This is a genomic window from Kitasatospora sp. NPDC033851 (assembly GCF_055576085.1).
In genome coordinates this window covers 1-112,144 of the sequence record NZ_JBVIRL010000026.1, presented here as the reverse complement: position 1 = coordinate 112,144, position 112,144 = coordinate 1, and the positions used below count along the sequence as shown (strand labels likewise).

The window sequence follows — 112,144 nt, the reverse complement described above, 5'->3', positions numbered from 1 at the left end:
CCCGGTGATCATGAAGCGTAGAGAACTCCATGATCGGGCGAACCGTGCCTGCCCTGCTACTACCGATTAGCTCGGCACCTACTGGCGGACGCCCTTACCCACGAGATCTCGCGGGTCGAAAAGCCAACTGACCGTTCGAGAGCTTGTCTAGACCAACTTCGAAAGCCGCCAACGCGCGGTGATCCGGAATCGAAGGCTCCTGTCCCCTGGCGTTCAGACTCGCGCTCCACCGGGTCTTGACCCATCCCACGAGACAGGTCTATACCAGTGGGAGCCTGCGGCAACCACCCCACACCCCTGGGCCGTTCGGCCTGCCGCCGCGCCACCCGCACCTCCGGCGCGAACGGGCGCCTCCCCCCACCGCCGTTTCCTGGAAGGCCTCCGATGGAACGTGCTATTCCCCCACACCCCGTCAGCCCGGAACACTCCACCGGCTCGCACCACTCCGCCGGCTCGGAACACTCCACGGACTCGCAACACTCCGCCGGTCACCGGCGCCGCTCCCGCCGGGCCGCCATCGCCGTGACCGGCGTGCTCGGCCTGGTCGCCGGGGGCGTCGCCGCACTGGCCGGCACCGGCTCCGCCTCCGCGGACACCGCCACCACCACCGCGACCGGCCTGGGCAGCAACTGGTACGCCTCCGCGCCGTACCTGATGCCCGAGGACAACAGCCCGCCGGACGCGGCCGCCGTCATGGACGCCACCAGTCAGAAGGCCTTCCAGCTGGCGTTCATCCTGGCCCAGGGCAACAGCTGCTCCCCCGCCTGGGGCGGCACCTCCTCGATCGACACCGACAGCACCATGCCGAACGTCATCCAGACCATCCGCGGCAAGGGCGGGGACGTCTCGGTGTCGGTCGGCGGGTACGGCGGCACCAAGCTGGGCCAGGTCTGCGGCACGCCGGAAGCGACTGCCGCCGGTTACCAGAAGGTGATCACCAAGTACCAGCTCAAGGCGATCGACTTCGACCTGGAGGAGCCCGAGTACGAGAACACCGCGGCCATCCACAACGAGATCGGCGCCGCGCGGATCCTCCAGCAGAACAACCCGGGCCTGTACATCTCGATTACCACCGCCGGCACCAACGCCGGCACCGGCTGGTTCGGCACCCAGATGCTCAACGAGGCCAAGTCCCAGGGCTTCACGCCGAACAACTACTCGATCATGCCGTTCGACGGCGGCTTCAACGGCGCGGCGGCGCAGACCGACGCGCTGGTGAAGTTCAACCAGATCCTGCAGAGCACCTTCGGCTGGAACGAGGCCACCGCGTACGCCCACGAGGGCGTGTCGATGATGAACGGCCGTACCGACGCCGCCGAGTACTTCCGCCAGGCCGACTTCCAGACCGTACTGGACTTCGCCACCGCGCACGGCCTGGCCCGGTACACCTACTGGTCGGTCAACCGCGACCGGCAGTGCCAGGGCCCGGTGGACCCGGGGCTGTCCGGCTCCTGCTCCAGTGTGGCGCAGAACGACTGGGACTTCACCAGGTACACGGTGAAGTTCGCCGGGGCGACCCCGCCCACCACTCCACCCACCACCCCGCCGACGACTCCCCCGACCACGCCGCCGTCCGGCCCGGGCACCCCCGGCACCTGCACCGCCCCGGCGTGGAGCGCGAGCACCACGTACAACGGCGGCGCCAAGGTCTCGTACAACGGCCACAACTACCACGCCAAGTGGTGGACGCTGAACGAAGTGCCGAGCGCCAGCGGCCAGTGGGGCGTCTGGGCCGACGACGGCCCCTGCTGACCGAACCGCGCACACCGACAGGACCGGCCGAACCCCGCGCACACCGACAGGACCGGCCGAACCCCGCGCACACCGACAGGACCGCCCGAGCCGCGCTCACCGGCCGAACCCCGCGCACGACCGTACGACGGAACCGCACGCGCGAGAGGTCCCGGGGTACACAACCCCGGGGCCCCTCGCCTCAGTTCGACGCTCGCGCCAGGCGGCCCTCCGGCGTCACTGCGGCGCCGCGAACCGCTCCCGCAGCTCCACCAGCACGTCCACCGCCTCCGGCATCCCGGCTGCCTCGCAGCGCGCGATGCCGGCGGTCAGCCGGGCCACCGCCGCCCCGGTGCGGCCGAGGTCACTGCCCTCGATCAGCGCGGCCAGCCGGACGGACTCCGCCCGAGGCGCCTCGGCCCGCTCGCCGCCCTGCTCGTACAGCGCGATGGCCCGCTCGACCTCCGCCAGCGCCTCCTCGTACCGCTCGGCGACGGCCAGGCAGCGCGCCCGCTCGTAGTGCGAACCACCGCGCAGGTACCAGGCGTTGTACTCCTGGCCGTGCTGCTCGGCGGTCGCGCCGACCGCGTCCGCCTCGGCCAGCAGGGCCAGCGCGGCGGCCAGCCCGTCCGCGCCATGCGCGCGCATCGTGGTCCGCGCCAACTCCCTCAGGGTGCCCGCCATTTGGTCGACCTGCGGGGCCCTGCCATGAGCCTCGCGGGCCCGCGCGAGCGCCGCCTCGGCCGCGTCCCAGCGGTCCGCCTGGGCGAGCGCCAGGGTGGCCTCGCAGGCGACCATGGTGTGGGTCTCCTGGTCCTCCCAGTCGGCCACCAGGTCGGCCAGCCGCAGGTACTCCTCGGCGGCGTCCCGGTACTCCTCCAGTTCGGCCAGGCCTCGGGCAAGGTCCAGCCGGGTCTGGGCGAGCATCCGGACGTCCAGCCGAGCCGCCGACGCGTCGAGCAGCACCGACTCCAGGACGGCGACCGCGTCCGCCACCCGACCGGTGTCACGCAGCACGTCGGCCAGCTGCAGCCGCACCTGGGCGGCTTCCTCGACGGCCTCCGGGCCCTTGCGGTCGTAGCGCGCGGCCGCCTCCGACAGCGCCCGGACCGCGCCACCGAGGTCACCCGTCTGCAGGCAGGAGTGGCCGAGCATCATGTACGTCGGCGCGTACGGGTAGGAGTCGTCGCCCCAGCGCACCGCCTCGGCCAGCGCCCGGTGGAACACCTCGCCGGCCTGGGCCGGTTCGCGGCTCTGCAGCAGCACCTGGCCGAGCAGGCCGAGCACCCGCGGGGTTTGCCAGGGCAGCTCGGCCGCGTCCAACTGGGCCAGCGTCTTGCGCAGTTCGGCGATCGCCTCGGCCGACCGGCCCTGCCGGGCGGCGACATCGGCGGTGTACTGCCGGGAGGTGGCGGCCCGACGGGCGGAGCCCAGCTCGACGGCGGTTCGGTGGTAGCCACCGACCGCCGCCTCGAAGCGCGCGAAGGGCTCGGCGGAGGGCTCGGCGAAGGGCTCGGCGAAGGGCTCGGCGGAGGGCTCGGCGGGGGGCTCGGACATCGCCTCGACCAGGTCGTGGTGGGCCGCGTAGGCGCGGGTCTGCAGCACGATCAGGTAGTCGTCGTCGGTCAGCTCACCGGTCGCCCTCAGCTCCTCGGCCCGGGCCAGCGCCGCGTCGAGCGCCGTCCAGTCGGCCGCCCTGCCCTTGCCGCTGTCAGAACCCTCGCCGCCACCGGAACCCTCACCACCCTCGGCGCCCCGACCACCGGCGTGCTCACCATCCTCACCGCCCTCGCGACCACCGGAACCCTCACCACCACCGGCGCCCTCGCCACTGGAGTCCTCGTCGAGGTCGACGATCAGTGTCCGGGTGCGCACCATCAGCGCCGCCCCGGGCATCCCCGCCGCCTCGAACAGCTCGGCGGCGGCCAGCAGCCTAGCCTTGCCCTCGGCGTGCTCGTCGCGCTGCAGCGCGTCGTGGGCGCGCTGCTCGGCGAGTTCGGCGCGCAGCCGCTCGGGGCTGCCGACCTCCGTGGCCTCGGGGTGGACGAAGTCCGGGGCCGCGACGCGCTCGGCGATCCGCTTCCAGAGCCGGTCGGAGTCCGGGTGCCCGAGCACGTCCAGCTCGCGGGCCCGGACCACCAGGGCGGTGAAGTCCTCCGGCTCGGCCTCGACCGCCCGGCGCGGCGCGGGCGCGAGGGCCGGGGCTGCGGCGGACAGCTCGGGCCCGACGGCGGCGCGCACGCCCAGGGCCAGCGGCTCGGTGAGCAGCGGTTCGACGGCCAGCCGGGCACGCCGCGCGGCGCTGACCGCGTCGGTGCCGTTGCGCGCGTCGAAGCGGGCGGCCAGCGCGTCCGCCTCGGTGCGCAGGTGGGCGAGCAGGGTGTCCACGGTCCAGGCGGTGCCGGCCGGGCCGCTGACGGCGAGCTCGCCGTGGCCGGCCCGGGCCAGGGCGGCGATCAGGACCTCGACGCCGGTCAGGAAGTCCAGCCGGGCGGCGGCCTCGCCGGTGACCGTGAACAGGTCGCGGTTCTCGGCGAGCAGTTCCAGGCCGCGCGGCTCGTTGCCGGACAGTGCGCAGAACTCGATGTGCCGGGCGACGGAGCCCAGCATCGACGACTTGCCGCGGGCGAAGCGGTAGCCGGTCAGGTGTCCGGAGCGGGCCTCGTCCAGCCGGCCCTGGCGCAGCAGCGGCAGCAGGGCGACCGACAGGCTGAGGTAGGGCTCCAGCTCGCAGGTGCTGTGCCCGCTCAGCACCGGGGCCAGTACCTCCAGGGCCCGGGCGTCGTCGCCGAGGTCGAGGAAGTGCCGGGCGCGGGACCGGGTCTCGCAGGCGTGGCAGTCGCTCATCTCTGAGCGCGGGCGGGCCGCCCACAGCTCGTAGGCCTCCTGGACGCCGACGCCGGTGAGGTCGGCCAGGTGGTAGCGCTCGGCGTAGTACGGCTGGAGGCCGAAGCCGGCCGCGCGGTAGCGGTCGCGCAGTTCGGTGAGCCAGCGGTCGACGGCCGTCAGCGGTACGTCCGGGTTGTCCCGGAGCGCGCCGGCCACCCACTTGAAGCGCCAGAACACCTGGTGGCGGGCCCACTCGCCGAAGCCGTCCGGGTCCTTGCCCCAGAGCCCCAGCACGCGGGCGAACACGACCGGGGTCTTGTTGCGCTCGCCGTCGTACTCGTAGGCCTCCATCAGCTCGAGCAGAGCCATCGAGCGGACCTTGGTGTCGTCGAACTGCTCGGCGGCGTCGACGAGTTCCTCGGCGGTGACGGTCCGGGTACGGCCGTACGGGCGGGAGTCGTTCTCGTGCAGCGCGGCCATCACCGCCTCGGGGGTGTCCAGCATCACGCCTCCTTCGAACCGTGGTGATCCGGGCCGCCGGCCTCGTGGCCGAGCATGGCATGGTCGAGCAGGCTGATGAACGAGCGGTTGAGCAGGGCGGACTCGCTGGCCTTGAGCGGGCGGCGGGTCATCAGCACGGCCTGCCCGTACAGCGCCTCGACGGCGGTGACGGCCAGCTCGCGGTTGGTCACCGTCGCGGCGCGGCGCACCAGCGGGTTGAGGTGGTTGAGCACCAGCTGGGCGCGGGGCACCTCGGCGCGCAGCGAGCCGAGGATGTCGGCCCACAACCCGTCGGCCTCGTCGGCGAGTTGGGCGCGGGTGCGCTCGTGCCGGGCCTCCCGGTTGTCGAGCAGCAGGGCGGGCGCGTTGGTCGGGTGGAAGCTGCGCAGGGCGACATCGCAGTCGAACCGGCCGACCACCTCGCGGGCGATCGCGAGGAAGACGCCCGCGGCCAGCTCGGCGGCCGGGTCGACGGTGTCCAGGTGCGCGGTGACGGTGCCCGGGTCGAGGTCGGAGACCGAGACGCCGGGGCGGATCTCGGGCAGCCGGTGGACCAGGTCGCGGTCGTAGGTGTAGCCGCCGTTGACGACGCCGAGGCCGGCCGCGCCGGCGATCGGGGCGACCTGGCGGAACTCCTCGACCGTGCGGGTCACCAGCACCACCGGGTGGCTGCGGGCGAACTCGTCCAGGGTGACGTTGCCGTCGGTGGTTTCGAACGGCAGCCAGGGCAGCATCATCCGCAGCAACTCGTCGTCGTAGCGCGCGAGTTCCTTGACCGCCAGGTGGTGGACGGACAGGAAGCGGTGCAGCAGCGCCGGGTCGCTCGCGGACAGGCCGGTCAGCCAGTCACGGATCCGGGCGCCGAGCGCGTCGCGGACGGCGGCCAGTGTCTCGTCGGCGTACAGGCCCTCGCGGGAGGCGGTGGGGCGCAGGCCGTCGGTGTCGACGACGCAGCGGAGGAAGAACGCCCAGTCCGGCAGCAGTTCGTCGGCCTGGTCGGAGAGCAGCATGCCCTTGAGGTGCACCCGGTGGCCGTTGCGGCGCGAGGGCGGGGCGGCGTCCGGCAGCACGTACGCGACGCCGCGCAGGCCGACCAGCGGCAGGTCCAGCTCGATGGTGTCGAGCGGGGTGAAGTCGAAGGTGGCGCGGCAGTACTCGCCGAGCGCGTCGCGCTTGGCCAGCGGGGAGGCGTACCGCTCGGCCCACGGCGGGGTGCGGTTGACCCGGTGCTCGGTGCCGCCCGCGTCGATCACGGTGACGTCGTGGCGCAGCAGGCTGCCGAAGTCCCGGGCGAGGGTGAGCACCCGGCCGGGGCGGGTCCACTCGGCGGCGTCGGCGCGCGGGGCCAGGGTGACGGTGGTGCCCGGCTCGGGCTTGGCCTCGGCGGGCAGGGTGCGGATGGTGTAGCTGCCGTCGGAGCTGCCGCGCCACTCGATCACCGGGGCGTCCGGGGTGGCGGCGGAGCGGGTGACGACGGTGATCTCGTCGGCGACCACGAAGCAGGCGAGCAGGCCGATGCCGAACTGGCCGATGAAGTCGCCGCGGGCCTTGGCCAGGCCGGCGCCGTCGAAGCGGCCGTCGGCGTCGCGCTTGGAGCTGCGGCCGATGGTGGCGAGGAAGGTGTGGACGTCCTTCTCGGTCAGGCCGACGCCGGTGTCGGTCACGGACAGCTCGTCGTCGGCGCGGACGGTGATCCGGGCCGGCGCCTCGGGGTCGAGGGCGCGGCGGGCGGAGATCGCGTCCACCGCGTTCTGCAGCAGCTCGCGCAGGTAGACCCGCGGGCTGGAGTAGAGGTGGTGGGAGAGCAGGTCCACCAGGCCGCGCAGGTCCACCTGGAAGGTGTGCGCACTCGTCGGGTTGTCGGTAGGGGACACCGGAGGCTCTTTCGATCGCGGGTGGGGTGGGTGACGTTCAGGGGGTAGCGGCTCGGTGTCAGGACACGGCCGGCGTCGCCACTGCGCCGGGACACGGTCGGCGTCCCTACGGCGTCAGGACACGGCCGGCCGCGGCCTCAGTAGGCGGCGCAGCGGTCGCGGTGGGCGCGGAAGACCTTGACCGGGTCCCCCGAGAGGTAGTGCCAGGGCGATTCGGTGACGGCCCCGTCCAGGGCCTCGAACAGCAGCCGGGCGGTCTTGCGCTGGTCGGCGAGCGAGAACGCCATCGCGAAGGTGTTGAAGCTGCCCTGCCAGCCGCGCGCCGGCGTGAAGTCCGGGTGCAGGACGGAGCGGAAGGCGGCCTCCTGCAGCTCGGCCAGCACGGTCGGGCTGGTCAGGTAGGCGTGGTCCTCGCCGTCCGGGAGGTCCAGCCAGTGCTCCAGGTGCGCGAGCGCCACCAGCTCGCCGAGGTGGCTGCCCTCGGGCGCGGCCAGCATCGCCGAGCGGGCGAAGTGGTGCATCTCCTCGTGCGAGCCGCCCCACTTGGCGGACAGCTGCTGCAGCCGCTGCCGGTGCGAGCCCCCGTGGTCGGGTGAGCGGCGCACGGCGGCCTCGAAGCGGCAGGTGGCGACCTCCGGGCCGAGCGAGGCGCCGCGGGCGCTGATCTGCAGGAAGTACCAGGGGGCGAGCCAGGACGGCTCGCGCTCGGCCGCCTCCAGCAGCTGTTCCTCGGCGGTGTCCAGCCGCTCGTGGAACAGCTTCCACTGCTCCTCGGTGACCTGCTTGGCCCGGGCGCCGGTGCGCGCCTCCCAGGCCCAGGTGATCTGCCGGGCGCCGGACAGCAGCAGCGCCACGGTGTCGTCCGGGGTGTCGGCGAGGACGCGGCCGGTCCACTCCTCGACCCCGGGCACGTCGGCGATCGCCCCGACGAGGTGGGTCAGCTCGGTGCCGTCCTCGACGGCGGCCAGCACGGGGCGCAGCGCGGCCCAGTCCCCGGCCTGGGCCTGCCCGAGCAGCCGGCGCAGGGACTCGTCCCCGAAGGCCGGGTCGAGTCGCGGCTCGGCACCGCGGGCCGCCGCCTCGGGGGCGCGCCGGCCGAACCCGAACCCGCGCCGCCCGGCCCGGTCCTGCGCGCCCTCCCCGCCGGAGCGGCGTCGGAACAGCGGCATGTGGTGGCCCCCTCGAACGTCATCGGCATCTTTCGCATGGCCGGCCGCACTGCGGCCACCCGAGATGAGTACATATCACGCTCGACTGACATCCGTTTCCCCAGCCCAACGCCCTGCCGGATCGGCGACCGGCAGGGCGTTGGGTGGGGCCGCACCGGGCACGGGTCGCAGACGGTCACGGGCCGAGCCGGGGACCATCCCGGGCCGGCACGGGCGGACCATCAGGGGTGACATCTTGCCGCCTGACAGCGATCTGCCACCGCCCACCACACCGCACGGGCCGACGATCCGTCAGTCTTGTGACCGTGCACCTCATCCGCCTCCACCTGCGCGCTCCCGACCGCCCCCGCAGCGCGGACCAGCCGACCCCCGAGGCCGAGGCCGTACGGGACGGGCTGGAGCGCGGGCTGCGCGGTCCGGTCCGGATCGGACACGCCCGGATCCTGGCCGGCCCCGGCACCGTGGACGCGATGGCCTTCACCCTCGCCGACCACCCGCTCACCGCCGAGACCGCGCTGACCGCCGCCTGCGCCGAGCTGACCGGCCCGGACGGCCCGCTGCCCGACTGGCGGGTGGCCCACTGCGCGGCGGACGACTGGCTCGGACTCGGGCTGCACGAGCCGGCCCAGCGCTGACGGGCGGGCGCCCCTGAGCCGGGCACCCGTCGTCGCTTCTCAGGCCGGGCCGGGCCCGGCGTCCGGCGTCGTGCCCGCCTGCGCCTGCTCGATCCGCTTGACCAGCATCACCGCGAACCGCCGCGTCGCGGCCACGTCCACCGGGCCGCCCTCGGTGGTCACGCTCGCCACCACGGTGCCCGAGCGCACCACGATGCCGACGCCCTCGCCCTCGGCCAGCGGCCCCTGGAAGGCCTGGCCCTCGCTGCCCAGCGCCGGGGTGTCGATCTTCTTGAACGGCCCGGCGGCGTACGAGGCGTACGACTCCTTGAGCCGGCTCTTGGCCGCGTCCCGGCTGGGCAGGGTCTCCACGATGAAGCGGGTGACCACGTCGCCCGAGGAGAACCGGACCGACGCGCTCAGCGGCTTGCCCGTACAGGGTTTGGCGGCGGTGCAGGTGACGCTGTGGTCGGCGGTGTCGACCTGGCGCTTCTCCTCCTCCCAGCCGGCCATCGCCTTGGCGTCCGGCAGCACCTGGCCGACCAGCTTGTCGTCCAGCAGAGCCGCCTCCAGGTCCGCACTGGGCGCCGCCACCGGGGCGGCCGCCGTGGGCGCGGCGCCGGGCGCCGAGGCCGCCCCGGACGCGGCCGCCGTCCCGGCCGGCACGGAGGGTGCGGCCGGTTCCGCAGGCGCGGACGCCGCAGCCGTACCGGCGGCCGTACTCGCCGCCGCCGTACTCGCCGCGCTCGGCGCCCCCGACGCCGTCCCCGCAGCGCCCTTCGACCCCCCGGACGAGCACCCGGCCAGCACCGCCGCCAGCACCCCGGCCGCAACCCCGGCGGCCATCCGCCGACCACCCATCCCCATCGCCCGCTCCCTCCGGCTGTCAGTGACCCCTCAACATAGCCGCAGCTCCCGCCCCCACCCACCGCCACCCCCGGACCCGCCGCCGCCCTGCCGTACCGACGGCCACCCCCAGGCCCGCCGACGAACCGTGCCCGCCGCTGCCGTGCCATGCCCACCGCCGCTGCCGTGCCCACCGCCACGGCCACCACCCCCATCCAGTACCGTCCACCCGGGGCGACGAGCAGCGACGGGGGCGACATGACAGGCACGGACGGGCGGCGGGAGGACCTGGGCGCGCTCGTGCGGGCCGCCCAGCAGGGCGATGCCTTCGCCCTGGACGAGGTGGTGAGCCTGCTCATGCCGTACGTCGGCCGGGTCTGCGCGCCGATCGCGCTGCAGGACGCTCCCGACGCCGCCCAGGAAGCGATGATCGCGATCGTCCGGAACCTGCGCCAACTCAAGTCCCCCGAGGCCCTGTTCGGCTGGGCCCGGGCGATCGCCGCCCGCGAGGCCGTCCGCTTCGCCACCCGCCGGTCCCCCCGTTCCGAAGCCGCCACCGACCGGGCGGACGACCAACCGGGCGACCACGACCCCGAGTTGGCCACCGACATCCGGGATGTCCTGGAACGCCTGCCGCCCGAACACCGCGCCGTCCTGACTCTCCGCCATGTCGAGGGCCTGGACGAGCAGTCGGTGTCCGAGATCCTCGATCTCCCGCTCGGGACCGTCCGTTCACGACTCTTCCGTGCCCGGCACGGATTCCGCACCGCCTGGGGCGCCGAACACCGCTGAGCCGGAAGGAATCCGCCGACCCCGGGGATTGCGGCGCCCTTTCCCGCCCTCTTCTCTCCTGAGACCACCACCCCGGAGGGACACCCCGATGACCGACCCCCGCCCGCTCCCCGACCTGCCCGGCGTACGGCACCACGACATCGAGTGCGCCGACGGCACCCGACTGCACCTCGCCGAAGCCGGCACAAGCACAAGCACAAGCACAAGCAGCGGCGCCGGCGCCGGCGCCGCCACCGGCACGCCGCTTCTGCTCCTCCACGGCTTCCCGCAGCACTGGTACGCCTGGCGGCACCTACTCCCCCTCCTCGACGGGGAGTTCCGCCTGCTCTGCCTCGACCTCCCCGGCTTCGGCTGGTCGCAGGCCCCGCACCGATCCGGCTACACGACCGACGACCGCGCCCGCCTCGTCCTCTCCGTCCTCGACCGACTCGGCCTGGAACGCGTCGGCCTGGTCGGCCACGACTGGGGCGCCTGGACGGGCTTCGAGCTGGCGCTACGCGCTCCCGAGCGGTTCACCGGCCTCCTCGCGCTCAACATGACCCACCCGTGGCCGCGGCAACGCGCCCTGCTCGGTACGGCCTGGCGGTTCTGGTACACCGCGCTGCTGGAGTACCCGGGCATCGGCCGCCGGGTCGTGCGCCACTACCCGGGCCTCCTCGGCCACCTCCTCCGGCGCGGCGTGACCGCCGAAACCCACTGGCCCACCGAGGAGTTGGCCGAGTACGTGGCGGCGGGCAGCACACCCGACGCCGCCTACGCCGCCGAACGGCTGCACTGGGGCTTCGTCGCCCGGGACATCCCTCGCCTGGCCCTCGGCCGGTTCCGGCACCGCCGGCTGACCGTCCCCACCCGTCTGCTCGGCGGCGCGCTGGACCCGGTGATCCGCCCCGCCCTGCTTTCCCCTGTCGGCGCGCCGGCGGACGACCTGACGGCCGAAGTCCTCCCCGGCTGCGGGCACTTCCTGCCGCACGAGCGCCCCGAGGAGGTGGCTGCCGCGATCCGCCGCCTATTCGCCGCCCGCGTCAGCCCCTGACCCGACCCGCCGCTCCAGCCGGTCCAGCAGCACCTCGCCGCGCCGGTCCACCAGCCCGCCGAAGAACCGCTGGACCGGCCCCGCGCCGGGCACCCGCAGGGCGGCGAGCAGGGCGAAGCGCGTCCCGTCGCCGTCCGGCACGGCGGCCATCCCGCCGAGCAGCACTCGGCTCTGCATCAGGCACCAGCCGCTGCGCAGCACGATGTCGAACCGCTCGCGGTGGCCGACCACGCTCACCGCGAGCCCCTCCAGCCGGTCCCCGCCCGCAGCGTCACCGCTCGGCGGCCCGACCTCGAAGGAGCGCAACCCGCCGATCAGCCCGGGCAGTTCACCGGACAGGTCGCCGGCGACCGACCACACCTCGTCGAACCCGGCCGCGAACCGCCGCTCCGCGAACAGCGGACGCCCGGCCCCAGCCGCCGCCAGCACCCTCAGCCGCCGCACCGGGTCCAACTCGACCGTCGGCCACCCGTCCGCCATCCCCACCCCTCCCACCACCCGAGTCCCGAGTCCCGAAGACCGAACCCCGAGTTCCACCGCCCGAAGCCCGCCCAGCACCGTACCGCCCCCGGCAGGACCCCGAAACGCCGGCGGGGCGGCGACCAACCGGTCACCGCCCCGCCACCGAATCCTCGCGGTCCGATCAGACCGCCGGAGCCGGGTACGTCGGGTACTCGACGCCCGAGATGTACTGCACGACCCGGACGACCTGGCACGAGTAGCCGAACTCGTTGTCGTACCACAGGTACAGGATCGCGTTGTCGCCCTCGACCTTGGTCGCGCCGGCGTCCACGATCGAGGCGTGGCGCGAGCCGATGAAGTCGCTGGAGACCGCGTCGGGCGAGTCGATGAAGTCGATCTGGCGCTTCAGCGGCGAGGTCAGCGAGACGTTGCGCAGGTACTCCAGGACGTCCTCGCGGTTGGTCTCCCGCTTCAGCTGGAGGTTGAGGATCGCGATGGAGACGTCCGGCACCGGAACGCGGATGGAGCTGCCGGTGATCTTCGCCTTGAGGTCCGGCAGGGCCTTGGCGACGGCCGAGGCGGCACCGGTCTCGGTGATCACCATGTTCAGCGGCGCCGAGCGGCCACGACGGTCGGCCTTGTGGTAGTTGTCCAGCAGGTTCTGGTCGTTGGTGAACGAGTGGACGGTCTCCACGTGGCCGCGGACCACGCCGTACTCGTCCTCCATCGCCTTCAGCGGCGGGACGATGGCGTTGGTGGTGCAGGAGGCGCAGGAGATGATCTGCTCGTCCGGCTTGATCATGTCGTGGTTGACGCCGTGGACGATGTTCGGGACGTCGCCCTTGCCCGGAGCGGTCAGCACGACCTTGGCGATGCCGGGCTGCAGGTGCTTCGACAGGCCCTCGCGGTCACGCCACTTGCCGGTGTTGTCGATCAGGATCGCGTCCTTGATCCCGTACTCCGTGTAGTCGACCTTGGTCGGGTCGTCGGAGTAGATCACCGTGATCTCGTTGCCGTTGACGACGATCTTGTTGTTCGCCTCGTCGACGGTGATCGTGCCCTGGAACTGGCCGTGGATGGAGTCACGGCGCAGCAGCGAGGCCCGCTTGACCAGGTCGTCGCCGCCGCCGTTGCGCACGACGATGGCCTTCAGCCGCAGACCGTTGGCCGAGGCCTTCTCGATCAGCAGACGGGCGACCAGCCGGCCGATGCGGCCGAACCCGTACAGCACGACGTCCTGGGCGGACCGGCGCTCCAGCTTGTTCTCACCGGTGGCACCCGCGACGGCCTGGGCGGTGAACTCCTCCACCGACAGGCCGCGGTCGTCCGCCTTGTACGTGGCGGCGAGCATGCCGAGGTCGATCTGCGAGGGGCCGAGGTCCAGGGCGGTCAGCGCACTCAGGAACGGCATCGTCTCGGTGACCGAGAGCTCCTCGCCGGCTATCTGCCGGGCGAAGCGGTGCGTCTTGAGGATGCTGACCACCGACTTGTTCACCAGGGAACGGCTGTGGCACAGGACGGTGACGTCCCGCTCCCGATGCAGCCGCCCGATGATCGGGATCATCGACTCCGCGATCTCCTCGCGGGTCATCCAGTCCGTGAACACGTCGTCGTTGACAGTCACAAGTCCATCTTTCGAGCTGAGGGTGTTGCGCACATGGTAGCTTCGCCCGCCCGCGCCCCCACCGCCGGTCCCTGCTCTCCCCCCTTCGGCCACCCCTCCCACCTGCGCTTTCCCCAGGGGCCCCACCCCATAAGGTGATCACCGCCACCCTCGGAAGCCACCGCGGACCCCGTCGACGGAACCGACCACGCAGCGCGCCCGAGCCGGACCGCGCGCACCTGGAGAAGCCCACCAAGCAACGGGATTCCCGGATCCGGACGATCGGTCAACGCCGCCACCCACGGCGTCGAGATCCGCACGACGTCGCACTGGAACGCACCACCCGGTCGCTGAGGGGAATCGGCTGCTCCCGCCCGCTCCGGGAGGAGTTGCCCGGGGCCCGGCGGGGTGGGGTAATGGGAGGCGACCGGAGTTTGAGCGTTTCGCGAGAGACCCGGGAGCAGGTATGACCGGCGGTCCCGAACCCATCAGTGCCGAAGGCCTGCACGCGGTGCAGGAGGAATTGGCGCAACTGCGGGCGGAGCGGGGGGAGGTGGCCGCGACGCTGCGTGGGGTGGAACCGGTGGGGGACCGGGCGGACGCCGCGGACGAGTTGCAGCGGGCGTCGGAGGTGACCCGGCTGGACCGGCGGATCGCCGAGTTGGAGGAGCGGCTGCGCGAGGCGTCCGTCGCCGGGGCGCCGTCCACGGAGGTGGTGGGCGTGGGGTCCACCGTCACCGTGCGGTTCGCGGACGGGGAGGAGGAGACCGTCGAGGTCGCGGAGCTCGCCGAGGAGCGGGAGCTGACTCTGGTGACCTACGACAGCCCGCTCGGGAAGGCACTGCTCGGGCGCCACGCCGGGGAGACGGTGCACTACGAGACGCCGGGCGGCGCGGCCAGCGCGGTCGTGCTGTCGGTGGGGCCGGGCACGGACTGAAGCACCGACGGAAGCCGTCCACGAAATCCCGTTGACGAATGTCGAAGCGGAATTCCCGATCGCTCGATCGAAGACATCTGCCGGGCCGCACCAAGGACCTCGACAAGTGCCGCCTATCAGCTCACATGAATTGCCTCTTTGACGACCGTGGACCACCGGAAACACACTGAAAGGGAGAAATCCAGGAAACCCGGAAAAGGGTCTGGGAGGACGGCCGGGCGCAACCGTCCGAGAGAGCAGAGCACGTAGATGCCCACCCGTTGGCTCCCCCGCTGGTTCCCCGCAGCGGCCGCCGTGGCCGTCGCCGCCTGGGGCGCGAACCAGTTCACCGCCCTGGCGACCGTGTACCGGGCGCGCACCGGCTGGTCGGCGCTGTCGCTGGCCGCCATGTTCTCGGTCTACCTGGTCGGGCTGGTCCCCGGTCTGCTGCTGGGCCGCTCCTTCGCCGACCGGTACGGCCGTCGGCGGGTGGTGCGCGGTGCGCTGGTCCTGTCCGCAGCCGCCAGCGCCGTCCTGGCGGTGGCCGACGAACCGGCCGTGTACGCCGCCCGGACGGCCACCGGTTTCGCCGCCGGTCTGGTGTTCCTCGCCGGGACGGCCTGGCTCCGGGAGCTCTCCGGCCCGTCCGTCCCGCCCGCGGTCTCGGCCCGCCGCGCGATGTACGCCACCGGGGCCGGCTTCTCGGCGGGCGCGCTGGCCTCCGGGGTGCTCGCCGAGTGGCTGCCCGGCCCGACGGTGCTGCCCGCGCTCGCCCACGCCCTCGGCTGCCTGCTGGTGCTGCGCGCCACCCGCCGCCTGCCGGAGACCGCACCGGGCCTCCGCCCGGTCCCCGGCCCGACACCCGGCCCGATCTCCCGCCTCGGCCCACGCCCCGAGCAGGGCGTCGAGCACAGCGCCGAGCACAGCGCGGCAGTGCGACACCCGCGGTTCCGCTACGTCGTCCTCCCCGCCAGCCCCGCCGTCCTCGGCGCCGCCACCGTGGCGTACGTCGTGCTGCCCCCGCTGGTCGCCGACCGTGTCCCCGGCTACGCGCCGCTGTTCGGCGGCCTGGTGGCGGCGCTCACGCTCGCCATGGGCGTGCTGGCCCAGCCCTTCGTGGCCCGGCTGGACGACCGCAGCAGCGCCCGGGCCACCCTCACCGCGATGGCCACCGTGATCGGCGGACTGCTGATCGGCGCCCTCGCCGCCGAGCGCGACTCGGTGGGGCTGGTGGTCGCGGCCGCCGTCGTCCTCGGCACCGGGTACGGGCTGACGCTCGGCGCGGGGCTGCACGAGGTGGAACGGCTGACGCCGAGGCCCCCCGCGCACTCCGCACACTCCGGGCGCCCCGAGCCTGCCGGCCCCGCCAACCCGTCCGGCTCCTCCGGCCCGACCGCCGCTTCGCTCTACCAGAGCACCACCTCCAGCGGCTTCCTCACCCCGCTGCTGCTCGCCGGAACGGCCGGCCACGCCTCCTACCCGGCCCTGCTGACCGGTATGGCCGCGGTGGGCCTGCTCTGCCTGGCCGTGACGGGCGCGCACAGCCGCCGTCACCTGCCCGAACCGGACCGCGCGACGCACCTCGACCGCCGGACGAGCGAGGATTCATCCGTAGAGTCCGCTACGACAACGTCCACGACACAGTCCACGACACAGTCCGCGACGCAGAACCCGCCGAGGAGCCGACGACCATGGGCCGAGTGACCGTACCGCGCAGAGTGCTGCGCCTGCGCCAGGGCACGCCCTCGTACCGCCCCGACACCCTGGCCGCCGAGGAGCCGATGGAGATCCGGGTCGGCGGGCGCCCGCTGACGGTGACCATGCGCACCCCGGGCAGCGACTTCGACCTGGCGGCCGGCTTCCTGGTCAGCGAGGGCGCGCTGCACGCCGCCCACCAGGTGGCCGGCATCCGCTACTGCGCCGGTGCCACCGCCGACGGCGGCAACACCTACAACGTCGTGGACGTCGTCCTCGCCCCCGGCGTGCCCGCCCCCGACGCCTCGCTGGAGCGCAACTTCTACACCACCTCCTCCTGCGGCCTGTGCGGCAAGGCCAGCCTGGACGCGGTGCGCACCACCGCGCCCTGGAGCGTCGCCGAGGACGGGCTGCGCGTCACACCCGCGCTGCTCTCCGCCCTGCCCGACCGGCTGCGCGCCGCCCAGAAGGTCTTCGACAGCACCGGCGGCCTGCACGCGGCCGGTTTGTTCGACGCGGACGGGCGGCTGCTCTGCCTGCGGGAGGACGTCGGCCGGCACAACGCGGTGGACAAGGTGGTCGGCCACGCCCTGCGCGAGGGCCTGCTGCCGGCCCGCGGCACGGTGCTGATGGTCAGCGGCCGGGCGTCCTTCGAACTGGTCCAGAAGGCCGTGATGGCGGGCATCCCGATGCTGGCGGCGGTCTCCGCCCCGTCCTCGCTGGCCGTGGACCTCGCCGAGGAGACCGGTCTGACCCTGGTCGGCTTCCTGCGGGGCGACTCGATGAACGTCTACACCCGCACGGACCGCATCGACACGGGAACCAACGGCACGGGAACCAACGACACGGGGAGCAACGCCACGGAACCGGCAGGCACGGAACCGGCCGACTCCGCCCCCGGGGCCGGCTAGATGCTGTTCCGCCAGCTCGAGTACCTCGTCGCCCTCGCCCGGGAGCGTCACTTCGCCCGCGCCGCCCAGGCCTGTCACGTCTCCCAGCCCGCGCTCTCCGAAGCCGTCCGCAAGCTGGAGGACGAGTTGAAGGTGCTGCTGGTGCGGCGCGGCCGCGCCTTCGAGGGCCTGACGCCCGAGGGCGAGCGGATCGTGCTGTGGGCGCAGCGGATCCTGGCCGACCGGGACGCCCTGCGGGACGAGGTGGACGCGCTGCGAACCGGTCTGAGCGGACGGCTGCGGATCGGCTCGGTGCCGACTGCCTCGGGCGCCGTCTCGCTGCTCACCGGACCGCTCTGCGCCGCCCATCCGCTGGTCACCGTGGAGTTGTCCACCGACCTGCGCTCCGAGGAACTCCTGCGCCAGGTAAGGAACTTCGAGATCGACGCGGGCATCACGTACCTGCCAGAGCCGGGCGCCGACGACCTGCGCACGCTGCCCCTGTACGAGGAGCGGTACGTCCTGCTGACCAGCCTGGCCGACGGCCTGGCCCGCCACCCGAGGGCGACCTGGGAGGAGGCCTCCCGGCTGCCGCTGTGCCTGCTGCACGCGGGCATGCAGGGGCGGCGGGTGCTGGACGAGGTGTTCGCCGGCCTCGGGCTGGCGCCGACCCCGCGGGTGGAGACGGATTCGGTGGCCTCGCTCTTCGCGCACGTGCGGACCGGGCACTGGGCGAGCGTCGTGCCCTACGCCTGGCTGCACGTGTTCGGCGTGCCGCACGGCATGCAGGCCGTCCCGTTGGTGGAGCCGGTGCACGGCGCGCCGATCGGTCTGGTGATCGCTGCCCGGGAGCCGGGCTCGGTGATGGCCCGCGCGCTGCTGGAGGTCGCCCGGCGCACCGGGATCGCCGCCGTCCTCGGCAGTCTCCCGAGCGGCTGACCGCTCCGCTCGCCGGTCCCGACCACCCGGCGTAGCCTCGAGCCGACCGCCGGGTGTCCGCCGAACTCCGAGCCCCGACCCGAGCGGGGGAAGGCGAGTGCCGTGACCACTTCCGACGACCGCGCGAACACCTCCGAGGGCGCCGCGACCACCAGCCGCGAGTCCGCGGACTCCACAGAATCCCCAGAGTCCGGGCGGGAAGCGGACGTCGGTCCCTCCCCCGCCGGTCCGCCGCGGTTCGCGCCGTACCACCACCCCGCCGCGGGCTGGGGCGCGGCCAAGAGCGTGACCCGCGTCCTGGCCCGCGAGGGCGCGTACCTGGACGGGCCGCGGGCGGTCATGCGGATGAACCACGAGGACGGCGGCTTCGACTGCCCCGGCTGCGCCTGGCCCGACGACACCAAGGGCCTGCACCTGGACATCTGCGAGAACGGCATCAAGCACGTCACCTGGGAGATGACCCGCAAGCGGGTCGCCCGCGCGTTCTTCGCCGCCCATTCGGTGACCGAGCTGTCCGGGTGGAGCGACTTCGCCTTGGAGGACCAGGGCCGGCTCACCGAGCCGATGGTCTACGACGCCGCCACCGACCACTACGTGCCGATCGGCTGGAAGGACGCCTTCGAGCTCGTCGGCCGGACGCTGCGCGGGCTGGACGACCCGAACCAGGCCGCGTTCTACACCTCCGGCCGGCTCGGCAACGAGGCGACGTTCCTCTACCAGCTGATGGCCCGCGAACTGGGCACCAACAACCTGCCCGACTGCTCCAACATGTGCCACGAGGCCAGCGGGCGGGCGCTGCAGGCCTCGCTGGGCACCGGGAAGGGCACGGTCGACCTCAAGGACTGGGAGGTCACCGACGCGCTGTTCATCCTGGGCGTCAACGCGGCCTCCAACGCGCCCCGGATGCTCACCGCGCTCGCCGAGGCGTTCAAGCGCGGCGCGCAGATCGTGCACGTCAACCCGCTGGTCGAGGCGGCGGCGACCCGGACGATCATTCCGCACGACTTCACGGACATGGCGCTGAACAGGTCCACCCGCACCGGCACCCTGAACCTGCAGCCGCGCATCGGCGGCGACATGGCGCTGCTGCGCGGCATGGCGAAGGCCGTCCTGGAGCAGTCCGCGACCGACGAGAAGGCGCTGGACCGGCTGTTCATCGACCGCCACACCAGCGGCTTCGAGGCCTACCGGGACGTCTGCGAGGCCACGCCCTGGGCGGAGATCGAGCGCCAGAGCGGGCTGGACCGGGCCGCCATCCTCAAGGCCGCGCGGATCTACCGCGACGCCGACCGCTCGATCTTCAGCTGGTGCCTGGGCGTCACCCAGCACGAGCACGGCGTGGACACCGTCCGGGAGATCGTCAACCTCCTGCTGCTGCGCGGAAATCTGGGCCGCGAGGGCGCCGGGCCCTCCCCCGTGCGCGGGCACAGCAACGTCCAGGGCAACCGCACCTGCGGCATCGACCACCGGCCGGCCGGGGAGTTCCTGGACCGGCTCGCCGAGGTGTGCGGGATCGAGCCGCCGCGCGAGCACGGGCTGGACACCGTCGGCACGATCGAGGCGATGCGCCGCGGCGCGGTCAGGGTCTTCGTCGGCATGGGCGGCAACTTCGCGCTCGCCGCCCCGGACACGCCCTACACCCACGAGGCCCTGGGCAGGTGCGAGCTGACCGTCCAGGTGAGCACCAAGCTGAACCGCAGCCACCTGGTGCACGGCCGGACGGCCCTGATCCTGCCCTGCCTGGGCCGCACCGAGAAGGACCACCAGCGCGGCGGGGTGCAGTCCACCTCGGTCGAGGACTCCATGAGCATGGTTCATCTCTCGGTCGGCATGAAGAAACCGGCCTCATCGCACCTGCTCTCCGAGCCCGCGATCATCGCCGGGATGGCCCGCGCGGCACTCCCGGACAGCCCCACCCCGTGGGAGTGGTACATCGAGGACTACAACCGGATCCGCGACACCATGGCGCAGGTGCTGGACGGCTTCGAGGACTTCAACCGCCGGGTGCGGCTGCCGCTGGGGTTCCGGATCAAGCAGCCGGCCCGCGAGCTGGTCTTCCTGACCGGCTCCGGCAAGGCCGAGTTCTCCGCCGCCCCACTGCCCGACGTCGTCCCCGAGCCCGGCACCCTGGCGCTCGGCACGATGCGCTCGCACGACCAGTGGAACACCACCATCTACTCGGACAACGACCGCTACCGGGGCGTGAAGAACCTGCGCACCCTGGTCTTCCTGAACAAGGACGACATGCGCGAGCGCGGCATCGCCGAGTTCGACCGGGTGGACGTCACCAGCACCGCCCGGGACGGCAGCACCCGCTCGGTGACCGGCTACCTGGCCGTCCCGTACGACATCCCGCGCGGCTGCGCGGCCGGCTACATGCCGGAGATGAACGTGCTCTGCGCGATCGGCGACCACAGCACGCAGAGCGACCAGCCGATCATGAAGCACCTCAAGGTGACGGTGACGAAGTCCTGACCCTTCCGGCCCTGAACGCCCCTGCCTAAGCGTCAGTCGGTCGGCTGGGGCGTCCAGCGGTGCAGGCCCTTGCGGTCGTAGTAGCGGGTCATCCCGAAGCCGAACGCCAGGGCCAGCACCACACCGACCGCGATCATGATCCAGCCGCGGGCCAGCCCGGCGTCGCCCCGGGCGTCGAAGAAGAGGATCGCCCGGATGCCGTCGCTGAGCTGGCGCATCGGTTCGAAGACGCTCAGGAAGCGGTAGAAGCCGGGCACCGCCTGCAGGGGGACGGTCGCGCCGGAGGAGGGCAGGGCCAGCGCGATGAAGACGAACATCGACACCAGCTGCCCGATCCCACCGAACGCGGCGTTGATCGCCTGCACCCCGAGGCCGACGGCGAGGCTGGCGCAGTAGGCGAAGAGCCAGAGCATCGCCTGGTGCGGGGCGTCCATGCCGAGGATGCCGACCGCGCCGAGCATCACCAGGCAGGTGGTGAGCAGCATGATCCCGGCCGTCATGATCATCTTGAGCAGCAGGGTCTGGGTACGGTTGATCGGAACGGTCGGACGGCGGGTGTGCCAGGGGCCGATCTCGCTGTCGCTGTAGCCGAGCGCGCCGTCGACGCCGTTGTGGATGATGTTGCCGCCGATGAAGCCGGTCAGGACGGCCAGCAGGGTGAAGTAGAAGGCGCTCAGGCCGAGTCCGCTGTGGCTGCCGATCGGGTGACCGACCTGGGTGGCGACGGCGATCGGGTCGGCGAGCAGCAGGCGTGCGGTGGCGCCGGTGTCCGGGCCCGGGGTGGTCGCGGCCGGGACGGCGGCCAGCAGTTCGCGGCCGGCCGCCTGGGAGGCCTGGTGGGCGGCGTTCTGGGCGATCTGCGCGGCCATCGAGGAGCCGAGGCTGCCCAGCCCGGGGTTGGTCAACACGGTCACGGTCGGCCGCTCGGTGGCGCCGCCGGTGACCAGCGCGGTGACGGCGGAGGTGAAGCCCCTGGGCACGAGCAGGGCGCCGTAGACCTTGCCGGAGGCGAGCTGCTCGCGCATCCCGGCCTCGTCCACCTGCCGCCAGTCGACGGTGCTGTCGGGCGTGCCGGCCACGATCGCCCTGGTCAGCTGGGTACCGAGGTTCGCCGGCTGTCCGGGCGGCGGCGCGCCCTGATCCGCGTTCACCAGGGCGATGGGGAGCCGGTGCAGATGCCCGGTCGGGTTCACGATGCCGCCCATGTAGAGCAGCGAGAGCACGACGGCCAGCAGGCCGCACAGGACGCTCGGGAAGAGCCACAGTTTAGGGTGCCGGGCGAGCGCCAACGCCCTCGCCTGCCGGGGAGCCTCCTGGGAACCTGCGGTCGCCATGCCACCCCTCGGGTTCGGGCACAACCTGGTGCGCCGCTGCCGGTACGGCGGGAAGACGTTCCGTGGCGACCGGGCGGCCAAACCCGCGTCACCCGGTTGGCCGCCGGGGCCGACGCACCCTCACCCCCTTCGCAGAGGGCCGGGGGTGAGGCACGTCAGCACGTCGACGGTTCAGCGCACGCCGACGGTTCAGCACAGGCCGACAGTTCAGCGCACGTCGACGGTGAACTGCCGCTCGTCCTGGTCGGAACCGCCCGGGCGGGCGGCGCGGTTGGGGTTGCGCAGGGTGATGGTGGCGCGGCCCGGGTTGGGGCCGGCGCGGAACACGAAGTAGTAGCGGCCGCCGGAGCCCGCCGAGCCGGTGGCGCCGACCAGGTCCTTCAGCCCGAAGTCCTTGACGTACTCGTCGCCCACGGACCGTACGGCGGCCGAATCGGGGGCCTGGGGCGCGGCCGGGTCGGGGGCCGAACCGGGGGCCGGGTCGGCCACCGTCCAGACCTGGCCGGTCACCCGGTGGGCGCTGACCTCGACGGAGAACAACTCTCCCGGCTTGACCGCCAGTTCACCGGAGGCCTGGGCGAACACCGTGCCGTGGTCGAGCTTGCCGGTGGTCATCCGGTGGACCACCACCGCGCCCACCACGCCCGCGACGGCCAGCAGGGCGACCGCCGCGATCAGGATCCGACGCCACCTCATGAGTTCGCCTCATGGTGATTGATCCGCAATGCCAGGACGGCGGCGACCGCGTCCAGCCAGCGGGCGACCAGCAGGTCTCCGGTCGCGTCCCCGACGACCATCGAGGCCGCCTCCAGCCAGCCGCGCGCCACCGCCGCCGCCGGGCCGGGCAGCGGCTCGGGCAGCGCGGCGGCGTAGCGGGTGCCGCCGGAGCGGACCACCTCGCCGAGGAAGACCAGGGCGCGCGGCATGGCGCCGAGCCGGTCGACGGTGATCGCGGCGGCCACCGCGCCGTCACCGAACAGCGTGGAACGGTGCGGGCCCGGAGCCGGCAGGCCGAAGCGCAGCAGGACCTCGACGTCCAGCTCGGCGAGATGAGAGTCGCTCATGGGGGGCGGGGTGGTGCTCAACCGGACCTCACTTGGGCATCTGGACGTGGTCGGCGATCGGCATGTTGCCGCCCTGGGCCGCGCCCTCCATGTGGTTGTTGACGAAGTCGCTCTCGCTCACCCAGACGGTGTAACCCCAGGGGTTGTAGATCTCCAGCTGGTCACCGCGGTGCCCGATGATCATCATCTGGTGGCCGTCCGGACGGAACCAGGTGTCCTCCTTGACTCCGATCGGCACCGGCTTGCCCTGGTCCACCGCCGACTCGACCTGGGCCAGCACGTCCTTGCGCTGCTCCGGGCCCTCCAGGTCGACGGTGTGGTAGCCCGCCCCGGTGTGCTTGCCGATCTCGTCGTTGGCGGCGTCCTTGGACTCCCCGTCGCTCATCCCGTCCTGCCACTCGTTCCACCAGTTCTTGGTGTCGTAGACGCGGTCGGTCTCCTTGAGCCAGCGGTCGTACGCGGCCTTGCCGTTGTCGTACTGCGGGTCGCCGGGGTGCCCGCCGGTGGTGAGCTGCAGGGAGAAGAGCGGGTCGACCATCGCCCGGGCGGTGACGGTCGAGCCGGCCACACAGGTCGGCTTGTCGCCCTGGTTCCACGCCACGCCCTGGTAGGCGGTGTCCGACTGGTTCCCGGAGGCGGAGTCGATCTGCACCGGGGAGAGGCGCTGGGCCAGCCAGGCCGGGTCGCCGCCGTGCTCGTGGATCTGGTCGTCGAAGGCCTTGATCTCGTCGTAGCCGTGCCCGGCGGCCAGCGCCTTCATCAGGTAGGCGCGCTCCTCGGGGGACTTGCTGCCGGCCAGCAACTGGTCGAAGCGGGCCCGGTCGGCGTCGCTCATCTTGTCCATGAACTGGCCGGCCCGGGTCACGTCGTTGGCCGTGAGGATGGACCCGAACTGGTCGCTGCCGGCGACCTCCGCGTCCGCGATGACCAGCTTGTCGGCGGCGCCGAGGCCCTTGTTCTTGAAGCGGGCCGCCAGCGCCTTGTCCGCCAGCGCGTTCAGCTCACGCGCGGCGGCGCGGCCGGCGTCCTCCGCCTTCACCGCCGCGTCGAAGATCGACTTGATGCCGTCCTTCGCCTTGGCGTGGGCGGTGTGCATCTTGTCGTCGTCCCAGTTGAACGGGTCCGGCGCGCCCGAGACGGTGATGTCGTGCAGCAGGCTCAGCGCCTCGCTCAGCGGCGCGTGGCCCTGCCCGTGCAGGGTCTGCGCCTCACTCAGCGCGGAGGCCAGCGCGTTGAGCTGGTCCCGGCCCTTGCCCAGCATGTCGCGGCAGCGCGTCAGGTCGTCGGCGGAGGCCTTGACCACCTCGGCCGCCTTCTCCCCCACCTGCCCGGTCCAGGCGTCCGGCAGGTGCTCGGCACCGACCCGCGCCACCTTCATCTGGATCTCGTCCAGCTGGCTGCTCGCCGTGTTGTACGAGGTGGCGAGCTGGCCGAGCTTGCCCGGGTCACCCTTGGGGGCCGGAAGCTGCAGGGCGTCGTGGACGGCGTACTTGAGGTCACCGGCGCCCCACATGCCGTGCGAGTCGTCGATGGTCTTCTTCAGCCGCTCGGCCTGCTGGCGCTGGTTGCCCAGGTCCACGCCGAACGGGCTGAGCGGGTTCGCGCTGTGGTCGGGCACCGGTCACGCCCCCTGCTGCTGGTACTGCTGGCCGACACCGTGATCGGTGGTGCTGTAGTTCGCCGCGCTGGTGTGCACCTTGCCGCCGAGGTCGTTCAACGCGTCGACGTTCACCCCCAGCTCGTCCTGCCACGCCTGCCAGAACGCCTTCGCCGCGTCACCCGCGCCGTACTCCCCGAAGGTCCCGTCGCCGGACATGCCCAGTTTGCCCAGCGCGTCCTTCACCGAGCCCACGTCCGTACTCGCCGCTATCAGCTGGTCGCCCGCGTCCCCGAGCTTGTCCGGATGGGCACTGAACCCCACCCCGGCACCGCCGCCGCTCATGCGCTTCCCCCGATTCCCGGTCGCTCCCTCCGTGGAGCGGCGGTCAGCATATCGGCAGTTCTGCCGCCCGCCCCGGGCCCGAACACCGGCTTGGACAGGTGCCCGCACAACCCGCCCGATCTACCCGGAACGATCACAGGATCAAGGGCATCCCTTGGTGCACCGTCAGGTCCCCATGCCCGCCCGGATCGTGCCCGGAGGACGACGGACAGGCCGAGGCGACGGGGCCCGGGAGAGCGGTACGGCAAGGCCCGGGAGAGCGCTACGGCAAGGTCCTGGAGGTCCCGGGGCGTTCCGGTGAGGCGTTCCAGGCGGGGGCGGATGTGCAGGTCAGAGGGGGTGGAACCGTTCCAGTGTCCCGGGGTGGCGGGGAAGGCTGGCGGTGGGACGGGCGGCGGGCCACAGTGTTGATCGGCGGCCCGGTGGCGATGGCCCCGCCGCCCGATCCTCTTCTCACACCCACCACTGTTACGGGGGAACCTCCATGACCGTTCGCCGCGCCTTCTTCGTTCCGGCCGCCCTCGCCCTCGGCGCCACCCTCACCCTGACCGCCTGCCAGTCCGGCGGCGGCGCGGGCGATGCGCAGCCGTCCGCCAAGCCCACCCAGGCGGCCGCAGCCGCGGCCACCATCGCGCCCGCCGCCGCACCGGCCGCGAACAGCACCCCGGCCCGCCCCAAGACCCCCGCCGCCACCTCCTCCCCGGGTGGCGGCGGTGAGGCGGGCGGCGGGGAGGCCTACGCCTACTCCCACCCCTGCGAGGCCAAGAAGCTGTCGGTCCGCGTGACCACCCGGGCCGAGGCGCCCGGCCAGCGGGTGATCGAGGTGCGCAACCAGGGCACGACGGCCTGCGGCCTGAGCTACTACCCGCTGCTGAGCCTCGGTGACTCGCACGCCGCGGACCACGGCAAGGACGTCAAGCCGCTGGTGCCCAGCGGGCTGGGCGGCGCCCCGGCCTACCCGGTGGCGGCCGGTCAGACGGCGTACGCGGTGCTCGACCTCAACCCCGGTGGTGCGGCCACCGGCACCGCGGCCGGCGTCGACGAGCTGAACGTCCTCGCCGACGGCGACCACATGGCCGCCGCGGACACCCTCGACTTCCCGCTCGGGAACGGCGCCAAGGTGGCCAAGCCGAAGCTGGGCCTGTACCGGAGCAGCGTCGCGGACGCCGCCGCGTCGACCGCCGCCGCCGACCGGCAGTCCTGACCAGGGCCGCTGTGCTCCCCTTCCTCCGGGCACTCACCCGGCGAGCCGGTACCGTGATCCGCGGATTCGACGGGATCCGGGGCCGGTCCGGGGTGAGAGGTGCGCAGAGCATGGGCGTGGAGACCGACGAGTTCGCGGCGACGCTGCGGGAGCTGAAGGAGCGCTCCGGCCGCAGCTACGGCGCGCTGGCGACCCGGCTGCACGTCAGCACCTCCACGCTGCACCGCTACTGCAACGGTGCCGCCGTCCCGGCCGAGTACGCACCGGTGGAACGCCTGGCCCGGGCCTGCGGGGCGCGCGACGAGGAACTGGTCGAGCTGCACCGCCGCTGGATTCTGGCCGACGCGGCCCGCCGCCGGGAGGCGGGCTCGGCGGGAGCAGCGGGAGCGAAGCCGGAGCCGGCGCCGGAGCTCGCGCTGGACCCGGAGTCCACCCCCACAGCGGCTCCCACGCCGGCTCCCGCGCCGACCGAGGAGGTGGAACCCGTGCTCCCCGTGGCCCCGGCCGCCGAACCCCGGCGCCGTAACCGCACCCGCACCCGCGTGCTGCTGAGCGCGGTGGCCGTCGCCGCCGTGGCCGCCGTGGTCTCCGCCTTCCTCCTGCACGACGTCGGCGGCACGCCGGGCACCGGCACCACTCCGACGGGCGCCGCCGACGCCCCCGCCACCGCGGCTGTCACCACCGCCCCCACGGCTGCCGCCCCGCCCGCCGCCACACCCCCGTCCCCCACGGACGCCCCCACTCCGGTCCCCACCCCCGCCCCCGAGGACAACCCGCCCCCCTTCCACGTCAACGTCCTCACCGACAACTGGGGCAGCCCCTGCGGCCAGTGGTTCCTCTCCGCCCGCACGCCCGCCCAGGTGGCCCCGCCCCCGGACACCGCCGCGCGCACCGGGAGTTGGGCGGCCGCGCAGCATGCCGTCCCCGCCGGGCACCTGCGCCTGGAGCTCACCGCCCAGGGCGCGACCGCCACGCCCGTCGTCCTGCACACCGTGTACGTGCACATCGCCGGCACCCAGCCCGCCCCCAAGTGGAACGCCTACACCCCGGGCGCGGGCTGTGGCGGGAACCTCGTCCCGGCGTCCTTCGCGGTGGACCTCGACTCGCCCACGCCGCGTGCCGTCCCCGTCCCGGGCAAGGAGGGTGCGAAGAAGACCCCCGTGTCCGACTTCCCCTACCGGGTGTCGGACACCGACCCGCAGGTGATCGACGTGGACGCCACCACCCGCTCCCAGGACGTCAGCTGGTACCTGGAGCTGGAGTGGAGCAGCGGCGACCGCCAGGGCAAGGTCACCGTGAACGACAACGGCCGGCCCTTCCGTACGGTCGGCCTGCACGGCGCCCCGAGCTACTCCTACAACGGCAGATCCTGGGCACCGGCCCCCGCTGAGGGCTGAGCACCTCGGCGGGGGGCACGGCCGGCGGCGGGACGGGCAGCCCGCAAGGGGTGCTCGGCACCACCGACGAGGCCGGGCGGCCTGTGTCCGGTCGAGTCGGTGAGCCAGTCGCGCATTTCGCGCGGTTCGGTGCCGCGGAACGCGACGACGATCATCCGGTCGCTGCCCATGGTGTACGCCTGGGTGTCCTCCACCGGGAACGGCGGGGTGAACCGGGTCTGGTGGTGCCGCACATCGCCGAAGCCCCAGGCCCGGGCCTGCTCGTCGATGGCGGCGTCGTCCTGGTAGGCGAGTTCGGCCGCCTTGGCCAGGCAGTAGGCGTGCGGCAGGCTGTAGCCGGCCGCGCTGTGGTCGAAGGTGGTGGGTACGGCCATGGGTGGGGCGCTCCGATCACGGAGGGCGGGACGACGGCCGAAGCCACGGCCCGCGACGGGGGATTGCCCACCTACGTAACCGCCGTTCCCCCGGCCGCCCCCGCGACACCACGCGCCGCTCACTCGAACAGGCCCACTCCCGGCCCCGATTGCCCCGGCCGCGGCCGCGTGCGGGTCGGCCTCGCCAGGGGAACCCACGGGCACCCCCATGGCAGCCCGTTGACACCCCGTCGATGCCCCGTCGGTGCCCCGTCGGTGCCCCCGCACGGTCACCGCGGAGACCCGGGCGGCCCGTATCCCGTCCGACTGACGGCCGTTAGCATGACGGGTGAGGCGCCGGTGGTCGGCGCCGGATCCGGCGGATTCCGCCTCGGCGCCGAGGAGTTGACGATGAGTCGCACTTTCCCTCTGGTTCGGACGGCCGGCCCGGTACCGGAGGCGGAGCGACGCGCCGTCCTCGCCGCGCCGGGTTTCGGCAAGTTCTTCACCGACCACATGGCCACCGCGACCTGGACGCCGGGCGAGGGCTGGCACGACCGCCGGGTCGGGCCGCTGGCGCCGTTCTCGCTGCACCCGAGCGCGTCGGTGCTGCACTACGCGCAGGAGATCTTCGAGGGGCTGAAGGCCTACCGCCATGCCGACGGCGGCGTGCGGCTGTTCCGCCCCGAGTTCAACGCGCGCCGCTTCGCGCGCTCCGCCGAGCGGCTCGCGCTGCCCGTGCTGCCGGAGGAGGACTTCCTCGCGAGCGTCGAGGAGCTGGTCCGCGCGGACGAGGCGTGGGTGCCGGACTCCGGCGGCGAGGCGAGCCTCTACCTGCGGCCGTACATGTTCGCCTCGGAGGCGTTCCTCGGCGTCCGGCCCGCCGAGGAGGTCACCTACGCGGTCATCGCGAGCCCGGCCGGGCCGTACTTCGCCGGTGGCGTCACCGGCATCACGCTCTGGGTCAGCAGCCGGTACACCCGGGCCGGGCGGGGCGGCACCGGCGCGGCCAAGTGCGGCGGCAACTACGCCTCCAGCCTGGCCGCGCAGATCGAGGCGAAGCAGCACGGCTGCGACCAGGTGCTGTTCCTGGACGACACGGGCGGCGAGGGCGATCTGGAGGAGTCCGGCACGATGAACCTGTGCCTGGTCACCGCGGCCGGCGAGCTGGTCACTCCCGGGCTCGGCACCATCCTCGACGGTGTCACCCGGGACTCGATCCTGGCCCTGGCAGCCGAGTTCGGCCTGACCCCGGTCGAGCGCGCGATCACCTTCGCCGAGCTGCGCTCCGGCGCCGCCGACGGCACCGTCGCCGAGGTGTTCGCGGCCGGCACCGCGGCGGTGATCACCCCGATCATCGGGTTCAAGGGCGAGGGCTACGAGTTCGCCGTCGGCGGCGGCGCGCCCGGCAAGCACACCCTCGGCATCCGCGAGCACCTGCTGGACGTCCAGTACGGGCGCGCCGAGGACCGGCACGGCTGGCTGCGGCGGGTGGTCTGACCGGCGGGTCGTCCGACCGGCCACCGTCCCGGGCCCTTCGCTCCGTACGCCTCGCCTCGCCCCTTCTCTATGTCAACGGAGTTGACATAGCCTGCGGGCATGAACGACCGCGTAGTCCCCGAACCGCAGCGGAGACGTCGGCGCCCCACCAAGCAGGGCGTCGTCCTCTCCGCCGAGCTGATCGTCGACACCGCCCTGCGGCTGATCGGGCAGCACGGCGCCGAGGCGCTCACCGTACGGCGGCTCGGGGCGGCGCTCGGCGCCGACCCGAGCGCCGTCTACCGCTACTTCCACAGCACCGACGACCTGCTGCTCGCCATCGCCGACGAGCTCATCGGCCGCGCCCAGCACGGCTGGCAGCCCACCGGCGACTGGCGGGCCGACCTGCGCGCCATCGGCCTGCGCATCCACGCCGCCTACCAGGCCCACCCGCAGGCCGCCCTGCTCGCCGCCCACCGCACCACCGGCCGCACCCACGAGACCGCCGCCGTCGAGGCCATGCTCGGCATCCTGCGCACCGCCGGCTTCCCGGACCTCGAGGCCGTCCGCATCTACCACGCCTTCGTCGACCAGAGCCTCGGCTTCGCCGCCCTGGACGCCGCCGCGCTCGCCCTCCCGGCCCCCGCCGCGACCGCGGACCTGGAGGTCTGGCAGGCCTCCTACGCCCGCCTCGACGCCGCCACCCACCCGCACATCGCCGCCACCGCCGGCCTGCTCACCACGGACATGCGCCGCAGCGGCTACCCGTACGCGCTGGACCTCCTCCTCGACGCCGCCGAGGCCCGCCTGCGGGCGGCGGGCAGCGGCCAGGACCGGGACCGGGACCGGGACCGCTGACGACGCCCCCGGCGGGCACGGCGCCGCCGGTGGCGCGCCCCCGTGCGCTCACCACCGGCGGCCGTCGCGCGCCCTGCGCCTCCCGAGAAGCCCCGAAGCCCGCCAGGCCCGCCAAGCCCGCGACCGGGATCACTCCGCCGCGTGCACCAACTCGCCGCCCACGTAGGTGCGTTCCACCCGGGCGTGGGCGATCTCCTCGGCCGGCCCGGTGAGGATGTCCCGGTCGAGGACGACCAGGTCGGCGAGCCGCCCGGCGGCCAGCACCCCCGCGTCGTCGTGCCCGTTCACGTACGCGGACCCGGCCGTGTACGCGGCGATCGCGGAGCCCAGGTCGAGCCGCTGCTCGGGCAGGAAGACCCGTCCGTCGGTGGCCTCCGGCTCCATCCGGTTGACCGCCACGTGCAGGCCCGCCAGCGGGTCCGGGCTGCTCACCGGCCAGTCGCTGCCCGCCGCCAGGGTGGCGCCCGCGCGCTGCAGGTCGCCGAACGGGTACTGCCAGGCGGCGCGCTCCGGGCCGAGGAAGGGGATGGTCAGCTCGTCCATCTGCGGCTCGTGGGCGGCCCAGAGCGGCTGGATGTTGGCGATCGCGCCCAGCCGCGCGAAGCGGGCGAGGTCCTCCGGGTGGACCACCTGGAGGTGGGCGAGGTGGTGCCGGGCGCCGCGCCACCCGTTGGCGGCGCGGGCGGCCTCGACGGCGTCCAGCGCCTCGCGGACGGCCCGGTCGCCGAGCGCGTGGAAGTGCACCTGGAAGCCGAGCGCGTCCAGCTCGGTGACGTACCCGCGCAACGCCTCCGGATCGACGAAGCTGAGGCCGGAGTTGGCGGTGGCGCAGCCGCAGCCGTCCAGGTACGGGCTGGTCATCGCGGCGGTGAAGTTCTCCGCGATGCCGTCCTGCATGATCTTCACCGAGCCGGCCCGGAACCGCCCGTGGCTCAACTCCTCGCGCCGTCGCACGAGTTCGGCGATCTGATCGGCTCCCCGGTCGCGCTGCCACCAGAGCGCGCCGGTCACCCGGGCGGTCAGCGCGCCGGAGCGCGCCGCGGCCAGGTAGGCGTCGGACGGGTCCGGCTGGCCGTTGAACTCGCCGAGTAGCGCGTCCTGCCAGCCCGTGATGCCGAGCGAGTGCAGCAGCCGCTGGGCGCGCAGCAGCCCGTCCAGCCGGTCGGCGGCGGTGGACGGCGGCACCAGCCGGGCGACCAGGGCGGTGGCGCCCTCCTGGAGCGTGCCACCCGGGGTACCGTCGGCCTCGCGCTCGATCCGCCCGTCGGCCGGATCGGGGGTGTCCCGGGTGAGGCCGGCGAGTTCCAGCGCCCGGGTGTTGGCCCAGGCGCCGTGGTGGTCCCGGTTGGTCAGGTACACCGGCCGGTCGGGGACGACGGAGTCGAGCAGCTGCCGGGTCGGCAGGCCGCCGTCGAAGCTCTCCATCGACCACCCGCTGCCGGTGATCCACTCCTGCCCGGGGTTCGCGTCCGCGTACGCCCGGATCCGCTCCAGGTAGTCGGCGACGCCGACCGTCCCGGTGAGGTCGCAGACGGCCAACTCGGCTCCGCCGAACACCGCGTGGATGTGCGCGTCCTGGAATCCGGGCAGCAGCAGCTTGCCGGTGAGGTCCACCACCTCGGTCTTCGGCCCGATCAGCTCCCGGACCTCGTCGTGCCCGACGGCGGCGATCCGCTCGCCGACGACCGCCAGGCTGGTCGCCCTCGTCCGGGCGGCGTCACCGGTGTGGACGGGTCCACGGGTGAAGACCAGATCGGCCTCGGTCATGGCTGGTGCTCCGTTCTTGCGTCTCGTGAACATCTCGTGGATCTCTTGCGCTACTTGGATCTTGCGTCGCACGGAGCTTGTGTCTCGTGGATCTCGTGTCCCGTGGACATTTGCGTCGCGTGGAGCTTGTGTCCCGTGGATCTCGTGTCCCGTGGATCCTTGCGTCGCGTGGAGCTCGTGTCCCGTGGATCTCTTGCGGTTCTTACGACTCGTTGGCAAGGGAGTTGACATCCCCCGTCGCGTTCGCCTGAAAGTACGGCGAACGCCGGCGCCAGCGGGCCCAGGCCGCCGCCGGCAGCCCGGTGACGACCATCAGCGTCACCACGGTCAGCTCGAACCACCCGTTGTCGGCGGACAGTTCGAAGTGGTCGGCGGAGTCGTAGAAGGTCCAGGCGAGGTAGCCACCGACGGCGAGCAGCGCCGCCGCGCCCAGCAGCGGGCCGACCACCGCGCGCAGTCCCTCCGCCAGGTCGGTGCGCAGCAGCCCGCGGAACCGGACGGCGGCGGCGATGGCGGTCAGCGCGTAGTAGAGCGCGACGATGATGCCGATCGCGTTGACGGCGGCCGAGATCAGGTCGTTGACGGTCGGGATGGCGATCGAGGCCAGGGCCAGGAGGACGGCGATACCCGTGATCAGCAGCGTGCCGACGGCGGGTGTGGCGTGCCGGGGGTGCAGCCGGGTCCAGACCGGGCCGAGCACCCGGTCGCGCCCCATCGCGTACATCCCGCGGGCGGTCGGGATCACCGAGGACTGCAGCGAGGCCATCGCGGAGAACGTCAGGGCGATCAACGGCAGTGCGGCGAGCGGCTGGTGGGCGAGCTTGGTGCCGAAGTAGGTCAGCCCGTGCGCGCCGTTGTCGGCCAACTCGTCGATCGGCAGCACCCGTTGGAAGGCCGTACCGGCGAGCAGGAACAGCAGCATCATCACCACCAGGGCGAGCAGGCCGGCCCGGGAGGCGTCGCGCGGGTCGCGCACCTCCTCGCCGACGCTGAACACCGACTCGAAGCCCCAGTAGCAGAACACGGCCAGCACCATGCCCTGCGCGACGGCGCCGAAGGAGGGGATGTCGAAGGGGTTGAACCACTGCAGCGAGAACGGCTGGTCACCCGCGAACAGCCCGTACCCGCAGAAGCCGAGCAGCACGGCGTACTCGAACACCAGCAGCGCCTTCTGCAGCCGGGCGGCCATCTCCAGCCCGCGCACCGCGACCAGCGCGGCGCCGACCAGGACCACCAGGCCGAGCAGGGTGCACTGGACGGTGGAGTCCGCGTCCAGCCGCAGGCCGGCGACACTGCGCACGTGCGCCAGGTCGAGGAGCTGGATGACCGACGAGCCGGTGACGGTCGTGGTGTACGCCATGAACACCACCGTGCCGACCGTGTTGACCCACCCGGTGAGGAACCCCAGCCAGGGGCTGAGGGTGCGCCCGACCCACCGGTAGCTGGAGCCGGCGTCCGGCTCCACCGCGTTCAACCGGCCGTACCCGCCGGCGATCGCGAGCACCGGCAGGAAGGCCAGCAGCATGATCGCCGGCAGGTGCAGGCCGACGACCCCGGCCATCAGGCCCAGGCCGATCCCGATACTGCTGGTGGCGGCCGTACTGGACGCGGCGATCGCCGCGCCGTCCAGCAAGCCGAGGGACTGCCGCATCACGACGCGGGAGCTGCCCGCATCCGTTCTCGGGCCGCCGCCCGTGTCCTTCACCGTCGATGCCAACGGATCACCGCCTAGGTCGTGGGGGGTGTGGGGGATGTGGGTGGGAGGCCGCGCGCACCGTAGGGGAGGCGTGCGCGGGAAGTGCGAGCCATGAAACCGGTGACCCACGCCACACGTCAATGCCGTTGTCATAAGAGCGCGGCCGCCGCGTTCCGCCTCAACCCCCGCCGCCTCACCACGGGTTCACGTGGAGCCGGAAACCACGTTCACGCAGGACGCCTACGTTCTTTCCGCCGCAGGTCATCGGAACCGCGTCAACGAAAGCCGTGCCAACGAAGCCGCGTCAACGAGAGGGAACCCACAGTTGCTCCAGCGCAACCGCCGGTCCACCGCCCTCACCCTGAGCGCGGGGGCAGCCGGTCGACCACCTGCCCGAGCTCCCCGCAACCACGACGCGACCCCCACGTGCCCACCGCACGGCTCAACGCGGCAGAACGCCGAAAGGCCCCGGGCCTCAGCCGCGGTGCCGGGCGCTCGGGCGGCGGCGCATCCGCACCAGGAACCAGCGGCCGATGACGACGAGCGCCACCGCCACCACGCCCTTCGACACCCAGCCGCCGTACTCGTCCACCAGGTGCCAGTTGTCGCCCAGCCAGTAGCCCAACAGCACGAACACGGTGTTCCACACCAGGCTGCCGAGGACGGTCATGGCGGTGAAGGCCATCAGCGGCATCCGCTGGATCCCGGCCGGTACGGAGATGAGGCTGCGCACCACCGGCACCATGCGGGCGATCAGCACGGCCTTGCGGCCGTGCCGTTCGAACCACGCCTCGGCCCGGTCGATCTCGTGGGCATGGATGAGCGGGATGCGGGTGATGAGTGCGCGGGTCCGGTCGCGGCCCAGGAGGGCACCTGCGGCGTACACGATCCAGGAGCCGACGATCGAGCCGATCGTGGTCCAGACGATGACGGCCGGCAGACTCAGCTTGCCCTGTCCGGCGGCGAATCCGGCGACGGGCAGGATGATCTCGCTGGGAATGAACGGCAGGACGGTGTCCACCAGGTTGGTGAGACCGGCGCCCGGGGCGCCGAGGGTGCTCATGACGTCGACGGCCCATCCGGCGATGCCGCCTGCGGGTTCGGCGGAAGCGGTGGCGAGCGACGCGGAAGCCAACGTTGCGATCATGCGGTCCACGGTAGGAGCCGGGCGGGGGGCGCCACCATGCGGTCAACCGCCCGGTCCTGCTGCGGTTTTCCGTAACCCCTTACCCGGGCTCCTCCCGGCCGGGCGCATGGCGTACGCACACGGGCGCCGGGAATCCGAGCAGCCGCGCGGTGAGGCGGACCGGGTCCAGGGGGGGCGTCGGCCAGGGCGGCGAGCAGGTCGGCGCGGTCGGACGCCAGGGCGCAGCCGTCGACGGTGGCGGTGAGGACCCGACGCACCCCCGTGACGGTGCCCTGGACGCGGACCTCGCCGTCGATCCTCGCGACCAGGTGGGCGCTGCCGGTGAGGGAGCCGGCGAGTTCGTCGAGGTCGGCCGGGTGCCGTACGCGCCTGGCCCAGTCCTTGAGCTGACCGGTGGTCAGCGTGTGGGTCCCGGTGACCAGCCGCGCGCGGTGGTGCCGTGCCGGGCGTGGACGGCCGAGGTGACACCGGTGTTCCCGTCCGGGGCCTGTCCGATGACCCAGGGGCGTCCCGAGGCGTGGGTCAGGGTGAATCCGATGTGGCCGCTCAGTCGCCGGTCGCGGCCCTGGCCGGGTACCTCGTCGTCCGGCTGCGCAACCGCAACCGGTCGCAGCAGCAGGCCAGTTCATGACCGGGCCGCGCTTCCCGACCGCACGGTCGAAGCCGCCGCGCAGTCCTGGCGATCTTGCCCGGGCTGCGCGGCCGCACTAGGCTCGGGCCTCGTGCGAGGAGATTCAGCGGGCGCCGCATCCCACCCCCCGACGGGGTTTGCGGGTGGTCAGGGCACCGCTGAGGACGAGACCGCCACGCGGGCCCCGGCCTGGTCGCGCCGCAGCCTGGGCGTCCTGATCGGCTGTCTGACCGCCGTGCTCGGTGCGCTCTACCTCCTCGTGGTCGGCACCGTCCTCGGCCCCTTCCTGCTCTGGCCGCGCAGCCGGCCGAACGCCCTGGAGATCGTGATGGCCGGGGCGCGCCGGCTGACGGCCCTGGAACGCAACCGGCGCTCCGCCTTCTTCGACGACCGCTTCCCCGAGCACTACAAGGCGTCCGACCAGAAGCTCCTGCGCTACCTGGCGGTCCGCTGCTACGCGGGACTGCTCTGCGCGGTCGTCATCGGACTGCTGGGCTTCGGCGCCATGCTGGCCGGGCTGACGGTCAACGGGATGGCCCGGGGGACGCTCGGCTGGGACCAACTCCTCACCCAGGCACTGCTGGGCAGCGTCCTGCTCTTCCTCGACGTGCAGGGCCTGTACTCGCTGGCCGCCCTGGACACCCGGATCGCCCGCGAGTGCTTCGGCCCCTCCGAGCGGGAGCTGCTACAGCGCCGGATCGACGAACTCGCCACCAGCCGGGCCGCGGTGGTCCAGGCCGTGGACGCCGAGCGCCGGCGCATCGAACGCGATCTGCACGACGGCGTCCAGCAGCGTCTGGTGGCGCTGGCCATGCTGCTGGGCAGGGCCCGCCGGGGCCGCAACCCCGAGCAGGCGAGCGCGCTGCTGCTCCAGGCGCACGACGAGTCCCGGGACGTGCTGACCGAACTGCGCGAGGTGGCCTGGCGGGTCTATCCCTCGGCGCTGGACAGCCTCGGTCTCGAAGAGGCGCTGGGCGGGGTGGCCGAGCGGTGCGGCATCCCGCTGCGGACCCGGTTCGAGGTCGGCGCGGCGCTGCCCAAACCCGTGGAGACGGCCGCCTACTTCGTGGTGTCCGAGTCCGTGACCAACGCCGCCAAGCACTCCTCGGCCTCGGCCATCTCGGTGCGGGTGACGCTCGACGGCGCGCTGCTCACCGTCCGGGTCGAGGACAACGGCACGGGCTGCGCGGACCCGGCCGGCAGCGGCCTGACCGGGCTGCTCAGCCGGGTGGCCGCGCTGGACGGCGTCCTGCACATCGACAGCCCCCTGGGGGGACCGACCACCATCACCGCGGAGATTCCATGCGCGTCATCCTCGCCGAGGACTCGACCCTCCTGAGGGAGGGCCTGGTCCGGCTGCTCGTCGAAGAGGGCCACGAGGTCGTGGCGGCGCTCGGCGACGCGGTGACGGTCCTTCAGGAGGTCGAGGCGAAGAAGCCGGACGTCGTCGTCCTCGACATCCGGATGCCCCCGACCCATACCGACGAGGGACTGCGGGCCGCCGTGGAGATCCGCGAGCGCTGGCCGGAGGTGAGCGTGCTGGTGCTCTCGCAGCACATCGAGCGCACCTACGCGGCCAAGCTGCTGGCGTCCAACGCGGAGCGGGTCGGCTACCTGCTCAAGGACCGGGTGGCCCAGGTCGAGGAGTTCCTCGACGCGCTGGAGCGGATCCACGCGGGCGGGGCGGCGATCGACCCGGAGGTCGTCCGGCAGCTGGTCATCCGCACCACGCACGGCGATCCGCTGGCCCGGCTCACCCCGCGCGAGCGCACCGTGCTGGAGGCGCTGGCGCAGGGGCACACCAACACGGCCATCGCGCAGAAGCTGCACATCTCGCTGAGTTCGGTGGAGAAGAACCTGAACACCGTCTTCGACAAGCTGGCACTGAGCCACACCACCGGCTACAGCCGGCGGATCCTGGCGGTCCTGCGGTACCTGGAGTCGTAGCAAGCCCAGCGCGGCGACGGGCCGCCCCCGCCGGAGGAGCAAACAGGGCCTTTCACGGAATTCCCGCGGCGCCGGCCCGGGAACGGCCCGGGAACGGTGCCAGAGCGGCCCGGGAGCGGTGCGAGAGTGGCGCGGAGGGGACGGATCCGGACATGCCGGAAGTCCCGGTCGTCATGCCCGACCGGGACTTCTCGTGCGCGCTGGTCACGCCTTGGTGGCGTACCCGTGGATCCAGGTCAGGTCACGGTAGCCCGGACCGTAGCGCTCGAACTCGTTCGAGCGCTCGACGGCCGCCACCCGGAAGCCCGCCTGTCCGACCAGCCCGGTGACGCTCCGCACCGTCTGGTAGCGGTAGAAGCGGGCGCTGCCGCTGCTGAACTTCTCGACGATCTCCTCCTCGCCGTCCCCCTCCTTGAAGCTGACGAAGAGCGCCCCGCCGGGGGTGAGGACGCGGTGGAACTCGGCCAGCGCGGCGCTGACGTCCTCGTCCTTGAGGTGGAGCAGGGTCGCCTGGCACCAGACACCCGCGAAGCTCGCGTCCGGGAACGCGAGGTCGCGGGCGTCCATGCGCGCGAAGGTGAGCTGCGGGTGGAGCTCCTGCGCTCGTGCCACGAAGGCGCTCGTCAGGTCGACCCCTTCCGCGCGCAGGCCCCGCTCCGCCAGCAGCGCGGTGTCGCGCCCGAACGCGCAGCCGACGTCGAGGACGCGTCCGGCCGGGTCGGGGAGGAGCGCCGTGAAGGCGTCGAGTTCGGCGACGGGGACCATCCCCGCGGTCGCGTTCTCGTAGCGTTGCGGATCCCCGTCGTACGCGCGGATCGTGCCGCTGAGGTAGTCGTGCATTCCTCTGGTCCTCGTGATCAGTCGGCGGTGGGAGCGACCTGGACGCTGTCATGGAACCACGCGCTCAGGCCGGCGATCCGCTCGGCCACCTCGCGGGTGTCCGCGCCGCTGACGACGGCCTGTCCGGCACGGATGTGGCTGGCCGAGCTGAAGTCCGGCGCCACACCGCCCGGGGTGACGTAGATGTCCGCCTCCACGACGCCCGGGCGGGCCAGGGTCTCGTCGAGGGTCGGGGCCGAGACCACCGTTCCTTGCGGGCAGCGCAGGTTGAGGCCGCCGTAGCTCTCCTCGGTCGGCGTCGGCTCGTCGACGATCCGCGACGGCAGGTCCAGCGCCGCCAGCGCCCACTCGTCGTGGAGGTTCACGCCGTACGTCAGCTCGACGACCCGGTCCGCACGACCGCCGCCGACCCGCGCCGCGCACTCCCCGAAGACCACCTCGGAGCCGTCCCAGAAGACCTCCAGGTGGAACACCCCGTCCTCGAACTGCAGCGCCTTGAACGCGGCTTCGGTCAACGACCGCGTCCTGGCGTGGAGTTCGGGTTCCTCCGACTCCGGCAGGGTGTGGTAGGCGACGATTCCGCCACCGTGGCACTCGATGAGGTTCTGGAAGTACCGGGAGAGGGAGAACAGCCGGAGCCGGCCTTCGCGGACGACACCGTCGACGAAGAACTCCCGGCCGGGGACGTACTCCTCCAGGAGCCAGGGTCCGTCGCTGCTCTGCCGCGACGCGTCGATCGCCTGCCGGAGCTCCTCCGCGTCCCGGACGACCACCGTGTGCATGGCCCCTGCGGCGTTCAGCGGCTTGAGCACCTGGGGGTACTCGACCGTCGTGACGTCCAGTCGCTCGAGGCTCTCCACGAGGATGTGCGCCGCCGTGCGCACGTCCGCCCGGCGCAGCAGGTCCTTCTGCACGAACTTGTCCCGCATGGCCAGCATCTGCCGGGAGCCGGAGCCGACGGCCCCGCCGAGCTCGGCCAGGGCCGCGGCCTGCACCAGGTAGAACTCGTTGGCGCTGCAGACCGCGCCGAAGTCCGACGGGCTGAGCGAGTTCCGAACCAGGCCGGCGAGAACGTCCTCGACGCTGCCCGGGTCCGGCACCACGATGGCGGCGGCCCCTGCCGCACGCACCGCCGGAGCGTCCTTCGCCGGTACGACACAGGTCACCTCGGCGCCCGCGCGCTGCAGCGCACCGATCGGCCGCGGGTCCCAGCCGAGGTGCAGGACCGGGTTCGGAACGGGCATGTCAGATCCTTTGCTTCTGTCCGGCTTCACGTCGGTTGACGCGACGTCAGTTGATTTGGGGAGCGGACGGTTCGACCGTGTTCCAGCCCACGTCGGCCACCAGCCGGGCGGATGCAGGGGGGGCGTCTTCACCGGTGGTGACGGCGGCGAAGCCGAGCGCCAGAAGTGCGCCCGCCGCGAGCAGAACAGCCCGCCTCGCAATAAGCCCGTTCGCAGCGAATACCGCTTGCGTCATGATGCCCCCTTACAGCTACACCGCACGGTCGATTTTGTCGAGGAGCGGTACGATTAACAGCGGGCAACATTGTTGCCGAGGTCTCGATTACGGCCAACCCTTGCCATGGTTCGAGATCTCGCACAGCAGAGACATGAGGGGTCCCCCAATGGAGCAGAACCCTACAAAACAGACACCCCATCCCCGATGTCGAACGGCGGGGACGGGCCAACCCCACACCCCGGGCTCAATCGACGCCGACTATTCCGGAACTCGCTACGATTTCGGGCAGATCGTCCCGAAGGCACTGGAATCCCCCATCGTAGGAGAGTTGAGCCATCTGCTCGACTCGCTACGGGAGACTGCGGTCCTCACCCTCGAGAAGACGGATCTGCTCAGTCGGGAACTGACTCGGGAGAATACTCGGAATTCCAGCCAGGACGGTCTTCCGACGCACTGGGGCGAGGAAATCTCAGGCCTGTCCAACATAGCATCGGCCATCAACTCGGAGGTGAATTCCGTACGAAGAGAAATGCTCACGGCCCAGCCGGACGGGCGCCGCCCCCCGGAGACGCTGAAAGAAGCCTTGGCGTCGGTGGAGAAACCCATTCGAGCCGGCGTCAAAATGCGGACGCTCTACCAGCACACCGCCCGGTTCGACGAAGCCACCAAGGAATACGTCAGAGCGGTCTCCGACCTCGGCGTCGAGGTCCGGACCCTGGGCGAGTTCTTCGACCGGCTGCTGATCTTCGATGGTCGCGTGGCCTTCGTCCCGTCCTCACCCAACCGCAGTCGCGCACTGAGGATCACCCATCCCGCGCTGGTCGCCTTCCTGGTCGACAGCTTCGACCGGGCCTGGGACCGGGCTTCCGGCTATCCATTCGTGCCCAACCATTCGGCCCAGGCGGCGTTGGAGGTTCTCCCGGACCTCCGGTCCTCGATCAAAAGGCTTCTGGTGCGCGGCTACTCGGATGCCGCAATCGCGCGCCGACTCGGCATCAGCTCCCGCTCACTCCAGGCACACATCCAGCGGATCAAACAGGACCTCGGCGCGGCCAACCGGCTGCAACTGGGATACATCCTCGCCCGCGAGGACTACACGACAAGTGACCTGTCCCCGGACGGCGTGACCGACCAGACCTGGTCCGCTCCGCCGGAGTAGGCGCCCGTACCGGAACCGGACGGTGGCGCGGACCCGTGCCCGGCCGGCTGTCGACACACGAGGGGTCGACAGCCGGCCGCCGGGGACGTCAATCGAGGAAGCCGCTCCGGTCGTACAGCACCCGGCGGGCGCCGGAACAGCAGCCGGCCCGCTTGGTGCCCAGGAGGTACTCCACGCCGCCCGCGCCGGGGAACCTGCCGGCCAGATCGAATCCGACCCGGTCGAGCAGCGGCTCGACCGTCGCGTCCTGACGGATTCCCACGAACAGCACGCCGTGCGGGACGAGCCGGTCGTGGAAGCCCCGCAGCAACTCCTCGGTGCCGGTGCCGACCGAGCCCAGTGGCGCTCCGTCGCACCAGATGCCGGGAACCACGGCAGGACAGGCGCTCTCGCCGCCCTTCCCGAGCGTCCCGTCACCATGGACCTCGAAGACCGCCACCGACTCGTCGGCGAGCCGGGAGTACAGCCCCTCGCCGGCCGCGTCGCACCCGGGAGCCCGGCCCCCGGCGTACCGCGGGAGCAGCCCGATGAACTGGTCAGCGAATGATTCCATACGTACGCCTCCGTGGATGTTGGTCGGCTAGAGCCCGTCCGGACAGGGCCGCAGGCACGGGCCGGCCCTGTCGACCAGCCGGGCGATCCGTTCGGCCGCGTCGCGCGCCTGCGCGACCGCGACACCGGAGAAGGCCAGTCGCACCGAGGCCGTCGGCATGGCGAACGCAGCACCGGGTGATGCGGACACGCCCGCCTCGGCGAGCAGGGCGAGCAGTTCGCCCTCGGTGCGCGCTCCCGGGTGCCGCCCCGACGCGGCCTCCGGCGTCGGGCACTCCAGGGCCAGCGAGAGGCCGTCACCGTGGAACTCCCAGCCGAGCAGCCCGGCCGTCGCCGTCTCGAAGGCCCGGCGTGCGTCGACCGTCGGCTCGATGCACGCGGAGCGCAGGTCCGCGACCACGCGCCGGTTCAGGAAGCCCGCCCAGGCCCGCTGCCACACCGTGCCCGGTGCGCACGCGCGCAAGGAGGCCTCCGGCGGTTCGGCCGCCGGCATGACCGCCCAACCCAGCCGGCTCCCACCGCCGCACAGCTTCGCCAGGGAGGTCACGGTCCAGATCCCCTCGGGGACCGGCCCGGGTTCCACGAACCAGCGGTAGACCTGGTTCAGCACCACCTGATGGCCCGCTCCCGCGAGCGCCGCGAGGGCGTCGAGCTGCCGCTCGTCGAGCGATCTGCCGTCCGGGTTCCGCGCGGGGGTCGTCAGCCACACGGTGGCCGGCTCCGTCAGCTCCCCGACGATCTCCGGCAGCCGCCGCCACGGCGCACGCCGGACGGGTCCGGCCGCGGCCAGGATCTCCGGGATCTCGGAGAAGCTCGGCTGCTCCACCACCGCCGTCCTGGTGCGCCCGCTCCAGGCGGTGGCGAAGGAGCGCACCCCGCCCGTGACCAGGGTCCGGCCCTCCGGGGCGTCGAAGACCTCGCCGAGCCGGTCGAGCAGGGCGCGGTCCCCGAAGGCCGACGGCGTGTTCCAGCGGTCCGCCGCGGCCAGGGCGTCGGCCACGGACTCGCCGAAGCGGGTCACGAGTGCCTCCGGCCACGGCCGCGGCGGACCGGTGAGATCGATCACCTGAGTGCTGCCTGCTCGCGGGCCGTGCGGGCGATGACCGAGGGGGACAGCTCGTAGGAGACGGTGGCCACGAACACCTCGTCGGCGATCCGGACGAAGGTGCCGGTCGGCAGGTCGACCCGCTCCACGTCGGGGTCGTCCGCGATGACGTGGCGCTGTTCCGCCGCCGCCGCGACCTCGGTCTCCGCCGCCGGCGCGGTCCCGTCCAGGAGCCGCTGGGCGAACTCCACCGGCACCAGCCGGACGCAGGTCCACGGGTTCAGCTCGATCGGCGCGGTCACCGTCGAGCGGTCGTCCGCGAGCGCCAGGGCGAGCGGCGTGCGGTAGTAGTCATAGGCGTTCATCGCGATGCTGAGCGCCGTCAGCTTGCCCCGCTCCTCGTACGCGTTGAAGGTGTGCACCACGGTCGCCAGGCAGCGCTGCTCCCAGTCCGGCCGGTCGGGCTGCGGGGCCGGTTCCCAGCTCTCGACGGCCGGAAGCCGGCTCAGCCGGTCCTCCTGCTCCTCGGTCAGGGCGGACGAGGCCTTCAGCTCCGCGCAGATGGACCCGAAGAACGCCTCCAGGCCGGCCTGCTTCAGCCGCAGCGTCAGGCGTTCGACGTCCAGCTCCGGCTGGGAGAGCGCCATCAGCAGGTCGTTGGTGTCCTTCCCGGTCACGAAGAAGTCGCCGGCCGCGTTGTTGACCACGCACGCCAGGTTCTCCTCGACCGGGACGGTGTGCAGCCCGGGCCCGTACGCCGGGAGCGTGGGCGTGAGCCCCAGCCGGCTGGCGTGCCGCACCGAGTAGTCGCCGAAGTGGATGTCCACGTTGAGCAGATCGGTGCCGCCCTCGGGCGCGACCAGCGGGAACTGCCCGTAGAGCAGGCCGTCCTGCGGGTCGAACTTGAACCAGGGCAGCTCACGGTCCAGGTAGACGTAGCCGAAGCCGTCCCGCAGCGCCTGGACGAGCCGGGTGGCGTCGGCCCGGGTGCGCACGAAGATGTCGAGGTCGCTGAAGTCGCGCACCGACTTGTCGGCGTAGCTGGCCCGGGCGCCGAGCCCCTTTCCGCCGAACAGCTCGATGCCCGCCTCCCGACCGATCCGGTCGAGCCGCGCGAGGTTCTCGTCGAGCACCGCGTGCATGTGCCGGATGCTGTCCGCCTTGGGGCGCATCGCGGCCATGCACGCGCGGACCTCGGGGTGCGTGGACTCGAACGGCGCGAGCCGGCGCATCACCAGGGAGCGCATGCGCAGCAGCTCCAGGAAGGCGGCCGCCGCGACGCCGCCGACGGCGTCGATGACCGTCACCGACTCCTCCAGGCTGAGCCGCGGCTGCAGGCTCGACAGGCTGCGCAGCGCCAGCAGCTGGTCCTGCTTCATCGACGGGGAGTTCACTGAGCGTTCCTCATTTCATCTGCGGGGAGCCCGTGCACCGCCAGGCTCTGGTTCTTGAACGCCTTGTCGTCGGTCACCTCACGGCCGAACCAGGCCGGCGGCCGGAAGTCCCGTGCCTGCGCCTCGGAAGCGAACTCGACCTCGACGGTGCGCAGTCCGGCCAGGGCCTCGGTGTAGAGGTCCAGATAGGCGGTGTGCTCACCCAGGGCGACGGTGTACCGGTCCTTCACGACCCGTGCGCCCTCGGTCGCGGGCCAGAGCACGGCGAAGTTCTCCTCGCCGATCTCCGTCTCCAACTCGGTGCGCACCAGCCCCGAGCCGCGCTTGAGGCCGAGCACGTGCTTGCCGCCGATGCGCCGCAGCCGGACCTCGGTGCCGTCCGTGGGGGCGGTGAGATAGCCCTGCGCGATGGACCGCGGCTCCCCGCCCGGGGCCGGATGCTCCCCCTCGACGAGGAACTTCCGCTCGATCTCCAGTGCCATGTCCACGGTCTCCCTAGCTGTGGTGTACGAGGGGCGGTACGGGCGCCCGGGTGCCGAGCAGGGCCGGCAGCGCGCTCATCGCCGTGAAGACCACGGTTCCCGGGCCCTCCAGCCGCTCGGCGGGGGTGACCCCGCCCGCGTAGCCGAAGGCACGCATGCCCGCCGCCCGGGCGGCCAGGACGCCGGGCCGGCTGTCCTCCACGACGGCGCACCGCTGCGGGAGCACCCCCATCCGGTCGGCCGCGTGGAGGAACAGGTCGGGTGCGGGCTTGCCCCGCTCGACCTCGCCGGCGCTGAAGATGCGGCCCTCGAAACGGTCGTACAGGCCGGTCCGCCCCAGGGTGTGCCGCATCTTCGGGTGGCTGCCGCTGGAGGCGACGCAGCACGGCAGGTCGATGGCGTCCAGGGCCTCGACCACGCCGTCCACGGCCTCCAGTTCCTCGTCGACCGCCACCCGGTGCAGCTCGCGGAAGCGCTCGTCCCAGGCCTCGGCGGTCGTGCTGCCGAGCCGGGCCGCGATCTTCTCGGCGATCGACGCGGTCGAACGCCCCACGAACTCCTCGATCACCTCGTGCGGGGTCATCGGCCAGCCGTACTCGGCGCCCAGGGCCACGTGGGTACGGACCGCGATGCGCTCGGTGTCGACGAGGACCCCGTCGCAGTCGAAGATGACGAGCTCGACGGGCGGACCGAAGGTCACGTGACGACGCCCTGCCGCTTGAGCAGGTCACGGATGTCGTTGACCTTGTCCGCGCCGAGCCGGCGGTTCCGGATCACCTCGGGGTCCTCCACGGTGTGGGCGTACTGCCACCACGCCTCGCCCGTGTCCCGGTTCATCACCACGAACCGGTCCTTCTCGGCCGGCCCGCGCACGATCAGCGAGGTGGTCTCGGGGACCGCGCCGACCGAGTGCACCAGGGTGTGCCGCAGGACGTAGCCGGTGCCCGGCGTCTCCACGCGGACCAGCGGGGGGGTGAGCTTGCGGGCGTCGGTGTCCGGGGACAGGTCCGGGTAGTCGCCGAAGATGTAGTGGCGGTAGCTGCCGGCCAGGATCCGGGTGCCGAAGCTCCACCGGTGGTTGTGCGGGCGGTCGAAGAACCGCTGGCGGAAGACGTGGAGCCGGACCCGGACACCGCTCGCCTCGTCGTTCACCAGGACGACCCGGTCGAGCTCCTGCAGCCGCTCGCTCTGGACCAGCAGGTCGGGGGTGGCCAGCACGTGGTCGAAGGCGTCGTTGAGCCAGGTGGGAGAGGTCGCGAGCTCCTCGAGCAGTTCGTCGAGCTGCTCGTTCAGCACGGCCATGTCGTTCCAGTCGAGCGCGGCCAGCCTGGCCGGGTCGATCAGCGGCGAGCTGTCAGTGCTCATATCTCTGCACGCTCCTTCTGTTCTTGACGGGCGGCGATCCACCGCCGCGCCTTCTCCTGGATCTTCGGCAGCATTTCGGGCGCTTCCAGCATTCGTGGAAACAGCTCGGGTTCGGTGGTGATGGCCCGCAGCATGAGGTTGACCGTGATGCCGTGCCCGGGCCGGTGGACGATCTCGACCCGGTCGCCGGCACCGACCGTGCCCTCCTCCAGCACCCGCAGGTAGGCGCCGGGCGCTCCGTGCGCGATGAAGCGTTTGACCAGGTCCGGCACGTCCCAGAAGCCGGCGAACACCCGGCAGGGCTTGCGTGGCCGGATGACCTCGAACAGCGCGGTACCGATCCGCCAGCGTTCGCCGATCTCGGCGTTGGTGACGTCCACGCCGCGCAGCGTGAGGTTCTCCCCGAAGTTCCCGGGGGCGATCTCCCGGTCCAGTTCCTTCGCCCAGAAGGCACCGTCCTCGGAGGCGAAGGCGTACACGGCCTTGTCCGGACCGCCGTGGGCCTTGGTGTTGACGATGAGGTCGCCGACGAGTCCGTCGCGGACCGCGGTCACCCGGCGGTCCACCGGCTGCTTGTCGATACCGCTGCGGCCGAGGCCGTACGTCCACCAGCCGGTCCGCTCGACACCGAGGTTGACGGTCAGCAGGACCGCGTCGGCGGCCTGCCCGGCGTCACCGCTCATACGGCCACCCCGGTCTCGACGGTGGCGGGGGCCGTCCGGCGGGTGCGCACCGCGACCAGCCGGTGGGCCAGCGCGGTCGCGGCGACGAGCAGCGCGCCGTACACCAGCCAACCGAGCCAGCCCGCCTGGATCATCGCGACACAGAGCACCGGTCCGGCCACGTTGACCGCCGCCATGTTGAGGTCGAACGCGGCCAGGTACTGCTTGTTGCGCTCCGGCGGGGCCAGTTCGTAGCTGATCGTCCACCAGGCCGGGCCCTCGAACAGCTCGCCCACGGTGAGCATGGCACCGGCCAGCAGGACGGCCACCGTCGCCAGCGCGGCGCTGTGCAGCGCCGAGACGCAGAAGAGCCCGACCATCGCGACGAAGCCGATCATCGCGATCCGGAGCGCCCGCAGGCTGCCGGCGACGGTCCTGGCCACCTGTGAGCACCAGTGCTGGAGCACGATGACCAGGGCGGTGTTGATGATGACGACGACGCCCACGGTCCACTTGGGAATGTCGCCGGTCCGCAGCACCCAGAGCGGCAGAGCCACGCTGAGGACGAGGATCGAGCTGGTGAAGACCGCGGAGGAGGCGATCAGCCCGAGGTAGTTGAAGTCGCGCAGGACCGACCAGTCGGTCTTCCTCGACTCCTCCGGCGCCACCGACTTCACCCTGACCGCGTACATCAGGACCGCGCCCACCGCGAAGGTGGCCGCGTTGACCAGCAGACCGGCACGCACCGCTGTCCCGGATCCGGAGCTGAGCAGCAGCGCGCCCACGCTGCCCGCCACCAGGTACCCGATGTTGCGCAGCGCGCGGATCGCCGCGAACATGCCCGTCCGGCTGTCGCCGGGGATCACCACGCCGACCAGGCTCTGCATCAGGCCGTTGCTGCCCGCCCGCAGCGCACCGAGGAGCACGGTGAGCAGCAGCAGCGACACGAAGTCGTGGACCAGGACCAGCCCCAGGTAGACGGCGGCCCGGCCGATCCGGCTCAGCACCGAGTACGGTCCGATGCCGAACCGGCCGGCGAGGGCGCCGGCCGGTACCGCCGCCAGCATTTCGGTGATGCCGCCGGCCGTGAGGACCACGGCCAGCTGGGCGTTGCTGAGGCCCTCGACCTGCACCAAGTAGAACGGCAGGCAGATCACGCTCAGGCCCATGCCCGCCGCGTCGACCAGACCGTTGACACCCAGGATCCGCGAGGTACCCGGGGTGGCGAGGACGTCCCACCAACCCAACAGCGAGAAGAAGGACCTCAGCCGCCCGGTCACTCCAGGAAGCCCTTCGCGCGGAGATCCGTGACGAAGCCGACGACCGAGTCGCGCACCTCGTCGAGTCCGGCCTCGTACTTCTCGGCCGTGCGCGCGACGATCTCCTCGACGCTCAGGCCGACACCGCACTGGGACCAGATGAACGCGCCGACCTGGTTGGTCTCGTAGGCGTCGTGGTAGGTCTCGATCAGGGTGCCGGTGTCCGACCGTCGGGTGAACAGGCCGGTCGTCCGCTTGGGGATCCAGTTCTGCTCGATCATGCCGTCTTCTCCTCGATGCCGATGAGCAGGCGGGTCGCCACCGCGGCGGCGTGCTCCGCCCACTTGGCGGGCGCCTCGTGACAGCCCTTCATGGTGAGCAGCTCCCAGGCCTCGTCCTTGCTGATCTCCGTGGGCTGGGCGGCCAGCACGCGCTTGAACATCCACTTCGGCGAGACGCCGTACTCCCCGTACAGGGCGAGCAGGCCGGCGAGGCTGCGGTTGAACGCCTCCCGCGCCGCGATGACCGCGGCGTGCTCGTCGTTGGAGGCGAGCAGACCGGCCACGTCCTCGAGGAAGCCCTCGGCGTCCAGCTTCTTGGCCTCCGCCAGCCAGGCGCTGAAGGACGACGCGCGGATGGCGTCACGGCGGGAGTTGAACCAGTCGTCGCCGGCGATCGGGGCGCCGCTGGCCAGCCGGTGCAGCATGTCGTGCTCGGACATGCCGATCTCCGGCATCTCCTGGTTCGGCACGCCGTTGGCGAAGCGGCCGATGATCTCGTCGACCTGCTCCTCGCGCCAGATCTCGATGTCGGTGCGGAACGGGCCGAACTCGCCCAGGGTGATCCAGATCAGCGGGTCGGCGGTGGAGATGTGCCGCTCGAAGGTCTCCATGCCGGGGCCGGCGACGAACGGCTCCTTGGAGATGACGTAGAGGTCGAGGTCGCTGTTGGCGTGCGCCCAGCCCCAGATCAGCGAGCCGCTGACGAAGACGCTGGTGGCGTCGGCGAAGGCCGGGTACTTCGCGTGGACGTCCGCCGCCGTGGGCAGCTGGAGTTCGGCGAGCCGGCCCTTGAGCAGGGCCTCGCGTCCCTCGGCGGACGCCTCACGGCCGGTGCCGTACTTGAGCGTGAGTGACGGTGCCTCGAAGGCCATGGGTGATTCCTTTCGATCGAATGAACCGCGGATCTTGCCGGAGCGTCAGTTCAGGTACAGGCCCTGCTCCTCACGCTCCCGGAGCGCCCCGTAGTCGCGGTGCACGTCCGCCGCGTCGGAGGACGCGAGGTAGGCGAAGCCCGGGGAGGACGTCAGACTGGTCGTGACCGGCAGCCGGTGCCCGACGCCCACCCCGGACACCACCGCCGAGCAGCTGACGAGCGCCTCGAGCTCCGTCCGCCAGGCCTGCGACCGGACCTCGCCCGCGACCGGGTTGATGAACGAGACGTTGCGGACGTACTCGGACCACGCGACCCGGGTGTCGTCGAAGGAGCGGAAGGCGGCGGGATCGACGAGCGACATCGCCAGCAGCCGGGTCTGCGACACCCCGCAGTACTTCTCGACCAGCCACGGCAGCGTCGCGCCGCCCAGCCGGGCCCCGGTCTCGATCAGTACGGGGCCGTCCGCGGTGAGGATCACCTCGGTGTGCGCGGCGCCGTTGCCGATCCCGAGCGCGGTCAGCGCCCGGCGGACGTGGTCGACCACCTGCCGGTACTCCGCGGAGCCCACCGGGACGGGCTCCTCGTAGTCGTACACCGGGGACATCCCGTCCCCGACCCGCTTGGTGTACCGCCACAGCTCGGCGATCTTGTGCTCGCCGTCGAGGGAGACGCTGTTGGCGTAGAACTCCGGGCCGAACACCCGCTCCTGGACCAGGGCCGTGATGTTCCGCGCCCCGTAGAGGTTGCGGGCGCTCAGCACCTGCTCGGCGGCCTCGGCCACCTCGTCGGGGGTGCGGCAGAAGTGGACGTTGTCCGAGCCCGCGCTGTCCACCGGCTTCACGACGGCGTCGGTGATCCCGCGGTCGACGCACCACTGCCGGGCCTGCCCGGGTGAGTCCACCCGCAGGCCGAGCGGGGCCCGCACGCCCGCCTCGAGGAGGGTCGTGGCCATGAGCGGCTTGCAGCGCCGGGCCTCGCTGGTCGCCGGATCGTGGCCGGGCGTGCCCAGCAGGCCGGTCAGCTCGTCGGCCAGCAGGACCCCCGACTCGGTGCCGGGCAGCACGGTCGCGACCCCCAGGTCACGGAGCCGGCCGGCCACCCGGCGCGGGTCCGGGTCGTGGCCGAGGTCCTCGACGTAGTTCGACGGGTCGTGGGCCGCGCTGAAGTAGGCCGGCATGTCGGGCTGGCTGGAGACGTGGACGCACTCGGCGCCGTAGTCGCGGAGCTGGGCGACCAGGAAGCGCCCGGTCGAGTAGCCGTCGACGATCCCGAACCGAAGGGTCATCGCTGCCCCTGCCACTCGACGTCGACGTTGGGCACGGCGGGGTCGACACCGGGGAGGTTCATGTCCTCCAGCAGGTGGGTGATCACGGTCAGCAGGTCCCAGCGGTACGGCGCGTCCAGCGGGACGTCCGGGGCCACCGCGAGCACCTCCGCGATGCCGACGTCCGCTCCGGCCGCCTGCCGTCGGGCCAGGTCGCCGGCCGGGCCGGGCACCCGGGCCAGCCGCTGCCAGCTGTTGCCGAGGTCGAAGTCGTGCTCCGGGTGCAGCCGTTCCAGGTCGTCGAAGATGGCGAGGACCTCGGGCCGGGCGTCGTGGCGCGACCGGATCCGCTCGCGCATGAGCTCGCGCCGGGGCTCGTCGCAGAGCACCGCGATCTCGCGGATGACGTCCACCGGCTCGTCGGAGATGTGCAGGAAGTTGAACAGCCCGTTGACGACACCCAGCCGGTGGCGCAGGTGCTCGGGGCGACGCAGCGAGGGATCGGCCGGGCCCTTGAGGGAGTTGAGCCGGACGGCGGCCGGTACGCGGTCGGGCGTCCACTGCTCGTCCCACAGGACCAGGCAGACCGTGTCGGTGCTGGGGAGCACGGCGTCCATCGCCTCGACCCGGTCCCGCGTGGCGATGTTGAACTGGTAGCGCCAGACCTCGCGGATGGTCTGCCGGTTGTGCCGGAAGCGCACCACGTCGAGGGGACGGAATCCGGTGTCGGCGAGCGCGTCGAGCGCGCTGCGGAGCCGGCGCCCCGCGGTCGCCTCCGACTTCAGCATGCACAACGCCACGCCGAGCATGTCCGGCAGCTCGTCGGCGAAGGTCCAACAGCCCTCGCGGAAGTAGCTGTCCAGCGCGTAGAGATCGGCCTTCAGCGGCGACCGGGTGACCTCCTGCCGAACCGTCGGTGGGATCTCGGTGAGCTGGTCCACGGGCGGAACCTGGGCGAGGATCACGTCTTACCTCTCCTGCCGGAAAGCGGGCACGACTGGTCGGGGGGTGGCCAGGCTCTGCGCCAGGAACTCCACCTCGGCCAAGCGCTGGTACGGGTTGGGCTCCGCGTGTCCGGCGAACGGCCAGACCCGGAGGGACTTGGGACCTGCGTAGCGCTCGTAGGCGGCATGGCAGGTGGCCGGCGGGCAGCGGTTGTCCCGCCCGCCGACCGCGAACAGGGCCGGGCAGTGCGCGTGCTCGGCCATGGTCGCGGCGTCGAACCAGGCGATCGTGGCGAGCGCCCGACCGGCCAGGTCCGGGTAGTAGTGGCAGAACCGCAGCAGCTCGCGGTACGGCTGCTGATCGGGCAGCTTCGCCGGATCGACCACCGCGCTCAGGAACGGCGACTCGACCAGCGCAGCCGCCGTGTGCGGGTTCAACGCCGCTGCGGCCAGCGCGAGTTGGCCACCCTGACTGCAACCGGCGACGGCGACCCTGGCGCCGTCGACTCCGGGGTGCAGCCGGGCCGCGTCGACCGCCCGGGCGGCGTCCACGTACGCGTCGCGGTAGTAGTAGTCGTGCCGGTCGAGCACGCCCCGGGTCACGAAACCCGGGATCTGCGGCACGGTCAGCCCGACCGGATCCGGAGTCGCCCCCGGCTTCAGGTTGCTGCCGCCCTGCCCGCGGGTGTCCACCACGAGGGTGGCGTAGCCGACGGCGGGCCACAGCAGCCAGTCCAGCACGTGGCCGCGCCCCTCGCCGTAACCGAGGAACTGGACCACGCACGGCACCGGCTCGTCCCGCCAGCGCGGCAGGACCAGCCACGCCCGGATCCGGTGGCCGCGCGAACCGGCGAACGAGGTGTCGAAGACCGTCACCCCGGCCGCCGGAGTCCGCTCCGGGGTGAACTCCGGCTCCAACGGGTGCCGTTCGGCCTCCGCGAGGGTGTCCGCCCAGAACCGGGCGAAGCCCTCGGGAGCGCCGCCCGGCACCGCGCCGACCTGCGGCGATCCATCAATGCTGGTCAGGGCGGGCCTCCGTCGCGAAGTCCGCCAACAGTTCCTCCAGCAGGCCGCGGCAGTCGCCGCACCCCTGGCCGGCCAGACAGCTCGCACCGATCTCGTCGACGCTCGTCGCACCGCGCCTGATCCAGTCGACGATCTCGTCCTCGCCCACCGCGAAGCAGATGCAGATGCTCGGCGCGGCGAAGGTGCTCACGCGGGCTCACCGCCTTCGCTCCCCTGCCAGGAGTCGAGCATGACGTTGGGGAAGATCCGCTGGATCCCGGGAGTGTTGAACTCGATCGTGTGCGTGATGACCGACAGCAGGTCCCAGTGGTCCGCCGGATCGGCGAAGGCCGACCGGGTCGCCGCCAGCACGTCCGCCAGGGCGATCTCGCCGCCCTTGGCCCGGATCCTGGCCAGCTCGCCGGCGGGGGCGGTCGACTCGGTCAACCGCTCCCAGCTCTTCTCCAGCTCCAGGTCATGGGCCGGCGTCTGCGCCTCCAGGTCGTCGAAGGCGGCCTCCGCCTCGGCCCGCGCGTCGTACCCGGCCCGGATCCGGTCGCGCACCACGTCCCGGCGCCGGGGTCCGGCGAGGATGGACAACTCCCGGATCACGTCGATCGGTTCGTCCGACGTGTGCATGAAGTTGAACAGGCCGTTGACCGCGCCCAGCCGTCGCCGCAGGTGCTCCGGACGGCGCAGCTCCGGCGCGGACGGCCCCTTCAGCGCCGTCAGCCGCACCGAGGCCGGCACCCGTCCCGGCCGCCACTGCGAGTCCTTCACCACCAGCAGGACGGAATCGATGGTCGGCAGCACCAGATCCATCGCGTCGATCCGCTCGCGGGCGGCGAAGTTGAACTGGTAGCGCCAGGTCTCCCTGATCGTCAGCCGGTCGTGTCGGAAGCGCAGCACGTCCACCGGGTGGAAGCCGTTGTCGGCGAGCGCCTGGAACGCGACCCGGTAGCGCCGACCGGCCGCCGCCTCGGGCTTCAGCACGCACAGGGTGACTCCGAGGACGTCCTCCAGCTGCTCGCCGAAGGTCCAGCAGCCTTCCCGGAAGTAGTTGTCCACCCCGTAGAGGGCGGCCTTGGCCGGTGAACGTGTCACCGCCTCCAGGACGTGCCGGGGGATGTCGTGCAGGGGCGCAGTGGTCATGGCAGTACCTCGTTCGAGAATCGATGGCGACGCGAACTCACCTGAGGGCGACGCGGACTCACATGAGGGCGATGCGCCGGCGGTCCGCGGTCACGAGCGACCCGAGGCCGACGGTGGCCGCTCCCAGGTCGATCTCGGGGAAGAAGGTGCGGTAGGCCGTGAACGCGACCAGCCGCCAGATGTCGTGCTCACCGACCCCGAGCTCGCGGACGTTCGCGATCTGCTTGTCGATCGGCATCGTGCCGGCCGCGACGACACCCTTCTCCTGGTACCAGAGCTGGGAGCCCGGCTCCAGGTGCAGGTCCTGGCCGGCCAGTCGGGCGGTGTCGCTGCGGTCGGTCATCAGCATCATGTTCTGCGGGCCGACGATCTCGATCGCCCGCTTGGCGATGGCGTAGTCGACGTGCTCGCCGTCGAAGTTGAGGCAGGCCGCGATGCGGCCGGCGTGCGCGCCGCGCATGATCGCGGCAGGAACGGGCCCGACCTGCTCGTGCAGGTCCGCCAGGTTCCAGGAGGGCAGGTCGTAGCTCGCCAGCAGGGCCTCCCGCTCGGCCTGGGCCTTGCGGGTCCGGAAGGCGTGCTTGATGAGCAGCGGCATCTCGTTGAACAGGTGGTCGGTCACCACGCGCACGCCGTTGTGCGGGCAGTCGGCGGCCTCCGCCGCGCCCAGCACCGCCTCCACGCAGTCGGCACCCAGCTGCGGGTCCTCCTTGGCGAAGTGGCCGAGCGCCGGCCGGACCCCGCTCTCGACCAGCCGGGTGACGATCCACTCCAGCGAGGGGTGGTCCGGCGTGAACTGCTCCGCCAGGTAGGAGCTGGACTGCAGCGCGTCCGGCGACAGCATGATGTAGACCAGGCCGAGCTCGCCACAGCTCGCCAGCTTCTCCCACTCCTCCTTCGACGGAGCCCACACGGCGTTCGCCGGGGTGCCGCCGAAGCTGGCCACCAGCGGGCCCTCGAGCGCGACGGCCGGCACGAACGGCAGCTGCCCGTCGGCCCGGAGCGCCGCGTAGCCGCGCATGAACTCGACGAAGGCGTCGAGCCGTTCGCGCCGCAGGTAGAGGGTCGGGATGCAGAGCAGGCCCTCGTCCGAGGCGACCTTGTCCAGCTCGTGGAGGTCGATCTCGGCGAAGTTCGAGAAGTCGATCGGCCCCAGGCCGTGACAGTGCACCTCCACCGGCAGCGCCGGCACCACGTACGGCGCGCCGCTCGGCACCTCGCCGAGGTCACGGTGCACCGCCGCGTCGCCGCGCGTGATGCGGCCGGCGGCCCAGGTGACCTCGGCGTTCGCCGCCCCCTGCGGACCGAGCCAGATCTGCGTCGACCCCAACGTCTCAGCCACGAACGCCCCTTAAATCTCGGATTCCCCGTCACCGGCCGCCCAGCGGGCCGACTCGCAGAGCGGTCAGCGTCCGCGAGCCGCCGCGCCCTGTCCTGAGCGACTGTGATCACGACTGCAGAAGACTCTCGCCGTTCGCCCTGTGCAGGCCAAGCGACCGCAGGGCTCCAAGTTCCGCAATACGGTGAGTCGAGGCGTCGAATACCGGATAACTGCAGTGAATCGTCGGAATTCAGACAGTCACCGGCTGCTTTCGTCCGAGCACCGACGGGGACCCCCGGGCGCGGACGGGAAGGGTAGGCTCCCCCGACATGACGACCCAGCCCACCACCGCGACCGGCACCCCCACCCGGCCAGGCAGCCGGATACTCCTCGTGCACGCCCATCCTGACGACGAGTCAATAGCCAACGGCGCCACCATGGCCCGTTACGCCGCGGAGGGAGCCACGGTCACCCTGATCACCTGCACCCTGGGCGAGGAGGGCGAGGTCATCGGGCCGGACCTGGCCCACCTGACCTCCGACCGCGAAGACCGTCTGGGCCCCCACCGGGCCCAGGAGATCGCGGCCGCCCTGCGCGAGCTGGGCGTGACGGACCACCGCTTCCTCGGCGGACCCGGCCGCTACCGCGACTCGGGGATGATGGGTTCCCCCGGGAACGACCGCCCCGACTCGTTCTGGCAGGCCGACCCCGACGAGGCCGCCGCGCACCTGGTCGAGGTCATCCGCGAGATCCGGCCGCAGGTCCTCGTGACCTACGACCCGGACGGGGGCTACCGGCACCCCGACCACATCCAGGCCCATCGGGTCGCCATGCGGGCCGCCGCGCTCGCCGCCGACCCGGCCTACCGCCCGGAGTCCGGCACGCCGCACGGCATCGCCAAGATCTACTGGAACTGCGTGCCCCGCTCGCTCGTCGACGCCTGCGCCGCAGCCCTGCACACCGCCGGCGCGAACGCACCCTTCCCCGCCGCCGCGGGCCACCACGACATCCCGCGCGTGGTCGAGGACGACGCCGTGACCACAGTCGTCGACGGCAGCGCACACCTGGACCGGAAGCGCGCGGCCATGGCCGCCCACGCCACCCAGATCACCGTGGCGGCCCCGTTCTTCGCCCTCTCCAACAACCTGGCCCAGCCGCTCTCGGCAACCGAGTACTACCAGCTCGCCCAGGGGGATCCCGGCCCCAGCGGCCCCTCCGGCCGCGAGGAGGACCTGTTCGCCGCATTCCCGAGCACGGGACCGTAGAAGAGCCGGGCCCTCACGAAGCGCCGCGCGCCGAACCGCACTCCGCAGAGCAGGACTCCAGGGCGACGGGCCACTGGCGCGGGTCGGCGGCACCTCGGGACCCCTGTGCCGGCCCCTGGCCACCGACCGCCCTCAGGGGTGCCCCTTGGATTTCCCGGCATATAGCCTGGGTTCACGGTCGGCCGGTCGAGTTCTGGGACCCGGTGGCAGGCCGACGGTGTGGTTTTGCGGTGTTCAGTGTTGTGTTGTTTCAGCAGAGGTGTGGGGTCTGGCTATGGCTATGGGCAAGGTCGTCCGGTTCGACGAGGTTCGAGGGTACGGGTTCGTCTCTCCCGACGGTGGCGGGTCCGACGTGTTCCTGCACGTCAACGACCTTCTGGTCGACAAGTCGCTGATCAGCCCCGGCGTTCTCGTGAGCTTCGACCTGGAGGACGGTGACCGCGGCCTCAAGGCCTCGGCCGTCTCCCTCGCGAGCGGCCGGCTGCCCTCCTCACCCCGCACCGACTCGCGTCCGTCGTCGGTGGTCCCCCACGCACCGGCGACGGACGCCCGGATCGACCTGGACGACGGCACCTGCGAGGTGCTCTCCGTCAAGGACTTCACCGACGAGGTCACCGAGGCCCTGCTCGTCAGCGCCCCGGCACTGACCGGTGAGCAGATCCTGGACGTCAGGAAGCGCCTGGTGCGGATCGCCGTGGACCACGGCTGGGTGGAGTCGTAACGGCCGCCATCGGTCGAGAGCCGACCGGGGCACGGAAACGTGCCCCGGTCGGCTTCGTCATCGGGCCCTTCCACGGTGTGCACCGGATCGGAGCGAGAGGCGGGGACGGCCGCAAGACCGCCCCCGCCGGTGGCACGCCGTCAGCTCGCTGTTCTCCTCCGCCGACGCCGACGCCGACGCCGAAAGATCAGACCGCCGTGGCGAGTGCCCGGGCGGGCTGCGTCTGCTCGTAGGCGTGGCCGACCCGCAGGAGCGTGGGCTCACCGAGGGGCCGGCCGAGCAGCTGCATGCCGATCGGCAGGCCCGCCGTGTCCTGGCCCACCGGAACGGTCAGGGCGGGCAGTCCGGTGATGTTGGCGGGGGCGCAGAGCCGCACGTAGGCGTCGGAGACGCTCTCGGCCGTGCCGTCGGGCCAGGTGACCGTCGTCTCGTCGGCCCCGACCGCGGGCATCGGGACGCTCGGGGCGGCGATCACGTCGACCTCCTCCAGCATCCGTGCCCACTCGGCACGCATGAGCGTGCGGGAGCGTTGAGCGCGCAGGTAGTCACCGGCGCTCATCAACTCGCCTGCCTCCAGGAGGATGCGGACGTCCTCCTGATACAGCTCGGGGACCGCTCGCAGGCTGCCCTCGTGGTAGGCCCCGGCCTCCGGCACCATCAGGCCCCACTGGGTGGCCTGGATGTAGCGGGTCATCGGGATGTCGACCTCGACGAGCCGTGCGCCCAGGGACTCCAGCTGCCCGATGGCGTGCCGGACGGCGGTCTCCACGCGCGGGTCGACGTTGTCGAAGTAGTAGGTGCGGGGCAACCCGATGCGCAGCCCCGTCAGGTTCGTGCCGGCACCGGGCCGGTAGTCCGCGGCGGGCACGGACAGCGAGGCGGGGTCGCGCGGATCGTGTCCGGCCAGCGCGGTCAGGACCAGGGCCGCGTCCTCGACGGTGCGGGTGATCGGACCGACGTGGTCCAGCGACCAGGACAGGGAGGTGACGCCGTGACGGGGGACGAGACCGTAGGTCGGCTTGAGGCCGACAACCCCGTTGAGCGCGGCGGGCACCCGGATCGACCCGCCGGTGTCGGTGCCCAGGGCGAAGGTCGCGGTGCCCGACGCGACGGCGACCGCGGAGCCGCCGCTGGAGCCACCGGCGACCCGGCCGCGGTCCCAGGCGTTGCGGGTCTGCGGGGTGGTCAGGCCGAACGCGAACTCGTGGGTGTGGGTCTTGCCGAGCAGGATCGCGCCGGCTGCGCTCAGACGCGCGGCGACCGTGCTGTCCGCTGTCGCGCGATGGTCGGCACGGACCCGGGAGCTGGCCGTGGTGGGCATCCCGCTGACATCGATCAGGTCCTTGAGCCCCATCGGGATGCCGTGCAGCGCTCCCCGGTAACGGCCTTGCGCCACCTCGTGTTCGGCTTCGCCCGCAGCCCGGCGTGCCTGCTCCGCGGCGACCGTGACGTAGGCGCCGAGGGACGGCTCCGCCTTCTCGATGCGATCGAGGACGGAGTCGACCAGTTCGACGGGGGACAGTCGCCGGTCACGTATCGCGTCCGCGGCGGCGGCGAGGGAAAGCTCATACGGCTGCATCGTGCTTCTCCTCTACGGCGCGGTAGGCGGCGGCGGGCGGGACGTCCGCGAAGTCCAGTTCGCGCAGGACCGCGACGACGCTGTGGATGTGGTTGGCGACCGCGGCGACCGCGGCGTGGCGCTCGGCTGGCAGCGCAAGTCCGGCGCGGGCGGCCCAGCGGGCGGCCTCCGGCGGTGTGAGTTCGACGGCGGGCATGGATGTTCTCCCTCTCGGTGGAGGTTGGGGCGGCGGAGTGGCCGACGCCCTGTAGGCCGAGGATTCGTTGTGGACAGCCGAAGGCGCCGCGGCAGTTCGGCGGCCCGCGCGGGACCGGCCGAGCGGCACCGGCCGAGCGGCACCGGCCGCGTGATCAGGCCGGGCGATCAGGCCGCGCCGGCCGGGATCTCGACGCCCGGCTCGGCGAGCAGCCGGTAGCGGCCGTTCTCCCGGCGGACGGCGCCGGCCGTGGGCTGCGGGAAGTGGGTGCCCAGGAGCAGCGCGTCGGTGTCCGCGAGCGCGTCGAGTATCCGGGCGCGGGTGCGGACCGCCTGGGCGGAGTCGATGTCGACGCAGCTGTGCACGTGGGGGTGGGACAGCTGCACGGGGTGGTGGATGCTGTCGCCGGTGATCAGGGCGCGGCGGTCGCTGCCGCGCAGTTCCACGGCGACCTGCCCCGGGGTGTGGCCGGGGGCCGGGACCAGGAGGACGCCGGGTGCCACTTCGTGCCCCTGCTCGGGCACGTCCACGAGGTGGTACTGCCCGGCGTCGCGGACGGGGGTGACGGAGTCTCGGAACATCTGGCGGCGGGCCTCGTCCAGGTCGGTGGCGGCCCAGTGGTCCCATTCGGTCCGGCTGGTGAGGTAGCGGGCGTTGGGGAAGGTGGGGACCCAGTCCCCGCCGACGAGGCGGGTGTTCCAGCCGACGTGGTCGGTGTGCAGGTGCGTGGTGATCACCAGGTCCACCGACTCGGGCGGGAAGCCGGCCGCGGCCAGGCGCTCCAGGAAGTCGGTGTCGAGACCGTTCCAGGCCGGGTTGGCGCGTGGCTTGGCGTTGCCGATGCCGGTGTCGACGACGATCCGCAGTCCGCCGGCCTCCACCGCGAAGCTGTGGCTAGCCAGCCGTGGGACCTCGGCGTCGGCGAAGTCGGGGCGCAGCCACGACGCCTCGTCCAGCACCTCCTTGGTGGCGTCCGGCAGCAGCCAGGGGCCGGTCTCCCGAGGCAGTTCGATCTCGTCGACGCGGCGGAGGGTGATGTCGCCGAGGCTCCACCCCGTGCTGGTGGAGGTGGCGGCCTGACGGGGCGTGACGGTGCTCATCGTGGGTCCTTTCGGGTGGTGCGGTGCGGGAAGGCGGAGCTCGGTCAGGCGGTGCGCGGCCGCCGCACGGCGCGGACGAGGCCGACCAGGGTCAGCAGGACGACGGTCGCGGCGTAGAGCGAGACTGCGGTCTGCAGGCCGTACAGGTTGGTGAGCAGGCCGGCGAGGACGGCGGGGATGCTCATCGCCAGGTAACTGAGGACGTAGTAGGCGGCGAGCGTGTCGGCGCGTTGGTCCGGGGCGGCCGGGGGGAGCAGGAGGCGCAGGGCGCCCTGGGTGACGGCGCCGAAGCCCGCGCCCGCCAGGGCGGTGCCGGCGAACAGCGCGGGCAGGCTGTGCAGTCGGGGGCTGCTCAGGGTCAGCAGGGCTCCCGGGATCAGGAGCGCGCTGCCGGCGAGGCTCACCGTGCGGGCGGGCAGCGCCCGGGCGGCGTGGCCGGCGAGGCCGGCCGCGGCCGTCATGGTGAGGAAGACCAGGCCTCCGGTGGCGCGGCTCGCGTGCGGGGCGATGAGCCGGGCGAGCGAGGGGCCGAGGGAGGAGTAGAAGCCGCCCAGCGCCCAGGCGGCGACGACGCCGGGGGCGAGAAGCCTCATGGCCGGGCGGGAGGCGGGGGCGACGGCAGTGCCGGGACGCAGCGAGCGCCACGCGCCGGAGTGGGGATGTGCGGTCTCGGTGGTGAGAAGCACTGCGGCCGCCTGCGCGGTGAACAGCAGGAGCAGCAGCAGGTAGACGGTGCGGGTGGGAGCGGGGGCGAACTGCACGAGGGCGGTGGCAGCCAGCACCCCGACCGCCATGCCGGCCACGGGGGCGATGCCGTTGGCGGCGGTGGCCCGTCCCGGGCGGTCGCGGTCCTCGAAGTCGAGCAGGGCGGCGCCGGCGGCGCTGGTGGCCACGCCGGTGGCCAGGCCCTGCAGGATCCGGGCGGCGATCAGCGCCGGCACCCCCTGGGCGGTCGCGAAGACGGCCATCGCGGCGCCTTCCGCCAGCAGCGCCCCGGCGAGGACCGGGCGCCGGCCCAGGTGGTCCGAGAGCGTGCCCGTGGTCAGCAGTGCCGCCAGCAGGGCGAGCGCGTAGGCGCTGAACACGACGGTCAGCGTCATGGCCGAGAAGTGGAATGCGGTTTGGTAGAGCGCGTAGAGCGGGGTCGGTGCGCTGGAGGCGGCCAGCAGGCCGACCAGGACCGAGGCGTGGAGCCGGAAGGCACCGCGGTGGCTCAGCAGGGGCAGGCGGCGGGGGCGGGACGGCAGGGCTGCAACGCTGAGCATGGAGCACCTCTCACACCTAAAGGCAAACGCTTTGCATTAGGAAGAGTAGGCCCCGGGCCACTCGAAACGCAAACTTTTAGCTTTTAGGAGCGGAGGGTGCGGAGGGAGCGGAACTCCGGCCGAGCGCCGTCGCCACGAGGCGGTCGGTGTAGGCCGCCGACAGATCCGAGGGACGGAACAGGATGCGGTACATCAGGGGGGCGACGACGACGTCCAGCAGGGTCTCCACATCGGGCACGGCCTCCCCCCGCCCCGCCGCGCGCACACCGATGGCCTTCAACTGCTCGGCGGCGTAATCGGAGCAGCGAACCGCGTTGCCCTGCTCGGGGTCGCCCAGCAGGGCGTCGCGGATGTACGTGCGGCCCGCCGTCGAGGACATCTCGTCGGCGAACTGCGCCGCCCATGCCCCCAGGTCCGCCCGGAGGCTGCCATGGTCGGCCGGCGGGGTGTCGGGGCGCAGCCGCTCGACGGCCACGTCGGACAGCAGTTCCCGCAGGTCCCCCCAGCGCCGGTAGACGGTGGACGGCGTCACTCCCGCGCGGGCGGCGATCAGGGGCACGGTGAGCGCGTCCCGCCCCACCTCCGCTTCCAGATCCCGGACGGCCTGGTGCACGGACTGCTGGACGCGGGCGCTGCGCCCGCCGGGGCGTGTGGTCGCTCGGGCACTCATGCACACAGCTTAACGCGAAGAAGTTGCGTCTGGGCCGAGCAGACCCCGGGGCCCTGTCCGGGCCCGCACCGCCCCGGCTGTGCGAGCGATGCGGGGTCCATGGGCAGTCCGGCCCAGCGCCGGGGGCCCGCCTGGCGATGCACGTACGGATGGGGGGGCACCCCCGGCCGGGAGCCGGCGGCGCCGCGCGCTGATCCGGCCCGATCCGTGCGAGAGGGCACGTCGAGCGTGACAGCCACTTCCTTCTCGCTTTTCGGATGTTGCGCCATGACGGCGGCGCGCGCCGATGCGCCGGGACGGGGCCGGCCTCGTGTCGCCTGGTGGGAATGTGGCTCAGCGGGCGCTGCCGAGGTTCCGGTCGGTGTCGGCGCCTTCGAGCATGAGGGTGGTCTCCTCGATGCGGCGGAAGCGGCCGTCGGCGGCGAACTCGGCGAAGAGGTAGACCTCCATGCGGACGGTGGAGCCGTCGGTCTTGGTGACGGTCATGGTGTGGCGGTCGGCGTAGAGGTTGCCGGTGGTGAGTTCCTCGTGGACGTCGACGGAGCCGCCGGCGACGACCGTGCGCAGGTGGGCGATGTGGGCGAGGAACTCGGTGCGGTCGGCCCACTCGCCGTCGGTGCGCTGGCGGTAGTCGGGGGCGAAGTGCCGGTCGGCGGCCTCGTCGAGGTCGAGGCCCGGGGTGAGGAGGAGGTCGGTGAGGGCGGCGCGGGCGTGGGTGTGGTTCATGGGGATTCCTTCGGTTGGGTGCGGGCGTGGCCCGGCCTGGATCGGTCAGGGGGTGCGTGCCTTAAGCACGCTTCTGACTGTACCAGGAAAAGCGTGCACCAAGCACGCTAATCTCGAGAGGTGAAGAACTCGACGGGACACGACATCGCCGACGCCCTGGGACTGCTCATGCGGCGGAGCACTCGCGCCCGCCTCCACACCCAGCTGACCGAGGGGCTCGGGGAAGCGGTCGACGACCTCACCTACCCGATCCTCAGCGGCCTGGCCCGGACCGGAGCGTGCAGCGCCGCCGACCTGGGCCGCGAGATCGGACTCGACCGCACCACCGTGACCCGTCGCGCCGACCGGCTGGAGCAGGCCCGCCTGCTCCGGCGCCACCCCGACCCGGCCGACGGCCGCGCGACCCTCCTCGCGCTCACCGAGGAGGGCCACACCATCGTGTCGGTCACCAGACAGCGACTGGCGGCCGGCATCGCGGCCTCGCTCGCCGCCTGGCCACAGGCGGACGCCCAAGCCTTCGCACGCCGGCTGCGCCGCTTCGTCGACGAGGGCCCGTTCGCCCCCGAACGCCACTGACGGCCACCGGCGCAGGCCGCCGGGCAGCAGGCATCGGGCTCACCTCGGTTGGGCGCCACCACCTCCACGAAGCGGCGCCAGCTGGCGGCTGAGCCTGAGGACGTTGTCGATGAGCCGAGGGTCGGCGCTTCCGCGGAAGGCGGGAACGGGGTGGGCCTGGGGGCCGATGAGCAGGCCGGTCCTCCCGTCGAGCGAGGAATCGGTCGCGGCGAAGACGGACGGACGGGCGGCGACGGAGGCGGGGCCGGCGGTGGAACGCTCGAAGGTCCGTCGGACCAGTGGCCACAGCAGACGCAACCCCGGGGAGACGATCTTCGGTGAGGCCATGGTGCCGTTGGTCATGTCGGTGGCGGCGCCGCCGGGGTCGGCCGCGAAGACCGTGATGCCGGTGCCGCGCAGCCGCTCGGACAGGTGCAGGGTGTAGGCGAGGTTGGCGAGCTTGGCGCGGCCGTACCAGTGGAAGCCGTAGTAGCCACCCGGCGGTTCGACCGCATCGAAGGCGCGCTTGGCGACCCTGATCGCGCCTGAGGTGACGTTGACGATCCGGCTCGGCCCGCCGGCTCGGAGCTGATCGAGCAGCAACTCGGTCAGCAGGTACGGCGACAGGTGGTTGACGGCGAATGACGCCTCGATCCCGTCGACCGTCTGCCGCCGCTGCGTGAACATCGCGCCGACGTTGTTGACCAGCACGTTCAGCGGCCCCTCGTCCGCCAGCTGCGCGGCGAGCGCTCGTACCTGGTCGAGCGATGCGAGGTCGGCGGCCACGAAGCGCGGAGCGGCTCCGGTGGCGACCGCCGTGATCCGCTCGATGGCGCTTCCACCGCGCTCGGCGTCGCGGCCGACCACGGTGACGGCGAGCCCGCGCGCCGCAAGTCCCATCGCGGTTTCGAGGCCGATGCCTCCGGTCCCCGCCGTCACCACTGCCCGTTGGACCACAGGTCCGCCCTCCCACGTTCCACATATTCGGATAGCTATCCGCTTCGATGGGCACGCTAGCACAAGCGGATAGTCATCCGGTTGTTGGTGGGTGGGACGAACCGGCCGACCCCTCGGGACCGGTCGGCGGACGCCGGGGGGGCGCGCTGCCGTCAGCGCGGAGAGCGCAGCCCCTGAAGAAGGACGTCGAGGTAGAGCCCGCGACGCGCATGGTCGCTGTCGCCGGAGCGCACGGCATGCTCGACGCCGCAGAGCAGGCGGCGCACGTCGTCCGCCCGAATGCCGCCCCGGATGGCACCGGCCAGACGTGCGCGGTCCAGCAGCTCCGCGACGGCACGGTCCAGCTCGGCCTTCATCTGCGAGGTCTGCGCCTCGGCATCGCTCGCGGACTCCAGCACGGCCGCGAACCCCGGATCGTCCAGCGCGTGGTCGAGAGCGAAACGAAGCAGCCGGTGCAGGCCCGCAAGCGCGTCCTCGTCGGCGGCGGCCGCCTGCGCCTCGTCGACCAGTTCCCGGAAGCGGTCCGCCGACAGCGCCTCCACCAGCGCATGGCGGTTGGGGAAGTGCCGGTACACGGTCCCCACGCCCAGGCCGGCGAGCTTGGCGATGGCGTTCAGCTGAAGGGAGTCGTCACCGACGGCCAGTTGCTCGCGGGCGACCTGCAGCACCCGGGCCCGGTTGCGCGCAGCATCGGCCCGCAATACTGGCCCCTGCCCCGCTCTCGGTGTCACGGCCCCAGCATAAGCGGCCGCCCGAGATCCCCGACCCGGACTCGGACCCCGGAGTCCACCCCTCCACGGTCAGGATCCAGGTCAGGCCTGGGGGCCGGCGACGACCACGGTCAGTGGGCAAGGGAGACCGCGAAGGGCCGGAAGCCGTGTCGGCGCAGGATGTGGGGAACCACGAGGATCATGGCCTCGGTGGCGCGGGCGGTGGTGACGTCGCCGAGGTCCTCGATCCATGCGGGCTGCCAGCCCAGGTCGCCGAGCAGGCCGGTGACCGTCTTCTTCGCGGGTTCGTCGTTACCCGACACGTAGGCGGTCGGCGGGGTGGCCAGGGTTTCGGGGGCGGTCATGACCATGAACAACATGGTGTTGAGGGTCTTGACCACACGGGTGTCGGGGAGGGCGGCCTGGAGTTGCTCGGCGAGGCTGCTGCCGGGGTAGCACAGGTCGCCGGGCAGGCCGTCGTCGGCGTCGCGGGTCGCGTTGGAGACGTCGACCAGGATCTTTCCGGCGAGTTCGGCGCGCAGATCGGTGAGACGGTCCAGGGTGCTGTCGCCGGGCGTCGCGTTGATCACGATGTCCGCGGTGCAGGCGGTGGTGCGCTGGTCGGCGAAGGCGATCTGTGGGGCGATGTCGGCGGCAAGGGCCGCGGAGGTCTCTTCCGGGTTCCGGACGCCGAGGGTGACGTGGTGTCCGGCTGCGGAGAGCTTGCCGGCGAGGTTGGCGCCGACGCGGCCGGCGCCCAGGATGCCGATGCTGGTCATGAGGTGATGCTCCTTGCGGTGTGAGGTGGGTGGAGCGGAGGTGCCCGGTCAGGCGATCGGCGACAGGACCTTGAGGGCGGCGGTGTGGATGCCGGGGGCGGCGGCCAGGAAGTCGCGGCTGCCCGTGTTCCAGGGCTCGCCCGCCAGGTCGGTGACGGTGCCTCCGGCCTCGGAGACCAGCAGCGCACCGGCGACCAGACCGGAGCGAACGTCGGAGAACTGCCAGAAGGCGTCCGTGCGTCCGGCCGCGACGTGGATGAGCTGCATCGTGGCGGGAACGGACACGCGCACGACCAGGCCGTTGATGAGCATGGCGGTGACCGAGTCACCGATCCGCCGGAAGGTGCGCTCGTCCTCGCCGGGCCTGGCCTGGCCGGTGCCGACGAGCGCGGCGCCCAGATCGGCCTTGGCGGACACCTTCAGGGGCCGCTCGTTGAGGCGGGCACCGCCGCCGGCGACAGCGGTGTAGGTGTCGCCGGTCAGTGGCAGGTGGACGACGGTGAGCACCGGCTGGTTGTCACGGACCAGGGTGGCGGTCACGGCCCAGTCGTCCATGCCGTGAACGTGGTTGATGTTGCCCTCGGCGGGGTCGACGACCCACCACTCCCCCGACGGGAGCGCACCGCCGGCCAGCTCGTCCTCGGCCCACTGTGATCCCCGCCGGGCCCGCAGCAGCGGCTCCCGCAGCACGTCCAGCACCGCGTCGTCGTTGGCATGGATCTCGGCGACGACCTCGTCCAGACTCACGCCCCGGGCGTGCGAGGTGTGGCGGTCGCGCAGGGTGAGGCCTGCGGTCCTCACCGCGGCGGTCACCTCGGACAGGAGCGTCGTGTCGGCGGCGAAAGGCATGGCTGTGCTCATGGTGGGCTCCCTGGATTCGATGTGTGCGGCGGCTTGTCTCGCGCCTGCACTTCGAAGGTAGGCCCCTCAATCATTAACAACAAGTGCATGCTGTTCAGTCATAGAGTTACTGTCATGCAACTGGATCTGAACCTGCTCACAGCCCTGGACGCACTACTGGAAGAGGGCAGCGTCGCCGGCGCCGCAGCACGCCTCCACGTCACCGCACCGGCGATGAGCCGCTCCCTGGGCCGCATCCGCAAGGCCACCGGTGACCAGATCCTGGTCCGCACCGGCCGCAGCATGGTTCCCACCACCCGCGCACTGGCCATGCGCGCCCAGGTCCACGGCCTCGTACAGCAGGCCCACCACCTTCTCTCCGCGCAGCAGGAACTCGACCTGGCAGCTCTGGACCGGGTGTTCACCGTGCGCTGGCACGACGCCCTGACCGCCGCCTGCGGCACCGCCCTGATCACCGCCGTCCACCGCCGGGCCCCCGGCGTCCGGCTGCGCCTGTCCGCCGAACCCGGGACGGACGACGCCGAGCTGCGCCGGGGTGAGGTCGACCTCGAATCGAGCTCCAGCGCTCCGACGCTCCCCGACATCCGCCACCGCCTCGTCGGCAGCGACCGGCTGGTCGTCGCCGTCCGACCGGACCACCCCCTCACCCACGGCCCGCTGAGCGTCGAGCGCTACGCAGCCGCCGAACACCTCACCGTTTCGCGACGTGGAAGCCTGCGCGACCCGATAGACGACGCCCTGACCACCCACGGCCTCGAACGACGCGTCGTCGCCGCCGGACCCACCGCCGCCTTCGCCCTGCAACTCGCCCTCGACACCGACCTGGTCGTCACCCTCCCCGACGCGGTCACCCGCGCAGCCCGGGAACGACTCGGCCTGGCCACCCTGCCGCCGCCACTCCCGCTGCCCGACGTCCCCCTGTACCTGCTGTGGCATCGGCGCTACGACGACGACCGCGCCCACACCTGGCTGCGAGACCTGGCCACCAGTACCGTCCAGGCCCTGTTCACACCACCGACCGCCTCCCGGCAGCCCCTCACCGACCGGACCGGGCAGTGACGGATGCGCCCGGGAACAGGCCGCCGGGCAGCCTGAGTGATGGTGGGCCGGGCGGCCGACTCGTGCTCCAGGACACGGTCAGTCCTCGCCCGGCCCACCATCACTGTGGCGTCACCGGCGACCTGTCACGGCCGCCTGGGCTCAGACCGTTGCCCTGAGCGTCACCTCGACGTTCCCACGGGTGGCGTTGGAGTACGGGCAGACCTGGTGGGTGGTCGCCACGAGCTGGTCGGCGGTGGCCTGGTCGAGGCCGGGCAGGTGTGCCGAGAGCGTGACGGCGAGGGTGAAGCGTCCTTCGTCCAGGGCGAGCAGGCTCACCGTGGAGGTGACGGTGGACGCACCGACGTCGACCTTCTGCCGGCCTGCGATCAGTCGCAGCCCGTTGTGGAAGCAGGCGGCGTAGCCTGCGGCGAAGAGCTGCTCGGGGTTGGTCCGGTCGCCGCCGGGGCCGCCCATCTCCTTGGGGACCGCCAGGACTTCGTCGAGCACCCCGTCCAGGGAGCGGACCTCCCCGTTCCGGCCGTCGCCGGTCGATATCGCCTCGGTGGTGTAGAGCACGGACATGCTTGTTCCTTTCACGGGTGCCACAGATGGGGGTTGGGTCTTCGGTCGCCCACCGCGTGCGCAGGGTGGGACAGGTTTCTTGAGACGCGCCGTCGTCAGCGGCCTTCCCTGACTGTCCTGATCGGGCGGCATCGTTGCCGCCGGCCAGGGAAGGGATGACGACGACTACGAGACCGGGCTGGTGTCAGCGATCGGTTCCGGTCCGGGTGTCCTATCTGCCGGGGGCGTCTGTTCGCCCGGGGCGACGGCTTGAGCGAGCAGGGTCAGCGCGGCCTGCGAGGCCGAACCCGCCGCCGCGGTGACCGCCACGATTCGCTGTCCCGGCCCGTCCGGGACCGGCATGGCCTGCTGGGTGACGTCCACGGCTCCGACCAGGGGATGGCGCATCCGGTAGGTCGCGGTGTCCCAGGCCCGGACCGGGTGCGCGGACCACATCGCGGTGAACTCGGCACTGTGCATGACCAGTTCGCCGATCAACGCGGCCAGCATCGGATCGTCGGGGTGCCGGCCGACGGTCATGCGCAGCCTGCCCACCACGTCCCTGGCCTTCTTCGGCCAGTCCTCGTACAGCTCGCGGGTGTGGGCATCCAGGAAGACCAGGCGGGCGGTGTTCGGACGCCTGTCGGGATGCTCGGGGCTCCGGTAGTCGAGGTGTCCGGCGAACAACGCATGCCCCGCGCGATTCCACGCCAGCACGTCGCTGCGGCGGCCGAGCACGATGACCGGGGTGTCCCCGAAGGCGCCGATCAGCTGTCTCGTCGTATCGCTGACGTGCTCCGGCGCCTGCCGGCGGGTTCGCTCGTTGCCGCCCTTGTGCCACGCTCCTGCGAGATCGTGCAGGTGGCGGCGTTCGGTTCCGTCCAGGCGAAGCGCTCGGGCGATCGCCTCCAACACCTCCGTCGACGCGTTGAGCGACACCCCCTGCTCCAGTCGCGTGTAGTAGGACTCGCTCACACCCGCCAACCGCGCCAGCTCGTCGCGGCGCAGTCCCGGCACCCGCCGCTCCTCGTCGAACATCCGCAACCCGACGTCCGCGGGCTGCAGTTGCGCCCGGCGCGTCCGCAGGAACCTCCCCAACTCTGATCTGCTGCTCATGGATTCGAGTATGGCCACGCGCGACCGCGCCTGCCTGCCCCTGTGAGTGTCAGGCGGGCCGGACATCGACACCGCCGGATGCCGGGACCATCCGAGGCGCCGGGACAATCCGAGGCGCCGGCCCGGGGTGCCCCGCCGCCGAAGAGGCCTTCGCCTGCTCGAGCGCGCCCGGGCCTCGCCCCGAAACCTATCCCGGCGTGGGCGACACCGTCCGGGAGAGCCACGCCTGGATTGCTTCCGCCGTCGTGGCCGCGTGCTCCTCGAGGACTGAGTGGTGGTCACCTGGCACTTCGCCGGCTCGCAGGCGCAGTGTCGGAATGGTCGTCTCCTCCTGCCGGTCCAGAAAGATGCGGGTATACGCGCCCATCGCCGCGAGACCGGGCTCGTCGAGCCTGATCGCGCTGCGGACCGGCAGTTCGGTGAGCCATTCCTCGTCCCGGACCGGGTGGGTGTCCACCAGCACCACCGCCTCGGCACCGACTCGTTCCGCGACGGCTTGCGCGACCAGGCCGCCGGTGGAGCGGCCCAGCAGCACCACCGGTCGGTCGAGCCGCCTGATCGAGGCGGCATGTGTCCGGACGAGGGCCTCCACGTCCTCCGGCACGGGGCCGCCGTCGTACCCCGGGTGCGGGAGCAGCCACATGCCCGGCAGATGCCGGGCCAGGAGGCCGTACTCCCCAGGGGGTGAGGCGAAGGCGGGGAAACAGACGATCGCCGGGCCTTCGCCGTCGCTGAGTCGCTGTGGGGCGGCGGAAGGGAGCGTTGCCGCCGACGGCAGCGCCCACGACGCGGAGACGAGCAGGTGCATGGCCTCTCGAGGCCGGCCCAGCTCACACAGCTTGCGGTACAGGTACGCGAGCGTCCCCGGGGGCGGCGGCGGACGCAACTGCTCGGCGAGTGCCCTGGGCGTGGGAGCTTCGAACACCGCCGTAGCGGGGAGGCGTAGGCCGGTCCGTCCCTCCAGGCGGTTGCGTAGCTCGATCGAGGTCAGTGAGTCGAATCCGAGGTCGAGGATCGGGGTGTCCGGTTGCACGTCCGGGTAGCTCAACACGGCGGCGATCTCGGCGCACACCATCTCCAGCAGGTTTGTCGGCGGGGTCGGTTCCGGCGTGGTCCGTGTTTTCGGCCGGGGCGGGCGGTCGAACGCGATCGGGACCAGAACCGGCTCGTCGGTGCCCAGCGCCGCCTCCAGGAGTGCCACGCCCTCTGCGGGCGTGAGGGGCACCAGGCCGGGATCAGCGGTCCGGTCGGCCATCATCCCGATCGTCCACGGGCCCCAGGCCAGGGAGAGAGCGGGGAGCCCCAGTCGCCGCCGGTGGCGAGCGAGCTCGTCCAGGTAGCAGTTGGCCGCCGCGTAGTTGGCCTGTCCGGCGTGACCGAGTACACCGGCCGCCGAGGAGAAGAGCACGAAGGCGTCCAGTTCTCGATGTGCGGTCAGCTCGTGCAGGTGCCGGGCCGCTTCGGCCTTTGGGAGCCATACCGTATCCATGCGCGCCGGGGTCATCGACGCCAGGATCCCGTCGTCGAGCACCCCGGCGGTGTGCACGACGGCCCGCAGGTCCTCGATCGAGTCGACCAGTGCGGCCAGGGCCTCCCGGTCGGTGACGTCCAGGCGCGTCTCACCGCTGCGGCTGGCGACCACGACGCGCACTCCCTTGGCTCGCAGGTGGTCGGCGACCGCCTGGCCCAGCGCGCCGCCACCGGTGACCAGGACGGTCCCGCGCCAGGTGAAGGCGCCGCCTGGCACCGGGACCAGATTCGCGCGCTCGGGCACGATCTCGGTCCGCCCATCGCTGACTTCGGCCAGGGTGAACCGGCCGGGGTGCTCCGTCTGCGCGACCCGGATCAGGCCGGCCACCGCCGCCCCGGCCAGGTCGGCCGGCGGTACCAGAACGGTGAGGTGCTCGTGATCGGCCTGCAGCTCCCGCAGGGTGAGCGCCAGGGCGTCGGGGGCGTCGCCGGGCGGCACCTCGAGGACCTGGCCCCGTGGCCGGCCGGGAACCCGGTGCCACTCCGGGCGGAACAGCGTTCCCCGGCCGGTTCCGGTCGCACGCACGGTGAGTGATTCGACGTACGCCACCGGCCGGCCCGTCTGATCGGTCGCGGCGATCCGCCCCTCGTGGATGCGGACTCGCAGACCCGTGGCGCCCCGCGCCAGCAGGTGCACGCCGCGCAGGGCGAACGGCACCCCGTCAGTGAGCAGCCGTGCCGGGTGCAACGCCGCGTCGAACAGGGCGGGGTGCAGCGCGAACCGCCCGGCGTCCGGGAACTCCCCGCGCACCTCGCCGAAGAGTTCGTCGCCGCGGCGCCACATCCTGCTCAGCCCGCGGAACGCCGGTCCGTAGTCGGCATGCTCGACTTCGAGCTCCTCGGCGTCCGGCGGGGGCCACTCGCCGATGTCCACCTGCGGCGCGGGCCGAGAGTCCAGTCGGCCGCCGGCACAGCGGACTCCGTTCGCGTGCACCTCGAACGGCCGCGCGCCGTCGACCTCGGGGCGGACGACGATCTCGGCCCGCCGCGTCCGGGGCAGGCGCATCGCCGTGTGCAGGACCAGTTCGTCGACGGTGCCGCAGCCGGCCCGCTCCCCGGCGTACAGCACCAGCTCCAGGATCGCCGTGGCGGGCACGATCGCCGTCCCGTCAACGACGTGGTCGAGCAGCCACACCGGGCTGAGGTCGGCGATGCACACCACCTCACCGGAACCGGGCACGATCACGGTCGACTCGATCAGCGGGTGCTCGGTGGCGCGGTCGAGCCAGTAGCGCTGCCGGTGGAAGGCGCGGGTGCCCCGCAGCCGGCTCGCTGCCTGCTCGGGGTCGGTGGTGGAGATGACACCCTCGACGAGCGCGCCCAGCGTGTTGCCCGGGCCCAGTTCGACCAGGGCCGCGCCGTCGACCATGGCCACGTGGTCGGCGAAGCGGACCGTCTCGCGCACGTGCCGCACCCAGTAGTGCGGATCGTCCGGGCGGCCGCCGATGATCGGAATGAGCGGTGGATGGTACGTCAGGCTCCGTGCCACGTCCGTGAACTCGGCCAGAACGGGGTCCATGAGAGGAGAGTGGAAGGCGTGGCTGACGGTGAGCCGCGTCACCTGCTCGAACCCGGCGGCGATGGCCAGCACGTCCTCCTCCGGGCCGGACACGACGACCGAGTCCGGTCCGTTGACGGCCGCGATCGCGGTGCGAGGAGTCAGCCTGATCTCGCTCTCGGCGGCCCGGACGGCGACCATGGCGCCTCCCGCCGGCAGTTCGCGCATGAGCCGCCCGCGGGCAGTGATCAGCCTCGCCGCGTCGGGCAGCGACAGCACGCCCGCCACGTGAGCCGCCGCGATCTGCCCGGCGGAGTGCCCGATCAGCGCGTCCGGGCGGTATCCCCAGGACTCCAACAGGCGGAACAGTGCCACCTCGTAGGCGAACAGGGCCGCCTGGGCGATGTCCGTACGGTGCACCAGGTCGGTGTCGATCGCCTCGCGTAGCTCCGGATCCAGCTGGGCGCACGCCTGCTCGAACGCCGCGGCGAACACCGGGTACCTGGCGGCCAGGTCCCGTCCCATCCCCCGCTGCTGCGCCCCCTGCCCCGGGAAGAGGAACGCCACCCGCAGTTGCTCGTACTCCTCGACGATCACATGCGCGTTGGTCCCCGAGATCCCGAAAGCCGACACTCCGGCACGGCGCGGACGGTTCTGCGCCGGCCAGGGTGTCCGCTCGGTGACCAGGCGAAGTGCACCGGCGGACCAGTCGACGTGCGGGGTCGGCTCGTCGACGTTCAGCGTGGCCGGCACGGTGCGGTGCCGCATCGCCATCACGGATTTGATCACGCCCGCGACCCCGGCGGCTGCCTGGGTGTGCCCGAGGTTGGACTTGACGGTACCGACCAGGACCGGAGCTGACCGGTCCTGACCGTAGGTGGCGAGCAGCGCGGCCGCCTCGATCGGGTCGCCCAGGGCGGTGCCGGTTCCGTGGGCCTCGACCACGTCCACGTCGGCGCCGGTCAGCCCGGCGTCGGCCAGCGCCTGCTGGATCACGGCCGCCTGGGCCGGCCCGCTGGGCGCCGTGAGGCCGTTGGACGCCCCGTCCTGGTTGATCGCAGAGCCCCGCAGCAGGGCCAGGATCGGGTGACCGTTGCGCACCGCGTCGGCCACCCGCTCAAGGACCAAGAGCCCCACGCCCTCCGACCAGGCCGTGCCGTCGGCAGCCGCGGAGAACGGCTTCACCCGTCCGTCCGGGGCCAGGCCGCGCTGCCGGCTGAACACCACGAAGCTGTCCGGTGTGGCCATGACAGTCGCACCGCCCGCCAGGGCCAGGTCGCACTGGCCGCCCCGGAGGGAGTCTGCCGCGAGGTGCATGGCGACCAGCGACGAGGAGCAGGCCGTGTCCAGGGTGAGCGCCGGCCCGTGCAGACCCAGGCTGTAGGCGATCCGTCCGGAGGCCACACTCCCCGCCGCACCCAACGCGATCTGGGACTCGAGCTGGTGCGCAGCGCCCCGGAAGCGACTGCCGTAGTCGTTGTACATCAGGCCGACGAACACACCGGTGTTACTGCCCCGCACCGACTCGGGCGCGATGCCCGCCCGCTCGAACGCCTCCCAGGCCGTCTCCAGCAGCAGTCGCTGCTGCGGGTCGGTGGCCAGGGCCTCGCGCGGCGACATCCGGAAGAACCCGGCGTCGAAGTCGGCCGCGTCCGCGAGGAAGCCCCCACGCGTGACGTAGCTGGTGCCCACATGGTCAGGGTCCGGGTGGAACAACTCGTCCAAGGGCCAGCCCCGGTCCGTGGGGAACCCCGTGATCGTGTCCTGGCCGGCGGCCACCACCCGCCAGAGGTCCTCGGGGCAGGTGATCCCGCCGGGATAGCGACACGCCATGCCCACGATCGCGATCGGCTCGGTGGCCTTGCGGGCGGGCGGCGGCGGGTCGGCGGCCCCGCCGGCGAGGTAGTCGGCCACCGCGCGGGGCGTGGGGTGGTCGAACACCAGGGACGGCGGCAGTGCGACACCCAGTTCCGCGCCCAGCCGGTCACGCAGTCGTACCGTGCCGAGCGAGTCCAGACCGGCTTCGACGAATGGCTGGTCCGCCTCGGGTGACAGGCCGGTGATCCCCGCGGCCTCCCGTCGGACCACGTCGAGCAGGTACTGGAACCGGACCCGTTTCCGCACCGGCTTGCCCGAGGAGGTCAGCGGAATCCGGCTGACCGGGCGGACTGCCTCCGGCACCCGATGCGATGGCAACCGGCGACGGCAGAAGGCGAGCAGCGTCGCCGGATCCACGTCGCCCACGACGTAGGCGACCGGCACCTCACCGAGCACCGCGTCGGGCTCACCCACCACGACCACGTCCCGGACGCCCGGACAGCGAGCCAGCACCCGCTCGATCTCGACCGGGTGGATGTTCTCCCCGCCCCGGATGATCATTTCGCCGGCTCGCCCGGTCACCACCAGACGGCTGTGCTCCTCGCGGCCGAGGTCTCCGGTGGCGTGCCACCGATCGGCACCGGGCATCCTCAGGTGGATCTCACCGTCCACGAATCGGGTGTCGATTCCGGGCAGGACGACGCCGTCGATGGCGATCTTTCCGGACGTCTCCGTGCTGCCGTAGCCGTCGTGCAGTTCACGGTCGAACCTGCGGCGGAATCGGACCCGCAGCTCTTCCGGCAGCGGGGCCCCGGCCGACAGACACCTGGGCGGCAGCGGAGCCCCGACGTCCAGGAGCTGGGTGAAGACCGTCGGCACGCCGCCCAGTGCGGTGAACGGTGTCCGGCGAAGCAGGGCGGCAGCCCGGTCCGCCGTGAAACGGTCCATCACGTAGGCACTCGCGCCCAGGGCCAGGACACCCACCACGCACATCGAATGCCCGAAGGCGTGGAACAGCGGCAGCGGCCAGAGCAGGTGGTCGTCGCCGGACATGCCCAGCAGTCCCCGGTAGGCGTGCTCCGCCGACCGGAGCCAGGCTCCCTGCGTCGACAGCACGCCCTTCGGGTCCCCGCTGGCCCCGGACGTGTAGTGGAGCCAGGCGGGCTCGTCCGGCTCGAGGTCGTCACGTGGCGGCGTCCGGGTGGGCGCGAGCAGGTCGTCAACGGTCACCACACCGGTGCCGGCCACCCGCCGGACCTGCGCCAGGTGTTGGCGGTCAGTGACCACCAACCCGGCGCCGCTGTCCTCCAAACGGAACCGGAGCTCGTCGTCGCCGCTTCGCGGGTCGAGTACAACGCCGACGGCGGCCGCGCGGCAGACGCCGAGGGTAGCCGCGATGGCGGTCCCCCCGCTGCCCAGGTACAGCGCCACCCGACTGCCGCGATCGACAGGGAGGTTGCCGGCCACCCGGGCAGTACGGCGGGCGAGATCACCGTAGCTCACCGCGTCCTCGGCATCGGCAAAGGCGATCTTGTCTTTGAGATCCGCTGCGTGACGGAGGATCAGCTCATGCATCTTGCACCTCGGCAGTCGGTCACGACGTTCGGCTGAAGTCGGGCATCAGGGTCCTGCCCATGGTGTGGCCGCGGACTCTTCCCTGCCGGCGACGGCACGAACAGAAAGCGGGTACAGCCCTTGTCCGCACCCCACCGCCACGACAAGAATTCGATCTACACCGGGCTCCACAGATCCCCGAAGTCGAGGCGCCTCGGAACGAGGAGCCACCATCCCCAGAAGGGCCTCATCATGACCGTCCTCAAGCGCGCACTCGGAACCGCCCTTGCCGCCGGCGCCCTCCTGCTGACCGTCGGCGCACTGCCGGCCGGCGCCCGGACTGCCGTCACCGGCCAGGCCCTTTTCGTCGGCAACGCTTTCAGCGGCAGCCCGTTCGCCTCGAACATCACCGCCTACAACAGCGCCTACGCCCAGGCCAAGGCAGCGGGCTACACCACCGCCCAGTGTTCGCTGACCCGTGCTCCGATCGCCATCCGGATCGGCCCGACCCTCTGGCAGTCCAGCGCGGTGGTCACCTGCAACGCCTGACGAACGACGCCTGACGAACGACTGCCGACGCACCCGGCTCTCCTGCCCTGCGGCGGGCTCGACCGGAACCGCTGCGGCCGCTCACGGCTGGGGCCTCCCGATCCCCGGGAGGCCCCAGCCCGTCAACCCGTCAGTGCAGGTCCGTCCCGAAAACACCACACCCACAAGCTCGTTGACATTCACGCACACCATGCCAACGATGGCCATCACCACCGATGACGGGGCAGAGCCCCTCTTCTTACCGACCCGGGGAGTGCGCTCCTCACCATCTGACTTAGCGTCAGAAGCGGAGCTTTTCCGTGAGTTCATGCCCTCCGGCGCCGCGCCTGCCGGTGTGGACCGGGGTCAGTGCAGTCGGGTGATCAGTGCGGCGCCTAGTGGTGTCAGGGTGTGCTGGACCCGGTTCAGGGAGCGCAGGGTGGTGATCAGGCCGGCGGCGCGGAGTACGGCGGTGTGCTGACTGGCGGCAGCCGAGGATATGCCCACGCGTTCGCCCACTTCGGTCGTGGTGGCGCTGCTGGAAAGTGCAACGAGTACGGCGGCGCGGGTGCGGCCCATGAGGGCGTGCAGGGCGCCGTTGCCTTCCTCGACGGCGTCCCAGATGGAGGAGGAGCGGCCCCAGTCGATGGGGATGGGATAGAGTAACGTGGGGCGGTCCTGGCCGAGGTAGCGGTCGAAGAGGATCGGGGGGCGCGCAGCGAGGAATAGCGAGGGGGCCAGCCACAGGCCCTCCGACCCCAGTTTGACGTCCTCCCCCTCCCCCGGGACCTCCAGTACCGGCGGGTCCCACCGGATGGCGCGGTGGAGTGAGGTGAACATCTGATCCCACCCTCCGCTGAGTACGATCTCACTGCGGGCGGCGCGGTCGGCGGCCAGGCGCCGTTCGATGCTCGCCCAATAGGGGGCGATGGCGATCTGACGGAAGCTTTCCAGATCAGCTGACAGGCGTGACTGGGTGGCGGCTTCGGGGGCGTCCGGGTCGCCTTGTAACAGGGTCTGCACGACGTGGTCGAGGTCCGGGAGCGGTCGCAGTGCCTGGGCCAGTGAGATCATGCGGCGGATGTCACTTCTGCCAGCGGTTCTCTTGCGCCAGGCCCGGAAGGCCTCTCCGCCGACTCCGGTACTCAAAACGTCGAGCGCCAGGAGCGTTTCTCGTATCTGCTCGATATCGATCAGAAAGCGAGTGCTCGCCAGACTTTCCGCCGTAAAATGAATGCGCCGCATTGTTTCCCCCGCGTCAAAGCCGACCAATTGGCATAGCGCGCCCCCGCCAGCCGTGTTACGCGAGGTCAGGCTATCAATGGTTCATTCTTCTGCACACGGAATCCTATCACGAACCGAACTGAATTCCAGATTCCGTTTTCCGAAGGACCGGGACTGACTTCGGGGACGGGCCCGCGGGGAGGTCGGGACGGGGATGGCCCGGATTTCAGACGGTCCGCCGGGATCAGCCGACGGTCGGCAGCCAGGCGGGGCGCCGGGCCTCGTGGGCAGAGATCAGACCGCCGTGCTGCAGCACCGCCTCGATGGCGTCCTCCCCGCGCAGCAGCATCCGGCGGCCGCGCTCCTCGACCTCGAACTGCCAGCACGTGCCGCCCAGTCGCAGCGTGCACTCGCGCAGGTCTACGACCACCTCCAGGCCGGGGTGGGCGGCAATCTGCCCGGCGAGCCGGCCGAGCTCCGCGTAGGGGAGGTCAAGCGGGAGCAGTCCGTTGTTCAATGCGTTGCGCCGGAAGATGTCGCCGAAGCCGGCCGCCACCACGACCCGGAAACCTCCGTCCTTGAGTGCCCACACCGCGTGCTCGCGGGAACTCCCGATACCAAAGTCGCGGCCCGCGACGAGCACGCTGGCGCCCTGGTTCTCCGGGCGACCCAGGACGAAGCCCGGCTCCTTCCGCCAGTTGGCGAAGAGGGCGTCCGCATAACCGCTCTTCACCACTCTGCGACAGAACTCCGCAGGCACGATCTGGTCCGTGTCGATGTCGTCGCGGGCCAGTACGACGGCGCGCCCTGAATGTATTTCAAAATTCATCACGAAAACTCCAAAACGGCTGGGTCAAATCGGTGTGCTGCTGGTCACCGGATATCCGCCGGAACCGCGAGGCGGCCCGCGACGGCGGTCGCGGCCGCGACCTGCGGGGAGACCAGGTGGGTGCGCACGCCGTCCCCCTGGCGGCCCTCGAAGTTGCGGTTGGAGGTCGAGGCGCAACGCTGGGCACCCGTCAGACGATCCTCGTTCATGCCCAGGCAGATCGAGCAGCCGGGCAGGCGCCATTCGGCGCCGGCTGCGAGGAAGACCTCGTGCAGTCCCTCCTGTTCGGCCTCGGCGCGTACCGTCATCGAGCCGGGGACAACCAGCATCCTGGTGTTCTCGTGGACGGTTCGGCCGTCCAGGACGGCGGCGGCGGCCCGCAAGTCCTCGATGCGGCCGTTGGTGCAGGAGCCGAGGAAGACCACGTCGATGGGCAGTGAGCGCAGTTCGGTGCCGGGGGTCAGGTCCATGTACTCCAGGGCCCGGCGGGCAGCGGCGCGTTCGCCGGGATCGGTAAGGTCGTCGGGTGCGGGCACGACGCCGGAGAGCGGGACCACCTGGCTTGGGTTCGTGCCCCAAGTGACCAACGGGGTCAGGTGGGAGACGTCGATGGTGACGGTGCGGTCGAACGTGGCGCCGCGGTCGGTGCGCAAGGTCTGCCAGTACGCGGTGGCCTGCTGCCAGGCGGATCCGGTCGGGGTGTGCCGGCGGCCGGCCAGGTAGTCGATGGTGGTGCGGTCGGGGGCGATCAGGCCGACTTTGGCGCCGGCCTCGATGCTCATGTTGCACAGGGTCATCCGGCCCTCCATCGACAGGGCTTCGACCGGTTCGCCGCGGTACTCGATCATGTGGCCGCGGGCGCCATTGACGCCAATCGCGCCGATCAGCGCGAGGATCATGTCCTTGGCGCCGACCTCCGGCGGCAGGGCGCCGGTGAACTCCACAGCCATCGTGCGCGGCCGCTCCAGGGTCAGGCACTGGGTGGCGAGAACCTGTTCCACGTCGCTGGTGCCCACGCCGAAGGCGAGGGCACCGAAGGCGCCGTGAGTGGCCGTGTGGCTGTCGCCGCACACCACCGTCATGCCGGGCTGGACCAGGCCGAGCTGGGGTCCGACGACGTGCACGATGCCCTGGCGGGCGTGGCCCAGGCGGTACAGCTCGACGCCGTACTCGGCGCAGTTGGTCCGCAGGGTCTCCAACTGGAGGCGGCTGACGGGGTCGGTGACCTCCTGCGATGCGGTGGGCACGTTGTGATCCTCGACGGCGAGGGTCAGCTCCGGGCGGCGCACGGTGCGCCCGGCCAGGCGCAGCCCGTCGAAGGCTTGGGGTGAGGTGGCCTCGTGGGTGAGGTGCAGGTCGACGTAGAGCAGGTCGGGTTCGCCGTCCTGGGCGTGGACGACGTGGGCGTCCCAGAGTTTGTCGGCGAGGGTGGTGGGGCGACTCATCGGTCCTCCGGTGCGAACGGCGGGGTGGGAGTCCGGCTTGGGCGTCAGAGCCCGGTCTCGGCGGGCAGGAGGCCCGGTTTGGTCCTGGCCCGGGTGCGCTGTTCGAAGGCGTAGGCGAGCCGGAGCAGCACCGGTTCGCTCCAGGCCGGGCCGGTGAAGGTGATGCCGAGCGGGAGGGAGAGGGCGGTGCCGGCCGGGACGGTGATCGCGGGGTACCCGGCCAGGGAGGCGGGCCCGGAGCTGCCTCCGAGGTAGAAGTCGCCGTTCAGGTAGTCGATCTTCCAGGCCGGGTTCCAGGTGGGCATGACCAGGGCGTCCAGGCGGTGTTCGGCGAGAACCGCGTCCAGGCCGCGGGTGCGGGCCATGTCCCGGATGTCGGCGAGGGCCTTGCGGTAGCGCTCGGAGGTGAGGTCGCCGTCGGTGGCGGTGTCCACCATCTTCAGGGGGGACTGGTCGAAGTAGCGCAGTTCCTGGCCGGCGTGCTGCTCGTTGAACGCGATGAGTTCGGTGAGGCTGCGCGGGTGGTCGCCAGGGGTGCTCGCGAGGTAGCTGTCGAAGCTGTGCTTGCTCTCGTAGAGGGCCACCGTTCCGGGGGCCTCGGCGGTGGCCATCTCCTGGGCAGTGGGGATGTCGGCCGGGTCGACCAGGATCGCACCGGCCGCGGCCAGAGTGCGCAGGGCCTGTTCGGCGACGGCGTCGGCGTGGCTGCTGTAGCCGAAGAAGACCTGCCGGGGGACGCCGATACGGGCGCCGCGCAGGCCATCCGGGTCCAGGTGGCGGGTGTAGTCGGACTGGGTGTGGCCGACGGCGGCGGCACTGGCCGCATCGCGCGGGTCCGGCCCGGCGATGACACCGAGGACAGCGGCGGCGTCCGCGACGGTGCGGCACAGCGGGCCGATGGAGTCCTGGGTGGGCGAGCAGGGGATCACGCCGGCCCGGCTGGTCAGTCCGACGGTGGGCTTGAGGCCGACGACGCCGTTGACGGCGGCCGGGCTGAGGATCGAGCCGTTGGTCTCCGCGCCGATCGCGACGGAGCACAGGTTCGCGGAGACGGCGACGGCGGGCCCGGCGCTGGATCCGCTGGGTGAGCGGTCCAGCCGGTAGGGGTTGCGGCACTGCCCGCCGCGGGTGCTCCAGCCATTGACCCGGGTGACCTCGCTGCCGGCCCACTCGGTCAGGTTGGCCTTCCCGAGCAGGACGGCGCCCGCCGCGCGCAGCCGGGCGGCGACGGTGGCGTCCTGGGCCGGGCGGGCGCCGAGCAGGGCGAGCGAGCCGGCGGTGGTGTGCATCCGGTCGGCGGTCTCGACGACGTCTTTCAGCAGGACCGGGATGCCGTGCAGCAGCGGGTGGCGCAGCCTCCCGGCGCGTCGTTCCTCGTCCAGGGTGCGGGCCTGCGCGATGGCATCGGGGTTGGTCTCCAGGACGGAGCCGAGGGTGGGGCCGTGGCGGTCGAGCCGTTCGATCCGGGACAGGTAGTAGCGCACCAGGTCGACCGAGGACAACAGCCCACTGGACAGTGCTTTCTGAAGGTCGGTCAGTGACGCTTCCTCCAGACCTGGCCGGTCGGGCGACTCCTGGAGGAAGGGGTCGGGGCCGGTGGTGTTCGGCTCCGGTGCGGCAAACGCCCGGCCGGCCTGGGCCAGCGCCGGGGTGACGGCGAGGGCGGTGCCGAGACCCAGGGTGGCTCGACGTGTCAGTCCTGCGGTCCGGTAGGACACGGGACGGGCTCCTGTCAGCGAGACGGCACCGTGACCTGTGCACGGCGCCCACAGCAGAGTCTCACCGCCGCCCGTGTGCCTCCAAGAACTTCACAGCTGCCTTAATCACGCTGGTTGCACGGCCTCCAGATAGGTCAGCACGGCGAGGACGCGGCGGTGACCGGCGCCCTCCGGGCTCAGTCCCAGCTTGCCGAAGATGTTGCCTACGTACTTGCCGACCGAGCTCTCGGCCAGGCGCAGCCGCTCGGCGATGCCGGTGTTGTGGTGGCCCTCGGCCATCAGGGCGAGCACCTGCCGCTCGCGTGGCGTGAGCAGTTCCAGCGGCTGGTCGCCTCGACACCAGGCCATCAGCTCGCCGACCACCTCGGGATCGAGGGCGGTGCCGCCCTCGACGACCCGCCACAGGGCGCCCAGGAAGTCCTCGACGCGGCCCACCCGGTCCTTGAGGAGGTAGCCCACGCCGGAGGCGCCGTTGCTCAGCAGTTCGCCGGCCACCAGGCGGTCGACGGACTGGGAGAGGAAGAGCACCGGGAGCCGGGGGATCAGGCGGCGGGCCTCGGCCACGCCGCGCACGCCTTCGTCCCGGTAGGTCGGCGGCATCCTGATGTCGACCACCGCGACGTCGGGGCGGTGGCGCAGCAGGGCGGGGGCCAGTTCGTCGCCGTCGCGCACCGTCGCGCAGATCTCGTGCCCGGCTCCGCCGAGCAGGGCCGCGAGGCCCTCCCGCAGCAGGGTGTTGTCCTCCGCGATCACCACACGCACGGAAGTCTCCGTTCCACAAAGCCCGGCGGGACGCCCAGGGCTCCTGCGCACTCTCCGGTGCCCCCGTTGCGCGCAACCGAGGATCAACCTACCACCTACGTCCACAAACTGACGGAGCGTCGTCAATACGTACCGACATGGTGGTGGTGCCTGGTGTGTCGCTGGTGGTGCGGGCCCCACCCCGGTTGGGGCACACGCCCCACTGACCCGGCACCGGGTCGCGGGCGACCCTGATAGCGGCGACTCGCCCGGGTGGGTCGAGTTGCGAACTCCCTTTCCTCGAACGCCTGAAGGAGTGGCTCGCCCGATGCCAGGCTTCCGTTTGCGCCGCCGGCTGGCCGCCGCCGTCCTGGTCTGCGTGGCAGTGCCGGCCACGGCCGGCTGGGCCGCCGGCGACAGCCAGAACGCCGTCACAGGCCCGCCGGTGGGCACCAGCGCCTGGCTGGCCGACCACTCCCTGGGCCGGAAGCTGCCCGCCCCGGACACCACCCCGGTCTCCGAAATCGCCGACTTCACGGGCACGTTGAGCCCGACGCAGCAGGCGTCCCTGGCCGAGCGCCACCCGCTGGTGGTGGGCAGTCTCGACGGCGCTCCCGTCGAACTGCGCTACCGCGCCAACGCGCTCGCCCTTCGCCGGGAGCGCGACCAGCAACGGGCCGAGGCCGACGACGGCGCCCTGCCGGCCCGGGAGCGGGAGCAGGCGGCGACGCTGACCGACCGGTACGCCGAACTGCTCGCGAAAGACGGCCAGTACCTCGCCTTCGACCCGCGCGGGCGCGGCCAAATCACCGAGGTCTTCGGCGACCTTTCCACCGCGGAGCGCGTCGCCGTCGTCGTCCCCGGATCGGACATCGACCTTGCCACCTTCGACCAGGGTGGGGATCCGTACGCCCGCACCGCCGGCCAGGCCCGCGCCTTGCGTGAGGAGATGGCCCGCCAGGCGCCCGCAACGAGGGTCGCCACCATCGCCTGGGTGGGGTACACCACCCCGGTCGGGGTCGGGGTCGACGCCGCCACGACCCGCCTCGCCGACCTGGGCGCGCCCCGGCTGCGCCGCTTCCTGGAGGGCCTGGCCGCCGTCAACTCCCCCGCCCCGGCGCTGATCTGCCACAGCTACGGCTCGGTGCTGTGCGCCAAGGCGGTGGACGGGCTGCGCCCCGGCCTGGTCGCCGACCTGGTGGCGGTGGCAAGCCCGGGCATGCACGCCGACAGCGCCGCCGACCTGGGGACCAGTGCCCGGGTGTGGGCGGTGCGCAACGACTCCGACTGGGTCGGCGACGTCCCCAAGTTGGAACTGCTCGGCCTCGGCCACGGCCGCGACCCCACCGATCCCGGTTTCGGGGCCCGGGTGGTCTCGGCAGAAGGAGCCGACGGGCACGCCGGCTACTTCGTGCCCGGCACCGAATCGCTCGCCAACTTCGCCCGCATCATCCTCGGTTCGTACCCGTCCGTACGCTGTGCCGCCACCCCACCCGCTGAGGACTGCCGCCATGACCTTGACTGAACCGGCTGTCACCCGCCCCTCCGTCCTGGAGCCGCTGCGCTCCGTCGTCCACCGGATCGAGATCACCACTCCGCTGGACCGCGACCGCGGAATCGACGGGCTGCGCGCCCTGGCCCTGCTCTCCGTCCCGCTCGGGCACTGGCTGCTCGGCGGCTTCACCGTCGACGACGGCGGTGCCCTGCACAACGCCAGCCCGCTGACCGCGATGGGCTACCTCTCCCCGGTCAGCTGGGTGCTGCAGATGCTCGCCATCTTCTTCCTGGTCGGCGGCTACTCCTCAGCGCTCTCGCTCGGGCGCACGGTCGGGCGCGGTGAGGACACCGGGGACTGGATCCGACGCCGAATGGTGCGGTTGGGCCGCCCGACCCTGGCCGTGACCGCGATCTGGGCGGTGCTGCTGGTCGCGCTGCGCCTGCTCGGGGTACCCGGGGACTCGCTGCACACCGCGGCCACCCTGGTGATCCAGCCGCTGTGGTTCGTCGCGGTGTACGCCGGGCTGACCACGCTCACACCGCTGTGCCGGGCGGCCGCCCGGAGGGCGGGCTGCTGGTCAGTGCTGCCGCTGGTGGCCGTCGTGGCGGTGGTGGACCTGCTGCGCTACGGCCCGGCGAGCGACGCCGTTCCGTCCTGGATCGGGCTGGTCAACCTGGTGCCCGGCTGGCTGTTCGGCTACCAGCTCGGCGTCTGCTGGAGCGAGCGGCGCCTGGGCCGGCCGGGCGCGCGGCTCCTGCTGGTGGCCGGGATCGCACTCTTCACCGTCCTGCTGACGCAGTTCCACTACCCAGCCAGTATGGTCGGCGTGCCCGGCGTGGAGCGCACCAACTCCCACCCGCCGTCCCTGCTGGTGATCGCGCTGGCGTGCGTGCAGTGCGGGCTGGCAGTGCTGGTACGCGAGCGCCTGGGCCGGTTGCTCTCGCACCCGGGGCTGTGGAGCACCGCGGTGGTGCTGAACCTGTCCGCGATGACGGTCTTCTGCTGGCACCAGAGCGCGATGTTGTCCGGCGGCCTGTCCGCAACCCTGGTCGGCGCCGTCCCCGGGCTCACCACCAGCCCGGACTCGCCCGGGTGGGCGCTGGCCCGGCTCTGCTGGATCCCGCTGTTCGCCGTCGCGCTGATCGCGATCGGCCTGGCGACCCGGCGGTTCGAACAGCCGTGGACGGGCGTCTCCACGGCCCAACGATCGACTGCGGTGGTGCTGAGCCTCGGCTTCGTCGGGTACGCCCTGCTCGGTTAGTGTCCCCGGTCTTGCGCCGACTTGCCGACCTCTCGAGCGTACGCCTCTCAATCCTCTGTCAGGACGAGCGTCTCCCTCGGCCTGCCCGCCATGGCTCGACGATGGCACAACAACGGACCGTGTCACTGGCGGGCGAGCATCTCGGCCACCTGGAAGGCGAGGTCGAGGGACTGGCGGTGGTTCAGGCGGGGGTCGCAGGCGGTCTCGTAGCGCTGGTGCAGATTCTCGGGCAGCAGTCGGTCTCCCCCGCCAACGCACTCGGTCACGTCGTCGCCGGTGAGCTCGACGTGGATGCCGCCGGCGTGGGTGCCGAGCTCGCGGTGGACCTGAAAGAAGCCGCGGACCTCGTCGACGACGTCGTCGAAGCGACGGGTCTTGCGCCCGCCCGCGGTCACGGTGTTGCCGTGCATCGGGTCGCAGAGCCAGCCCACCTGCCGGCCCTCGGCGCGGACCTTCTCCACGATCGGCGGCAGCAGGTCGCGAACTCGGTCGGCGCCCATGCGCACCACGAAAGTGAGCCGGCCGGGCCGGCGCTCGGGGTCGAGGCGCTCCAGATAGGGCAGGACGGTCTCGGCGGTGGCCGCGGGGCCGAGCTTCATCGCGATCGGGTTGTTGATCCCGGCGAAGTAGGCGACGTGCGCGCCCTCCAGGTCCCTGGTGCGCTCGCCGATCCACAGCAGGTGCCCGCTGGTCGCGTAGCGCCGGCCGGTGCGCGGGTCGGTCCGGGTCAGGGCCTCCTCGTAGTCCAGCAGCAGCCCCTCGTGGCTGGCGAAGAACTCAGCCTCTCGCAGCTTCTTGTTGGGGCCGCCGCAGGCCCGCAGAAAGCGCAGCGCCCGGTCGATGCCATCAGCCAGCTCCTCGTAGCGGCGCCCGACGGCGGAGTCGCTGACGAAGCCCCGGTTCCACTCGTGGGCCTGGTGGAGCGAGGCGCTGCCGCCGCCGGCGAACCCGCGCACCAGGTTGAGCGTGACCGCCGAGGCCTCGTACATCCGCCGCATGCGGTGCGGGTCCGGGCGGCGGGCCTCGGCGGTGAAGGCGAGTCCGTTGACCGCGTCGCCCCGGTACGCGGGCAGGGTGACGCCGTTTCTGGTCTCGTCCGGCTGGGACCGCGGCTTGGCGTACTGCCCGGCCAGGCGGCCGATCTTCACCACCGGCACGCCGCTGGCGTAGGTCAGCACCACCGCCATCTGCAGCAGGGTTCGCAGCTTGCCGGTGACCGCGTCCACGGTGAGAGCGTCGAAGGTCTCGGCGCAGTCACCGCCCTGGAGGACGAACGCCTCGCCGCGGGCGACGGCCGCCAGGCGCTCGGTCAGCCGGTCGCACTCTTCGGCGAAGACAAGGGGCGGCGCGGCCGCAAGCGCGGCGGTCACCTCGCGCAGCTGCGCCTGGTCGGGCCAGCTCGGCTGCTGAGCCGCCGGAAGTGATCGCCAGGCGGCGCCCGGCTCGTACTGCGGAATGAGGTTCATGGTGGCCTTCCACTGGAATCTGGCGAATGGGGAAATCGCAGGGGTCCGCCCATTGCAACCCACTGCCGGAAAACCGGTCAAGCGAGTGCGAATTGGTCCGCTCGACTTTCCGGGAACTGGTCTGTCCGGCCTGTGGCGACGCCGGTTTGACTGGGATGCGAAGTCCACCGGCCATACCGACCTGGCCTTTTCGCGATGAGGATTCCGATGCCAGAAGTTCCGCCACCGCCCCCGTTCGCCGTCCGGATCGGCGCCGCAGCGCTGCCGGCGCACGACCCGCTGGAGCTGTACAGCCGGCTGGGCCGGCGCCACGGGCCGGGCGAGGTGTACCTGCTGGAGAGCCTGACCGACACCGGCCACCCCGGCGGGCCCGCCATGGTCGGCTACGGGCGGCTGGCCGAGATCAGGCTGTACGACACCTACCTGGAGATCGACGGCATGCCCGAGCTGCGCGCCGCGCTGCGCTCCGTGGCCGCGGACCTGGGCCTCCCGGCGACCCCGGGAGAGGGCCTGGACCGGCTGGACCCGGGAGACGCAACCGTGGTGTGGGAGCTGCTGCGCAGGACCCAGGGCCTGTTCGCCGTGGACCGAGAGCGGGCTCCGGCCGGGTTCGGCTTCGGCTTCCTCGCCAACCTGGCCTACGACGCGGCCTGGCACATGGACGAGCTGCCCGCGCGTACCCGGCCGGCGCAGCGCCCGGACGCGGTGTTCACCCTCTTCAGGGACTGTGTGCGCTTCGACGACCCCGAGCGGCCGCTCCTGCTGAGCGCGCAGTGCGCCGCGTTCGGTACGGCCGGTGGTGCGGATGTGGCGGCCGCGGCCCGGGAGGCCGCCCAGGCGCCACCGGCGCAGGCCTGCCCGCCCGCCGCCCGCCCGCAGTCGGTGCGCGACACCGTCGAGCGCGACACCTTTCTCGGCTGGGTGCGGCGCTGCCTGGAGCACATCGGGGTCGGCGACATCTACCAGATTCAGGTGGGCCACCGGATCGACGTGTGCACTGCGCTGACCCCCGAGCAGGTGTACCGGCGGCTGCGCTCGCGCAACCCCTCGCCGCACATGTACCTGCTGCCCAACGCGGGCGGCACGCTGATCGGCGCCAGCCCCGAGCTGCTGTTCCGGATCGAGGACGAGCGGATCGTGATGCGCCCGATCGCCGGCACCACCCGCCGCGACGGCGACCCGGAGGCCAACGAGCGGCGGATCAAGGAGCTGCTGGCCAGCCCGAAGGAGCAGGCCGAGCACATCATGCTGGTCGACCTGGCGCGCAACGACCTCAGCCGGGTGTGCCGTCCGCACTCGCTGACGGAGGAGGGCCTGATGACGGTGGAGACCTTCTCGCACGTCTTCCACCTGGTCTCGACGGTCTCCGCCCGCCTGGAGCCGCAGGCGGACGTGTGGCGCTCGCTCTGCGCGACGTTCCCGGCCGGCACCATGACCGGCGCGCCGAAGCTGCGCGCAATGGAGCTCATCCAGGACATCGAGCACGAGCCGCGCGGCGCTTACGCGGGCGCGGTCGGGCTGATCGACGTCGGCGGCTGGAGCGAGCTGGCGCTGTGCATCCGCACCGTCTCCCACCACAGCGGGGTGTACTCGGTGCAGGCGTCGGCGGGAGTGGTGGCCGACTCGACGCCGGAGGCGGAGTGGAACGAGACCCTGGCGAAACTGGGCGCCGGGTACTGGGCGTTGACCGGTGAGGAGCTGACGGCGTGAAGGTCCTGCTGGTGGACGCGAGGGACAGCTTCGTCCACATCATCGACCAGTACCTGCGCTCGCTGGGCGCGCAGACCGAGGTCGTGCGCGCCCACACCCGCACCCCCGGGCAACTGGCCGCATCCGCCCCGGACGCAATCCTGCTCGGCCCGGGCCCGGGACACCCGGCGGCCTCCGGCCACGTCGAGCTGGTGCACGCCTTCGCCGGGCGGATCCCACTGCTCGGCGTGTGCCTGGGGCACCAGGCGATCGCGCTGGCCTTCGGCGGCCGGGTGGAGGTGGCGGGCCGGCTGATGCACGGGCGGACCAGCACGGTGACGCACGATGGCCGGGGCGTCTTCGCCGGGCTGGGCAACAGTCTGACCGCAACCAGGTACCACTCGCTGGTCGTGGCGCAGCCGCTGCCCGAGGAGCTGGAGCTGACCGCGCTCGCCGCGGACGACGGCTACGTGATGGGATTGCGGCACCGCAGCCTGCCGGTGGAGGGGCTGCAGTTCCACCCGGAGAGCATCACTACCACCGGTGGGATGCGGCTGCTGGAGAACTTCCTGGCGGCTGGGGCTCGCTCCTGAGAACAGATTCCGGACAGCCGGTCAGGCGCAGCTGCGGCGGCGCCCGGCCGGCTGTTCGGCGCAGGCCTCGCCGAGGGTGCGCAGGACCTCCGTGACCGCCGAGCGCGGGAGGTTGGAGTAGCCGAGCACCAGGGCCGGGGCGTCCGGGCGCGGGCGGTGGTGGAACAGCCGCCCGCCCTGGACCAGTACCGAGCGGCGCAGCGCGGCCGCCACCAAGCGGGCCTCGTCCACGTGGTCGGGCAGGCGCAGGTAGGCATGCAGTCCCATGGCGGTGCCCAGGATCCGGGTGCCGGGCAGGAAGCGCTGGACGGCGAGTTCGAGGCTCTCGCGGCGGCCGCGCAGGTGAGCACGCTGGGCGCGCAGGTGGCGGTCGAACAGTCCGGAGCGCATCAGTTCGGCGAGAGCGAGCTGGGTGAGCACGTCGGAGCCGAGGTCCCGCCGGGAGCGGACCCGTTCCAACGGGGCGAGCAGGCGGCGGGGCACGGCGAGCCAGCCCAGCCGCAGGCCGGGGGCCAGGGATTTGCTGGCCGTGCCGCCGTAGAGGGTGCGTTCGGGTAGCAGGCGTTGCAGGGCGGGGACGCGCACGCCGCGGGCGAGCCAGAGGTCGCCGTCGTAGTCGTCCTCGATGACCCAGCCGTCGACGTCCCTGGCCCATCGGGCCAGCGACTCGCGGCGTTCGGCGGTGAGCGCCGCGCCGGTGGGGAACTGGTGGGCGGGGGTGACCAGGACTGCCCGTAGCCCGGAGCGGTACAGCGCGGCCACGTCGATGCCGTCGCCGTCCACCGGGACGGCGTGCGGGCGCAGCCCGGTCTCACGGACGAACTGGCGCTGGCGCAGGTGGCAGGGGTCCTCCATGCCGAGCGCGTCGATGCCCAACTCCGGCAGGACGGCGCAGACCAGGCCGAGCGCGTGGGCGAAACCGGACACCACCACGACCTGTTCGGGCGTGGTGTGCACGCCGTGGACCCGGCCGAGGTAGCCGGCCAGTTCGGCGCGCAGTTCGGGCACCCCGGAGGGCGAGGGGTAGCCGAGGTCGCGCCGGGAGGCGCCACGCACGGCGTTCTGGTAGCAAGCCAGCCATTCGCGCTGCGGGAAGCTCGGCAGGCCGGCGGTGCCGGTGCGCAGGTCCCAGCGCACCGGTGGGGCGGGGTCCTCGCGCAGCAGGGTGGGCGGGGGCGAGGCGGCGGTGGGGCGAGCGGCCACCCGGGTGCCGGAGCCGGGCGTGGCCTCCAGGTAGCCCTCGGCCATCAGTTGCCCGTAGGCCTCCACCACGACGCTGCGCGAGACGCCGAGGTCCTCGGCAAGCTGGCGGCTGGAGGGCAGTCTCGTGCCGGGCAGCAGGACCGCCTCGGTGATCTCGCGCCGCAGTGTGCCCTGGATCTGGGCGGTGAGGGAGGGTCCGGCTTTCCGTGAGACCTCGATCAGCGTGTGCCAAGTCATCGGTACTCCCTTTGGGGAATTGTCGTGGAAAAGCGGTCCGAGGGAGCAGCGGTCAATTGGTCTGGTGGCACGCGGATTTCCGACGGAAGAATTCCCGATGCGGGGCCGAACGGCCCGGCAGACGAAACCGGAATCCGATATCAGGTGAGGAACTCATGGTGGGAATCAATCAGAGGACGTGGCCGGGGCTGCTGACCGCGCTGCTGGCCGGGACCGATCTGGATGCCGCCGACACCTCGTGGGCGATGGACCGGGTGATGCGCGGCCAGACGGGCCCGGCGCAGCTGGCCGGCTTCCTGGTGGCGCTGCGGGCCAAGGGCGAGACCGCGCGAGAGCTGGCCGGACTGGTCGCCTGCGCGCGCAGCCACGCGGTGGCGCTGAGCGTACCGGGGCCTGTCGTGGACATCGTGGGCACCGGCGGGGACGGGGCGCGTACGGTGAACGTGTCCACCATGTCGGCGATCGTGGCTGCGGCGGCCGGGGCACGGGTGGTCAAGCACGGCAACCGTTCGGCGTCCTCCGCGTCGGGTTCGGCCGATGTGCTGGAGCAGCTCGGCGTGGGCCTGGAGTCCTCGCCCGAGGAGGTGGTGCGCTCGGTGCGGGAGGTGGGCATCGGTTTCTGCTTCGCCCCGGCGTTCAATCCGGCGTTCCGCCACGCCTCGGCCGTGCGGCGGGAGTTGGCGGTGCCGACGGTGTTCAATGCGCTGGGCCCGCTGACCAATCCGGCCGACCCGGGCGCGCTGGCGGTCGGGGTCGCGGACCCCCGGCTGGGGCCGCTGATCGCGGAGTTCCTGGCCGAGCGGGGGGTGAGCGCGCTGGTGTTCCGGGGGGACGACGGCCTGGACGAGCTGACCGTCACCGGCTCCTCCACGATCTGGTCGACGCACGGCGGACAGGTCGAGTGCGAGCGCCTGGACCCGCGTCGGCTGGGAATCGCGCTCGCGGATCGCGGCGCGCTGCGCGGCGGCGACGCGGCGCACAACGCCGCCGTAGCACGCTCGGTGCTGGGCGGCGAGCGCGGTCCGGTGCGCGACGCGGTCCTGCTGTCCGCGGCGGCCGGGCTGGCCGCCCTGGAGCCGTCGCACCAGCCGGTCGCCGACCGCTTGGCGGCTACGCTGGCGCGGGCCGCCGAAGTGGTCGACTCGGGGGCCGCTGCGGCCCTGCTGGATCACTGGGTGACCGTCAGTGCGCCGCGGACGACGGTGTCCTGATCGCGGCGCCGTCCACGGGCCGGGCGGTGCGGCGGATGCGCTCCAGGGCCGCGCACACCCCGGCCCGCACGGCCTGCCCGGCCCGTTCGTGGATACCCACTCCCCACACCGGGCGGCCGTCCACCAGAAGTTCGCAGCAGGCGACGACCGCCTGGGTGCGGCCGCCTGCCTTGTGGAGGTCCAGGTGCCCGAGCCGAGCGGTGCCGCCGGCGGCGGCGAGCAGCGAGCGGGCCTGTTCGGCCCACTCCCCCTCAGCCGTCGGCCCGTCCTCGTCGAAGCGGTCCGTCACGGTGGCCGATTCGGCCTCGTCGGGCGCCTGGCCGGGCGCGACATAGGTCTTCTCGAAGGTGCGCCAGAGCTCGGCGGAGTCGACCTCACCCCCGATCTGCTCGCAGACGCGCTGCATGACGGTGGCGAAGTCGATCTGCAGCCGGCGCGGCAGGTCGATGCCGTACTCACGGCGCATCAGGTGAGCGACGCCGCCCTTGCCGGACTGGGTGTTGATCCGGATCAGCGCCTGGTAGTCGCGCCCGATGTCCCGCGGGTCGACAGGCAGGTAGGGCACCTGCCAGGGCTCGTCAGGGTCGCCGGTACGGGCGGCCAAGCCCTTGCTGATGGCGTCCTGGTGGGCGCCGGCGAAGGAGGTGTAGACGAAGTCGCCCGCCCAGGGCTGGCGCACCGGAACGGGCAGGCGGTTGACGTCCTCCACCACGCGGCGGATGCCGTCGAGGTCGCGCAGGTCGAGCATCGGGTCGACGCCCTGGGAGAAGAGGTTCATGGCGAGCGTCACCAGGCAGACGTTGCCGGAGCGTTCGCCGTTGCCGAACAGGGTGCCCTCGACCCGGTCGGCGCCGGCGAGGACGGCCAGTTCGGCGGCCGCCACCCCGCTGCCGCGGTCGTTGTGGGGGTGGACGGACAGCAGGGTACGCTCGCGGTGCGCCAGGTTGCGGTGCATGTACTCGATGCGGTCGGCGAACTCGTGCGGCGGGAAGACCTCGACGGTGGCCGGCAGGTTGACGCGCAGGGTGTGGTCGGCCCGGGGCGCCCAGAAGTCCAGGACGGCGTTGCACAGTTCGAGCGCGTACTCGGGCTCGGTCTGGGTCCAGGACTCCGGGGCGTACTGGAGGTAGAGCTCGGTGCCGGGCAGCGAATCCTGCAGGCGCAGCGCCTCCTGGGCGCCGCGCAGGGCGAGGTCCAGGGTCTCCTGGCGGTCCATCCGCAACACGAGCCGGCGCTGCAGTTCGGAGGTCGGGTTGAAGACCTGCAGCACGGCCCGGCGGGCGCCGCGCAGCGAGTCCACGGTGCGTTCCAGGAAGCCGTCCCGGATCGGTGCCATGACCTGGACGACCACGTCCTGGGGGATCGCGCCGGTCTCGATGATCCGACGCACGAAGTCGTGGTCGTCCCGGGAGGCGGTCGGGTAGCCGACCTCGATCTCTTTGAAGCCCAGGGCGACCAGCAGGTCGAACATGCGCTGCTTACGGTCCACCCCCATGGGGTCGATCAGGGCCTGGTTGCCGTCGCGCAGGTCGACGCTGCACCACAGCGGGGCGCGGTCGAGGGTGCGATCGGGCCAAGTGCGGCCGGTGAGGCCGATCGGTCGGTAGGGGCGGTACTTGTGCACCGGCATCGGGCTGGGGAGCTGGCGTCCGCAGTCGGATCTGCCGGTGCTTCCTGTGCCGTGCATGCTTTGCGTCATCGTCATCTCCACTGTCACCACGCGACCTCAGGGCAGAGGGAAGCGCCGCGACCGATGGCGGAACGGTCGCGACGCTTCCGGTCAGTTGGAGCTGGCCCGGCCGGCGGCCGGGCGCCGACCGGGACGGCGGCGCTCAGCCGCGGGGCCTTAGTTCGAGCGTGCAGCACTTGACGCTGCCGCCCGCCTTGAGGAGTTCGGTCAGGTCGACGCCGATCGGCTCGAAGCCGCGCTCGCGCAGCTGCCCGGCCAAGCCGGTGGCGGCCTCGGGCAACACGACGTGCCGACCGTCGCTGATCGCGTTGAGGCCGAACACGGCCGCGTCGGCGGGCTCGGCGAGCAGGGCGTCGGGGTAGAGGCGGCGCAGCACGGCGAGGCTTCCGGCGGAGAAGGCGGCCGGGTTGTACATGATCTCGTCGCCGTCGAGCACGGCCAGGGCGGTGTCCAGGTGGTAGAAGCGCGGGTCGACCAGTTCCAGGCCGACGACGGGGCGGCCGAAGAACTCCTGGGCCTCGGCGTGGCCCTCCAGGGTGCTGCGGAAGCCCCAGCCGGCGAGCACGTGGCTGTCGGTGACGAGGAAGTCGCCCTCGCCCTCGTTGACGTACTGCGGCTCGTGCAGCTCGGTGTAGCCGCGCGCGCGGAACCAGTCCAGGTAGGCGGGGCCCTCGGCGACCCGCTCCTGGTGGCGGAAGCGTGCGCCGAACACCTTGCCGTCGACCACGGTGGCGCCGTTGGCGGCGTACACCATGTCGGGCAGGCCGGGGATCGGCTCGATCAGCTCGATGGTGTGCCCGAGCTCCAGGAAGAGATCGTGCAGCCGCTCCCACTGGGCGACGGCGAGCGAGGTGTCGGTCGGCTTGGCGGGTTGCATCCACGGGTTGATGGAGTAGCTGACGTCGTAGTGGGTCGGGCGGCACATCAGGAAGTTCCGGGGGCGGGCGTGTCGGGTGACGGCACCGCGGGGCGCGGCTGCGTTCATCGGTGACTCCTCGGTTGGGTGGCAGACCAGGTGCCGTAGCGTCGGCTTCCGTACAACAGCGGGTCGTCGTCTGCGAGTCGGATTACTTGGATGACCTCGCCGAAGACCATCCGCCGCTCCCCGACCACCACGATCTGGGTGATGCGGCAGTCGGCGACGGCGTGCGCGGCCTCGGTGAGGTGGGGGCCGGCGGCGTACTCGGGCATGCTCCACTCGGTGGAGTCGAAGCGGTCCGGGGCGCCGGAGGCGAACAGCTCGGCGGCCGAACGGCCCTGGGCGTGCAGCAGGTTGACGGTGAAGGCGTCCGATTCCAGGGCCGCCCGCAGGGTCGGGCTCTCGGCCCGCATGCCGACGGCCAGGATGGGCGGGTCCACGCTGACGCTGCACAGCGCCGAACAGGTCATGCCCCAGGGGCGGCCGTCGCGGTCGACCGCGGTGACGATGGCGACCCCGGTCGGGAAGCCGGCCATCAGCGACCGGAACTCCTCGGGCGAACTCGGCGGGGCGGTACGGATGGTGTCAGGGTTTGCGACGACTTCCATGAGACTCACCGCTCGACTTGTTGGAGGATCGGTTCGGCGGCCACCGGCGCACGGGTCCCGATCCGGTCGGCCAGCCACAGCAGTGGCCCGCTCAGCCCCGTGGTGATCAGCGCCATGATGACGAGCGCGACGTAGAGCGCCGGCGGCAGGAGGCCCGCGCTGTACCCGATCTGCAGGATCACGATCTCGGTGAGACCGCGGGTGTTCATGAGCGCGGCCAGCTTGAACGAGGAGATCGGCGGCTGGTCGCCGGCCCGGGCACCGAGGTAGCTGCCCACGAGCTTTCCGGCCAGCGCGAGGGCGGTGGCGACGATGGTGGCCGACCAGGAGAACGCTCCGCCGGGGGCGGCCGCCAGGGTGGTCCCGGCGGTCAGGAACAGCACCGGCAGCAGGCCGCGGCCCAGCTTGCCGAGCAGGTCGGCCGACCTGGTCCAGGGGCCGAGGCCGCCGTCCGGCGGCAGCGCCAGGCCGACCATGACGGCTCCGAACACGTCGCTCAGGCCCAGGTCCTGGGTCAGCCGGGCGGCGCCGAGGGCGAGCAGGCCCACCGCCAGCACCGCCGCCCTCGGGTAGCCGCAGGCCGCCCGGTCCACCGCCGGGGTGCCGGCCAGGCGGCGCAGGGCAAGCGCGGCCATCGCCCCGCCCAGTACCACCAGGACGGCGCGCAGCGGGCCGTCGCCACCCTTGTGCAGGCCGATCGCCAGGGTGAGCAGGACCCAGGTGACGGCGTCGATGAGGACGGCGGAGGCCATCGAGAGCCGGCCCTCCTCGGTGTGCTCCATGCCGCGGTCGCGCAGGATGCCGGCGAGCACCGGCACGGCGGTGACCGCCAGTGCGATCGCGAGCATCAACACGAAGGCGGGTGTGCCGGAGTCCCCGCGCAGGTGCGGGCCTCCCCCGCCGGCGATGATCCAGGCCGCGAGCAGGGCGCCGGCGCCCATCGGGACCAGGATCGACCCGGCCGACAGCCAGGCCAGCGCCCGTCTGGGCAGGCGGTGGCCGCCGCCGCGGATCTCGTGGGCGGCGCCGACCAGGAACAGGCAGAGGCCGAGGTGCCCGAGTTCCTTGAACAGGTCCCAGCCGGGCGACTGGGTGCCCCAGTGCACCCGGGAGCTCAGCAGGGCGCCCAGCGCCAGACAGGCCGCGATCTCCCCGACCACGGCCGGCTGGCCCAGCGCCTTGGCCGCCCGACGGCCCAGCAGGGCGCCGGGGACCAGCACGAGGACCACCAGGGCCGGCTCGATGAACGTACTCGCCAACACGAATGCTCTCCCTGTCTCCACGGACGGTCAGTGCCGCTGGGCGAGGTACTCGTACTGGCTGGGCAGGCGCCTGACGAGATCCTGTGCCTGGTCCTTGAGCTGCTGGAACTCCTTGGCGGCGGCGGTGGAGTCCATCAGCGACATCGCCGGGACGGCCTTGATCGGGATGCCGCCGAGGCCGAGCAGCATGGCGAGGTAGGAGTACGCCTCGAAGCCGTGGTAGTGCGGGTAGATGGTGTCGCTGGTCGGCGGCTTGACCTGCCACTGCTCCAGCCGCTCGGCCAGGCCGTCGGGGATGACGCGGGTCTTGGCGTCGCGCCAGTAGGCGTTGTCGTCGCGGGCCGCGCCCTTGTAGTGCAGGACCAGGAACTCGCGGACGCCGTCGAGGGTGTGGGCCATCGCGCTGTTGTAGGACTTGCGCAGCTGCGGGTCCCAGTCGGCGTTCGGGAAGTGCTTGACCAGCTGCTCGATGCCTCGCTGGATGAAGAAGATGCCGGTGGACTCCAGCGGCTCGACGAAGCCGCTGGACAGGCCGATCGCCACGCAGTTGTTGACCCAGGCGTTGCGGGTGCGCCCGACCCGCATCTTGATGTGGTTGGCCTCCAGGTCCTCGGCGTCGGGGCCGACGAACTCGCGCAGGGTGCGCTCGGCCTCCTCGGGGGTGGTGTAGTCGGAGGCGTAGACGTAGCCGGTGCCCAGGCGGCCGAACAGCGGGATGCTCCAGATCCAGCCGGCCTCCTGGGCGGTGGCGGTGGTGGCCGGGCGCAGGCCGCGCTTGGCCATGTCCACCGGCACGCGCAGGGCGACGGCGCGGTCGTTGGGCAGGGTGTCCTGGTAGGAGATGAACGGCTCTTCGAGGGCCTGGTTGATCAGCAGGCCGCGGAAGCCGGAGCAGTCGATGAACAGGTCGCCGGACAGGTCGCCGTGCTCGCGGGTGCGCAGGTGGCTGATCCAGCCGCGGTCGTCACGGACGACCTCCAGCACGTCGTCCTCGATATGAACGGCGCCGCGCTCGATGGCGTACTCGGAGAGGAAGTCGGCGAGCAGCGAGGCGTCGAACTGGTAGGCGTAGGGGAACTGGGTGGCCTGCTCGGACAGCGTGGTGCGCGAGGCGTTGCCGTCCTTGGGGCGCTCGACGAACTCCTGCTCGAACAGGGTGCCGTCCAGGTAGCGGGGGGAGCGCTCGTTGTCGCAGATCGAGGTCATCAGGAAGGTGTCCTGGTCGAACCGGTCACTGGGCCGGTCCTTGAGCCACCAGTCGGTGAGCGGGAAGCCGTCGACGACCCGCAGCCGCTCGAAGGGGTGGTAGAAGTAGTGGCCCTTGCGCCGCCAGTTCTCGAACCTGATGCCGAGCTTGTAGGTGGCGTTGGTGCGCGGCATCCACTCCTCCTCGGGCAGGCCGAGGTAGTCGAAGAAGTGCCGCACGGTGCTGAAGGTCGCCTCGCCGACGCCGATGGTCTTGATCCGCTTGGACTCGACCAGGGTGACCGAGACGTTCGGGCCGAAGGTGGCGCGCAGGTACGCGGCGGTCATCCATCCGGACGTCCCGCCACCGACTATGACGATCTTGTTGGGCATGGGTACTCCTTGGCTGTCGTTGTGAAGGGATGGGGCGGCGGTCAGGCGAGCGGGACGTCGTGCATCCAGCCGTGCGCATCGGGCGCGGTGCCCTGCTGGACGGAGGTCAGCAGTTCGGCGAGGCGGGCGGTGAGCGGGCCGGTGCGGCCGTCGCCGATGACCCAGGAGCCGTCGGCGGTGGCGACCTCGTTGACCGGGCTGACCCGGGCCGCGGTGCCGCAGGCGAACACCTCGGTGATCTCGCCGGAGACGCAGCCGGCGCGCCAGGCGTCCAGGCTGAGCGGCTCCTCGGCGGCCGGGATGCCCAGGTCGGCGGCGAGGTCCAGCAGGGAGGCCCGGGTGACGCCGGGCAGCAGGGTGCCGGTGAGCGGCGGGGTGGTCAGCCGGGTGTCGGCGCCGGAGCCGTGGACGAAGAAGAGGTTCATCCCGCCCATCTCCTCCACCCAGCGGTGCTCCGCCGAGTCGAGCCAGACCACCTGGTCGCAGCCCTTGGCCTTGGCCTGTTCCTGGGCCAGCAGGCTGCCCGCGTAATTGCCGGCGCACTTGGCCGCGCCGGTGCCGCCGGCCGCGGCGCGGGAGAACTCCTCGGTGACCCAGACCCGCACCGGCTTCTGGTCCCGGCCGAAGTAGGCCTCGGTGACGAAGGCCATCAGCAGGAAGCGGTACTGCCGGGCGGGGCGCAGCGCGAGGGTGCGCTCGCTGCCGTAGAGCAGCGGACGCAGGTAGAGGCTCATCTCGGGGTCGTCGGGCAGCCAGTCCTGGTCCTGGCGGGTCAGCTCGTCGAGGGCGGCGACGAAGAGGTCCTGCGGCATCTCGGGCATCATCAGCCGCCGGGCGGAGTCCTGGAAGCGGCGGGCGTGGGCCTCGGGGCGGAAGATGCGGATCGCCCCATCGGGTGCCCTGAAGGCCTTGACGCCTTCGAAGACGACCTGCCCGTAGTGCAGGCCGACCATCGCCGGGTCCATCAGCAGTGGTTCGTAGGGCTGCAGTTGGGCGCTGTGCCAGCCCTGTTCGGCGTCCCACTCGACGGAGACCAGGTGTTCGGTCAGGGCCGAGCCGAAGGCGGCGGAGCGGGTGCGCTCGAGCCGTTCGGCGACGGGCAGCGGGTGCTCCAGGGGTTTTCTCTCGATGCGCGGGGACACTCGGCCTCCTGTGGACGGTCTTCGGGTGGGGCCGGCCCCGGCCGGGTGCGGCCGGCCGGGGCGGGGTCGGGCCGAGGGGCCCGGCGGGAAGGGCCCGCAAGGGAAGGGCCCGGATGGTGGGGGTCAGACCAGCGGGGCGAAGAAGAAGGTGTCCCGGCGCTGGAAGAGGCCCTCGGGGGTGAGCGTGAAGAAGTCGGCGAACTCCAGGGAGACGTCCTTGCCGTCCTTGAGTCGCCCCTCGAAGACCCCGGAGACGGTGACCCGGTCGTCCTGGGCGGTGAGCGAGGTGATGGTGTGCCGGCCGGACTCGATCACCCGCTGCCCGGTGTAGAAGGCCCGCAGGCCGTCGTGGCCGCGCATCGGGTCGTAGCCGGGGCGCCGGTAGACCGCGTCCGGGGCGAACAGGGCGATCAGGCCCTCCACGTCCTGGGCGTCCACCAGCTCGTAGTAGGTGCGCACCTGCTCGGTGCCTGCCGTCCGTTCAGTGCTCATGCGTCACCGTGTCCGTTCCCGGCCATCGCGACCAGCGTCGTGCGCTTGCCCGTGTACGGCCGGCGGCCGTGCGAGACCAGCAGGTTGTTGACCATCAGGAGGTCGCCCTCGACCCACGGGAAGGCGTAGGCGCTGTCCTCGAAGGCCTGGCGGACCAGGTCCAGCTCCTCGTCCGGAATGGGCGTGCCGTCGCCGTAGTAGGCGCCGCGCGGCATGTCCTCGGGGTCGAACATCTCCTCCAGCGCCTCGCGGGTCTCCTTGGGCAGGTTGGAGGAGTGGAAGAGGTGGGCCTGGTTGAACCAGGACTCCTCGCCGGTGCGCGGGTCGGTGATCAGCGCGGGTCGGCGGTGGCGGGTGCGCAGGCCGTCCTCCGTCCAGGTCCACTCGATGCCGTGCGAGCGGCAGTACTCCTCGACCTTGGCGCGGTCCTCGGTCTGGTAGGACTCCTGCCAGGTCAGGCCCATGCCCTCGCGGTAGGCGCGGGTGTACAGGACGCCCTTGGCGCGGAAGCGGCCCACCAGGGAGGCGGGCAGGCGCCGGGCCACCGCGCGGCTGTCGGCGAGCGGGGTCTCGCCGCCGGTCTCAGCGGCCACGGTGCTGGCGAAGAACAGCCAGAGCGGGTAGCCGTCGGAGTATGCGCTCTCGTTGTGCTGGACGATGGTCTGCGCCGCCGGGTACTCCGTCGAGGTGTACACGTTGCCGCTGACCTGCGTGCGCGGCGTGGACCGCTCGTTGTAGGTGAGCAGTTCGCCGCCGATGCGGCCGGCCACCTCGTTGAGCAGGGCAGCCTCGTGCACGACCCCGCGGACCAGGACCGCGCCGTACGTCGCGAGCGCGTCCATCAGGTGCGGGCGGTGCTCGGTCGCCCACTGGGCGATGTCCAGTCCGCCCGCGGCCGGGCGGTAGACCACCACGGCCGTGTCTGCGTTGCCCTCGACCCGGCCGGTACAGGGGCCGAGCACCGCCGACTCCGGCGGCAGCGTCCCGTTCATGTTGTCTCCTCCACGCGTGGTACGGCCGGGCGGGTCAGGCCCCCATGGCCTCGATCAGGCTCTTCGGGCGCATGTCGGTCCAGTTCTTCTCGACGAATTCCAGGCATTCCTGGCGGGCGGCCGGACCGAATTCCCGGTGCCAGCCGCCGGGAACCTCGGCGAAGGTCGGCCAGAGCGAGTGCTGGCCCTCGTCGTTGACCAGCACCAGGTATTCGGAATCGTCGTTCTCGAACGGGTTGGACATGGTTCTCCCCTTTGTCGCATTCGGTGGTCGGGATTTCCGCCGGGCAGGCTTTTTCGCACCCGCTGGAACCGGCGGTTTTTGAACCGCGGTCTGAAACTAGCGGGCGGGATTCAGCAGGTCACGCAGCTCGGCCAGGAAGCTCTCGGCCAGTTTCGCGATGGTCTCCGCGCGGTGCAGTTCGGTCGAGTACCGCCAGGTGACCGTGAACCGGTTCCCGTTCACCGCGGCGGCGATGTCGATCAGGTGCGGGCGCCGGCCGCGCTCGCTCTGCTGGTCGGCGATCGGCAGCACGGCCCTGAACGGGCCGTCCTGCCGCCCCCCACCAGGTGTTTCCTCGAACCGCCCGAGGTAGTTGAAGATCACCTCGGGCGACGCCCCGGCGGCCGGGTCGCCGGCCTCGGAGTACCGGGCGAGCGCTCCGCGGCCGATGCCGCGCCCCGGGACGGCCCGCAGCAGGCTCGCCGCGGCCCGCACCCGGGCCTTCGGGTCGGCCGTGGCCGGCGCCGGCAGCCGGACCGGGTAGATGGTGGTGAACCAGCCGACGGTGCGCGCGACGTCGCAGCCGTCGAGTTCGCTGTCGCGGCCGTGCCCCTCCAGGTCGACCAGGATTCCGGAGCCCCCGGACCAGCCGGTCAGGGCCGCCCCGAGCGCCGCCACCAGAATTTCCTCGGTGCGCGCCCGGTATTGGCCCGGGGCGGTCCGCAGGAGTTTCGCGGTCTCCGCCTCGTCCAATTCGGCCGAAATATCCGCCTCCGACGATACCGTATTACCACCGGCGTGATCCAGGGGTATTGCCGGGGATTCTCCGGCGGCGATTTGCGCCCAGTACGGGCGCTCGTCCTCCAGCGCCCCGCCCGCGACGTGCTCGCGCAGCGCGCTCACCCAGCCGGTGTAGGAGGTGGCGACCGGCTCCAGGTGGACGGGCTCGCCCGCCACCGCCTGCCGGTAGGCGCTCGCCAGGTCGTCCAGCAGGACCCGCCAGGACACCGCGTCCACCACCAGGTGGTGCGCGATCAGCAGCAGCCGGGACGGGCGGGACGGGCCGCCGTCCAGGTGCACCGCCCGGAAGACCGGGCCGGCCGTCAGGTCCAGTGAGCGCTGCGCGGCCCTGACCCGGGCGGCCTCCTCGGCCGCCAGGGCGTCCGCCGGCACCGCCGACAGGTCCACCCGCTCCAGCGGCGCCGCCTGCTCCGGGGCCACCGGCTGCTGGCGCCGCTCGGCCCCGTCGCCGGTGAAGCGCATCCGCAGTGCCTCGTGGTGCGCCGTCAGACCGGCCACCGCCGCCGCGAGCGCCTCGGGCCGCACGTCCTCGGCCAGTTCCAGCTGGACGGACATGTTGTAGTGGCCGGGCTCCTCGCGGTAGCGCTCGAAGAACCACTGCTGGACCGGGGCCAGCGGCGCCGGGCCGGTGGCGGGGGCCGGCGCCGCGGCGGATCCGGCCGGCTGCTCGGGCGACTTCTCGGCCAGCAGCTGGGCCAGGGCGCGGACGCTGCCGCCCCTGAAGACGTCCTTCGAGCTGACCGTCAGCCCGGCCCGGCGCAGCCGGGCGACCAGCTGGATGCTCAGGATCGAGTCGCCGCCGAGGTCGAAGAAGCTGTCCGTCACGCCGACCCGCTCCAGGCCGAGCAGGTCGGCGAAGACGCCGGCGATCAGCCGCTCGGCCTCGTCCCGCGGGCTCTCGGCGGCCGGCTCGGGGGCGGTGGCGGACGGGTCGGGCAGGGCCCGGCGGTCCACCTTGCCGTTGACGGTCAGCGGCAGCTCGGGCAGCACCGTGAACAGCGCCGGGACCATGTAGTCAGGCAGTACCGCGGCCGCGAACTCGCGCAGCGCCTCCACGGCCGGCTCGCTCTCGCCCGGGCGGGGCGCGGCGTAGGCGGCCAGGCGCAGCCCGCCCGGCCCGTCGACGGCGACCACCGAGACCTGACCGACCCCGGGCGCTGCGGTCAACGCCGCTTCCACCTCGCCCAGTTCGATCCGGTGGGCGCGGATCTTGACCTGGTCGTCGGTGCGGCCCAGGTATTCCAGGACGCCGTCGCGGTCGCGGCGCACCAGGTCGCCGGTGCGGTACATCCGCGCGCCGGGCGCGCCGTGGGGGTCGGCGACGAAGCGCTCCGCGCTCAGGCCCGGACGGCCGAGGTAGCCGCGGGCCAACTGGGCGCCGGCGACGTACAGTTCACCGGCCACGCTGGTGGGCACCGGGCGCAGCAGGGCGTCCAGCACGTAGGCGCGCATGTTCCACAGCGGGGTGCCGATGGCGACGGCGCCGTCCTGGTCGGCCTCGCCGGGTGCCAGGCGGTGGACGACGCAGCCGACGGTGGCCTCGGTGGGACCGTACTCGTTGACGACGGCGGCGCCCGGGTGCTTGGCCCGCCAGTGGGCCAGTGTGGTGCCGAGCAGCTGCTCACCGCCGACCACCAGGTCGCCCTCGGGGAGCACGCCCTCGGGCAGGGCCTCCAGCAGCGGGAGGTGGCTGGGGGTGGCCTTGACGAAGGTGGGCACCGGGCGCCGGCCCTGCCAGCGCTTCGGGTCGAGTTCGTCGAGGTCGCCGACGTAGAGGGTGCCGCCGAAGGCGAGCGGGGCGAACAGGGTGGTGACGGTGAGGTCGAAGGAGACTGAGGAGTGCAGCAGGGCGCCGCCCCGGATGCCCGGGTAGGTGTGGTCGCACCAGTACAGGTAGTTCACCAGGCCGGTGTGCGGCACCACGACGCCCTTGGGGGTGCCGGTGGAGCCCGAGGTGTAGATGACGTAGGCCGGGTGCTGCGGGAGCAGCGGCCCGCCGCGCTCGGTGTCGGTGAGGTTGTCGGCCGCGTGGGCGGCCAGAGCCTCTCGGACCTCGGGCGCGTCCAGCGCCAGGTGCGCCGTGCCGGGTGCGGGTTCGGCCGGGAGGGCGTCGTCGGTGGCGGTGATCAGGCAGACGGGTCGGGCGTCGCGCAGCAGGGTGGCGATCCGCTCGGCCGGGTACTGCGGGTCCACCGGCAGGTAGGCGGCGCCGGCCTTGTGCACGGCGTACAGGGCGGTGAGCAGGGCGGCCGTGCGGGGCATCGCGACGGCCACCACGGTCTCCGGGCCGGCGCCGAGCGTGCGCAGGTGCCGGGCCAGGCGGTTGGCGCGGGCGTTGAGTTCGGCGTAGCTCAGCTCGTCGTCGTCGGCCGCGACGGCGAGGGCGTCGGGTGTGCGCAGGACCTGGGCCTCGAACAGCTCGGGGGCGGTGCAGGTGGGCAGGGTCCGCTCGGGGCCGGACTGGCGGGCGGTGATCTCCTCCTGCTCGGCCTTGGTGAGCAGCGGCAGTTCGGCCGTGGCGCGGGCGGGTTCGGCGGTGACCCGGCAGGCCAGTTCCTCGAGGTGGCCGACCAGTCGGGCCATGGTCCGCGGGTCGAAGAGGTCGGTGCTGTACTCCAGCGAGCCGCACAGCGCGCCGTCCTCCTCCCAGAAGTTGAGGGTGAGGTCGAAGAGCGAGAAGTCGCGGGCGAACGGCTGCTCGGACAGCTCCAGCCCGTGCATCCGCATCGGCTCGGAGGGCGTGTTCTGGTAGGCCACCAGGGCCTGGACGAGCGGGGAGCGGCTGAGGTCGCGTTCGGTGACGACGGCGTCGACGACCCGCTCGAAGGGCACTTCGGCGTGCGCGAACGCCTCCAGGACGGTGTCGCGCACGGCGCCGAGGTGCTCGGCGAAGGAGCGGGTCTCGTCCACGTCGGTGCGCAGTGCCAGGGTGTTGACGAAGAAGCCGATGAGGCCTTCGACCTCCGCGCGCTCGCGTCCGGAGCTGAGGGTGCCGAGGGTGAGGTCGCGCTGGCCGCTCCAGCGGGAGAGCACCAGCGAGCTGAGGGCGGTGACGGCCATGAACAAGGTCGCGCCGTGCTCCTGCGCGGTGCGGGCCATGCCTTCGGTGGCCCGGGGAGAGAGCCGGAAGGTGTGCAGGGCGCCGGCCGAGGTGCGCACCGGCGGGCGGGGGCGGTCGGTGGGCAGTTCCAGGGCCTGGACGCCGGCCAATTTGGCGGACCAGTAGGACAGTTGCTCGTCCAGGACGGCGCCGGCCAGGTGCTCGCGCTGCCAGAGCGCGAAGTCCGCGTACTGCACCGCCAGGGGCGCGAGGCCGGCCTTGGCCGGCACCTGCTCGGGCTGCGCCGTCGGGTCGCTGTCCAGTGCGGCGCCGTACAGGGCGCCGAGCTCGCCGGAGATGACGCCCATGGACCAGCCGTCGGTGACGATGTGGTGCAGCGTCAGGGCGAGGACGTGTTCGTGCTCGCCCAGGCGCACCAGCAGGGCCCGCAGCAGCGGTCCGGTGCGCAGGTCGAAGGGGCGGGCCACCTCGGCGCGCAGCAGTTCCTCGACCCGGTCGGTGTCGTCGGCGGCGTCGACCACCGGCACCGGTACGGTGAACGGCTCGCCGACGACCTGCACGGCCTCGCCGTCGGCGACGGCGAAGGTGGTGCGCAGCACCTCGTGCCGGACCACCAGCGCGGACAGGGCCAGCGACAGTGCCCCCAGGTCGAGTTCGCCGCTCAGCCGCAGCACTCCGCCGGCGTTGTAGGCGGCGTTGCCGGGCTCGAACTCGTCGAGGAACCAGAGGCGTTGCTGGGCGAAGGACAGCGGCAGTGCCCGGTCGCGGCCGACCGGGACGATGCGGGCGGTGTGCCGGGCCGCGCGGCCCTGGGTCACCAGTTCGGCGAGGCCCTCGATGGTCGGGCGGTCGAAGAGCGAGCGTGCGGAGAGCTCGATCCCGAAGAGCCGGCGCAGCCGGGAGATGACCTTGATGCTCAGGATCGAGTTGCCGCCAAGCTCGAAGAAGTTGTCGGTGACCCCGACCCCGTCGAGCCCGAGCACCTGCACCCAGACGCCGGCCAGTGCCTCCTCGACCGCGTCGCGCGGGGCGATGCGCTCGTGGACGGGGACGACGGAGGGGTCCGGTGCGGGCAGGGCCGCCCGGTCCACCTTGCCGCTGCTGGTCACCGGCAGGGTGTCCAGGGCGACGACGGCGGTGGGCACCATGTAGTCGGGCAGGCTGCGGGCCAGCAGGGCGCGCAGTTCGGCGGTGGCCGGGGCCTGTGCGCCCGGCACGGCCACCACGTAGCCGACCAGCTGCTTGCCGCCGGCGCGGCCGTCCCGGGCCACCACGACGGCCTGCGCGACCGCGGGGTGGGCGGCGAGCGCGGACTCGATCTCGCCCAGTTCGATGCGGAAGCCGCGGACCTTCACCTGGTCGTCGGCGCGGCCAAGGTACTCCAGCACCCCGTCGGCGTTCCAGCGCACCAGGTCTCCGGTGCGGTACATGCGCTCGCCGGGGGCGCCGTAGGGGTCGGCGACGAAGCGCTCGGCGCTCAGGCCCGGACGGCGCAGGTAGCCGCGGGCCAGCGAGGGCCCGGTCAGGTGGAGTTCGCCGGCCACGCCGACCGGCACCGGCCGCAGCCGGCGGTCCAGGACGCGCACACCGGTGTTGTGCACCGGGCGCCCGACGACCGGGCGCGGAGACTGCTCCAGCCGGCACCACACGGTGTCCACGGTCGCCTCGGTGGGGCCGTAGAAGTTGTAGCCGGTGGTGTCGGCGGCCTCGCGCAGTTCGCGCCAGAGCGTCTCGCCGACGCCTTCGCCGCCCAGCATCAGGATCGCCGGGCGGTGCCGCGGGTCGGTCAGGAGCCCGGCGGCCAGGACCTGCTCGGCGTAGGTGGGGGTCAGGTCGAGCAGGTCGACGCGTTCGGTGGCCACGTACTCGACGATCGCCTCGGGGTCGCGCCGGGTCTCGTCGTCGATCAGGTGCAGCTCGTGGCCGGCGACCATCCAGAGCATGCCCTCCCACGAGGTGTCGAAGGAGAACACGGCGGTCAGCGCGGCCCGCATGGTGCGCCCGCCCGCGCGGGCCTGCTCGGGCCGGATGAACTCGTCGTGGTGGTTGCGGTACAGGTTGAGCAGGCCCTGATGGGTGGTCAGAACTCCCTTGGGGCGGCCGGTGGAGCCGGAGGTGTAGATCAGGTAGGCGGGGTTGGCCGGGTGCAGCGGGCGCAGCCGGTCGGCGTCGGTGGGCGCGGTGGCGGGCTGTGCGGCGACGGCCGCCCGCACTGTGGGGTCGGTGAGGTCCAGTGCGGTGCGCCCGGCCGGGGCGAGGGCTGCGCCGGCCGTCAGCACCAGGGCCGGGGCGGCGTCGTCGAGCATGAAGTCGATGCGCTCGGTGGGCAGTTCGAGGTCCACCGGGACGTAGGCGCCGCCGGCCTTGAGGACCGCGAGGACGGCCACCACCATGTCCTCGGTGCGCGGCAGGGCGAGGGCCACCAGTGCCTCGGGGCCCACTGCGTGGCCGATCAGGTGGTGCGCCAGGCGGTTGGCCCGGGCCTCCAGTTCGGCGAAGTCCAGCCGGGTGCCCGCGCAGACCAGTGCGGTGCGGTGCGGGGTCAGCCGGGCCTGGGCCTCGAACTCCTGGGGCAGGGTGGTGGCCGGGAGCCGGTCGGCGGTGCCGGACCAGGTGCCCAGCAGCAGGTCGAGTTCGGTGTCGGCGAGCATCGACAGCTCGGCCATCGGCCGTTGCGGCTCGGCCGCCAGTCGGCCGGCCAGCAGGCGCAGGTGGCCGCACAGGCGCTCGACGGTGGCGGCGTCGAAGAGGTCCGGGTTGTACTGCACGGCGGCGAGCAGGCCGCCGTCCTGCTCCCAGAAGTCGAGGTCGAGGTCGAAGAGGGACTGCTCGCGGGAGAAGATGAACTCCTCCAGGGTCACTCCGGACAGCCGCAGCTTCTCGGCCGGGGTGTTCTGCAGCGAGACCATGACCTGGGCCAGCGGGGAACGGCTGAGGTCGCGTTCGGTGACGACGGCGTCGACGACCCGCTCGAAGGGCACCTCGGCGTGCGCGAACGCCTCCAGGACGGTCTCCCGGACGGCGCCGAGGTGGTCGGCGAAGGAGCGGGTCTCGTCCACACCGGTGCGCAGGACCAGGGTGTTGACGAAGAAGCCGATCAGGTCCTCGACCTCGGCCCGCTCGCGGCCGGAGACCGAGGTGCCGAGGGCGATGTCCTGCTGGCCCGACCAGCGGGACAGCACCAGGGAGCTGAGCGCGACCAGGCTCATGAACAGCGTGCCGCCCCGTGCCCGGGCCGCGGCCGTCAGGCCGGCCGTCACCTCCGGGTCCAGCCGGCACAGGTACTGGGCGCCGGCCGAGGTGCGCACCGCCGGGCGGGGCCGGTCGGTCGGCAGCTCCAGCGCCTGCACTCCGGCCAGCTTGCCGGACCAGTACGACAGTTGCTCGTCCAGCGCGGCGCCGGCCAGGCGCTCGCGCTGCCACACGGCGAAGTCCGCGTACTGCACGGCCAGCGGCGCGAGGCCCGCCTTCGCCAGGATCTCCTCGGGCTGCGCCGTTGCGGCCTCCAGCGCGGCCCCGTACAGGGCCCCCAGCTCGCGGGCCACGACGCCCATCGACCAGCCGTCGGTGACGATGTGGTGGACCGTCAGGGCGAGGACGTGCTCGTGTTCGTCCAGGCGCACCAGCAGGGCCCGCAGCAGCGGTCCGGTGCGCAGGTCGAAGGGGCGGGCGACCTCGGCCCGCAGCAGTTCCTTGGCCCGGTCGTCGCGGTCCTGCGGGTGGGGGGCGCCGGGCAGGTCCACCACCGGCACCGGCACGGTGAACGGCGCGCCGATCAGCTGCACCGCCTCGCCGTCCACCGCGTCGAAGGTGGTCCGCAGCACCTCGTGCCGCACCACCAGGGCGGACAGCGCCAGCGACAGCGCCCGTACGTCCAGCTCTCCGGTGATTCGCAGCGAGCTGCAGGTGTTGTACTCCGCGCTGTCCGGCTCGAACTCGTCCAGGAACCAGAGCCGTTGCTGCGCGAAGGACAGCGGCAGCGCCCGGTCCCGGCCGGCCGGGACGATCCGGCCCGGCCGGTCCTTGCCGCCCCCCTCCGCCAGCCGCGCCCGCATCGCGGCCCGCATGTGCTCCGGCAGCGACTCGATCAGGCGCTCACGTGCCGCGTCCATCGGGTGTCTCCTCTTCGTGTGTGCACGTCGGTTCGAGTTCGGCGGGCCCGCGGGGCCGGCGCACGAGCGTGCGCCGGTCTCGCGGTGGCCGCGCTACGGCTGGTCGGCCTGCTGTTCCAGTGCGGCCAGGAGGGCGGCCTCGACGGCTGTCGCGAGCTCCTCGACCGTGGGGTTTTCGAACAGGGTCCGGGCGGACAGGTCGACGGTGAAGGTCTCCCGGATCCGGGAGATCACCTGGATGCTGAGGATCGAGTCGCCGCCCAGGTCGAAGAAGTTCGCCTCGGCGCTGATCCGCGGCGTCTTGAGCACCTGGGCCCAGATGTCGGCGAGCAGTTCCTCGATGGGTGTGGCGGGGGCCCGGTACTCCTCCTCCGAGCCGCCCGTGGTGCCCGGGGCGGGCAGGGCCCGGCGGTCCACCTTGCCGTTGGGCGTCAGCGGGAACGCCTCCAGCGCCACCAGCGCGCCCGGGACCATGTAGGCGGGCAGCCGGCGGGCCAGGAACTCCCGCAGTTGCGCCTGGTCCGGTGCGGGCGCACCGGCCTCGGGCACCAGGTACGCCACCAGCCACTTGCCGCCCGGGCCGTCCTCGCGGGCCAGCACCATCGCCTGGGCGACGCCCGGGTAGTCGGCCACGGCCGCCTCGATCTCGCCCAGTTCGATCCGCAGGCCGCGGATCTTCACCTGGAAGTCCGTCCGGGAGACGAAGTCCAGGTTGCCGTCCGGAAGCCAGCGCACCAGGTCGCCGGAGCGGTACATCCGCGAGCCGTCGGCGGCGAAGGGGTCGGCGAGGAAGCGTTCGGCCGTGATCCCGGGCCGGTTGACGTACCCGCGTCCGAGGCCCTGGCCCGCGACGTACAGCTCGCCCTCTACGCCCGGGGGCACCGGCCGCAGGGCCGGGTCCAGGACGTACACCCGGGTGCCGCCGATCGGGGTGCCGATCGGCATCGGGCCGTTCCCGGAGTAGTTGCCGTTGACGGTGAACAGCGAGGTGAACACCGTGCCCTCGGTCGGCCCGTAGCCGTTGATCACCCGGATGCCGGGCACCTGCTCGACCACCCGCACGCAGTGGGCCGGCGAGAGGGTGTCACCGCCGGACATCACCAGCCGCAGGCCGCCGAGGGCCTGGACGTCGCTGTCCACGATCTCGTGGAACAGCCCGGCGGTGATCCAGACCACCGACACCCGGTACCCGTGCAGGAACGCGCCCAGCTCGGCGGCCGACATGCTGCGGCTGGGGCTCACTGCGAGCGCCGCGCCGTTCAGCAGGGCGCTCCAGATCTCCAGCGTGCCCGCGTCGAAGGAGATGGTGGCCAGCTGCCCGACCACGTCCTCGGCGGTCAGGGCGAGCTTGGGGTCGTGGGCGACCCGCAGCACGCCCCGGTGCGGCATCACGGCGCCCTTGGGGCGCCCGGTGGAGCCGGAGGTGTAGATCACGTGCGCAAGGCTGTCCGGGTGGACGGGTACCTGCGGATCGGTCTGCGGCCGGCGCTGGACGGCGGCCACCTCCTGCGGGTCGTCCCCGAGCAGCAGCCGGACCTCCCCGGCCGGCAGCGCGCTCGCGCTCGCGGCGTCGGTGATGACCAGCTCGGCGCCGGAGTCGCTCACCATGAAGGCCAGCCGATCGGCGGGGTACTCCGGGTCCAGCGGCACGTAGCCGCCGCCGGCCTTGAGCACCGCGAGCAGGGCGACGAACAGCTCGGTGCGCCGCCCCAGGCACACCCCGACCCGGGAGTCCGGGCGGACCCCGAGCTCGATCAGGCGGTGGGCGAGCCGGTTGGCCCGCACGTCCAGCTCGCCGTACGAGACCTCCTCGTCCCCGACCACCAGGGCGATCCGGCCGGGGTCGCGGCGCACCTGCTCGGCGAAGACCGCGGTGAGCGTGGTGTCCGGCTCGGCCGGCGCCCCGCGACCCCAGTCGTCGAGGACCTGGTGGCGCTGGTCGGCGCCGAGCGGGTCGAGCCCGGCCAGGGTGGTGGAGCCGTCGGCGGCGACGACGCTCTCGGCGTGCCGGACCAGCTGGTCGCGCAGGCCCTCGACGGTGCCCTCGTCGAACATCGCCGGGTCGTACAGCAGGTCGAGGGTGAGCCCGACGCCGGTGTAGGCCGCCAGGTTGAGCGGGTAGTTGGTCGCCTCGACCGCGGTGACCTCGCTGATCCGCAGCCCGCGGCCGGCCGCCGTGTCGGTGTCGACCGGGTAGTTGGCGAAGATCACGAGCGAGTCGAACAGGGCCTGGTCGGTGGGCAGTTCGCTGACGGCCTGGATCCGGGTGAGCGGGAGGTAGTCGAAGCGCCGGGCCTCGACCTGCTCGGCCTGGAGCGCCTGCAGCCACTCCACCACACCCTGGTGCGGGTCCAGATCCACCCGCACCGGAAGGGAGTTGATGAACACGCCGATCATCTCGTCCGCACCCGGCAGCTCCACCGGACGACCCGACGTCGTCGCCCCGAACACCACGTCGCTACGACCCGAGCAGCCCGCCAGCAGCAGCGCCCACAGGCCCTGCACCACCGCGTTCACCGTCAGCCGATGCCGGCGCGCGAACCCGAACACCCGCTCCGACAGCTCCTGCGACAGCCGCACCCCGACCCGGCCGGTCGAACGGGACTGACCCGCCCGCACCACCTGACGGTCGAACGGCAGCGCCACCGGGGACTCGAACCCGGCCAGCACGGAGCGCCAGAACTCCTCCGCCACCCCCGCGTCCCGACCCCGCAACCAGCCCACCTGCGCCGCCAAACCGCGACCACCGGAGAGCAGCGGCAGCGCCGAACCCGCCGAACGCGCCGCGAAGTCGTCGAACACCAGCGACAGCACCCGCGCCAGACTCCACCCGTCCAACAGGATGTGATGGAACGTCAACAGCACACGCACCCGGCCCGGCGCCACCGTGACCAACGTCAGCCGCGCCAACGGCACCTGCCGCAGATCCAGCCCCCGCTCACGGTCGGCCGCCACCAGAGCGTCCCAACGCACCGCCTGACCGTCCCCGTCCACCGAGGACCAGTCCAACACCTCCACCGGCAGCACCACACCCCGGCGCACCACCTGCACCGGCTCCGGCACGCCCTCCCACACGACGCCCACCCGCAGCGCCTGCACCTCGTCCACCACCCGCTGCCACGACGCGGCGAACCCACCCACGTCCGACACACCATCGGCGGTGAACATCAACTGCTCGAAGTACGCCGGAGAATCGGCCTCCACCAGCGAGTGGAACAACATGCCACTCTGCATCGGCGACAGCGGCAGCACCTCCTCCACCCCCCGGCCGTCTCCGACCACCAGGTCCACACCCGCCTGATCCAGCCCCGACAGCGGGAAGTCCGACGGCGTCAACCCACCCGCCCCCGGCACCCCGCAGTGCGCCACGAACTCCTCCAACGCGGCCACGAAACCCGCAGACAACCCCTCGATCACCGCAACGGAGAACACGCCCTCCTGCCAGCCCCACTCCACCAGCAGCCGACCGTCCACCACCCGGCCCACGACATCCAGGACGTAGGGGTGCGAGTCGAGCGGACTGGTCTCGCCGTCCTGCAGGAAGCCGGTCGCCAGGAACGGCGAGTCGTCACCGGCGCCGCCCTGGCCGTCGAACTGGCCGAGGTAGTTGAAGCTCACCTGGGCCCGGGCGGAGCCCAACTCCTGTGCGGAGACGCCGAGGTAGTGCAGGGCGCCGTGCCCGATCCCGCGGCCCGGCACCGTGCGGATCCGCTCCTTGACCGCCTTGACCAGCACGTCCCAGTCGCCGCCCGCCGGCAGTTCCAACGGGAACACCGAGGTGAACCAGCCCACCGTCCGCGAGACGTCCACGCCCGCGAACAGCTCCTCACGACCATGCCCCTCGACATCCACCAGCACCCGGTCCCGGCCGGTCCACTCCCCCAGCACCCGGGCCAGCACCGCCAGCAACACCTCGTTCACCCGGGTCCGGTACACCCCCGGCACCCGCTGCAACAGCGCCCGCGTCGCCTCCACCGACAAGGCGCCCGACACCACCCGCAAACCACCGGGCCGCGCCGCCACACCCTCCACCGGCAGACCCGGCTCAACCCCCTGGCCCACACCGGACCAGTACGCCAGCTCGGAGTCGAAACCACCCGACTCCACCAGCTCCCGCAGCCGGTACGCCCACTCCTGGAACGACGCCGACTTCGCGCCCAGATCCACCGCGGCACCGGACACCACCTGCCCGTACGCCACCGCCAGATCCTCCAGCAGCACCCGCCACGACACCCCGTCCACCACCAGGTGGTGCGCCACCACCACCAACCGCACCCCACCCGCACCGAGATCAGCGGTGAGGCAGCGAAGCAGCGGGCCGTCCGTGAGGTCCAGGCTGCTCTGCGCCCGGGCGACCAGGTGGTCGAACGCGGCCTGCCGCTCGTCCTCGGGCAGGGCCGTGAGGTCCTCGTGGTGCACCGGGACGGCCTCGCCGGGCTCGGCCGCCTGCTGGGTCCAGCCGGTCTCCGTGCGGTGGAAGCGCAGCCGCAGGCCGTCGTGGTGCGCGACCAGGGCGTTCAGCGCCGTGGCGAGGGCCGTGCGGTCCACCCCGTCCTTGAGGGTGGCGGTCATCGACATGTCGAAGTGGTGGGGGGCCGCCGGGTGGTGCTCGAAGAACCAGGCCTGGATGGGGGTCAGCCCGACCGGGCCGGTGATCGTCCGGGCGGGCGTGTGGTCCGCGTCGGGCTCGGGTGCCCGCTCGGCCACGGCCGCCAGGCCGCGCACTGTCGGGTGGTCGAAGAGTTCCCGGGTGCTGACCGCCAGGCCGGCGGCCCTGGCGCGGGCGACGACCTGGATGCTGAGGATCGAGTCGCCGCCCAGGTCGAAGAAGTTGTCCTCGACCCCGACCCGCTCGACACACAGCACCTGCG

Annotated in this window: 91 protein-coding genes; 26 read left to right on the top strand and 65 right to left on the bottom strand. The window is 72.3% G+C overall.

Going from position 1 to position 112,144, the window contains the following annotated elements; all coding sequences use genetic code 11:
- Positions 1 to 384 precede the first annotated feature (384 nt).
- Positions 385 to 1,752: a carbohydrate-binding protein gene (locus ACZ51D_RS35015; RefSeq protein WP_465664566.1), complete on the top strand. Its 1,368-nt coding sequence runs from the start codon at positions 385 to 387 to the stop codon at positions 1,750 to 1,752.
- Between the two features lie 216 nt (positions 1,753 to 1,968).
- Here ACZ51D_RS35015 and ACZ51D_RS35010 read toward each other — a convergent pair whose 3' ends face one another.
- The 3 genes from ACZ51D_RS35010 to ACZ51D_RS35000 form a co-directional block, all read right to left on the bottom strand.
- Complete coding sequence (locus ACZ51D_RS35010; RefSeq protein ID WP_465664565.1) at positions 1,969 to 5,064, bottom strand: hypothetical protein; 3,096 nt, start codon at positions 5,062 to 5,064, stop codon at positions 1,969 to 1,971.
- Positions 5,064 to 6,935: an HSP90 family protein gene (locus ACZ51D_RS35005; protein WP_465664564.1), complete on the bottom strand. Its 1,872-nt coding sequence runs from the start codon at positions 6,933 to 6,935 to the stop codon at positions 5,064 to 5,066. Before ACZ51D_RS35005 ends, ACZ51D_RS35010 begins: the two co-directional genes overlap by 1 nt.
- A gap of 137 nt (positions 6,936 to 7,072) precedes the next feature.
- Positions 7,073 to 8,104, bottom strand: a complete 1,032-nt coding sequence (locus ACZ51D_RS35000; RefSeq protein ID WP_465664563.1) for a hypothetical protein — start codon at positions 8,102 to 8,104, stop codon at positions 7,073 to 7,075.
- A gap of 305 nt (positions 8,105 to 8,409) precedes the next feature.
- Here ACZ51D_RS35000 and ACZ51D_RS34995 point away from each other — a divergent pair, with 305 nt between their 5' ends.
- The gene (locus ACZ51D_RS34995) at positions 8,410 to 8,739 is read left to right on the top strand and encodes a hypothetical protein (protein ID WP_465622082.1); all 330 of its coding nucleotides are present in this window, start codon (positions 8,410 to 8,412) and stop codon (positions 8,737 to 8,739) included.
- A gap of 39 nt (positions 8,740 to 8,778) precedes the next feature.
- Here ACZ51D_RS34995 and ACZ51D_RS34990 read toward each other — a convergent pair whose 3' ends face one another.
- Entirely contained in the window at positions 8,779 to 9,585 is an 807-nt protein-coding gene (locus tag ACZ51D_RS34990) for a hypothetical protein (protein ID WP_465622084.1), read from the bottom strand.
- Between the two features lie 237 nt (positions 9,586 to 9,822).
- Here ACZ51D_RS34990 and ACZ51D_RS34985 point away from each other — a divergent pair, with 237 nt between their 5' ends.
- Entirely contained in the window at positions 9,823 to 10,356 is a 534-nt protein-coding gene (locus ACZ51D_RS34985) for an RNA polymerase sigma factor (RefSeq protein ID WP_360490592.1), read from the top strand.
- 88 nt (positions 10,357 to 10,444) lie between these two features.
- On the top strand, positions 10,445 to 11,389 hold the full coding sequence (locus ACZ51D_RS34980; RefSeq protein WP_465664562.1) for an alpha/beta fold hydrolase: 945 nt from the start codon (positions 10,445 to 10,447) through the stop codon (positions 11,387 to 11,389).
- Here ACZ51D_RS34980 and ACZ51D_RS34975 read toward each other — a convergent pair.
- Together ACZ51D_RS34975 and ACZ51D_RS34970 are read right to left on the bottom strand one after the other, a co-directional pair.
- On the bottom strand, positions 11,363 to 11,869 hold the full coding sequence (locus ACZ51D_RS34975) for a hypothetical protein (protein WP_465622090.1): 507 nt from the start codon (positions 11,867 to 11,869) through the stop codon (positions 11,363 to 11,365). The genes ACZ51D_RS34980 and ACZ51D_RS34975 overlap by 27 nt on opposite strands.
- Positions 11,870 to 12,032: 163 nt before the next feature.
- A complete protein-coding gene (locus tag ACZ51D_RS34970) occupies positions 12,033 to 13,475 on the bottom strand; it encodes a glyceraldehyde-3-phosphate dehydrogenase (protein ID WP_360490601.1) in 1,443 nt (480 codons plus the stop codon).
- Positions 13,476 to 13,920: 445 nt separating this feature from the next.
- Between ACZ51D_RS34970 and ACZ51D_RS34965 the strand changes: the two genes are divergently transcribed.
- The 5 genes from ACZ51D_RS34965 (at position 13,921) to ACZ51D_RS34945 (ending at position 20,369) form a co-directional block, all read left to right on the top strand.
- On the top strand, positions 13,921 to 14,391 hold the full coding sequence (locus tag ACZ51D_RS34965; protein WP_360490604.1) for a GreA/GreB family elongation factor: 471 nt from the start codon (positions 13,921 to 13,923) through the stop codon (positions 14,389 to 14,391).
- 249 nt (positions 14,392 to 14,640) lie between these two features.
- Positions 14,641 to 16,074 (top strand): MFS transporter, encoded by a 1,434-nt coding sequence (locus ACZ51D_RS34960; protein WP_465664561.1) that lies wholly within the window; start codon positions 14,641 to 14,643, stop codon positions 16,072 to 16,074.
- Positions 16,062 to 16,976: a formate dehydrogenase accessory sulfurtransferase FdhD gene (gene fdhD, locus ACZ51D_RS34955; RefSeq protein WP_465664560.1), complete on the top strand. Its 915-nt coding sequence runs from the start codon at positions 16,062 to 16,064 to the stop codon at positions 16,974 to 16,976. Before ACZ51D_RS34960 ends, fdhD begins: the two co-directional genes overlap by 13 nt.
- Positions 16,977 to 17,894 carry a LysR family transcriptional regulator gene (locus ACZ51D_RS34950; protein WP_465664559.1) on the top strand — a complete coding sequence of 306 codons (918 nt, stop codon included), beginning with the start codon at positions 16,977 to 16,979 and terminating at the stop codon, positions 17,892 to 17,894.
- A 102-nt stretch (positions 17,895 to 17,996) separates the two neighbouring features.
- A complete protein-coding gene (locus ACZ51D_RS34945; protein WP_465664558.1) occupies positions 17,997 to 20,369 on the top strand; it encodes an FdhF/YdeP family oxidoreductase in 2,373 nt (790 codons plus the stop codon).
- Between the two features lie 32 nt (positions 20,370 to 20,401).
- On the opposite strand, the gene ACZ51D_RS34940 is transcribed toward ACZ51D_RS34945, so the two are convergent.
- The 5 genes from ACZ51D_RS34940 to ACZ51D_RS34920 all read right to left on the bottom strand — a co-directional run bounded on the left by ACZ51D_RS34940 (position 20,402) and on the right by ACZ51D_RS34920 (position 24,709).
- A complete protein-coding gene (locus tag ACZ51D_RS34940) occupies positions 20,402 to 21,703 on the bottom strand; it encodes a YhgE/Pip domain-containing protein (RefSeq protein WP_465664557.1) in 1,302 nt (433 codons plus the stop codon).
- Positions 21,704 to 21,910: 207 nt separating this feature from the next.
- Entirely contained in the window at positions 21,911 to 22,399 is a 489-nt protein-coding gene (locus tag ACZ51D_RS34935) for a protease inhibitor I42 family protein (protein WP_360490622.1), read from the bottom strand.
- Positions 22,396 to 22,767 (bottom strand): hypothetical protein, encoded by a 372-nt coding sequence (locus ACZ51D_RS34930; protein WP_465622102.1) that lies wholly within the window; start codon positions 22,765 to 22,767, stop codon positions 22,396 to 22,398. The genes ACZ51D_RS34935 and ACZ51D_RS34930 overlap by 4 nt, the downstream gene beginning before the upstream one ends.
- A gap of 28 nt (positions 22,768 to 22,795) precedes the next feature.
- On the bottom strand, positions 22,796 to 24,385 hold the full coding sequence (locus ACZ51D_RS34925; protein ID WP_465664556.1) for a cysteine peptidase family C39 domain-containing protein: 1,590 nt from the start codon (positions 24,383 to 24,385) through the stop codon (positions 22,796 to 22,798).
- A 3-nt stretch (positions 24,386 to 24,388) separates the two neighbouring features.
- A complete protein-coding gene (locus tag ACZ51D_RS34920) occupies positions 24,389 to 24,709 on the bottom strand; it encodes a hypothetical protein (RefSeq protein ID WP_465622106.1) in 321 nt (106 codons plus the stop codon).
- Positions 24,710 to 25,193: 484 nt separating this feature from the next.
- Here ACZ51D_RS34920 and ACZ51D_RS34915 point away from each other — a divergent pair, with 484 nt between their 5' ends.
- Positions 25,194 to 25,913: a DUF4232 domain-containing protein gene (locus ACZ51D_RS34915; RefSeq protein WP_465664555.1), complete on the top strand. Its 720-nt coding sequence runs from the start codon at positions 25,194 to 25,196 to the stop codon at positions 25,911 to 25,913.
- Between the two features lie 110 nt (positions 25,914 to 26,023).
- Complete coding sequence (locus ACZ51D_RS34910; RefSeq protein ID WP_465664554.1) at positions 26,024 to 27,310, top strand: helix-turn-helix domain-containing protein; 1,287 nt, start codon at positions 26,024 to 26,026, stop codon at positions 27,308 to 27,310.
- Here ACZ51D_RS34910 and ACZ51D_RS34905 read toward each other — a convergent pair.
- A complete protein-coding gene (locus ACZ51D_RS34905) occupies positions 27,268 to 27,684 on the bottom strand; it encodes a hypothetical protein (protein ID WP_465664553.1) in 417 nt (138 codons plus the stop codon). The genes ACZ51D_RS34910 and ACZ51D_RS34905 overlap by 43 nt on opposite strands.
- A gap of 390 nt (positions 27,685 to 28,074) precedes the next feature.
- Here ACZ51D_RS34905 and ACZ51D_RS34900 point away from each other — a divergent pair, with 390 nt between their 5' ends.
- Together ACZ51D_RS34900 and ACZ51D_RS34895 are read left to right on the top strand one after the other, a co-directional pair.
- Positions 28,075 to 29,163 carry a branched-chain amino acid aminotransferase gene (locus ACZ51D_RS34900; RefSeq protein WP_465664552.1) on the top strand — a complete coding sequence of 363 codons (1,089 nt, stop codon included), beginning with the start codon at positions 28,075 to 28,077 and terminating at the stop codon, positions 29,161 to 29,163.
- 99 nt (positions 29,164 to 29,262) lie between these two features.
- The gene (locus tag ACZ51D_RS34895; protein ID WP_465664551.1) at positions 29,263 to 30,000 is read left to right on the top strand and encodes a TetR/AcrR family transcriptional regulator; all 738 of its coding nucleotides are present in this window, start codon (positions 29,263 to 29,265) and stop codon (positions 29,998 to 30,000) included.
- A gap of 129 nt (positions 30,001 to 30,129) precedes the next feature.
- On the opposite strand, the gene ACZ51D_RS34890 is transcribed toward ACZ51D_RS34895, so the two are convergent.
- The 3 genes from ACZ51D_RS34890 to ACZ51D_RS34880 form a co-directional block, all read right to left on the bottom strand.
- Positions 30,130 to 31,767, bottom strand: a complete 1,638-nt coding sequence (locus ACZ51D_RS34890; RefSeq protein ID WP_465664550.1) for an amidohydrolase — start codon at positions 31,765 to 31,767, stop codon at positions 30,130 to 30,132.
- A 202-nt stretch (positions 31,768 to 31,969) separates the two neighbouring features.
- Complete coding sequence (locus ACZ51D_RS34885) at positions 31,970 to 33,484, bottom strand: APC family permease (RefSeq protein ID WP_465622120.1); 1,515 nt, start codon at positions 33,482 to 33,484, stop codon at positions 31,970 to 31,972.
- 454 nt (positions 33,485 to 33,938) lie between these two features.
- Positions 33,939 to 34,610, bottom strand: coding sequence for a DedA family protein (locus tag ACZ51D_RS34880; protein WP_465622122.1), 672 nt, complete (start codon positions 34,608 to 34,610; stop codon positions 33,939 to 33,941).
- A gap of 722 nt (positions 34,611 to 35,332) precedes the next feature.
- Between ACZ51D_RS34880 and ACZ51D_RS34875 the strand changes: the two genes are divergently transcribed.
- Both ACZ51D_RS34875 and ACZ51D_RS34870 read left to right on the top strand, forming a co-directional pair.
- On the top strand, positions 35,333 to 36,580 hold the full coding sequence (locus ACZ51D_RS34875) for a sensor histidine kinase (protein ID WP_465622124.1): 1,248 nt from the start codon (positions 35,333 to 35,335) through the stop codon (positions 36,578 to 36,580).
- On the top strand, positions 36,544 to 37,188 hold the full coding sequence (locus tag ACZ51D_RS34870) for a response regulator (RefSeq protein WP_465622126.1): 645 nt from the start codon (positions 36,544 to 36,546) through the stop codon (positions 37,186 to 37,188). Before ACZ51D_RS34875 ends, ACZ51D_RS34870 begins: the two co-directional genes overlap by 37 nt.
- 204 nt (positions 37,189 to 37,392) lie before the next feature.
- Here the strand turns inward: ACZ51D_RS34870 and ACZ51D_RS34865 are convergent, their stop codons facing one another.
- Genes ACZ51D_RS34865 through ACZ51D_RS34855 form a run of 3 tightly spaced genes read right to left on the bottom strand, consistent with a single transcriptional unit; the run spans position 37,393 to position 39,507 of the window.
- Positions 37,393 to 38,028 carry a class I SAM-dependent methyltransferase gene (locus ACZ51D_RS34865; RefSeq protein WP_360509227.1) on the bottom strand — a complete coding sequence of 212 codons (636 nt, stop codon included), beginning with the start codon at positions 38,026 to 38,028 and terminating at the stop codon, positions 37,393 to 37,395.
- Positions 38,029 to 38,045: 17 nt separating this feature from the next.
- On the bottom strand, positions 38,046 to 39,272 hold the full coding sequence (locus ACZ51D_RS34860; protein ID WP_465664549.1) for an ATP-grasp domain-containing protein: 1,227 nt from the start codon (positions 39,270 to 39,272) through the stop codon (positions 38,046 to 38,048).
- 46 nt (positions 39,273 to 39,318) lie between these two features.
- Positions 39,319 to 39,507: a hypothetical protein gene (locus ACZ51D_RS34855; protein ID WP_465622130.1), complete on the bottom strand. Its 189-nt coding sequence runs from the start codon at positions 39,505 to 39,507 to the stop codon at positions 39,319 to 39,321.
- Positions 39,508 to 39,817: 310 nt separating this feature from the next.
- Here ACZ51D_RS34855 and ACZ51D_RS34850 point away from each other — a divergent pair, with 310 nt between their 5' ends.
- Positions 39,818 to 40,648 (top strand): helix-turn-helix transcriptional regulator, encoded by an 831-nt coding sequence (locus tag ACZ51D_RS34850; protein WP_465664548.1) that lies wholly within the window; start codon positions 39,818 to 39,820, stop codon positions 40,646 to 40,648.
- Positions 40,649 to 40,736: 88 nt separating this feature from the next.
- Here the strand turns inward: ACZ51D_RS34850 and ACZ51D_RS34845 are convergent, their stop codons facing one another.
- Genes ACZ51D_RS34845 through ACZ51D_RS34770 form a run of 16 tightly spaced genes read right to left on the bottom strand, consistent with a single transcriptional unit; the run spans position 40,737 to position 54,269 of the window.
- Positions 40,737 to 41,201 (bottom strand): hypothetical protein, encoded by a 465-nt coding sequence (locus tag ACZ51D_RS34845; RefSeq protein ID WP_465622134.1) that lies wholly within the window; start codon positions 41,199 to 41,201, stop codon positions 40,737 to 40,739.
- Positions 41,202 to 41,228: 27 nt separating this feature from the next.
- Complete coding sequence (locus ACZ51D_RS34840; RefSeq protein ID WP_465664547.1) at positions 41,229 to 42,221, bottom strand: aminotransferase class I/II-fold pyridoxal phosphate-dependent enzyme; 993 nt, start codon at positions 42,219 to 42,221, stop codon at positions 41,229 to 41,231.
- A 41-nt stretch (positions 42,222 to 42,262) separates the two neighbouring features.
- A complete protein-coding gene (locus ACZ51D_RS34835; protein ID WP_465664546.1) occupies positions 42,263 to 43,639 on the bottom strand; it encodes a hypothetical protein in 1,377 nt (458 codons plus the stop codon).
- Entirely contained in the window at positions 43,636 to 44,121 is a 486-nt protein-coding gene (locus ACZ51D_RS34830; protein ID WP_465622138.1) for a CYTH domain-containing protein, read from the bottom strand. The genes ACZ51D_RS34835 and ACZ51D_RS34830 overlap by 4 nt, the downstream gene beginning before the upstream one ends.
- Positions 44,122 to 44,134: 13 nt before the next feature.
- Complete coding sequence (locus ACZ51D_RS34825; RefSeq protein WP_465664545.1) at positions 44,135 to 44,821, bottom strand: HAD family hydrolase; 687 nt, start codon at positions 44,819 to 44,821, stop codon at positions 44,135 to 44,137.
- Complete coding sequence (locus ACZ51D_RS34820; protein WP_360509210.1) at positions 44,818 to 45,486, bottom strand: hypothetical protein; 669 nt, start codon at positions 45,484 to 45,486, stop codon at positions 44,818 to 44,820. The genes ACZ51D_RS34825 and ACZ51D_RS34820 overlap by 4 nt, the downstream gene beginning before the upstream one ends.
- The gene (locus tag ACZ51D_RS34815; RefSeq protein ID WP_465622141.1) at positions 45,483 to 46,169 is read right to left on the bottom strand and encodes an MOSC domain-containing protein; all 687 of its coding nucleotides are present in this window, start codon (positions 46,167 to 46,169) and stop codon (positions 45,483 to 45,485) included. Before ACZ51D_RS34815 ends, ACZ51D_RS34820 begins: the two co-directional genes overlap by 4 nt.
- A complete protein-coding gene (locus tag ACZ51D_RS34810; RefSeq protein ID WP_360509206.1) occupies positions 46,166 to 47,428 on the bottom strand; it encodes an MFS transporter in 1,263 nt (420 codons plus the stop codon). The genes ACZ51D_RS34815 and ACZ51D_RS34810 overlap by 4 nt, the downstream gene beginning before the upstream one ends.
- Positions 47,425 to 47,688 carry a PqqD family protein gene (locus tag ACZ51D_RS34805; RefSeq protein WP_360509204.1) on the bottom strand — a complete coding sequence of 88 codons (264 nt, stop codon included), beginning with the start codon at positions 47,686 to 47,688 and terminating at the stop codon, positions 47,425 to 47,427. The genes ACZ51D_RS34810 and ACZ51D_RS34805 overlap by 4 nt, the downstream gene beginning before the upstream one ends.
- Positions 47,685 to 48,560: a hypothetical protein gene (locus ACZ51D_RS34800; RefSeq protein WP_360509203.1), complete on the bottom strand. Its 876-nt coding sequence runs from the start codon at positions 48,558 to 48,560 to the stop codon at positions 47,685 to 47,687. Before ACZ51D_RS34800 ends, ACZ51D_RS34805 begins: the two co-directional genes overlap by 4 nt.
- Positions 48,561 to 48,605: 45 nt before the next feature.
- Complete coding sequence (locus ACZ51D_RS34795) at positions 48,606 to 49,847, bottom strand: ATP-grasp domain-containing protein (protein ID WP_465622144.1); 1,242 nt, start codon at positions 49,845 to 49,847, stop codon at positions 48,606 to 48,608.
- Positions 49,844 to 50,791 (bottom strand): hypothetical protein, encoded by a 948-nt coding sequence (locus ACZ51D_RS34790; protein ID WP_360509199.1) that lies wholly within the window; start codon positions 50,789 to 50,791, stop codon positions 49,844 to 49,846. Before ACZ51D_RS34790 ends, ACZ51D_RS34795 begins: the two co-directional genes overlap by 4 nt.
- Before the next feature lie 3 nt (positions 50,792 to 50,794).
- Positions 50,795 to 51,760 carry an acetylxylan esterase gene (locus ACZ51D_RS34785; protein WP_465622146.1) on the bottom strand — a complete coding sequence of 322 codons (966 nt, stop codon included), beginning with the start codon at positions 51,758 to 51,760 and terminating at the stop codon, positions 50,795 to 50,797.
- Positions 51,761 to 51,782: 22 nt separating this feature from the next.
- Complete coding sequence (locus tag ACZ51D_RS34780; protein ID WP_360509196.1) at positions 51,783 to 51,986, bottom strand: (2Fe-2S)-binding protein; 204 nt, start codon at positions 51,984 to 51,986, stop codon at positions 51,783 to 51,785.
- Positions 51,983 to 52,927, bottom strand: a complete 945-nt coding sequence (locus ACZ51D_RS34775) for a hypothetical protein (RefSeq protein ID WP_465664544.1) — start codon at positions 52,925 to 52,927, stop codon at positions 51,983 to 51,985. Before ACZ51D_RS34775 ends, ACZ51D_RS34780 begins: the two co-directional genes overlap by 4 nt.
- Before the next feature lie 58 nt (positions 52,928 to 52,985).
- A complete protein-coding gene (locus ACZ51D_RS34770; RefSeq protein WP_465664543.1) occupies positions 52,986 to 54,269 on the bottom strand; it encodes an amidohydrolase family protein in 1,284 nt (427 codons plus the stop codon).
- A 308-nt stretch (positions 54,270 to 54,577) separates the two neighbouring features.
- On the opposite strand from ACZ51D_RS34770, the gene mshB reads away from it, so the two are divergent.
- Both mshB and ACZ51D_RS34760 read left to right on the top strand, forming a co-directional pair.
- Positions 54,578 to 55,513 (top strand): N-acetyl-1-D-myo-inositol-2-amino-2-deoxy-alpha-D-glucopyranoside deacetylase, encoded by a 936-nt coding sequence (gene mshB / locus ACZ51D_RS34765; protein ID WP_465664542.1) that lies wholly within the window; start codon positions 54,578 to 54,580, stop codon positions 55,511 to 55,513.
- A 274-nt stretch (positions 55,514 to 55,787) separates the two neighbouring features.
- Entirely contained in the window at positions 55,788 to 56,234 is a 447-nt protein-coding gene (locus ACZ51D_RS34760; RefSeq protein WP_465622152.1) for a cold-shock protein, read from the top strand.
- A 187-nt stretch (positions 56,235 to 56,421) separates the two neighbouring features.
- Here the strand turns inward: ACZ51D_RS34760 and ACZ51D_RS34755 are convergent, their stop codons facing one another.
- The 6 genes from ACZ51D_RS34755 to ACZ51D_RS34730 form a co-directional block, all read right to left on the bottom strand.
- Positions 56,422 to 57,813 (bottom strand): amidase, encoded by a 1,392-nt coding sequence (locus ACZ51D_RS34755; protein WP_465664541.1) that lies wholly within the window; start codon positions 57,811 to 57,813, stop codon positions 56,422 to 56,424.
- Positions 57,800 to 58,009, bottom strand: a complete 210-nt coding sequence (locus tag ACZ51D_RS34750; RefSeq protein WP_465622155.1) for a hypothetical protein — start codon at positions 58,007 to 58,009, stop codon at positions 57,800 to 57,802. The genes ACZ51D_RS34755 and ACZ51D_RS34750 overlap by 14 nt, the downstream gene beginning before the upstream one ends.
- 167 nt (positions 58,010 to 58,176) lie before the next feature.
- Positions 58,177 to 59,109 carry an MBL fold metallo-hydrolase gene (locus ACZ51D_RS34745; protein WP_465622157.1) on the bottom strand — a complete coding sequence of 311 codons (933 nt, stop codon included), beginning with the start codon at positions 59,107 to 59,109 and terminating at the stop codon, positions 58,177 to 58,179.
- A gap of 44 nt (positions 59,110 to 59,153) precedes the next feature.
- Positions 59,154 to 60,374: an MFS transporter gene (locus ACZ51D_RS34740; RefSeq protein WP_465664540.1), complete on the bottom strand. Its 1,221-nt coding sequence runs from the start codon at positions 60,372 to 60,374 to the stop codon at positions 59,154 to 59,156.
- Positions 60,375 to 60,450: 76 nt separating this feature from the next.
- A complete protein-coding gene (locus ACZ51D_RS34735; protein ID WP_465622161.1) occupies positions 60,451 to 61,044 on the bottom strand; it encodes a TetR/AcrR family transcriptional regulator in 594 nt (197 codons plus the stop codon).
- 333 nt (positions 61,045 to 61,377) lie between these two features.
- Entirely contained in the window at positions 61,378 to 61,770 is a 393-nt protein-coding gene (locus ACZ51D_RS34730; RefSeq protein WP_465664539.1) for a nuclear transport factor 2 family protein, read from the bottom strand.
- Positions 61,771 to 61,890: 120 nt separating this feature from the next.
- On the opposite strand from ACZ51D_RS34730, the gene ACZ51D_RS34725 reads away from it, so the two are divergent.
- Complete coding sequence (locus tag ACZ51D_RS34725; RefSeq protein WP_360507374.1) at positions 61,891 to 62,346, top strand: MarR family winged helix-turn-helix transcriptional regulator; 456 nt, start codon at positions 61,891 to 61,893, stop codon at positions 62,344 to 62,346.
- 39 nt (positions 62,347 to 62,385) lie between these two features.
- Here the strand turns inward: ACZ51D_RS34725 and ACZ51D_RS34720 are convergent, their stop codons facing one another.
- From ACZ51D_RS34720 to ACZ51D_RS34705, 4 genes are all read right to left on the bottom strand, one after another.
- Positions 62,386 to 63,267, bottom strand: coding sequence for an SDR family NAD(P)-dependent oxidoreductase (locus tag ACZ51D_RS34720; RefSeq protein WP_465664568.1), 882 nt, complete (start codon positions 63,265 to 63,267; stop codon positions 62,386 to 62,388).
- Between the two features lie 167 nt (positions 63,268 to 63,434).
- Positions 63,435 to 63,950, bottom strand: coding sequence for a TetR/AcrR family transcriptional regulator (locus ACZ51D_RS34715; protein WP_465622169.1), 516 nt, complete (start codon positions 63,948 to 63,950; stop codon positions 63,435 to 63,437).
- Positions 63,951 to 64,123: 173 nt separating this feature from the next.
- Positions 64,124 to 64,771: an NADPH-dependent F420 reductase gene (locus tag ACZ51D_RS34710; RefSeq protein WP_465622171.1), complete on the bottom strand. Its 648-nt coding sequence runs from the start codon at positions 64,769 to 64,771 to the stop codon at positions 64,124 to 64,126.
- A 48-nt stretch (positions 64,772 to 64,819) separates the two neighbouring features.
- Positions 64,820 to 65,632, bottom strand: a complete 813-nt coding sequence (locus ACZ51D_RS34705) for an inositol monophosphatase family protein (protein WP_465622173.1) — start codon at positions 65,630 to 65,632, stop codon at positions 64,820 to 64,822.
- A 114-nt stretch (positions 65,633 to 65,746) separates the two neighbouring features.
- On the opposite strand from ACZ51D_RS34705, the gene ACZ51D_RS34700 reads away from it, so the two are divergent.
- Positions 65,747 to 66,691: a LysR family transcriptional regulator gene (locus tag ACZ51D_RS34700; RefSeq protein WP_465664538.1), complete on the top strand. Its 945-nt coding sequence runs from the start codon at positions 65,747 to 65,749 to the stop codon at positions 66,689 to 66,691.
- A gap of 141 nt (positions 66,692 to 66,832) precedes the next feature.
- Here the strand turns inward: ACZ51D_RS34700 and ACZ51D_RS34695 are convergent, their stop codons facing one another.
- From ACZ51D_RS34695 to ACZ51D_RS34685, 3 genes are all read right to left on the bottom strand, one after another.
- A complete protein-coding gene (locus ACZ51D_RS34695) occupies positions 66,833 to 67,255 on the bottom strand; it encodes an organic hydroperoxide resistance protein (protein WP_360507392.1) in 423 nt (140 codons plus the stop codon).
- A gap of 165 nt (positions 67,256 to 67,420) precedes the next feature.
- Positions 67,421 to 68,350 (bottom strand): helix-turn-helix transcriptional regulator, encoded by a 930-nt coding sequence (locus ACZ51D_RS34690; protein WP_465622177.1) that lies wholly within the window; start codon positions 68,348 to 68,350, stop codon positions 67,421 to 67,423.
- Positions 68,351 to 68,537: 187 nt separating this feature from the next.
- Positions 68,538 to 74,771 (bottom strand): beta-ketoacyl synthase N-terminal-like domain-containing protein, encoded by a 6,234-nt coding sequence (locus ACZ51D_RS34685; RefSeq protein ID WP_465664537.1) that lies wholly within the window; start codon positions 74,769 to 74,771, stop codon positions 68,538 to 68,540.
- Positions 74,772 to 75,002: 231 nt separating this feature from the next.
- Here ACZ51D_RS34685 and ACZ51D_RS34680 point away from each other — a divergent pair, with 231 nt between their 5' ends.
- Positions 75,003 to 75,299, top strand: coding sequence for a hypothetical protein (locus ACZ51D_RS34680; protein ID WP_465664536.1), 297 nt, complete (start codon positions 75,003 to 75,005; stop codon positions 75,297 to 75,299).
- 345 nt (positions 75,300 to 75,644) lie between these two features.
- Here ACZ51D_RS34680 and ACZ51D_RS34675 read toward each other — a convergent pair whose 3' ends face one another.
- The 5 genes from ACZ51D_RS34675 to ACZ51D_RS34655 form a co-directional block, all read right to left on the bottom strand.
- A complete protein-coding gene (locus ACZ51D_RS34675; protein ID WP_465622183.1) occupies positions 75,645 to 76,550 on the bottom strand; it encodes an ArsR/SmtB family transcription factor in 906 nt (301 codons plus the stop codon).
- Positions 76,551 to 76,746: 196 nt separating this feature from the next.
- Complete coding sequence (gene leuD / locus ACZ51D_RS34670) at positions 76,747 to 77,331, bottom strand: 3-isopropylmalate dehydratase small subunit (RefSeq protein ID WP_465664567.1); 585 nt, start codon at positions 77,329 to 77,331, stop codon at positions 76,747 to 76,749.
- 44 nt (positions 77,332 to 77,375) lie between these two features.
- Positions 77,376 to 78,776, bottom strand: coding sequence for a 3-isopropylmalate dehydratase large subunit (gene leuC / locus ACZ51D_RS34665; RefSeq protein WP_465622187.1), 1,401 nt, complete (start codon positions 78,774 to 78,776; stop codon positions 77,376 to 77,378).
- 44 nt (positions 78,777 to 78,820) lie between these two features.
- Positions 78,821 to 80,494 (bottom strand): amidase, encoded by a 1,674-nt coding sequence (locus ACZ51D_RS34660; RefSeq protein ID WP_465664535.1) that lies wholly within the window; start codon positions 80,492 to 80,494, stop codon positions 78,821 to 78,823.
- A gap of 105 nt (positions 80,495 to 80,599) precedes the next feature.
- Complete coding sequence (locus tag ACZ51D_RS34655) at positions 80,600 to 81,256, bottom strand: response regulator transcription factor (protein ID WP_360507414.1); 657 nt, start codon at positions 81,254 to 81,256, stop codon at positions 80,600 to 80,602.
- A 307-nt stretch (positions 81,257 to 81,563) separates the two neighbouring features.
- Here ACZ51D_RS34655 and ACZ51D_RS34650 point away from each other — a divergent pair, with 307 nt between their 5' ends.
- Both ACZ51D_RS34650 and ACZ51D_RS34645 read left to right on the top strand, forming a co-directional pair.
- Complete coding sequence (locus ACZ51D_RS34650) at positions 81,564 to 82,760, top strand: alpha/beta hydrolase (RefSeq protein ID WP_465664534.1); 1,197 nt, start codon at positions 81,564 to 81,566, stop codon at positions 82,758 to 82,760.
- A complete protein-coding gene (locus ACZ51D_RS34645) occupies positions 82,747 to 83,994 on the top strand; it encodes an acyltransferase family protein (protein WP_465664533.1) in 1,248 nt (415 codons plus the stop codon). The genes ACZ51D_RS34650 and ACZ51D_RS34645 overlap by 14 nt, the downstream gene beginning before the upstream one ends.
- A gap of 122 nt (positions 83,995 to 84,116) precedes the next feature.
- Here the strand turns inward: ACZ51D_RS34645 and ACZ51D_RS34640 are convergent, their stop codons facing one another.
- The gene (locus ACZ51D_RS34640) at positions 84,117 to 85,460 is read right to left on the bottom strand and encodes a class II 3-deoxy-7-phosphoheptulonate synthase (protein ID WP_465622194.1); all 1,344 of its coding nucleotides are present in this window, start codon (positions 85,458 to 85,460) and stop codon (positions 84,117 to 84,119) included.
- 207 nt (positions 85,461 to 85,667) lie between these two features.
- Here ACZ51D_RS34640 and ACZ51D_RS34635 point away from each other — a divergent pair, with 207 nt between their 5' ends.
- Both ACZ51D_RS34635 and ACZ51D_RS34630 read left to right on the top strand, forming a co-directional pair.
- Positions 85,668 to 87,170: an anthranilate synthase component I family protein gene (locus ACZ51D_RS34635; protein ID WP_465664532.1), complete on the top strand. Its 1,503-nt coding sequence runs from the start codon at positions 85,668 to 85,670 to the stop codon at positions 87,168 to 87,170.
- A complete protein-coding gene (locus tag ACZ51D_RS34630; RefSeq protein ID WP_350517895.1) occupies positions 87,167 to 87,742 on the top strand; it encodes an anthranilate synthase component II in 576 nt (191 codons plus the stop codon). The genes ACZ51D_RS34635 and ACZ51D_RS34630 overlap by 4 nt, the downstream gene beginning before the upstream one ends.
- Before the next feature lie 21 nt (positions 87,743 to 87,763).
- On the opposite strand, the gene pdxR is transcribed toward ACZ51D_RS34630, so the two are convergent.
- Positions 87,764 to 89,182: a MocR-like pyridoxine biosynthesis transcription factor PdxR gene (gene pdxR, locus ACZ51D_RS34625; RefSeq protein ID WP_465664531.1), complete on the bottom strand. Its 1,419-nt coding sequence runs from the start codon at positions 89,180 to 89,182 to the stop codon at positions 87,764 to 87,766.
- A 155-nt stretch (positions 89,183 to 89,337) separates the two neighbouring features.
- On the opposite strand from pdxR, the gene trpD reads away from it, so the two are divergent.
- Entirely contained in the window at positions 89,338 to 90,393 is a 1,056-nt protein-coding gene (gene trpD, locus ACZ51D_RS34620) for an anthranilate phosphoribosyltransferase (RefSeq protein WP_465622201.1), read from the top strand.
- On the opposite strand, the gene ACZ51D_RS34615 is transcribed toward trpD, so the two are convergent.
- The 11 genes from ACZ51D_RS34615 to ACZ51D_RS34565 all read right to left on the bottom strand — a co-directional run.
- The gene (locus ACZ51D_RS34615) at positions 90,365 to 92,092 is read right to left on the bottom strand and encodes a 2-isopropylmalate synthase (protein WP_465622203.1); all 1,728 of its coding nucleotides are present in this window, start codon (positions 92,090 to 92,092) and stop codon (positions 90,365 to 90,367) included. The two genes, trpD and ACZ51D_RS34615, sit on opposite strands and share 29 nt — an antisense overlap.
- A 133-nt stretch (positions 92,093 to 92,225) precedes the next feature.
- Positions 92,226 to 93,068 (bottom strand): dimethylargininase, encoded by an 843-nt coding sequence (gene ddaH, locus ACZ51D_RS34610; RefSeq protein WP_465622205.1) that lies wholly within the window; start codon positions 93,066 to 93,068, stop codon positions 92,226 to 92,228.
- Positions 93,065 to 93,610 carry a flavin reductase family protein gene (locus ACZ51D_RS34605; RefSeq protein ID WP_465664530.1) on the bottom strand — a complete coding sequence of 182 codons (546 nt, stop codon included), beginning with the start codon at positions 93,608 to 93,610 and terminating at the stop codon, positions 93,065 to 93,067. Before ACZ51D_RS34605 ends, ddaH begins: the two co-directional genes overlap by 4 nt.
- Positions 93,611 to 93,615: 5 nt before the next feature.
- A complete protein-coding gene (locus ACZ51D_RS34600) occupies positions 93,616 to 94,872 on the bottom strand; it encodes a cation:proton antiporter (RefSeq protein ID WP_465664529.1) in 1,257 nt (418 codons plus the stop codon).
- Between the two features lie 27 nt (positions 94,873 to 94,899).
- The gene (locus ACZ51D_RS34595; protein ID WP_360507446.1) at positions 94,900 to 96,450 is read right to left on the bottom strand and encodes a tryptophan halogenase family protein; all 1,551 of its coding nucleotides are present in this window, start codon (positions 96,448 to 96,450) and stop codon (positions 94,900 to 94,902) included.
- Positions 96,451 to 96,491: 41 nt separating this feature from the next.
- Positions 96,492 to 97,592, bottom strand: a complete 1,101-nt coding sequence (locus ACZ51D_RS34590) for a branched-chain amino acid aminotransferase (protein WP_465664528.1) — start codon at positions 97,590 to 97,592, stop codon at positions 96,492 to 96,494.
- Between the two features lie 123 nt (positions 97,593 to 97,715).
- The gene (locus ACZ51D_RS34585; protein ID WP_360507451.1) at positions 97,716 to 98,084 is read right to left on the bottom strand and encodes a nuclear transport factor 2 family protein; all 369 of its coding nucleotides are present in this window, start codon (positions 98,082 to 98,084) and stop codon (positions 97,716 to 97,718) included.
- Positions 98,081 to 99,076: a TauD/TfdA family dioxygenase gene (locus ACZ51D_RS34580; protein ID WP_465622212.1), complete on the bottom strand. Its 996-nt coding sequence runs from the start codon at positions 99,074 to 99,076 to the stop codon at positions 98,081 to 98,083. The genes ACZ51D_RS34585 and ACZ51D_RS34580 overlap by 4 nt, the downstream gene beginning before the upstream one ends.
- A gap of 34 nt (positions 99,077 to 99,110) precedes the next feature.
- Positions 99,111 to 99,320: an MbtH family protein gene (locus ACZ51D_RS34575; protein ID WP_350517906.1), complete on the bottom strand. Its 210-nt coding sequence runs from the start codon at positions 99,318 to 99,320 to the stop codon at positions 99,111 to 99,113.
- A gap of 96 nt (positions 99,321 to 99,416) precedes the next feature.
- Positions 99,417 to 107,273 carry an amino acid adenylation domain-containing protein gene (locus ACZ51D_RS34570; protein ID WP_465664527.1) on the bottom strand — a complete coding sequence of 2,619 codons (7,857 nt, stop codon included), beginning with the start codon at positions 107,271 to 107,273 and terminating at the stop codon, positions 99,417 to 99,419.
- 93 nt (positions 107,274 to 107,366) lie between these two features.
- The coding region (locus tag ACZ51D_RS34565; protein WP_465664526.1) for an amino acid adenylation domain-containing protein at positions 107,367 to 112,144 on the bottom strand (4,778 nt) is incomplete at its 5' end.

Coding starts and splice junctions, on each gene's coding strand:
- ACZ51D_RS35015 (WP_465664566.1), top strand. CDS start 385: ATGGAACGTGCTATTCCCCCACACCCCGTCAGCCCGGAACACTCCACC.
- ACZ51D_RS35010 (WP_465664565.1), bottom strand. CDS start 5,064: ATGCTGGACACCCCCGAGGCGGTGATGGCCGCGCTGCACGAGAACGAC.
- ACZ51D_RS35000 (WP_465664563.1), bottom strand. CDS start 8,104: ATGCCGCTGTTCCGACGCCGCTCCGGCGGGGAGGGCGCGCAGGACCGG.
- ACZ51D_RS34990 (WP_465622084.1), bottom strand. CDS start 9,585: ATGGGGATGGGTGGTCGGCGGATGGCCGCCGGGGTTGCGGCCGGGGTG.
- ACZ51D_RS34985 (WP_360490592.1), top strand. CDS start 9,823: ATGACAGGCACGGACGGGCGGCGGGAGGACCTGGGCGCGCTCGTGCGG.
- ACZ51D_RS34980 (WP_465664562.1), top strand. CDS start 10,445: ATGACCGACCCCCGCCCGCTCCCCGACCTGCCCGGCGTACGGCACCAC.
- ACZ51D_RS34975 (WP_465622090.1), bottom strand. CDS start 11,869: ATGGCGGACGGGTGGCCGACGGTCGAGTTGGACCCGGTGCGGCGGCTG.
- ACZ51D_RS34965 (WP_360490604.1), top strand. CDS start 13,921: ATGACCGGCGGTCCCGAACCCATCAGTGCCGAAGGCCTGCACGCGGTG.
- ACZ51D_RS34960 (WP_465664561.1), top strand. CDS start 14,641: ATGCCCACCCGTTGGCTCCCCCGCTGGTTCCCCGCAGCGGCCGCCGTG.
- fdhD (WP_465664560.1), top strand. CDS start 16,062: ATGGGCCGAGTGACCGTACCGCGCAGAGTGCTGCGCCTGCGCCAGGGC.
- ACZ51D_RS34950 (WP_465664559.1), top strand. CDS start 16,977: ATGCTGTTCCGCCAGCTCGAGTACCTCGTCGCCCTCGCCCGGGAGCGT.
- ACZ51D_RS34940 (WP_465664557.1), bottom strand. CDS start 21,703: ATGGCGACCGCAGGTTCCCAGGAGGCTCCCCGGCAGGCGAGGGCGTTG.
- ACZ51D_RS34935 (WP_360490622.1), bottom strand. CDS start 22,399: ATGAGGTGGCGTCGGATCCTGATCGCGGCGGTCGCCCTGCTGGCCGTC.
- ACZ51D_RS34930 (WP_465622102.1), bottom strand. CDS start 22,767: ATGAGCGACTCTCATCTCGCCGAGCTGGACGTCGAGGTCCTGCTGCGC.
- ACZ51D_RS34920 (WP_465622106.1), bottom strand. CDS start 24,709: ATGAGCGGCGGCGGTGCCGGGGTGGGGTTCAGTGCCCATCCGGACAAG.
- ACZ51D_RS34915 (WP_465664555.1), top strand. CDS start 25,194: ATGACCGTTCGCCGCGCCTTCTTCGTTCCGGCCGCCCTCGCCCTCGGC.
- ACZ51D_RS34910 (WP_465664554.1), top strand. CDS start 26,024: ATGGGCGTGGAGACCGACGAGTTCGCGGCGACGCTGCGGGAGCTGAAG.
- ACZ51D_RS34905 (WP_465664553.1), bottom strand. CDS start 27,684: ATGGCCGTACCCACCACCTTCGACCACAGCGCGGCCGGCTACAGCCTG.
- ACZ51D_RS34900 (WP_465664552.1), top strand. CDS start 28,075: ATGAGTCGCACTTTCCCTCTGGTTCGGACGGCCGGCCCGGTACCGGAG.
- ACZ51D_RS34895 (WP_465664551.1), top strand. CDS start 29,263: ATGAACGACCGCGTAGTCCCCGAACCGCAGCGGAGACGTCGGCGCCCC.
- ACZ51D_RS34890 (WP_465664550.1), bottom strand. CDS start 31,767: ATGACCGAGGCCGATCTGGTCTTCACCCGTGGACCCGTCCACACCGGT.
- ACZ51D_RS34880 (WP_465622122.1), bottom strand. CDS start 34,610: ATGATCGCAACGTTGGCTTCCGCGTCGCTCGCCACCGCTTCCGCCGAA.
- ACZ51D_RS34870 (WP_465622126.1), top strand. CDS start 36,544: ATGCGCGTCATCCTCGCCGAGGACTCGACCCTCCTGAGGGAGGGCCTG.
- ACZ51D_RS34865 (WP_360509227.1), bottom strand. CDS start 38,028: ATGCACGACTACCTCAGCGGCACGATCCGCGCGTACGACGGGGATCCG.
- ACZ51D_RS34860 (WP_465664549.1), bottom strand. CDS start 39,272: ATGCCCGTTCCGAACCCGGTCCTGCACCTCGGCTGGGACCCGCGGCCG.
- ACZ51D_RS34855 (WP_465622130.1), bottom strand. CDS start 39,507: ATGACGCAAGCGGTATTCGCTGCGAACGGGCTTATTGCGAGGCGGGCT.
- ACZ51D_RS34845 (WP_465622134.1), bottom strand. CDS start 41,201: ATGGAATCATTCGCTGACCAGTTCATCGGGCTGCTCCCGCGGTACGCC.
- ACZ51D_RS34830 (WP_465622138.1), bottom strand. CDS start 44,121: ATGGCACTGGAGATCGAGCGGAAGTTCCTCGTCGAGGGGGAGCATCCG.
- ACZ51D_RS34820 (WP_360509210.1), bottom strand. CDS start 45,486: ATGAGCACTGACAGCTCGCCGCTGATCGACCCGGCCAGGCTGGCCGCG.
- ACZ51D_RS34815 (WP_465622141.1), bottom strand. CDS start 46,169: ATGAGCGGTGACGCCGGGCAGGCCGCCGACGCGGTCCTGCTGACCGTC.
- ACZ51D_RS34805 (WP_360509204.1), bottom strand. CDS start 47,688: ATGATCGAGCAGAACTGGATCCCCAAGCGGACGACCGGCCTGTTCACC.
- ACZ51D_RS34800 (WP_360509203.1), bottom strand. CDS start 48,560: ATGGCCTTCGAGGCACCGTCACTCACGCTCAAGTACGGCACCGGCCGT.
- ACZ51D_RS34795 (WP_465622144.1), bottom strand. CDS start 49,847: ATGACCCTTCGGTTCGGGATCGTCGACGGCTACTCGACCGGGCGCTTC.
- ACZ51D_RS34775 (WP_465664544.1), bottom strand. CDS start 52,927: ATGACCACTGCGCCCCTGCACGACATCCCCCGGCACGTCCTGGAGGCG.
- mshB (WP_465664542.1), top strand. CDS start 54,578: ATGACGACCCAGCCCACCACCGCGACCGGCACCCCCACCCGGCCAGGC.
- ACZ51D_RS34760 (WP_465622152.1), top strand. CDS start 55,788: ATGGCTATGGGCAAGGTCGTCCGGTTCGACGAGGTTCGAGGGTACGGG.
- ACZ51D_RS34755 (WP_465664541.1), bottom strand. CDS start 57,813: ATGCAGCCGTATGAGCTTTCCCTCGCCGCCGCCGCGGACGCGATACGT.
- ACZ51D_RS34750 (WP_465622155.1), bottom strand. CDS start 58,009: ATGCCCGCCGTCGAACTCACACCGCCGGAGGCCGCCCGCTGGGCCGCC.
- ACZ51D_RS34745 (WP_465622157.1), bottom strand. CDS start 59,109: ATGAGCACCGTCACGCCCCGTCAGGCCGCCACCTCCACCAGCACGGGG.
- ACZ51D_RS34740 (WP_465664540.1), bottom strand. CDS start 60,374: ATGCTCAGCGTTGCAGCCCTGCCGTCCCGCCCCCGCCGCCTGCCCCTG.
- ACZ51D_RS34735 (WP_465622161.1), bottom strand. CDS start 61,044: ATGAGTGCCCGAGCGACCACACGCCCCGGCGGGCGCAGCGCCCGCGTC.
- ACZ51D_RS34730 (WP_465664539.1), bottom strand. CDS start 61,770: ATGAACCACACCCACGCCCGCGCCGCCCTCACCGACCTCCTCCTCACC.
- ACZ51D_RS34710 (WP_465622171.1), bottom strand. CDS start 64,771: ATGACCAGCATCGGCATCCTGGGCGCCGGCCGCGTCGGCGCCAACCTC.
- ACZ51D_RS34705 (WP_465622173.1), bottom strand. CDS start 65,632: ATGAGCACAGCCATGCCTTTCGCCGCCGACACGACGCTCCTGTCCGAG.
- ACZ51D_RS34700 (WP_465664538.1), top strand. CDS start 65,747: ATGCAACTGGATCTGAACCTGCTCACAGCCCTGGACGCACTACTGGAA.
- ACZ51D_RS34695 (WP_360507392.1), bottom strand. CDS start 67,255: ATGTCCGTGCTCTACACCACCGAGGCGATATCGACCGGCGACGGCCGG.
- ACZ51D_RS34690 (WP_465622177.1), bottom strand. CDS start 68,350: ATGAGCAGCAGATCAGAGTTGGGGAGGTTCCTGCGGACGCGCCGGGCG.
- ACZ51D_RS34685 (WP_465664537.1), bottom strand. CDS start 74,771: ATGCATGAGCTGATCCTCCGTCACGCAGCGGATCTCAAAGACAAGATC.
- ACZ51D_RS34680 (WP_465664536.1), top strand. CDS start 75,003: ATGACCGTCCTCAAGCGCGCACTCGGAACCGCCCTTGCCGCCGGCGCC.
- leuD (WP_465664567.1), bottom strand. CDS start 77,331: ATGAATTTTGAAATACATTCAGGGCGCGCCGTCGTACTGGCCCGCGAC.
- leuC (WP_465622187.1), bottom strand. CDS start 78,776: ATGAGTCGCCCCACCACCCTCGCCGACAAACTCTGGGACGCCCACGTC.
- ACZ51D_RS34650 (WP_465664534.1), top strand. CDS start 81,564: ATGCCAGGCTTCCGTTTGCGCCGCCGGCTGGCCGCCGCCGTCCTGGTC.
- ACZ51D_RS34645 (WP_465664533.1), top strand. CDS start 82,747: ATGACCTTGACTGAACCGGCTGTCACCCGCCCCTCCGTCCTGGAGCCG.
- ACZ51D_RS34640 (WP_465622194.1), bottom strand. CDS start 85,460: ATGAACCTCATTCCGCAGTACGAGCCGGGCGCCGCCTGGCGATCACTT.
- ACZ51D_RS34635 (WP_465664532.1), top strand. CDS start 85,668: ATGCCAGAAGTTCCGCCACCGCCCCCGTTCGCCGTCCGGATCGGCGCC.
- pdxR (WP_465664531.1), bottom strand. CDS start 89,182: ATGACTTGGCACACGCTGATCGAGGTCTCACGGAAAGCCGGACCCTCC.
- trpD (WP_465622201.1), top strand. CDS start 89,338: ATGGTGGGAATCAATCAGAGGACGTGGCCGGGGCTGCTGACCGCGCTG.
- ACZ51D_RS34615 (WP_465622203.1), bottom strand. CDS start 92,092: ATGACGCAAAGCATGCACGGCACAGGAAGCACCGGCAGATCCGACTGC.
- ddaH (WP_465622205.1), bottom strand. CDS start 93,068: ATGAACGCAGCCGCGCCCCGCGGTGCCGTCACCCGACACGCCCGCCCC.
- ACZ51D_RS34605 (WP_465664530.1), bottom strand. CDS start 93,610: ATGGAAGTCGTCGCAAACCCTGACACCATCCGTACCGCCCCGCCGAGT.
- ACZ51D_RS34595 (WP_360507446.1), bottom strand. CDS start 96,450: ATGCCCAACAAGATCGTCATAGTCGGTGGCGGGACGTCCGGATGGATG.
- ACZ51D_RS34585 (WP_360507451.1), bottom strand. CDS start 98,084: ATGAGCACTGAACGGACGGCAGGCACCGAGCAGGTGCGCACCTACTAC.
- ACZ51D_RS34580 (WP_465622212.1), bottom strand. CDS start 99,076: ATGAACGGGACGCTGCCGCCGGAGTCGGCGGTGCTCGGCCCCTGTACC.
- ACZ51D_RS34575 (WP_350517906.1), bottom strand. CDS start 99,320: ATGTCCAACCCGTTCGAGAACGACGATTCCGAATACCTGGTGCTGGTC.
- ACZ51D_RS34570 (WP_465664527.1), bottom strand. CDS start 107,273: ATGGACGCGGCACGTGAGCGCCTGATCGAGTCGCTGCCGGAGCACATG.